Source organism: Paenibacillus dendrobii (assembly GCF_009807035.1).
Taxonomy (GTDB): Bacteria; Bacillota; Bacilli; order Paenibacillales; family Paenibacillaceae; genus Paenibacillus_AQ; species Paenibacillus_AQ dendrobii.
Genome location: NZ_WUBI01000001.1, coordinates 2,939,975 through 3,055,317, shown reverse-complemented (window position 1 = coordinate 3,055,317; position 115,343 = coordinate 2,939,975). Strand labels below are relative to the sequence as shown.

At 50.6% G+C, this 115,343-nt stretch carries 116 protein-coding genes and 1 other annotated feature (2 of these 117 running past the window's edge); of the genes, 88 read left to right on the top strand and 28 right to left on the bottom strand.

What is annotated here, in order from left to right; translation table 11 throughout:
• On the top strand, window positions 1–614 hold the 3' portion of the coding sequence (gene pulA, locus GRF59_RS13465) for a type I pullulanase (protein WP_160498026.1). The gene continues 1,342 nt to the left of window position 1, outside the view; only the last 614 of its 1,956 coding nucleotides appear in the window; the start codon falls outside the window, past its left edge; it ends in the stop codon at window positions 612–614.
• Window positions 615–662: 48 nt separating this feature from the next.
• On the opposite strand, the gene uxuA is transcribed toward pulA, so the two are convergent.
• Entirely contained in the window at window positions 663–1,796 is a 1,134-nt protein-coding gene (gene uxuA / locus GRF59_RS13460; RefSeq protein WP_160498025.1) for a mannonate dehydratase, read from the bottom strand.
• 64 nt (window positions 1,797–1,860) lie between these two features.
• Window positions 1,861–2,523, bottom strand: coding sequence for a GntR family transcriptional regulator (locus GRF59_RS13455; RefSeq protein ID WP_160498024.1), 663 nt, complete (start codon window positions 2,521–2,523; stop codon window positions 1,861–1,863).
• Window positions 2,524–2,808: 285 nt separating this feature from the next.
• On the opposite strand from GRF59_RS13455, the gene ric reads away from it, so the two are divergent.
• The 11 genes from ric (at window position 2,809) to GRF59_RS13400 (ending at window position 16,291) form a co-directional block, all read left to right on the top strand.
• Complete coding sequence (gene ric / locus GRF59_RS13450) at window positions 2,809–3,507, top strand: iron-sulfur cluster repair di-iron protein (RefSeq protein ID WP_160498023.1); 699 nt, start codon at window positions 2,809–2,811, stop codon at window positions 3,505–3,507.
• A 514-nt stretch (window positions 3,508–4,021) separates the two neighbouring features.
• A complete protein-coding gene (locus GRF59_RS13445) occupies window positions 4,022–7,696 on the top strand; it encodes a nitrate reductase subunit alpha (protein ID WP_160498022.1) in 3,675 nt (1,224 codons plus the stop codon).
• Window positions 7,686–9,221 (top strand): nitrate reductase subunit beta, encoded by a 1,536-nt coding sequence (gene narH / locus GRF59_RS13440; protein WP_160498021.1) that lies wholly within the window; start codon window positions 7,686–7,688, stop codon window positions 9,219–9,221. Before GRF59_RS13445 ends, narH begins: the two co-directional genes overlap by 11 nt.
• A complete protein-coding gene (narJ, locus tag GRF59_RS13435; RefSeq protein ID WP_160498020.1) occupies window positions 9,214–9,792 on the top strand; it encodes a nitrate reductase molybdenum cofactor assembly chaperone in 579 nt (192 codons plus the stop codon). Before narH ends, narJ begins: the two co-directional genes overlap by 8 nt.
• Window positions 9,779–10,471, top strand: coding sequence for a respiratory nitrate reductase subunit gamma (narI, locus tag GRF59_RS13430; protein WP_160498019.1), 693 nt, complete (start codon window positions 9,779–9,781; stop codon window positions 10,469–10,471). The genes narJ and narI overlap by 14 nt, the downstream gene beginning before the upstream one ends.
• A gap of 50 nt (window positions 10,472–10,521) precedes the next feature.
• Window positions 10,522–10,986, top strand: a complete 465-nt coding sequence (locus tag GRF59_RS13425) for a GAF domain-containing protein (RefSeq protein WP_160498018.1) — start codon at window positions 10,522–10,524, stop codon at window positions 10,984–10,986.
• 5 nt (window positions 10,987–10,991) lie between these two features.
• On the top strand, window positions 10,992–12,062 hold the full coding sequence (locus tag GRF59_RS13420; protein ID WP_202128682.1) for a sensor histidine kinase: 1,071 nt from the start codon (window positions 10,992–10,994) through the stop codon (window positions 12,060–12,062).
• Window positions 12,059–12,706 carry a response regulator gene (locus tag GRF59_RS13415; RefSeq protein ID WP_160498016.1) on the top strand — a complete coding sequence of 216 codons (648 nt, stop codon included), beginning with the start codon at window positions 12,059–12,061 and terminating at the stop codon, window positions 12,704–12,706. The genes GRF59_RS13420 and GRF59_RS13415 overlap by 4 nt, the downstream gene beginning before the upstream one ends.
• A 184-nt stretch (window positions 12,707–12,890) precedes the next feature.
• The gene (locus GRF59_RS13410) at window positions 12,891–14,444 is read left to right on the top strand and encodes a nitrate/nitrite transporter (protein WP_160498015.1); all 1,554 of its coding nucleotides are present in this window, start codon (window positions 12,891–12,893) and stop codon (window positions 14,442–14,444) included.
• A 43-nt stretch (window positions 14,445–14,487) separates the two neighbouring features.
• Complete coding sequence (gene moaA, locus GRF59_RS13405; protein ID WP_160498014.1) at window positions 14,488–15,504, top strand: GTP 3',8-cyclase MoaA; 1,017 nt, start codon at window positions 14,488–14,490, stop codon at window positions 15,502–15,504.
• 61 nt (window positions 15,505–15,565) lie between these two features.
• A complete protein-coding gene (locus GRF59_RS13400) occupies window positions 15,566–16,291 on the top strand; it encodes a YwiC-like family protein (RefSeq protein ID WP_160498013.1) in 726 nt (241 codons plus the stop codon).
• A 91-nt stretch (window positions 16,292–16,382) separates the two neighbouring features.
• Here GRF59_RS13400 and clpP read toward each other — a convergent pair whose 3' ends face one another.
• Window positions 16,383–16,970, bottom strand: coding sequence for an ATP-dependent Clp endopeptidase proteolytic subunit ClpP (gene clpP / locus GRF59_RS13395; protein WP_160498012.1), 588 nt, complete (start codon window positions 16,968–16,970; stop codon window positions 16,383–16,385).
• Window positions 16,971–17,002: 32 nt separating this feature from the next.
• A complete protein-coding gene (locus GRF59_RS13390) occupies window positions 17,003–17,683 on the bottom strand; it encodes a sigma-70 family RNA polymerase sigma factor (protein ID WP_160498011.1) in 681 nt (226 codons plus the stop codon).
• A 246-nt stretch (window positions 17,684–17,929) separates the two neighbouring features.
• On the opposite strand from GRF59_RS13390, the gene yunB reads away from it, so the two are divergent.
• Entirely contained in the window at window positions 17,930–18,790 is an 861-nt protein-coding gene (yunB, locus tag GRF59_RS13385) for a sporulation protein YunB (RefSeq protein WP_160498010.1), read from the top strand.
• A 147-nt stretch (window positions 18,791–18,937) separates the two neighbouring features.
• Here yunB and GRF59_RS13380 read toward each other — a convergent pair whose 3' ends face one another.
• Window positions 18,938–20,023 carry a M23 family metallopeptidase gene (locus GRF59_RS13380; RefSeq protein WP_160498009.1) on the bottom strand — a complete coding sequence of 362 codons (1,086 nt, stop codon included), beginning with the start codon at window positions 20,021–20,023 and terminating at the stop codon, window positions 18,938–18,940.
• 256 nt (window positions 20,024–20,279) lie between these two features.
• On the opposite strand from GRF59_RS13380, the gene lipA reads away from it, so the two are divergent.
• Window positions 20,280–21,161, top strand: a complete 882-nt coding sequence (lipA, locus tag GRF59_RS13375) for a lipoyl synthase (RefSeq protein ID WP_423802940.1) — start codon at window positions 20,280–20,282, stop codon at window positions 21,159–21,161.
• 39 nt (window positions 21,162–21,200) lie between these two features.
• Complete coding sequence (locus GRF59_RS13370) at window positions 21,201–21,713, top strand: YutD family protein (RefSeq protein WP_160498007.1); 513 nt, start codon at window positions 21,201–21,203, stop codon at window positions 21,711–21,713.
• A gap of 48 nt (window positions 21,714–21,761) precedes the next feature.
• On the opposite strand, the gene GRF59_RS13365 is transcribed toward GRF59_RS13370, so the two are convergent.
• Both GRF59_RS13365 and ylbJ read right to left on the bottom strand, forming a co-directional pair.
• A complete protein-coding gene (locus GRF59_RS13365; protein WP_160498006.1) occupies window positions 21,762–22,565 on the bottom strand; it encodes an NAD kinase in 804 nt (267 codons plus the stop codon).
• A 65-nt stretch (window positions 22,566–22,630) separates the two neighbouring features.
• A complete protein-coding gene (gene ylbJ, locus GRF59_RS13360) occupies window positions 22,631–23,899 on the bottom strand; it encodes a sporulation integral membrane protein YlbJ (RefSeq protein ID WP_160498005.1) in 1,269 nt (422 codons plus the stop codon).
• A 490-nt stretch (window positions 23,900–24,389) separates the two neighbouring features.
• Between ylbJ and GRF59_RS13355 the strand changes: the two genes are divergently transcribed.
• A complete protein-coding gene (locus tag GRF59_RS13355; RefSeq protein WP_160498004.1) occupies window positions 24,390–25,091 on the top strand; it encodes a DUF2225 domain-containing protein in 702 nt (233 codons plus the stop codon).
• Window positions 25,092–25,153: 62 nt separating this feature from the next.
• Here GRF59_RS13355 and GRF59_RS13350 read toward each other — a convergent pair whose 3' ends face one another.
• A complete protein-coding gene (locus GRF59_RS13350) occupies window positions 25,154–25,384 on the bottom strand; it encodes a hypothetical protein (protein ID WP_160498003.1) in 231 nt (76 codons plus the stop codon).
• Window positions 25,381–25,551: a YycC family protein gene (locus GRF59_RS13345; RefSeq protein WP_160498002.1), complete on the bottom strand. Its 171-nt coding sequence runs from the start codon at window positions 25,549–25,551 to the stop codon at window positions 25,381–25,383. Before GRF59_RS13345 ends, GRF59_RS13350 begins: the two co-directional genes overlap by 4 nt.
• A gap of 209 nt (window positions 25,552–25,760) precedes the next feature.
• Between GRF59_RS13345 and GRF59_RS13340 the strand changes: the two genes are divergently transcribed.
• Window positions 25,761–27,560, top strand: coding sequence for a M3 family oligoendopeptidase (locus tag GRF59_RS13340; protein WP_160498001.1), 1,800 nt, complete (start codon window positions 25,761–25,763; stop codon window positions 27,558–27,560).
• Between the two features lie 285 nt (window positions 27,561–27,845).
• Window positions 27,846–28,253 (top strand): O-methyltransferase, encoded by a 408-nt coding sequence (locus tag GRF59_RS13335; RefSeq protein WP_160498000.1) that lies wholly within the window; start codon window positions 27,846–27,848, stop codon window positions 28,251–28,253.
• Between the two features lie 240 nt (window positions 28,254–28,493).
• Here GRF59_RS13335 and GRF59_RS13330 read toward each other — a convergent pair whose 3' ends face one another.
• Complete coding sequence (locus GRF59_RS13330; RefSeq protein ID WP_160497999.1) at window positions 28,494–28,730, bottom strand: alpha/beta-type small acid-soluble spore protein; 237 nt, start codon at window positions 28,728–28,730, stop codon at window positions 28,494–28,496.
• Between the two features lie 155 nt (window positions 28,731–28,885).
• Complete coding sequence (locus GRF59_RS13325) at window positions 28,886–29,863, bottom strand: aldose 1-epimerase (protein ID WP_160497998.1); 978 nt, start codon at window positions 29,861–29,863, stop codon at window positions 28,886–28,888.
• 205 nt (window positions 29,864–30,068) lie between these two features.
• Window positions 30,069–30,333: a binding site (T-box leader), on the top strand.
• A 48-nt stretch (window positions 30,334–30,381) separates the two neighbouring features.
• Here GRF59_RS13325 and trpS point away from each other — a divergent pair.
• Window positions 30,382–31,371 carry a tryptophan--tRNA ligase gene (gene trpS / locus GRF59_RS13320; protein ID WP_160497997.1) on the top strand — a complete coding sequence of 330 codons (990 nt, stop codon included), beginning with the start codon at window positions 30,382–30,384 and terminating at the stop codon, window positions 31,369–31,371.
• A 3-nt stretch (window positions 31,372–31,374) separates the two neighbouring features.
• Here trpS and GRF59_RS13315 read toward each other — a convergent pair whose 3' ends face one another.
• Window positions 31,375–31,560, bottom strand: coding sequence for a hypothetical protein (locus tag GRF59_RS13315; protein ID WP_160497996.1), 186 nt, complete (start codon window positions 31,558–31,560; stop codon window positions 31,375–31,377).
• A gap of 118 nt (window positions 31,561–31,678) precedes the next feature.
• Between GRF59_RS13315 and GRF59_RS13310 the strand changes: the two genes are divergently transcribed.
• A complete protein-coding gene (locus GRF59_RS13310) occupies window positions 31,679–31,891 on the top strand; it encodes an alpha/beta-type small acid-soluble spore protein (protein ID WP_160497995.1) in 213 nt (70 codons plus the stop codon).
• A 180-nt stretch (window positions 31,892–32,071) separates the two neighbouring features.
• Here the strand turns inward: GRF59_RS13310 and GRF59_RS13305 are convergent, their stop codons facing one another.
• Window positions 32,072–33,055 (bottom strand): metal-dependent hydrolase, encoded by a 984-nt coding sequence (locus GRF59_RS13305; RefSeq protein ID WP_160497994.1) that lies wholly within the window; start codon window positions 33,053–33,055, stop codon window positions 32,072–32,074.
• Between the two features lie 306 nt (window positions 33,056–33,361).
• On the opposite strand from GRF59_RS13305, the gene cyoE reads away from it, so the two are divergent.
• Both cyoE and GRF59_RS13295 read left to right on the top strand, forming a co-directional pair.
• Entirely contained in the window at window positions 33,362–34,297 is a 936-nt protein-coding gene (gene cyoE / locus GRF59_RS13300; RefSeq protein ID WP_160497993.1) for a heme o synthase, read from the top strand.
• A gap of 306 nt (window positions 34,298–34,603) precedes the next feature.
• A complete protein-coding gene (locus GRF59_RS13295; RefSeq protein ID WP_160497992.1) occupies window positions 34,604–35,215 on the top strand; it encodes an SCO family protein in 612 nt (203 codons plus the stop codon).
• A 183-nt stretch (window positions 35,216–35,398) separates the two neighbouring features.
• Here GRF59_RS13295 and GRF59_RS13290 read toward each other — a convergent pair whose 3' ends face one another.
• The 3 genes from GRF59_RS13290 to GRF59_RS13285 all read right to left on the bottom strand — a co-directional run bounded on the left by GRF59_RS13290 (window position 35,399) and on the right by GRF59_RS13285 (window position 37,371).
• Complete coding sequence (locus GRF59_RS13290; RefSeq protein ID WP_160497991.1) at window positions 35,399–35,749, bottom strand: toprim domain-containing protein; 351 nt, start codon at window positions 35,747–35,749, stop codon at window positions 35,399–35,401.
• Window positions 35,750–35,930: 181 nt separating this feature from the next.
• Window positions 35,931–36,089 (bottom strand): hypothetical protein, encoded by a 159-nt coding sequence (locus GRF59_RS29400; protein WP_202128563.1) that lies wholly within the window; start codon window positions 36,087–36,089, stop codon window positions 35,931–35,933.
• A 118-nt stretch (window positions 36,090–36,207) separates the two neighbouring features.
• A complete protein-coding gene (locus tag GRF59_RS13285; protein WP_160497990.1) occupies window positions 36,208–37,371 on the bottom strand; it encodes an MFS transporter in 1,164 nt (387 codons plus the stop codon).
• A 272-nt stretch (window positions 37,372–37,643) separates the two neighbouring features.
• Here GRF59_RS13285 and GRF59_RS13280 point away from each other — a divergent pair, with 272 nt between their 5' ends.
• Both GRF59_RS13280 and GRF59_RS13275 read left to right on the top strand, forming a co-directional pair.
• Window positions 37,644–38,099, top strand: a complete 456-nt coding sequence (locus GRF59_RS13280; protein ID WP_160497989.1) for a hypothetical protein — start codon at window positions 37,644–37,646, stop codon at window positions 38,097–38,099.
• A 41-nt stretch (window positions 38,100–38,140) separates the two neighbouring features.
• The gene (locus tag GRF59_RS13275; protein ID WP_160497988.1) at window positions 38,141–39,295 is read left to right on the top strand and encodes a transglutaminase domain-containing protein; all 1,155 of its coding nucleotides are present in this window, start codon (window positions 38,141–38,143) and stop codon (window positions 39,293–39,295) included.
• A 125-nt stretch (window positions 39,296–39,420) separates the two neighbouring features.
• On the opposite strand, the gene GRF59_RS13270 is transcribed toward GRF59_RS13275, so the two are convergent.
• Entirely contained in the window at window positions 39,421–39,834 is a 414-nt protein-coding gene (locus GRF59_RS13270) for an ImmA/IrrE family metallo-endopeptidase (protein ID WP_160497987.1), read from the bottom strand.
• 53 nt (window positions 39,835–39,887) lie between these two features.
• Window positions 39,888–40,337 carry a helix-turn-helix domain-containing protein gene (locus GRF59_RS13265; protein ID WP_341480070.1) on the bottom strand — a complete coding sequence of 150 codons (450 nt, stop codon included), beginning with the start codon at window positions 40,335–40,337 and terminating at the stop codon, window positions 39,888–39,890.
• A 259-nt stretch (window positions 40,338–40,596) separates the two neighbouring features.
• Here GRF59_RS13265 and GRF59_RS13260 point away from each other — a divergent pair, with 259 nt between their 5' ends.
• The 33 genes from GRF59_RS13260 (at window position 40,597) to GRF59_RS13105 (ending at window position 72,005) form a co-directional block, all read left to right on the top strand.
• Entirely contained in the window at window positions 40,597–41,055 is a 459-nt protein-coding gene (locus tag GRF59_RS13260) for an ArpU family phage packaging/lysis transcriptional regulator (RefSeq protein WP_160497985.1), read from the top strand.
• A 470-nt stretch (window positions 41,056–41,525) separates the two neighbouring features.
• Window positions 41,526–42,365: a hypothetical protein gene (locus GRF59_RS13255; RefSeq protein ID WP_160498277.1), complete on the top strand. Its 840-nt coding sequence runs from the start codon at window positions 41,526–41,528 to the stop codon at window positions 42,363–42,365.
• 10 nt (window positions 42,366–42,375) lie between these two features.
• The gene (locus tag GRF59_RS13250; protein WP_160497984.1) at window positions 42,376–42,585 is read left to right on the top strand and encodes a YqzN/YkzM domain-containing protein; all 210 of its coding nucleotides are present in this window, start codon (window positions 42,376–42,378) and stop codon (window positions 42,583–42,585) included.
• A 2-nt stretch (window positions 42,586–42,587) separates the two neighbouring features.
• Window positions 42,588–44,054, top strand: a complete 1,467-nt coding sequence (locus GRF59_RS13245) for a phage tail sheath family protein (protein WP_160497983.1) — start codon at window positions 42,588–42,590, stop codon at window positions 44,052–44,054.
• Window positions 44,055–44,115: 61 nt separating this feature from the next.
• A complete protein-coding gene (locus tag GRF59_RS13240) occupies window positions 44,116–44,523 on the top strand; it encodes a phage tail tube protein (RefSeq protein ID WP_160497982.1) in 408 nt (135 codons plus the stop codon).
• Between the two features lie 35 nt (window positions 44,524–44,558).
• Window positions 44,559–44,993 (top strand): phage tail assembly chaperone, encoded by a 435-nt coding sequence (locus GRF59_RS13235; protein WP_160497981.1) that lies wholly within the window; start codon window positions 44,559–44,561, stop codon window positions 44,991–44,993.
• A gap of 23 nt (window positions 44,994–45,016) precedes the next feature.
• Window positions 45,017–45,145, top strand: a complete 129-nt coding sequence (locus GRF59_RS30000) for a hypothetical protein (protein WP_272914975.1) — start codon at window positions 45,017–45,019, stop codon at window positions 45,143–45,145.
• A gap of 24 nt (window positions 45,146–45,169) precedes the next feature.
• A complete protein-coding gene (locus GRF59_RS13230; RefSeq protein ID WP_160497980.1) occupies window positions 45,170–46,783 on the top strand; it encodes a hypothetical protein in 1,614 nt (537 codons plus the stop codon).
• Between the two features lie 101 nt (window positions 46,784–46,884).
• Entirely contained in the window at window positions 46,885–47,532 is a 648-nt protein-coding gene (locus GRF59_RS13225; protein WP_160498276.1) for a LysM peptidoglycan-binding domain-containing protein, read from the top strand.
• Window positions 47,529–48,506, top strand: a complete 978-nt coding sequence (locus tag GRF59_RS13220; protein WP_160497979.1) for an XkdQ/YqbQ family protein — start codon at window positions 47,529–47,531, stop codon at window positions 48,504–48,506. Before GRF59_RS13225 ends, GRF59_RS13220 begins: the two co-directional genes overlap by 4 nt.
• A complete protein-coding gene (locus GRF59_RS13215; RefSeq protein WP_160497978.1) occupies window positions 48,499–48,900 on the top strand; it encodes a hypothetical protein in 402 nt (133 codons plus the stop codon). Before GRF59_RS13220 ends, GRF59_RS13215 begins: the two co-directional genes overlap by 8 nt.
• Window positions 48,893–49,348, top strand: coding sequence for a DUF2634 domain-containing protein (locus GRF59_RS13210; protein ID WP_160497977.1), 456 nt, complete (start codon window positions 48,893–48,895; stop codon window positions 49,346–49,348). Before GRF59_RS13215 ends, GRF59_RS13210 begins: the two co-directional genes overlap by 8 nt.
• Window positions 49,348–50,502 carry a baseplate J/gp47 family protein gene (locus tag GRF59_RS13205; RefSeq protein ID WP_160497976.1) on the top strand — a complete coding sequence of 385 codons (1,155 nt, stop codon included), beginning with the start codon at window positions 49,348–49,350 and terminating at the stop codon, window positions 50,500–50,502. The genes GRF59_RS13210 and GRF59_RS13205 overlap by 1 nt, the downstream gene beginning before the upstream one ends.
• Window positions 50,503–50,509: 7 nt before the next feature.
• Window positions 50,510–51,073, top strand: a complete 564-nt coding sequence (locus GRF59_RS13200; protein ID WP_160498275.1) for a YmfQ family protein — start codon at window positions 50,510–50,512, stop codon at window positions 51,071–51,073.
• Complete coding sequence (locus GRF59_RS13195; RefSeq protein WP_160497975.1) at window positions 51,063–53,651, top strand: hypothetical protein; 2,589 nt, start codon at window positions 51,063–51,065, stop codon at window positions 53,649–53,651. Before GRF59_RS13200 ends, GRF59_RS13195 begins: the two co-directional genes overlap by 11 nt.
• 12 nt (window positions 53,652–53,663) lie before the next feature.
• Window positions 53,664–54,140 (top strand): hypothetical protein, encoded by a 477-nt coding sequence (locus GRF59_RS13190; RefSeq protein WP_160497974.1) that lies wholly within the window; start codon window positions 53,664–53,666, stop codon window positions 54,138–54,140.
• A gap of 16 nt (window positions 54,141–54,156) precedes the next feature.
• The gene (locus GRF59_RS13185; RefSeq protein WP_160497973.1) at window positions 54,157–54,300 is read left to right on the top strand and encodes an XkdX family protein; all 144 of its coding nucleotides are present in this window, start codon (window positions 54,157–54,159) and stop codon (window positions 54,298–54,300) included.
• Window positions 54,301–54,459: 159 nt separating this feature from the next.
• Window positions 54,460–54,834, top strand: a complete 375-nt coding sequence (locus GRF59_RS13180; RefSeq protein ID WP_160497972.1) for a hypothetical protein — start codon at window positions 54,460–54,462, stop codon at window positions 54,832–54,834.
• A 22-nt stretch (window positions 54,835–54,856) separates the two neighbouring features.
• Window positions 54,857–55,135, top strand: a complete 279-nt coding sequence (locus GRF59_RS13175; protein ID WP_202128561.1) for a phage holin family protein — start codon at window positions 54,857–54,859, stop codon at window positions 55,133–55,135.
• A gap of 53 nt (window positions 55,136–55,188) precedes the next feature.
• The gene (locus tag GRF59_RS13170) at window positions 55,189–55,896 is read left to right on the top strand and encodes a glucosaminidase domain-containing protein (protein WP_160497971.1); all 708 of its coding nucleotides are present in this window, start codon (window positions 55,189–55,191) and stop codon (window positions 55,894–55,896) included.
• A 474-nt stretch (window positions 55,897–56,370) separates the two neighbouring features.
• Window positions 56,371–57,861 (top strand): glycerol kinase GlpK, encoded by a 1,491-nt coding sequence (gene glpK, locus GRF59_RS13165; RefSeq protein ID WP_160497970.1) that lies wholly within the window; start codon window positions 56,371–56,373, stop codon window positions 57,859–57,861.
• A gap of 145 nt (window positions 57,862–58,006) precedes the next feature.
• The gene (locus GRF59_RS13160) at window positions 58,007–59,668 is read left to right on the top strand and encodes a glycerol-3-phosphate dehydrogenase/oxidase (RefSeq protein ID WP_160497969.1); all 1,662 of its coding nucleotides are present in this window, start codon (window positions 58,007–58,009) and stop codon (window positions 59,666–59,668) included.
• A gap of 572 nt (window positions 59,669–60,240) precedes the next feature.
• A complete protein-coding gene (locus GRF59_RS13155; RefSeq protein WP_160497968.1) occupies window positions 60,241–61,230 on the top strand; it encodes an ABC transporter ATP-binding protein in 990 nt (329 codons plus the stop codon).
• Window positions 61,227–62,219 (top strand): ABC transporter ATP-binding protein, encoded by a 993-nt coding sequence (locus GRF59_RS13150; protein WP_160497967.1) that lies wholly within the window; start codon window positions 61,227–61,229, stop codon window positions 62,217–62,219. The genes GRF59_RS13155 and GRF59_RS13150 overlap by 4 nt, the downstream gene beginning before the upstream one ends.
• A 124-nt stretch (window positions 62,220–62,343) precedes the next feature.
• Window positions 62,344–64,014: an ABC transporter substrate-binding protein gene (locus tag GRF59_RS13145; RefSeq protein ID WP_202128560.1), complete on the top strand. Its 1,671-nt coding sequence runs from the start codon at window positions 62,344–62,346 to the stop codon at window positions 64,012–64,014.
• A 19-nt stretch (window positions 64,015–64,033) separates the two neighbouring features.
• A complete protein-coding gene (locus tag GRF59_RS13140; RefSeq protein WP_160497966.1) occupies window positions 64,034–65,038 on the top strand; it encodes an ABC transporter permease in 1,005 nt (334 codons plus the stop codon).
• A gap of 56 nt (window positions 65,039–65,094) precedes the next feature.
• On the top strand, window positions 65,095–65,946 hold the full coding sequence (nikC, locus tag GRF59_RS13135) for a nickel transporter permease (protein WP_423802956.1): 852 nt from the start codon (window positions 65,095–65,097) through the stop codon (window positions 65,944–65,946).
• A 214-nt stretch (window positions 65,947–66,160) separates the two neighbouring features.
• Window positions 66,161–66,673, top strand: a complete 513-nt coding sequence (locus tag GRF59_RS13130) for a sigma-70 family RNA polymerase sigma factor (RefSeq protein ID WP_160497964.1) — start codon at window positions 66,161–66,163, stop codon at window positions 66,671–66,673.
• On the top strand, window positions 66,663–67,847 hold the full coding sequence (locus GRF59_RS13125) for an anti-sigma factor (protein WP_160497963.1): 1,185 nt from the start codon (window positions 66,663–66,665) through the stop codon (window positions 67,845–67,847). The genes GRF59_RS13130 and GRF59_RS13125 overlap by 11 nt, the downstream gene beginning before the upstream one ends.
• Before the next feature lie 290 nt (window positions 67,848–68,137).
• Window positions 68,138–69,547 carry a deoxyguanosinetriphosphate triphosphohydrolase family protein gene (locus tag GRF59_RS13120; protein ID WP_160497962.1) on the top strand — a complete coding sequence of 470 codons (1,410 nt, stop codon included), beginning with the start codon at window positions 68,138–68,140 and terminating at the stop codon, window positions 69,545–69,547.
• 51 nt (window positions 69,548–69,598) lie between these two features.
• Complete coding sequence (locus GRF59_RS13115; protein ID WP_160497961.1) at window positions 69,599–70,531, top strand: LLM class flavin-dependent oxidoreductase; 933 nt, start codon at window positions 69,599–69,601, stop codon at window positions 70,529–70,531.
• Window positions 70,532–70,563: 32 nt separating this feature from the next.
• Window positions 70,564–71,553, top strand: coding sequence for a TRM11 family SAM-dependent methyltransferase (locus tag GRF59_RS13110; protein WP_237391741.1), 990 nt, complete (start codon window positions 70,564–70,566; stop codon window positions 71,551–71,553).
• A 32-nt stretch (window positions 71,554–71,585) separates the two neighbouring features.
• Window positions 71,586–72,005 (top strand): GNAT family N-acetyltransferase, encoded by a 420-nt coding sequence (locus tag GRF59_RS13105; RefSeq protein WP_160497959.1) that lies wholly within the window; start codon window positions 71,586–71,588, stop codon window positions 72,003–72,005.
• Between the two features lie 123 nt (window positions 72,006–72,128).
• Here GRF59_RS13105 and GRF59_RS13100 read toward each other — a convergent pair whose 3' ends face one another.
• Window positions 72,129–73,100, bottom strand: coding sequence for a D-2-hydroxyacid dehydrogenase (locus GRF59_RS13100; RefSeq protein WP_160497958.1), 972 nt, complete (start codon window positions 73,098–73,100; stop codon window positions 72,129–72,131).
• Window positions 73,101–73,419: 319 nt separating this feature from the next.
• Between GRF59_RS13100 and GRF59_RS13095 the strand changes: the two genes are divergently transcribed.
• The 5 genes from GRF59_RS13095 (at window position 73,420) to GRF59_RS13075 (ending at window position 78,347) form a co-directional block, all read left to right on the top strand.
• Window positions 73,420–75,132 (top strand): ABC transporter ATP-binding protein, encoded by a 1,713-nt coding sequence (locus GRF59_RS13095; RefSeq protein WP_160498272.1) that lies wholly within the window; start codon window positions 73,420–73,422, stop codon window positions 75,130–75,132.
• A gap of 135 nt (window positions 75,133–75,267) precedes the next feature.
• Window positions 75,268–75,873 carry an RNA 2',3'-cyclic phosphodiesterase gene (gene thpR / locus GRF59_RS13090; protein ID WP_160497957.1) on the top strand — a complete coding sequence of 202 codons (606 nt, stop codon included), beginning with the start codon at window positions 75,268–75,270 and terminating at the stop codon, window positions 75,871–75,873.
• Window positions 75,874–76,132: 259 nt separating this feature from the next.
• Window positions 76,133–76,993 (top strand): cell wall hydrolase, encoded by an 861-nt coding sequence (locus GRF59_RS13085; protein ID WP_160497956.1) that lies wholly within the window; start codon window positions 76,133–76,135, stop codon window positions 76,991–76,993.
• A gap of 92 nt (window positions 76,994–77,085) precedes the next feature.
• Window positions 77,086–77,769 (top strand): metal-dependent hydrolase, encoded by a 684-nt coding sequence (locus GRF59_RS13080; protein WP_160497955.1) that lies wholly within the window; start codon window positions 77,086–77,088, stop codon window positions 77,767–77,769.
• A gap of 86 nt (window positions 77,770–77,855) precedes the next feature.
• Window positions 77,856–78,347: a hypothetical protein gene (locus tag GRF59_RS13075; protein ID WP_160497954.1), complete on the top strand. Its 492-nt coding sequence runs from the start codon at window positions 77,856–77,858 to the stop codon at window positions 78,345–78,347.
• Between the two features lie 27 nt (window positions 78,348–78,374).
• Here GRF59_RS13075 and GRF59_RS13070 read toward each other — a convergent pair whose 3' ends face one another.
• A complete protein-coding gene (locus GRF59_RS13070) occupies window positions 78,375–79,532 on the bottom strand; it encodes an MGDG synthase family glycosyltransferase (RefSeq protein WP_160497953.1) in 1,158 nt (385 codons plus the stop codon).
• Window positions 79,533–79,784: 252 nt separating this feature from the next.
• Between GRF59_RS13070 and GRF59_RS13065 the strand changes: the two genes are divergently transcribed.
• The 4 genes from GRF59_RS13065 to GRF59_RS13045 all read left to right on the top strand — a co-directional run bounded on the left by GRF59_RS13065 (window position 79,785) and on the right by GRF59_RS13045 (window position 88,784).
• Window positions 79,785–80,378: a TetR/AcrR family transcriptional regulator gene (locus GRF59_RS13065; protein ID WP_160497952.1), complete on the top strand. Its 594-nt coding sequence runs from the start codon at window positions 79,785–79,787 to the stop codon at window positions 80,376–80,378.
• A 171-nt stretch (window positions 80,379–80,549) separates the two neighbouring features.
• Entirely contained in the window at window positions 80,550–82,904 is a 2,355-nt protein-coding gene (locus tag GRF59_RS13060; protein ID WP_160497951.1) for a YhgE/Pip domain-containing protein, read from the top strand.
• Window positions 82,905–83,656: 752 nt separating this feature from the next.
• On the top strand, window positions 83,657–88,255 hold the full coding sequence (gene gltB / locus GRF59_RS13050; RefSeq protein ID WP_160497950.1) for a glutamate synthase large subunit: 4,599 nt from the start codon (window positions 83,657–83,659) through the stop codon (window positions 88,253–88,255).
• 382 nt (window positions 88,256–88,637) lie between these two features.
• Entirely contained in the window at window positions 88,638–88,784 is a 147-nt protein-coding gene (locus tag GRF59_RS13045) for a hypothetical protein (protein ID WP_160497949.1), read from the top strand.
• Window positions 88,785–88,898: 114 nt separating this feature from the next.
• Here GRF59_RS13045 and GRF59_RS13040 read toward each other — a convergent pair whose 3' ends face one another.
• Window positions 88,899–89,267: a helix-turn-helix domain-containing protein gene (locus GRF59_RS13040; protein ID WP_160497948.1), complete on the bottom strand. Its 369-nt coding sequence runs from the start codon at window positions 89,265–89,267 to the stop codon at window positions 88,899–88,901.
• A gap of 218 nt (window positions 89,268–89,485) precedes the next feature.
• On the opposite strand from GRF59_RS13040, the gene GRF59_RS13035 reads away from it, so the two are divergent.
• The 5 genes from GRF59_RS13035 (at window position 89,486) to GRF59_RS13015 (ending at window position 93,998) form a co-directional block, all read left to right on the top strand.
• The gene (locus GRF59_RS13035; protein WP_160497947.1) at window positions 89,486–89,914 is read left to right on the top strand and encodes a hypothetical protein; all 429 of its coding nucleotides are present in this window, start codon (window positions 89,486–89,488) and stop codon (window positions 89,912–89,914) included.
• A 281-nt stretch (window positions 89,915–90,195) separates the two neighbouring features.
• Complete coding sequence (locus GRF59_RS13030; RefSeq protein ID WP_202128559.1) at window positions 90,196–90,855, top strand: sugar transferase; 660 nt, start codon at window positions 90,196–90,198, stop codon at window positions 90,853–90,855.
• Window positions 90,856–90,910: 55 nt separating this feature from the next.
• Entirely contained in the window at window positions 90,911–91,900 is a 990-nt protein-coding gene (locus GRF59_RS13025; protein WP_160497945.1) for an LCP family glycopolymer transferase, read from the top strand.
• Window positions 91,901–92,308: 408 nt separating this feature from the next.
• Complete coding sequence (locus GRF59_RS13020) at window positions 92,309–93,223, top strand: ABC transporter ATP-binding protein (protein WP_160497944.1); 915 nt, start codon at window positions 92,309–92,311, stop codon at window positions 93,221–93,223.
• Window positions 93,216–93,998 carry an ABC transporter permease gene (locus GRF59_RS13015; RefSeq protein ID WP_160497943.1) on the top strand — a complete coding sequence of 261 codons (783 nt, stop codon included), beginning with the start codon at window positions 93,216–93,218 and terminating at the stop codon, window positions 93,996–93,998. The genes GRF59_RS13020 and GRF59_RS13015 overlap by 8 nt, the downstream gene beginning before the upstream one ends.
• 111 nt (window positions 93,999–94,109) lie before the next feature.
• On the opposite strand, the gene GRF59_RS13010 is transcribed toward GRF59_RS13015, so the two are convergent.
• Window positions 94,110–94,532, bottom strand: coding sequence for a bactofilin family protein (locus GRF59_RS13010; protein ID WP_423802939.1), 423 nt, complete (start codon window positions 94,530–94,532; stop codon window positions 94,110–94,112).
• A 9-nt stretch (window positions 94,533–94,541) separates the two neighbouring features.
• The gene (locus GRF59_RS13005; RefSeq protein ID WP_480242600.1) at window positions 94,542–95,573 is read right to left on the bottom strand and encodes a M23 family metallopeptidase; all 1,032 of its coding nucleotides are present in this window, start codon (window positions 95,571–95,573) and stop codon (window positions 94,542–94,544) included.
• A 181-nt stretch (window positions 95,574–95,754) separates the two neighbouring features.
• On the opposite strand from GRF59_RS13005, the gene cls reads away from it, so the two are divergent.
• Complete coding sequence (gene cls / locus GRF59_RS13000; RefSeq protein ID WP_160497941.1) at window positions 95,755–97,185, top strand: cardiolipin synthase; 1,431 nt, start codon at window positions 95,755–95,757, stop codon at window positions 97,183–97,185.
• Window positions 97,186–97,214: 29 nt separating this feature from the next.
• Here the strand turns inward: cls and GRF59_RS12995 are convergent, their stop codons facing one another.
• Complete coding sequence (locus GRF59_RS12995) at window positions 97,215–97,538, bottom strand: YnfA family protein (RefSeq protein WP_160497940.1); 324 nt, start codon at window positions 97,536–97,538, stop codon at window positions 97,215–97,217.
• Window positions 97,539–97,733: 195 nt separating this feature from the next.
• Here GRF59_RS12995 and GRF59_RS12990 point away from each other — a divergent pair, with 195 nt between their 5' ends.
• Window positions 97,734–98,657, top strand: coding sequence for a YitT family protein (locus GRF59_RS12990; RefSeq protein ID WP_160497939.1), 924 nt, complete (start codon window positions 97,734–97,736; stop codon window positions 98,655–98,657).
• A 248-nt stretch (window positions 98,658–98,905) separates the two neighbouring features.
• Here the strand turns inward: GRF59_RS12990 and ligD are convergent, their stop codons facing one another.
• The 3 genes from ligD to ku all read right to left on the bottom strand — a co-directional run bounded on the left by ligD (window position 98,906) and on the right by ku (window position 101,804).
• Entirely contained in the window at window positions 98,906–99,808 is a 903-nt protein-coding gene (gene ligD, locus GRF59_RS12985) for a non-homologous end-joining DNA ligase (protein WP_160497938.1), read from the bottom strand.
• A 119-nt stretch (window positions 99,809–99,927) separates the two neighbouring features.
• Window positions 99,928–100,869 carry an ATP-dependent DNA ligase gene (locus GRF59_RS12980; RefSeq protein ID WP_160497937.1) on the bottom strand — a complete coding sequence of 314 codons (942 nt, stop codon included), beginning with the start codon at window positions 100,867–100,869 and terminating at the stop codon, window positions 99,928–99,930.
• 23 nt (window positions 100,870–100,892) lie between these two features.
• Window positions 100,893–101,804: a non-homologous end joining protein Ku gene (gene ku, locus GRF59_RS12975; RefSeq protein ID WP_160497936.1), complete on the bottom strand. Its 912-nt coding sequence runs from the start codon at window positions 101,802–101,804 to the stop codon at window positions 100,893–100,895.
• Window positions 101,805–101,993: 189 nt separating this feature from the next.
• Between ku and GRF59_RS29395 the strand changes: the two genes are divergently transcribed.
• The 3 genes from GRF59_RS29395 to GRF59_RS12965 all read left to right on the top strand — a co-directional run bounded on the left by GRF59_RS29395 (window position 101,994) and on the right by GRF59_RS12965 (window position 103,484).
• On the top strand, window positions 101,994–102,296 hold the full coding sequence (locus GRF59_RS29395; RefSeq protein ID WP_202128684.1) for a hypothetical protein: 303 nt from the start codon (window positions 101,994–101,996) through the stop codon (window positions 102,294–102,296).
• A 51-nt stretch (window positions 102,297–102,347) separates the two neighbouring features.
• Window positions 102,348–102,530: an H-type small acid-soluble spore protein gene (locus GRF59_RS12970; protein WP_160498270.1), complete on the top strand. Its 183-nt coding sequence runs from the start codon at window positions 102,348–102,350 to the stop codon at window positions 102,528–102,530.
• Window positions 102,531–102,686: 156 nt separating this feature from the next.
• A complete protein-coding gene (locus GRF59_RS12965; RefSeq protein ID WP_160497935.1) occupies window positions 102,687–103,484 on the top strand; it encodes a phosphotransferase family protein in 798 nt (265 codons plus the stop codon).
• A 161-nt stretch (window positions 103,485–103,645) separates the two neighbouring features.
• On the opposite strand, the gene GRF59_RS12960 is transcribed toward GRF59_RS12965, so the two are convergent.
• Entirely contained in the window at window positions 103,646–104,188 is a 543-nt protein-coding gene (locus GRF59_RS12960; RefSeq protein ID WP_160497934.1) for a GNAT family N-acetyltransferase, read from the bottom strand.
• A gap of 410 nt (window positions 104,189–104,598) precedes the next feature.
• On the opposite strand from GRF59_RS12960, the gene GRF59_RS12955 reads away from it, so the two are divergent.
• The 12 genes from GRF59_RS12955 to ssuE all read left to right on the top strand — a co-directional run.
• The gene (locus GRF59_RS12955) at window positions 104,599–105,477 is read left to right on the top strand and encodes a LysR family transcriptional regulator (protein WP_160497933.1); all 879 of its coding nucleotides are present in this window, start codon (window positions 104,599–104,601) and stop codon (window positions 105,475–105,477) included.
• Between the two features lie 125 nt (window positions 105,478–105,602).
• On the top strand, window positions 105,603–106,445 hold the full coding sequence (locus GRF59_RS12950; protein ID WP_160497932.1) for a transporter substrate-binding domain-containing protein: 843 nt from the start codon (window positions 105,603–105,605) through the stop codon (window positions 106,443–106,445).
• A 43-nt stretch (window positions 106,446–106,488) separates the two neighbouring features.
• On the top strand, window positions 106,489–107,274 hold the full coding sequence (locus GRF59_RS12945; protein WP_160497931.1) for an amino acid ABC transporter permease: 786 nt from the start codon (window positions 106,489–106,491) through the stop codon (window positions 107,272–107,274).
• Window positions 107,271–107,981, top strand: a complete 711-nt coding sequence (locus GRF59_RS12940; protein ID WP_160497930.1) for an amino acid ABC transporter permease — start codon at window positions 107,271–107,273, stop codon at window positions 107,979–107,981. Before GRF59_RS12945 ends, GRF59_RS12940 begins: the two co-directional genes overlap by 4 nt.
• On the top strand, window positions 107,978–108,730 hold the full coding sequence (locus GRF59_RS12935) for an amino acid ABC transporter ATP-binding protein (RefSeq protein ID WP_160497929.1): 753 nt from the start codon (window positions 107,978–107,980) through the stop codon (window positions 108,728–108,730). The genes GRF59_RS12940 and GRF59_RS12935 overlap by 4 nt, the downstream gene beginning before the upstream one ends.
• Before the next feature lie 12 nt (window positions 108,731–108,742).
• A complete protein-coding gene (locus tag GRF59_RS12930) occupies window positions 108,743–109,759 on the top strand; it encodes an LLM class flavin-dependent oxidoreductase (protein WP_160497928.1) in 1,017 nt (338 codons plus the stop codon).
• 55 nt (window positions 109,760–109,814) lie between these two features.
• On the top strand, window positions 109,815–111,005 hold the full coding sequence (locus tag GRF59_RS12925) for a M20 peptidase aminoacylase family protein (RefSeq protein ID WP_160497927.1): 1,191 nt from the start codon (window positions 109,815–109,817) through the stop codon (window positions 111,003–111,005).
• Window positions 111,002–112,159, top strand: a complete 1,158-nt coding sequence (solA, locus tag GRF59_RS12920) for an N-methyl-L-tryptophan oxidase (RefSeq protein WP_160497926.1) — start codon at window positions 111,002–111,004, stop codon at window positions 112,157–112,159. The genes GRF59_RS12925 and solA overlap by 4 nt, the downstream gene beginning before the upstream one ends.
• A 12-nt stretch (window positions 112,160–112,171) precedes the next feature.
• A complete protein-coding gene (locus tag GRF59_RS12915) occupies window positions 112,172–112,639 on the top strand; it encodes a DinB family protein (protein ID WP_160497925.1) in 468 nt (155 codons plus the stop codon).
• Between the two features lie 53 nt (window positions 112,640–112,692).
• Entirely contained in the window at window positions 112,693–114,030 is a 1,338-nt protein-coding gene (locus GRF59_RS12910) for an LLM class flavin-dependent oxidoreductase (protein WP_160497924.1), read from the top strand.
• 13 nt (window positions 114,031–114,043) lie between these two features.
• On the top strand, window positions 114,044–115,264 hold the full coding sequence (locus GRF59_RS12905) for a M20 metallopeptidase family protein (RefSeq protein WP_160497923.1): 1,221 nt from the start codon (window positions 114,044–114,046) through the stop codon (window positions 115,262–115,264).
• A gap of 11 nt (window positions 115,265–115,275) precedes the next feature.
• Window positions 115,276–115,343: the beginning of an NADPH-dependent FMN reductase gene (gene ssuE / locus GRF59_RS12900; protein WP_160497922.1), read on the top strand. 505 nt of this gene lie beyond the right edge of the window; only the first 68 of its 573 coding nucleotides appear in the window; its start codon is at window positions 115,276–115,278; its stop codon lies beyond the right edge, outside the window.

The following is a 115,343-nucleotide window of genomic DNA, read 5'->3' as shown; positions in this document are numbered from 1 at the left end:
GGAAATTGCGTCAGTTTGCTTCCGAGCCGGTTCAAAGCGTCAATTATGCGGAATGCCACGATAATCATACCATGTGGGACAAGCTTGTTCTCTCGACTGAAGGATGTACCGAGGAAGAGCGCAGAAGAATGCATCGCTTGGGGTCCGCTATGATTCTCACAAGCCAGGGCATACCGTTTATCCATGCAGGCCAGGAATTTATGAGGACAAAAAGCGGAGTGGAGAACAGCTATAGATCTCCCGACGAGATCAACTGGATGGATTGGGAACGTAGTGCTGCTCATTGGAGCGATGTCAATTATATGAAGCAGCTGATCCGGTTCCGTAAGGAGCATGCGGGATTCCGACTGCGGACGGCGGCGCTAATCAGAGAGCATCTCGTATTTGAAGAGGCGCCGGCCGGCTGTGTAGCTTATACGCTGCGAGAGCATGCCGGAGGGGATTCGGCCAAGCATCTATATGTGCTGTATCATGCGAGATCAGAGGAGACTCAATTGAAGCTTCCCGCTTTGGGAGCATGGATTTTACTGTTCGGAGAAGAACAGGTGCAAATGTTGAATCCAGAGGGAATAACCGTCTCGGGGATCGGCACGGTCGTATTAGCGGTTGAATAAAAAATGAGGGGCTGCCCCGGTCGAATAGACCAAGGGACAGCCCCTTTTTTAGTTGCGCTGAGAGGAGGCTGATGGCTGCTTTGACTGTGCTGACTGTGCTGACTGTGCTGACTGTGCTATTGGCGAGACTCTCTCCAGGGCATCCCATAGTCCCCACAGATACATAATGCCAAGTGCGCGGTCATACAGTCCATAACCCGGTCGGCATTCTTCTCCCCAGAGATGGCGTCCGTGGTCCGGTCTGGCATATCCGTTGAAACCATTGTCGTGATACGCCTTTACGATGCCGGAGATATCAACGGTCCCGTCCTGCGTTCGGTGGGATGTTTCGATAAAATCGCCATTGTCGTATACGCGGACATTGCGGATATGAGCAAACGGAATCCGTTCGTGGAATTCATGAATCATGCCTACGATATCATTGGCCGGGTTAGCCCCGAGTGATCCGCTGCACAGCGTGATCCCGTTGGATGGACTGTCGACCAGAGATAGCAAACGACGCAGGTTATTCTGGCCGGTAATGATGCGAGGCAGCCCAAAGATCGGCCATGGCGGATCATCCGGATGAATGGCCATTTGGATGCCACAGCGTTCGGCAGTCGGAATGACGGCCTCCAAAAAGTAGGAGAGATGATCCCACAGGTCTTCCTCCGTCACGTTCCGATAGGCTTCGAACAGCGAGGTCAGATGAGCTAGGCGCTCAGGCTCCCAGCCGGGCATCGTCAGCATGCTGCTCTGATTGATGGATTGCACAAGCTCGAGTGGATCGATGCCGTGTATTTTCGCTTTTTCAAAAAAGAGGGCAGTTGAACCGTCGTCCATCCGCTTGTGCAGATCGGTCCGAGCCCAATCGAACACGGGCATGAAGTTGTAGCAAATCACCTTAACGCCAACGGCCGCCAGTTTCTCGATCGTCCGGATGTAATTTTGGATATAGCGGTCACGGCTGGGGAGGCCTAGCTTAATATCCTCATGTACGTTCACGCTTTCGACAACATCCAGATGAAAACCATATGAATCTGCTTGTCGCTTGACTGCCTCTATCTTTTCCATAGGCCATTCTTCTCCGGCAGGAACATCATGCAGCGACCACACGAGCCCTTCGACACCCGGAATTTGCTTGATCTGATCCAACGTGACGGTATCATTGTCTTCGCCGAACCAGCGGAAAACCATACGCATGTTTTGCACCGCCTTTATATGTAGTGGAGATAAGAAGAAACTTAGAATCAAAGAATCCAATCAATTATTTAAAATAATCCGGGTATTGTTCTTTCAGCGTTGCCAGGTTGGATATGCTTAAGCTGAGATGCTCCTTCATGAGCTGCTCGGCACGGTCCGCGTCATGGCTGCGGATGGCTTGGACCATGTCTTGATGCTGCTCGCACAGTACGCCCCAGTGGGGATCGGTGGACAGCCAAAGGATGCGGCTGCGGTTCAGGTGCGCGTTCATCTGCTGGATGACATTCCAGGTGCCCCGCTTGCGGACCCCTTCAAACAAAATACGGTGAAAATCTTCGTCCAGCTCAAACATGCGCTTGCCGTCCTGCCGTTCCATGCTTTCCAGCTGCAGTGATACATTGTTGCCGAGAAGAGTCAGCATATCGTCCGGAAAACAATCGCAGGCGAGCCGAATCACGGCCTTCTCCAACTGCTCCCGCATGAAGCGGGCCTCTTCCACGAGCTCGGAGTCGATCAGGCTGACGCGGGTTCCACGCTGCGGAAGCACGATGACCAACCCTTCCTGGGCCAGTCTGACAAAACTTTCACGGACGGGTGTGCGGCTGACTTCAAAAGTCAGGGAGACTTCTTTTTCGGAAAGGGGAGTGCCAGGCTGAAGCTCTAGGCTGACAATCTGCTGTTTCAGCCGGGTGTAGACGACGCTGCCTGCTGAGGCAGTGGAATGCATCGTAGTATCGATGAAAAGTCACCTCCTATTTTCACCATACTACCATACAAGTATGGCAGTGTGGAATGGATTTCAGGAAAATATTTACGGAGTATTATCATGAACAGGCGAACAGCAGGGTTCACAAATCGTTGATTATTCGTATGACCGGAATCACACGAAATGGGGAGACCGAACTTTATACTGGACCTATAGCAAGCAGCGGCGCGGGAAAAGCCCCACCGGGATGCTTTGCTCAGGTAGTCCGAAACGTTCACACTCTACAAATCACTGGAGGTTATTCCTATGAGTCCAATCACGCTGCAAACGCAAGTTTCCGATATTGTCACGGCCATTCCCCAATCCGCGGATCTGTTCCGTGCGCTGCGCATCGATTTTTGCTGCGGCGGTAAAATCCCTTTGGAGGAGGCGGCTGCCAAACGGAAGCTTGATCCAGGTGCGGTGCTAGAGCAAATAAAGACCCTTGAAGTGAAAATGGCGGAATATCACGAGCGCAGACCCGGAGATTTGACCGAGCCCGAGCTGATCGGTTACATCCAGAACAAGCATCACGCCTTCCTGCGCGAGGAGCTTCCCGCGTTGACGCCATATGTGACGAAGCTGGCCCGCGTGCATGGAGAACATCATCCGGAGCTGCTGCGGGTGCAGGAGATTTTTGAGGACTTGAAAAAGGAACTGCTTGAGCATACTGAGGATGAGGATCAAAACGTATTTCCACTGATTATGAAATTTGTTGCGCAGCCCGGTCCCGAGGCTTCGGCAGAGCTGAAGCCGCATGTAACCGAGCTGGAGCAGGAGCATGAGCAGGCGGGGAACCTGCTGAAGGAGCTGCGGGAAATCACGAGCGATTTCGCGCTCCCTGCGGACGCTTGCGGCACGTACCGGCTTGTATATCAACGCCTTGCGCTGCTGGAGAAGGATACATTTGAGCATATTCACTTGGAAAATAACGTGCTGTTCGAGCGGATTCGCGCAGCGGTGTAGCTAATAAGGATAAACGACAGTCATTGTGGCCCTTTCTTCACGAGATGAAGAAAGGGCTTTTTATTGTGAGGAAAGGTTGTGCTGGGGTAAGGGATAGTAGAGGTGCCGGGTATTATGCAGATTTGGACTTCAAGATTTTCGTTGCACTTTCGTAGCTGTACCTCCGAACGGGGAATGGATTCGGGGTGGAAAGTTTACGTACCGCCTTTGAAGCCGTGTTCCAACCTTTCAATTCATTCAGGAAACACGGCTTCAACAGTGCTGAAACCCGGAATCCATCCCCGCACCATGCTCAAGGGTAGAAGGCACCTCCCGATTTTATTAGCTCCAATCTTTTAGGGCGAAAAGCATGAGTTCATCGTCGCTCTTCCCGCCAACCAAGGGATTTCTAGCCGTGATATAGGAGATTCCCTAATAGGAACCGCCAAACGTGACGCTCATAATAAAGTTATACGAATGGACGACACATTGATTCCCCGATCATGGTCATTCACAGAAGGAGTTGAAGCGTCCTATGAAACGGAAACAAGGACTGAAGTTCTTCAAACGATTGGAAAGCTACTCGGACAACTGGTCCGTTCTTGAAGAGAAAAGCCGGGACTGGGAGGATATGTACCGCAAGCGCTGGTCCCACGACAAAGTCGTACGTACGACGCACGGCGTAAACTGCACGGGCTCGTGCAGCTGGAAGGTATTCGTGAAAAACGGAATTATCACCTGGGAAAACCAGCAGATTGACTATCCATCCTGCGGACCCGATATGCCGGAATTCGAACCACGCGGCTGCCCGCGCGGAGCCTCGTTCTCCTGGTACGAATACAGCCCGCTGCGCGTGAAATACCCTTATATGCGCGGCAAACTGTGGCATATGTGGAATGAAGCCCTAAGCCAGCATGGCGATCCGGTGAAAGCCTGGGCGAGCATCGTGGAAGATCCAGAAAAATCGAGAATATACAAAAAAGCACGCGGAAAAGGCGGCCATGTGCGCGTATCCTGGCCGGATGCGACCAAGATGATCTCCGCGCAGTTAATATATACGATTCGCAAATACGGCCCGGACCGCATTGCCGGCTTCACCCCGATTCCGGCGATGTCGATGATCAGCTACGCTTCAGGAGCGAGATTCATTTCCCTGCTTGGCGGCGAAATGCTGAGCTTTTACGACTGGTATGCCGATCTGCCGCCAGCCTCCCCGCAAATTTGGGGCGAGCAGACCGACGTGCCGGAATCCAGCGACTGGTACAATGCCGGCTATCTGATCATGTGGGGCTCAAACGTGCCATTAACGCGGACGCCGGACGCCCACTTCATGACGGAAGTACGATATAAAGGCACTAAAGTGGTATCCGTGGCACCGGACTACGCGGAGAACGTCAAGTTCGCCGACAACTGGCTGGCACCTAACCCGGGTACGGATGCGGCGGTCGCCCAGGCGATGACGCATGTTATTCTAAGCGAATTTTATCACAAGCGTCAGGAGCCGATGTTCCTGAATTACGCCAAGCAATATACGGATATGCCGTTTCTGCTTCTTTTAGATGAGCATGAGGGCGGTTATAAGGCAGGCCGCTTCCTGCGGGCAAGCGATTTGGGCGATGCCTCGCAGCATGCCGAGTGGAAGCCCGTGATATTTGACGAGAACACGGATGAAATTACGGTTCCGAACGGTACGATGGGCCAGCGCTGGGAAGCGGGCAAGAAATGGAACCTGATTCTGGAACGCGAGGACGGTTCGGTCATTGCGCCAGCGCTTTCCGTGGAATCACTGGGGGCGGAGCGCCAGACGATTTGCTTCCCGTTTTTTGATAATAACGCCAACGGTACGTTCGAACGCCAAATTCCGGCGAAGAAGGCTCAGCTGGCGGACGGAACCGAGCGTCTCGTTGCTACAGTGTACGATCTGATGCTGAGCCAATACGGCATTGTCCCCGCAGACAGTGAATCCAAGGCAGACGGATACGATGATGCGGATTCGTTCTACACCCCTGCATGGCAGGAGAAAATCACAGGCGTAAAAGCTTCGGTGGTTGTGCAGATCGCCAGAGAATTCGCGCAAAACGCGCTGGATACCGGCGGCCGTTCGATGATCATCATGGGCGCGGGCATCAACCACTGGTTCAACAGCGACACGATCTACCGCTCAATTCTGAACCTGGTCATTTTGACGGCTTCCCAAGGCGTGAACGGCGGCGGATGGGCGCATTACGTCGGCCAGGAAAAATGCCGCCCGATCGAGGGCTGGTCCACGGTCGCCTTCGCCAAAGACTGGCAGGGACAGCCGCGGCAGCAAAATGCGACGTCGTTCTTTTATTTTGCGACAGACCAGTGGAAATACGAAGAAATGGGGGCCGATTCCCTGAAATCGCCTACGGGCGGGGATATCCGCTACCAGCATCCGGCGGATTATAATGTTCTTGCCGCCAGACTTGGCTGGCTTCCATCCTATCCGCAGTTCAACAAGAACAGCCTGACGTTTGCGGAGGAAGCAGCTAGTCAAGGCAAAACGACCAACGAGGAGATCGTGAAGCATGCGCTTGCGCAAATCGTCTCCGGAGACACCAAGTTTGCGGCTGAGGACCCTGATGCGCCGGAGAATTTCCCAAGATCGTTGTTCGTATGGCGCTCGAACCTAATTTCGAGCTCGGCCAAAGGGCAGGAGTATTTCATGAAGCATTTGCTTGGCGCTTCGGACGGCTTGCTCTCAACGCCGAACGAAGAGGATAAGCCGGAGGAAATGGTGTGGCGCGAAGACGTGGAAGGCAAGCTGGATCTGCTGGTTGCACTCGACTTCCGGATGACCTCGACGCCGATGTATGCCGACGTAGTGCTGCCGGCAGCGACCTGGTACGAGAAAACGGATTTGTCTTCTACCGATATGCATCCATTCGTCCATCCGTTTAATCCGGCGGTCGATCCGCTATGGGAATCACGCTCGGATTGGGATATTTACAGAACGATCGCGCAAGCCTTCTCGGAAATGGCCAAAACGCATCTTCCCGGCGTATACAAGGATCTGGTGACAAGCCCACTGGCCCATGACTCGGTCAGCGAGATTGCCCAGCCTTACGGCAGGGTTCTGGATTGGCGTAAAGGTGAGATCGAAGCAATTCCGGGCAAGACGATGCCGAATTTGACAATGGTCGAACGCGATTATACAAAGCTTTACGATAAATACGTGACGCTCGGCCCGAACTTGGAGACAGGAAAGGTCGGGGCGCACGGCGTCAGCTTCTCGGTAGCCGAGGAGTACGAAGAACTGAAACGCATGAACGGAACCTATTACGACGACACGATCAAAAATGGCCTGCCGAAGCTCCATACCGCCAGAAATGCGGCGGATGCCATCCTCCACATCTCTTCGGCGACGAACGGTAAAGTATCGCAGCGTGCCTGGGAATCGGCGGAGAAGGATACGGGCGTGAGCCTGAAGGACATTTCCGCGGACCGCGCGGCGGAGCGTATTACGTTCCAGAGCATCACGTCCCAGCCGCGGGAAGTCATTCCGACCCCGGTGTTCAGCGGCTCGAACAAAATGGGAAGAAGATACTCACCGTTCACGACGAACATCGAGCGGCTCGTACCGTTCCGAACGCTGACCGGTAGACAGCATTTCTATATCGATCATGAGATTTTCCTGCAGTTCGGCGAAGCGCTGCCGGTGTATAAGCCGACGCTGCCTCCGATGGTGTTCGGACCGCGCGACAAGCAGATCACCGGAGGCAGGGATACGCTCGTGCTCCGCTATCTGACGCCGCACGGCAAATGGAACATTCACAGTACGTACCAGGATAATCTGCACATGCTGACGCTGTTCCGCGGTGGGCCGACGGTATGGATCAACAACGACGACGCGGCGGCAAACGATATCCAGGATAACGACTGGCTGGAAGTGTACAACCGCAACGGCGTCGTGACCGCCCGCGCCGTCGTCAGCCACCGGATGCCGAAAGGCACGATGTACATGTATCACGCGCAGGATAAGCACATCAACGTGCCGGGCTCGGAAATCACGAAGGATCGCGGCGGCAGCCACAACGCTCCGACGAGAATACACGTGAAGCCGACCCAGATGGTCGGAGGCTATGCCCAACTCAGCTATGGATTTAATTACTACGGACCGATCGGCAACCAGCGGGATGTGTACGTGGCTGTCCGCAAAATGAAAGAGGTGGATTGGCTTGAAGATTAAAGCGCAAGTCGCCATGGTCATGAATTTGGATAAATGTATCGGCTGCCATACGTGCAGCGTAACCTGCAAGAGCACCTGGACGAACCGTCCGGGAGCGGAATACATGTGGTTCAACAACGTGGAAACGAAGCCGGGCATCGGCTATCCGGTCCGCTGGGAAGACCAGGAGAAATACAAGGGAGGCTGGACGCTGAAGAAAGGGAAGCTGCAGCTGAAATCAGGCAGCAAGCTGTCCAAAATCGCACTCGGCAAAATTTTTTACAATCCCGATATGCCGGAAATGAAAGACTATTATGAGCCATGGACCTACAACTATGAGCATCTGACCAATGCCGGGGAGAAGAAACATCAACCGGTAGCCCGTCCGAAATCGGCGGTGACCGGCGAAACGATGAATCTGGAATGGGGACCGAACTGGGAAGACGATCTTGCGGGTGCCCATGTAACGGGTCCGAAGGACCCGAATATCGAAAAGATCGAGGAAGAGATCAAGTTCAACTTCGAGCAGGCGTTCATGATGTATTTGCCCCGCCTGTGCGAGCACTGTCTGAATCCAAGCTGCGTGGCATCCTGCCCTTCCGGCGCGATGTACAAGCGGGACGAGGACGGCATCGTGCTGGTGGATCAGGAAGCCTGCCGCGGCTGGCGTTACTGCATGACCGGATGCCCTTACAAGAAGGTGTACTTCAACTGGAAAACGAACAAAGCAGAGAAATGCACCTTCTGTTTCCCGAGAATCGAAGCGGGTCTGCCGACGGTATGCTCCGAAACCTGCACCGGCCGTATCCGGTATCTGGGCGTGATGCTCTACGACGCGGATCGCGTGCAAGAAGCGGCTTCCACGCCGGATGAAAAGGATCTGTACCAGGCGCAGTGCAGTTTGTTCCTCGATCCGCATGATCCGGCGATCATTGAGCAGGCGCGCAAAGACGGATTGACCGAGGAATGGATCGAGGCAGCCCAAAACTCTCCGGTCTATAAGCTCGCAATTGAATACAAGCTGGCCTTCCCGCTCCATCCGGAATATCGGACCCTGCCGATGGTATGGTACGTGCCGCCGCTCAGCCCGATCATGAACTATTTCGAAGGCAGGGATTCGATCGAGAATCCGGACATGATTTTCCCGGCCATCGAAGAGATGCGCACGCCGATCCAGTATCTCGCCAATCTGCTGACGGCAGGGGACACCGTGACGGTGAAGGAAGCTCTGCAAAAAATGGCGATGATGCGTTCTTATATGCGGGCCCAGTCATCCGGCATCGAGTTTGATGAAGCGCGGCTTGCACGGGTCGGTCTGACGGCTCACCAAATGAAGCAGATGTACCGGCTGCTTGCCATTGCCAAGTACGATGACCGCTTCGTGGTGCCGACGTCGCACAAAGAAAGCCATATGGACGTGTACCGTTCCCAAGGTCTCGAAGGCTTCAGCTCCGGCTGCAGCGGCTGCGGACCGGCAAGCCCGCAGGGCAAAACCGGAAAGGAATTGTACGAGGAAAACTTCTATGGGGGGATCTGGCGTGATTAATCTCGGAAAGCTGCATGAATATAAAAACGTGTTCGGATTTTTCGCGCAGATGCTGACCTACCCGGAGAAGCTGGATTTTCATCCGTCCGTGCTTGCGGAGTCGCTGGACTCCAAGCATCCGGCCTATGAGTCGGTCCGGGTTTTCTGGGAACAGATGCATGGATACAGCATGGATCAGATCGAGGAGATGTACGTCCAGACGTTCGACTTTCAGAAAAAAACGACACTGTACATGACCTACAACAAATTTGAGGACAGCAGGGATCGCGGCCAAATGCTGGCTAAGCTCAAGGAAACGTACCAGCTGTTCGGTCTCGACATTGCCAGCTCCGAGCTGTCCGATTATCTGCCGCTCATGTGCGAATTCATCTATGCCGCCCATTGGGAGGGACATGAGAAGGAAGCGGTGGAAAGCCTGGATCTCATGCTCGCGGTCATGGAGGACGGCAGCTATCATCTGCTGAAAGCCCTGGAGAAGTTCGAAAGTCCTTATTTCCACCTTGTCAAAGGGCTGCGCGAGACGTTCAAAGCTTGCATCAATCAGGAGGCAGCGGCTCATGAACATGATTAATCAGTTTCTGTGGGTCATCTTTCCATACATCTGTCTTGCCGTATTCATCGTTGGCCATATATATCGGTATCGCACCGATCAATTCAACTGGACGGCCAAATCCAGCGAATTCATTGAGAAAAAGAAGCTGAAACTGGGCAGCTTGATGTTCCATCTGGGCATCATTCCGGTGATCGGCGGTCATATTGCGGGCCTTGCCATTCCTCAGTCCTGGATGGAGGCAGCTGGAATCAGCAATCATATGTATCACATCGGAGCCGTATACATCGGAAGCGTGTTTGGCCTGCTGACTTTGGGCGGCATGATTCTGCTGACCTCGCGCCGGTTCACGATCCGGAGCGTCCGTCAGTTGAGCAGCGCATCCGATCTGATCGTCAACGTACTCCTGCTGTTGATCGTGTTCATGGGAATGTACAGCACGCTTGTTACGAACGTCGTGCAGCCTGAATTCAATTATCGGGAAAGCATTTCGATCTGGTTCCGCGACCTGTTCATTTTGCGGCCGGATGCAGCGCTCATGGAGAATGTGCCGCTGTCCTTCAAGATTCACATTCTTGCAGGATTCGGAATTTTCGGATTGTGGCCATTTACCCGGCTCGTGCACGTATGGAGCGTTCCGTTGAATTATGTAGGCAGAAGATATATCCTTTATAGAAAGCACCGCAATTATGAAGCGTAGACACAAAGAAGGCGAATAGCCTTCTTTTCTACGTCAGAGGAGTTCATGCCATGAAGAATCAGCCGAACTATCACTACCAAGAGGAAATCGACAAGCTGCGCGAACGGTTCCAATTCGACTTCGTGTCCATGGCCATGGTTCAGCCGGCTGAGGACCGGTTCGTATTAACCTGGCAGTACGCCTCTGGGAACATAAATGAGCGTTATAAACGGATCGTGCTGCATTCCGGTAAAGGCATTGCGGGCATGGTTTTCAAAACCGGCAAGCCGATGCTGATCCAGAACGTGAACGCCGATATTAAATCCCGCGATTTGTTCAATTACCCGATCATCGTTGCGGAGCAGCTGAAAAGCCTGGGGGCCATTCCGCTATGGGAGAACAGCCGAGTCCAGGGCGTCTTGCTGGTGGGCTACCGTACGGAAAAACGACTGGACCAAGCTGCCTTTGAGCAGTTTCAGGAGAAACTTGGGATGAACTTCGGCGCTTTTCATGCGAGGGAGGTGACGCAGTCTTGATTCGGATGACGGATGACCATTTAAGCGATCTGCTCAAGAAGATGTACGCGAACAGCATGGAAGCCATCTTTTTTATCGACGAAAAAGGCAGCGTGGTCGCGATGAACCCGGCAGCGGAGAACATTCTCGATATCGACGTCATCGAGCGGATGCAGTCCGGCGTCGATGATTCCTTTTGCCAGACCTGCAAAGGCTATACGGATGAAAAAGATGAGATTTCCTGTTCCAAATGTTATTTGGATTACCCGAAGGGGGAGTTTTCCTCGTTTCAGGTATATCTCAAAACCAAGGGCGAAGGCGTTGTCCCATATGCGGCCAGCTACCATACGATCGATGAAGAACGCGGGATTCGGGTGCTCATGCTGCTTGATCTGACCAAACAGCAGAAAACGCAGGAAATGCTGCAGCGCTCGAATTTGCTGAAGTACGTCATCAAAGCGCAGGAGGATGAACGGAAGCGGATATCCCGGGAATTGCATGACAGCGTGGCCCAGGAGCTGCTGAGCTCACTTGTGGACCTGCGCGTCGTTAAATATATGAATGTCGGCGAAGATGTGCTGAAGAAGCTGCAGCAGACCGAGGTATCGCTGACGCGGCTGCTCGATGACATCCGTCATTTGTCGGTAGAACTGCGTCCGGCTTCGCTCGATGACCTGGGCCTCGAAGCCGCATTCCGCTCGCATTTCAAATGGATCGGGAAAAACTACGGACTGCTCGTCGATTTCTCAGCGGAACTGTGCGCGGCTCGCTACAGCAGCGAGATCGAAACGGTCGTATATCGCGTATGCCAGGAAGCGGTACTGAATGCGCTGAAATATGCAGGTACCGATGAGGTACATGTCCGTCTATGCGAAGAGAAAGGCAGCTTGCAGCTGACTGTGATAGATAGAGGCACGGGGTTTAACCTGAATGTCAACGAAGCAAAGGGCACGGGTTTAGGCCTGTACGGCATGCGCGAGCGCGCCGAGCTTGTCGGCGGCCAGTTCAAGCTGCACTCCGCTCCCGGCGAAGGGACGAAGGTGGAGCTGCGCATCCCGCTGACACAGGATAACAAGAAGGAGGCCGATACACGGTGAAAATTGTCATAGCAGATGATCATGCAGTGGTCCGAAGCGGCTTTTCCATGATCCTGAACTATCAGGAGGATATGGAGGTCGTCGCGACTGCGGCAGACGGCCTGGAGGCCTATGCGATGGTGGCCAAGCATCGGCCGGATGTGCTCCTGATGGATCTCAGCATGCCTCCCGGCGAGAGCGGACTCATTGCGACGGGCAAGATCAGCGGCGACTTTCCGGACACGAAGATCCTGATCCTCACCATGTACGACGATGACGATTACCTGTTCCATGTATTGAAGAACGGCGCCTCCGGTTACGTCCTCAAGAACGCGCCCGATGAAGAGCTAATCTCGGCCATACGGATGGTGTATAAGGGAGGAACCTATATCCATCCGCAGATGGCTACGTCGCTGGTAAGGGAATTCATCAAAAAGGACAGCGAGAGCGCAGACAACGATCCGTTCAACAGCCTGTCCAAACGTGAGATCGAAATTTTGCCGCTCATCGCCAAAGGATACGGAAACAAGGAGATTGCCGAAAAGTTGTTCGTTTCCGTGAAAACAGTGGAAGCCCATAAGGCCAAAATCATGGAGAAGCTGAATTTGAAGAGCCGCCCGGAGCTGGTAGAGTACGCGCTCAAGAAAAAGCTGCTGGATTTTTGAGCGGACGGGGCGGGCGTTATTCTATCCTTACAGGGATATCAGAGGTTTCGAGCGTATGATCATAGGGAAGTTCCTGATGAGTTTCAGGGAACTTCCCTATTATCTTTGTGAATACTGTCACGTACAATGAGATATGGGGATCAATGAAAGCAGCCATTCATTACGTTCAGAAAAGGTGATTGGTATGATCAAAAAAGTGCAGCTGCCGCTGCAAACGATGAATTTAGTGCTAGGATTTATGGTATGGGTCATCATCTCCGCGCTGCTGCCGTTTATGAAGGAGGATATTTCCATCCCGGCCGACCGTCTGGCGATTCTGACCGCGATTCCGGTGGTGCTCGGCTCGATCCTGCGGCTGCCGCTCGGATATTACGCCAACATTGTCGGCGCACGAATTGTTTTTATCGTCAGCTTCATTTTACTGCTGTTTCCGGTCTATTTTATCAGCACAGCCTCGTCCTTTACGCATCTTGTGATCGGCGGGCTGTTTCTCGGGATTGGCGGAGCCGTATTCTCAGTCGGTGTGACCTCGCTTCCTAAGTATTATTCGAAGGAAAAACTGGGACTCGTGAACGGGATTTACGGTATGGGCAACGTGGGGACGGCCATCACAACCTTCGCCGCACCCGTTATCGCGACGCAAATTGGATGGTCCCGAACCGTTCAGCTGTACCTGATTTTGCTGCTTCTATTCGCCGTATTGAACGTGTTCCTGGGCGACCGCAAAGAAACTAAAGTCAAAACGCCGCTCATGGAACAGATCAAAGGCGTCTATAAAAACGAAAAGCTGTGGTTTTTCTCGTTGTTTTATTTCATTACATTCGGTTCATTTGTCGCCTTTACGGTCTATCTGCCCAACTTCCTGGTATCGAATTTCGAGCTGACGAAGGTGGATGCAGGGATGCGGACGGCAGGTTTTATTGTAATTGCAACTTTCCTGCGTCCGGTTGGCGGCTGGCTCGCGGATAAGTTTAAGCCGCTGTTCCTGCTGATGGGCGTGTTCATCGGACTGACGATTGCCGCCATCATTCTGGCGTTCTCGCCGTCCATCGGCCTTTACACGGTCGGCTGCCTCACGATCGCGGTCGGTGCCGGACTCGGCAACGGAATCATATTCAAACTGGTGCCGCTATATTTCAACAAGCAAGCGGGAATCGTGAACGGGATCGTGTCCATGATGGGTGGTCTGGGGGGCTTCTTCCCGCCGCTGATGCTTTCTTTTATCCATTCGGTTACAGGCCAGTATTCAATCGGTTTTATGGCGTTGTCCCAAGTGGCGCTCGCCAGCCTCGTGATCGTCGTATGGATGTATTTTCAGGATAAACTGGCTGTTTCTTCGGAAGTGTTCAATTCGACCGGCCAGGGAATTCTCGTAACGGATCTGAGCGGAAAGATTAGTGCCGTGAACCCTGCCTTTACGAAGCTGACGGGCTACATGGAGGAAGAAGTCCTCGGTAAAAATCCGAGCGTGCTGAAATCCGGCCGTCAATCCGGCGATTTCTACAGCCAGATGTGGGCGGAAATCAAAGTCAAAGGAAACTGGCAGGGAGAGATTTGGAACCGCCGGAAGAACGGAGAGGAATATTTAGAACTGTTAACGATTAATGCCGTAAAAGATGAAGCGGGCGACATCGTCCACTATGTCGGCACGTTTAGTGATATAACAAACAAGCCCCTGGGCAGCCGCATTGGCGGCGAAGGCCAGAAGTTTAAGCCGAGTACGCAGCTGCAGGGATAAAAGGTGGCAGTCGATTGGGTCGACTGAAGAAGGAGAGGGGGAAATGGCGATGAATCCCGTGATGGATCAGTTGGCAAGACCGATGCGCGACTTGCGGATATCCGTGACGGACCGCTGCAATTTTCGCTGCACGTACTGCATGCCGAAGGAGATTTTCGGGGACGATTATGCGTTCATGCCGAAGGAGCAGCTGCTGTCATGGGAGGAAATCGCCCGCGTCGCCAAGCTGTATGCTTCGCTCGGGGTACGCAAAATCCGTCTGACCGGCGGTGAGCCCTTATTGCGGCGCGGTCTTCCCGACCTCATTCGCATGCTGAAGCAGATTGAGGGCATCGAGGAGATCGGTCTGACGACGAATGGGCTGCTGCTCGGGCTGCAAGCCCAGAGCCTTTACGATGCCGGGCTGCGGCGGGTGAACGTCAGCCTGGACGCGCTGGACCCGGAGCTGTTCGGACGTATCAACGGCCGCGGCATTCGGTCGTCCGCCATTCTGAAAAGCATTGAGCAAGCCCGCCAAGCCGGACTTCAGGTGAAGGTAAACATGGTCGTGCAGAAGGGCCTGAATGATCAAGAAATTCTTCCCATGGCGGCATATTTCAAACGGCTCGGCATCACGCTTTGTTTTATTGAATTCATGGATGTCGGCAACGACAACGGATGGAGCCTGCAGCGGGTCGTGACGAAGCGTGAGATTTTCGAACGGCTGGGTGGCGATGCCGAGCTTGCAGCGGTATCTCCGCGCTATCCGGGGGAAGTGTCCAAACGTTACCGTTACAGGGACGGGAAGGCCGAGGTTGGATTCATCTCTTCGGTATCCGAAGCCTTCTGTTCGACTTGCTCGCGGATCCGTTTATCCTCGGACGGCAGTATTTATACTTGTCTATTCGCCTCCCGGGGCTTTGATCTACGAAGCCTGCTGCGCAGCGGCGCGTCGGATGAGGAGCTGCTCGTGGCCATCCGCGGCGTGTGGGAGAAGAGAGTGGACAGATACTCGGAGGAACGGACGGAGCAAACAGCCGCAAGCCGGAAAAAAATCGGTATGTCCTATATCGGCGGATGAATGATTTTAAGCAAAACGGCAACCGTGAAGCGCCCGGTCAAGGGGGAAGGGAGAAGAAGTTATGAAAAAAACAAGTGTTGTCATTCCAAGGGAGCACGGGGGCTGGGCCATGGTCAGCATGCCCTTTGTTATCGCCATGATGGCGTCACAGCCCGTCTTGCTTCATCTCCCCCTGTTCCTGGCCTGGCTGTTTCTATACCTGGCTTCTTATCCGTTGCTGCAAGCCTTGAAAAAGACGACCAAACGGAGCATGTGGCTTGCTTGGGGAGCCGGTTATGCGGCCATAGCCTTCCTATGTCTGATCCCGGTGCTGCTGAAGGAGCCTTGGCTATTCTGGTTTGCGCCCGTGCTGGCGGTGCTGATCACGGTGAATATATGGCATGTGCGGCGCAAGTCCGAGCGAGCGCTGCTGAACGATATTTGCGCCATTCTGCTGTTTTGCACCGGCGGGGCTGCGGCATTCATGCTGGGCGGCGGGACCTGGGGCAGAGAGCTGGCGGAAGTGCTGCTATTCAATTTCCTCTATTTCATGGGCACCGTATTTTTTGTCAAGTCCGTATTCCGAGAACGGAAAAACAAACACTGGATCGTCTATGCCGTTATCTATCATGTGATTGCGATTGTTGTACCTCTGTTTACGCTTCATCCATGGATGTGCCTGCCTTTCCTCTATCCGCTCGTCAAGACGGTGATCTACGCGGGCAAGCAGATGAAGCCGATGAAAGTCGGAATCATGGAGATTATCGGCTCTGTGCAATTCCTGATTCTTTCCCTGATATTACTGTAAATGAAACGTTTAGTCTCTCTGTTATTGCTGTAATACCTAAAAAAGCTGTCCTTATTCGGACAGCTTTTTTAGCTTTGCGAAGCCAGCGGCTTTACACCAAAGGCTGGGTAATGATTCGGTCTACCATGCCGTATTCCAGCGCTTCCTGGGCGCTCAGGAAGAAATCGCGGTCGGCGTCGCGATAGATTTTCTCCAGCGGCTGACCGGTTTTATCCGCGATGAATTGGTTGACCTTTTCACGCGTCTTCATGATGCGGCGCGCGGAAATGTCGATATCGCTGGCCTGCCCCTGGGCGCCTCCCAGCGGCTGATGCAGCATGAACTCGCTGTTGGGCAAGGCATAACGTTTCCCTTTGGCGCCGCCGAGGAAGAGGAATGCTCCCATGGAGGCTGCCATGCCCATGCAGATCGTGCTGACCTGCGGCTTGATGTAATCCATCGTGTCCAGAATGGCAAAGCCTGAGGTGATGGAGCCTCCCGGACTATTAATATACAGCGAAATTTCTTTTTCCGGATCATCCGCGGCGAGGAAAAGCAGCTGCGCGATGATGCTGTTAGCCACCTGGTCATTCACCTCGGAACCCAGGAAAATAATCCGGTCCTTCAGCAGCCGGGAATAGATATCATAGGAGCGTTCGCCTAGGCGGGACTGCTCCACGACGTAAGGAATTGTATTCATGGTTAAGCCTCCTTTTCATATCAACAAAAGGGTTACGCTGTGCGTAAAAGGAGGGATGAAGGCGAGCCGCAGCGGCGCGAAAGCCGTGCAGGCGCTTTTGGCGTCCCGCTGGCCGCTTGCAGAGATACGGCCAGCCGCGTAAGCAGCTCGGGCTGCTCCATTCGGATGGCGGTGAGCAGCTGGCGCTGGAACCAATCTGCATCGACTTGCAGCCATTCCTGGCTTGCAGCCGGAACTTCCTCAGATTCAATCTCATCCCTTTTCTCATCCAATTTACGGCGTGCCCTGTGCAGCAGCGATTTGGCGGCTGTCTCGTTCATTTCGAGCAGTTTCGCAATGTCGGACAGCCTATATTCGAAAATGTCTCTTAGGACAAACACCAGCAGCTGTTTCGGCGTCAACCGCTCCATCAGTGTATCGAGTCCGCTCATCACTTGTTCAATCGATTTTTCTTGAGACGGCACTTCGATGATTTGGCCGAGTGTTTCCCGGCTCTTTTTGCGAAGCTGATCGATCCAGTGATTGCGGGCGATCGTCGCGAGCAGGGGAAAGCTGGCCTGCCGTTTGCCCGATGAGTCCTTTTGGCAAAATTTCATAGCTTTAAGCATCGAATCATGTGCCAAATCCTCGGCGTCCCAAGGATTTCCGGTCACGTTCAGGCAGAAATACTTCAGTTTCGGATACATTTCTTCAATTTCTTTATGGATTAACATGTTAATCACTCTCCTTGAGAGGCCTCTATATATTAAACGTTTGGCAATGGCCAGAAAGATACGGCCAGTCGAAAATTTCTTTTAGTGAAAACGATCCTTTTGTCATTATATCAAAGGAAGATGAGGTTAATCCCTGTGCAGCCTTCTCGTTTTTATGCGATACAGGCTTTGCTCGTCTTTTTTGGGGGACATGGACATATGCTGGTAAGGTAAGCACCTCTTCTTCCAAGGGAGGGATCGGCAGACATGAAAAGAAGAGCAAGATGGCGCAGCAGAGGCGTGAGCAAACCGAGAAGCAGGCGAAAGGTTTGGCTGATCGGCATGCTCGTGTTCCTGATTCTTCTCCTGCAGTTTTTTGCCTACGTGGAAAATCATATGAAACCTCCGATCATGCATCTGGCTAAAATCCGCATGAAACAGATCGGTACGGATGCGATCAATGAAGCTATCGCATCACAGGTAACGCAGGGGGAAAACGCGGAACAGCTGATCGATTGGAAAATGGATTCTTCCGGCAAGGTGTCCGGATTTATGTTGAATTATGCGGAGCATATGAAGATTACTTCCGATACGTTCAAGGTCGTGCAGACGACGCTCCAGAACAAGCATATGCTCTCCGAAAGCATACCGCTTGGTCAGGCGCTGGGCAGCCCGATCCTTGCCTCCTTCGGTCCGAACGTGCCAATCCGGATTGAGCCGCAGGGAGCTGTAAAGGTCGAACTCAATACGAGGGAAAAAGATGCTGGCATCAATATGGTGCTGGTCGAGGTATTTATCCATGTGACCGTCGAGGTAGCCGTCGTGGTGCCGTTTGATATGGAACCCGAGGTGATCGACACGGAAATTCCGGTTTCCTATCTGATGGTGGTCGGCGATGTGCCGATGTATTATTACAATAGTCAGGGGCAGCCTGTAGGAAACAGCGGGGTAAACGCTCCGAACATTGCGCTGCCGGGTATTACCGACAATGCAGCCTCTACGCAGCCGCAGTCCGGGCAAAATGGACAGAACGGACAAAGTAAAGAAAACAGCATTCCGGGTATATCGAGCCGGCAGACCGAAGATCCCGGCGGGGAAGAGAATCCTAAGGCTTCAGATCCCCACTAAGAATGATAAAACTTGCATGTCTTTCATCATGTAAGGTAAAATCATCGGCTGGGTTGATCAGATATTGGTTATAACCCGCCCTTGTGAAACTCAAAAAAGCGTGCCGAGTATTCGGTCACGCTTTTTTTGCATATTAGCAGCGTATATCTAAGAATTTCCTTTGTTCTTCTTTTTGATTGCCTGGCGTTCTTCCGTTTCCCAGTGGCGCAGGAGCGGATACGGATCGAAAGACCATTCCACCAATCCGCTGTCCCGGTAGATGCCATAATGAAGATGGGGAGGGAATTTGCCCTGAGTTCCGGGCTTTCCGTATCCCGAGCTGCCAACCCAACCGATCGTTTGACCCGGATTCACGATATCGCCCTGATTCAGGTTTTTTTCGAAACCCTGCAGATGGGCGTAATAATGGTAGCGATTCTCCAGATCCCGGATACCGATACGCCAGCCCCCGAAAGGATTCCACCCTTTGAGCTCCACGATGCCGTAACAGGTGCTCCTTACGGGCATCCCGTAAGGAGCGAAGATGTCCGTCCCTTCGTGAATGCGATATCCGCCCCAGCTCCGACCGGTTCCCCATGTACTGCGGTATGCATATGAATCCGAGATGGGTAGAGGAAAAGCGTGGCCCGACAGGTCCAGCGTCTGGAATTTCTCATAGAGCTTGGAAAATTGACGGATTCGCTGAACAGAGCGGCTGTTATGGTAATATTCCCAAAGCGCGATACTGAAGTCTTCCTCGGATTGCCCGTAACGAAGCAGATAGGAAGCCATGCTGTACAGCACATCTATATCATTGTTCATGTCCGCTTGGCCATCGCCTGACCCGTCTCTCCCATAGCCGTTAAAAATGCTGATAGAGCGCGGGTTGCTGTCGTTCGGATCCGGATTGAACATGCCGCTCCATACCGGCTCATTCATGAAAATACCGGTTAAACGCGGCGGATGACTACGGTCTTTCGGATGAACTTTGGTTAGTGTATGCTCATATTGATCGATAGCCGCAAGACGGTACCACGGAATATGGGTGACCGCTGAAATACTCTCATAGAGCTTTTTTCTCGAAATAAGCATTTCTTCGCGGCTCAGCTTGTCCTGGGATTCCGCCGCCTGCGTGGGAGCGGGGCTTGAGGCACTCCATGCCGGAGAGGCCACGGCTCCAAATGCAATCGCTGCGGCAGCAGCGCAAATCAGTGAACGGCGGGCTTTTTTCGGCTTAATATCAGATAATCTCATCGTCAACCTCCTGCTGGCAGCTTTTTTCCGGTCGGTGCGGACATAAGCTTAGATTGGTACAAGAGAAGTCATTTTATCCATATAGAAATGAACGAAAGAAAGTAATGACTCTGAACATGAGCTGCTGTTACCAGAGGGAGCATTACAAAACCATAGTTCAATCTATACCTCTTGGGAAATGGAAGTATTTTGGGGTATTTCATGATATAATATGGGGCATGCAGAAGTTAATCTTGAGCGAAAGAAGGTCAGATCATTGCCTAAACAAACCGTCAAGGAACCAAAGCCGGACTGGATTCGCATCAAACTGACGACCGGTGACAACTATCAGGAGATCAAGAGCATGATGCGCTCGAAGACACTACATACCGTGTGTGAAGAAGCGCGATGCCCTAACATATACGAATGCTGGGCTAACCGTACAGCGACCTTTATGATTTTGGGCGATATTTGTACGCGTGCCTGCCGTTTTTGTGCAGTCAATACGGGAAGACCAACCGAGCTGGACTTGCAGGAGCCTGAACGGGTGGCAGAAGCCGCAGAGAACATGGGATTGAACCACTGTGTTGTGACAAGCGTCGCGCGGGATGATCTGTCTGACGGGGGCGCAATGATTTTCGCTGAAACCGTTAAAGCTATCCGCAAGCGCTTGCCCCTGTGCAGCGTAGAGGTTCTCATTCCTGACTTCATGGGAAATTGGGATGCGCTAAAAGTCGTTATGGATGCGAAGCCGGATATCCTGAACCACAACATTGAAACGGTGGAACGCATGTCGAATCGCGTGCGCGCGAAAGCAAAATACGACCGTTCCTTGGAGCTGCTAAAAAGAGCGAAGGAAATGCAGCCTAATATTCCGACCAAGTCGAGCATCATGCTAGGTGTAGGTGAGGAGTACGATGAGATCCTGCAGTCCATGGACGATCTGCGCGCTGTCGACTGCAATATCATGACCATCGGCCAATATTTGCAACCATCTCCGCAGCATTTGAACGTTGTTAAATACTACCATCCGGACGAGTTTGCCAAGCTGAAGGAAGAAGGCATGCAGAGAGGATTCAGCCACGTGGAATCCGGTCCGCTTGTGCGAAGCTCCTATCATGCCCATGAGCAAGTGAAGTCTGCGGCGGGGCAGCAATAATCAATATTTTTCTGTAAACGAAAGGCAGGGGGAGCACAATTGATTCTCATAGGCGGAAAAAGCTACGAGCTGCTGAAAGACCATAAAAACGGCTGGAACCCTGAAGCCTTTCGCGACCGGTACAGCGAGGTGCTGGATCGGTACGATTATATCGTAGGAGACTGGGGCTATAACCAACTGCGGTTAAAGGGATTTTACCGGGATAAACACCCTAAATCCACCAAAGACACGGCCTTTTCCGGAATGGTGGATTACATCAATGAATATTGTAATTTCGGATGCGCTTACTTCGTTCTGCAAAAGAACCGGGACGGCCAGCCGAAAGAGAAGGAAAAGGAAAAGCCGGAGAAGACCGATAAAGCTGAGCGGGCAGAAAAACCGGAGAAGGACAAGCAACCGGAAAAACAGGAAAAGGTTGAAAAATCGGAGAAACACGATAAGCCCGATAAACCAGATAAATCTGATAAACCGGATAAATCTGATAAACCGGAAAAACATGATAAATCCGAGAAACAGGAAAAGTCGGAAAAAGCGAAAAGCGGTTCCCAATAGGGAGCCGCTTTTTTATGTTGTTTTTAATTATATCAAGAGGTTTGTTTTTTATCCAAGGAAGGCTTCTCTAACGCGATTCCAGAACGGGAATGGACGGTAGCGGGCAAAGCTGACTTTTTCTTTGGCAACCTGGCAGCGTACCGAGATCAGATCGTCAACCTGAATGTTAACATGGTCGATGGTAAGCAGCAGGCGCTGTTCCTTCCGCGAGAAGATATCGGAGTGATGATGTTTTGGCAGCAGCAAGGGAGAACCCATTGTACGGAAGACACGATTATTGATCGAAGCGATTTCCGCAATCTGCAGCGCTTCAATCGTCGGATGAACCATGGCTCCGCCAAGACTTTTATTGTAGGCGGTACTGCCTGATGGCGTTGAAATGCAGATGCCGTCGCCTCGGAACATTTCGAAGGTCTGATCGTTAATATCCACTTGGGCAACGACCGTTCCATCGACGCCTTTGAGAGTGAACTCATTGAGTGCAATATAGGAAGCATTGCCCGATTTTCGATGGATTTCCAGCTCAAGCAGCGGGTATCTTACGATTCGAGGCCGGATGGAGCCGGATTTGCTGGCTGAGCTCATCAGGTCGATCAGTTGAGGCAGCTCGTCTGCCTGCCAGTCGGCGTAAAAACCGAGATGGCCAGTGTGGACCCCAACAAAAGCGATATCGGGAATGTGGTCGATAAACGTATGAAAGGCATGAAGCATGGTACCGTCTCCACCTATCGAAATGACAATTTCGGGAGATTCGGCATCCAAACGAAACCCGCGCTGTGCGGCTAGCTTATGGAACTGCTCGCTTAAATCAACGGACAACTGATCACCGCGATCCAGGACATAATATCTCAAGAGAGTTAAGCTCCTTTATTTGGGTATATAACGATCATAAACAATATCGGAGCATAACACAATGTTCATTTGGCCGGCTTCCGGTTTCCGGGGCGCCATAAAGTGCGTATCCAACCCCACAATGCAGAGACCGCGGTAATGAACACAATCAGGAGGCAAAAATAGGCAATCCGGTCCGCGAATTCGCCTGCTGCTGGAACCAACCCCGTGACTATTTGAGGACTGGATACGGCAGAAGACGTGTATTTGCCCATGAGTGGATTCCATAACAGCAAGACAAGTCCCGCTGCCAAGATCGCATGGATCAGACGGGCAATCATAAAAGGCAAATAGCGCAAATTTGTCGCATGCAGAATGCTCGCAATCTGGGCGTGAACGGAAAGTCCGCCCCAGGAGAGTATAAAGGCCGCAGCCGCCGCTTTGTAGGGCAAGGGCACCGAGAGAGCCGCTTCCCCGGCAGAACGTGCCCCTAGCGTTACTTCAAAAAGACCTCCAATCAGCGACTCGGATAATGAAGCCGGGAATCCGACAGTCGTGAGCATTTTGTCGAGGATGAAGTAGAGGCTTCTCATCACCCCGGCTTGTGTCAGCAGCTCAAGGAATACGGAAAAGAATACAACAAGTCCTCCAACGACAATAATAAGCTTTAATGAGGATTCAACCGCCTGCCGCAGCATCTCCCCCATGCTCCGGCCGTCTTGCATTCTGGCTCTGTGCATCGCGCGGAATGCTCGCTGGACCCGGGTGCCTTCCACAGGCGTCTCCGTATCCGGTTTTGTCTTCATACCAGAATGGATAATGCCGGCAGGTGTAGCACTTTGTTTGCCATGGAAACGCATGAGAAGTCCGATCAGAAGGCCGCCGCCATAATGAGCTGTTGCCAGAATGACTGCAATGGTCGGGTCGTGGAAGAATCCGACGGATACTGCTCCGATGAGAAAAATAGGATCCGAGGACGTTGTAAATGCCACCAGTCTTTCGCCTTCGTCCCTGGAGATCATGTTCTGTTCCCACAGCTTGGCCGTCAGCTTGGCACCTATGGGATATCCGGACACGTAACCCATCGCTGCGACAAAGCCCCCGCTGCCCGGAATACGGAATAGCGGCTTCATCAGAGGGTCCATGAGCGTACCGAATAAATGCACAATGCCAAAACCAAGCATCATTTCCGAAATGATAAAAAACGGGAATAGCGAAGGGAAGAGAACATCCCACCAGATGGCCAGTCCGCGCAGGGCGGATTCGAGATAAGCTCCTGGAAATATGCTCATTAACAGCAGCAAACCCGTGAAGGAAGCCAACATCAGAGGAAGACCCAGTTTTTTTAAGGACATAGTCACACCTTCCTGCAAGTGTATGGGTCGTTAGAATCAAACCAGTTATCCTATATTTATGAATTACATCGGACAAACAGTACAAAAAAACGTAGAAAGCGTTTACAAATAATAATGTTTTTTTGACAGATGTATGTTAAAATATACAAACCAACTACTATTCAATATTCAAATTTCAATATATGGATGGAGTGATGAGATCATGAGTATTGTCGCCGGTGTTCTTGTCTGCGCTTTCGTGTATGTCATTCGCGCCTCACTGGTCCATTCCGGCGAAGAGGATTGGAGCAGCTACTAAATACTCTCAGGTGCTAAACAAACGTTTAGCGCCTTTTTTTGTTTTTTTTGATATAATGGGAATAATTTTCACTTGCTAAAATGAAGCCATCGCGCCTCATTTCTGCTTTCGGGTCCTGCTTGTCAATTTTTGCAAAATACACCTTGGATCGTGGGAGATCTAGAACGAAAGACATGAAAGGAACGTGGGGATGTGACATTAGAACCGCTATACTCCATCAAAGTGACCTGCTATTACTGCGAGCATGAATTTAAAACCTCGCGAGTACGTCCCAGCTTCAAAAAGGCAATCCGGACTGACTCCGATTTTTGTGCCTACTACAAGGATGAGAATCCGGATTATTACGTTGTCAGAGTTTGTCCGAAATGCGGTTTTGCTTCAACGGAAAATTCGACCGAACGCTTGAATGATGCGCAGAAAAAGAGATTTGCCGACAAAATCAGCAGCCGCTGGATTGAACGCGATTTTAGCGGTCACAGGGAATGGGAAGCTGCGCTGGAAACGTACAAGCTGGCTTTGCTTGTCGCTCAGACCATTGGAGAGAAGGAACGAATCATTGCAAGTCTGCTTCATCATATCGCCTGGCTGTATCGTTACAAAGGGGATGAGGAGCAGGAGAAGCGTTTCTTGAAACACTCCCTGGAATCATACATAAAGGTTTATGAGCTAGAGGGTGTGGGGGCTAATAATGCCAGACTGCTCTATCTGATCGGGGAAATGAACCGCCGAATCGGTGAATTCAACCTTGCGGTCAAGTGGTTCTCAAGGGTCATAAACGATAAGAGCATTGTGGATGCGGCGATGATCCGGGCATCACGTGAGCAATGGGGCGTTCTCCGCGAGCAGATGCTGGCACGTAAGCTGGAGCTTCCGGAGGAAATGAGCCCGGCTTGATTCCCAAGCAAGCACAAAACACGCATAAGGATATGCGTGTTTTGTCTAAGGACATTAGCTTTTTAGCGGACGGGCTGGTCAAACCGTAAATAATCATGATCCGTTTCGAGTACATTTAATCGGCTGCTGCAGCAAGGGAAGACGACCAGCTTTTTCCGGCCTTCATTGACACTTTTCAGTTCACTGGGCTTGAGATTCAGCCTTACATTGCCGGCTCCGCAAAATGGGCATTCATGCACATAAATGTCGCCCATTTGCTTGTCGTAAGGCCATGTATTGGCAAAAGGAATCATTGTTCTTCCTTCTTATCCGCTTGATCCTTGTCCGGTTGTTCTCTACCAAGCTCGGCGATTTTTTGCAGCAGAATATGCTGCGGCATGTGCATGAGATGTTCAAGCGGAACTCCCAGTTTTTGCGACAGCTTAACGGCCGTTTCCGGTGATATTTGCAGTGGTCTCATGACGAGCATCCCTCCAATGAATGTATACGAGTCCTTTGATTGGTCATTGCATGAAACAATAAGTGAACGCGGGACTTACTGGCTTCGAAAGTACATCGATGCAAGAAAACAGCAACTACACGCTGTCTCTCTGGATGTTTTCATACACCTTATCATGAAAATCAATCAAATGAAATCCTAAACCTATATAAAAGGAATGGTGATCTGCAATGAATAACAATTTGAAATTGACCTGGGATCTGGAATCCATCTTTCCGGGAGGATCTGCTTCCTCCGAATATCAAGCTTTTATGGATACCCTTGAAAAGGATCTCCTGAAACTGAAAACGGATGTCCAGTCCGCAACTGTGCCAACCAATCTTGAAGAAACGAAAGCGTTTGACGCAATGATTTCTGACATTGGAAGCTGCATTTCCCGTATCTCTGAAGGCAGTGCATTCGTAAGCTGCCTGCAAGCTCAGGATCAAGGCGACACCAAAGCGGTCCAACTATCCGGCAGGGTATCGAACTTGCTTGCTCTTTTGAAAACGATCATCACCCAGTTCGACGATATCAAAGGCCGTACGGATGATCAAACATGGAAAGCGTGGATGGAGCGCGAAGAGATCCAAGCTATTTCTTATGTGATGAATGAAAGCCGGGAGCAGGCCCGCGAAAAGATGAGTCCGGAACTGGAAAGTCTGGCATTGGATCTGGCAGTGGACGGTTATCATGGATGGAGCGATCATTATGATACGATTGTCAGCCATGTAAAAATTCCATTTGAGGTTGACGGGGAAACCGTGCTTCTTTCCGCAGGACAGGCCCATAACAAGCTGTATGATGCGGATAAAGAGGTCCGTGACGCCATGTTCGTGAAATGGAAGGAAGCTTGGGCGGACAAAGCCGATTACTGCGGAGATACACTGAACCATCTTGGCGGCTTCAGATTGAAGTTGTATGAACGCCGTGGCTGGGACGAAGTTTTGAAGGAGCCGCTGGCAATTAACCGGATGTCGAACGCTACCCTGGATTCGATGTGGAGTGTTATTCAAGACAACAAACCATTGCTTTTGAAATATATGGAGCGTAAAGCCAAGCTGTTGGGCGTAGAGAAGCTGAGCTGGGTAGACGTGGATGCTCCAATCGGGAAGGTTTCCTCGAAAGTTTCCTATCAGGAGGCTGCGGAAACCATCGTAGATCAATTCCGCAAATTCAGTCCGAAAATGGCAGACTTCGCCGAAATGGCCTTTGATAAATCGTGGATTGAAGCCGAGGATCGTCCAGGCAAACGTCCGGGAGGTTTCTGTACATCGCTTAAGGTGAGCAAAGCAACCCGCATCTTCATGACATACAGCGGCACGGCTTCCAATGTGTCCACTCTTGCGCATGAGCTGGGACATGGCTATCATCAGCATGTCATGAATGAATTGCCGCCGTTAAACCAACTTTATGCCATGAATGTGGCCGAAACGGCTTCTACGCTGGCTGAAATGATCGTGGCTGACGCTATGGTGAAAAAAGCAAGCGACGAGCAGGAGAAGCTGGTGCTGCTGGAAGACAAGATTCAACGCAGCGTAGCGTTCTACATGAATATACATGCCCGCTTCTTGTTTGAAACCCGCTTCTACGAAAAACGCAAAAACGGTCTTTTGAGCGTTCAGGAGCTGAACGATCTGATGGAGGAGGCTCAGAAGGAAGCTTATTGTGAAGCATTGTCGGAATACGAGCCTACGTTCTGGTGCTCCAAGCTTCATTTCTATATTACTGGAGTGCCGTTCTATAACTTCCCGTACACCTTCGGGTATATGTTCAGCACAGGCATCTATGCGCAGGCTCTGCAGCAGGGCAGCAGCTTCGCGGATAAGTACGATGCATTGCTGAAAGATACCGGCGCCATGACGGTGGAAGAACTCGCGAAAAAACATTTGAATGCTGATTTGACGGGACGTGATTTCTGGCAGGGTGCATCCGATCTGCTGACACGTGATATTGAGGAATTTTTGAATATGACGGAATCACTGGCGTAAGCAGAAATGAGTCGAAAAAGTCATTGATTAGCGAAAACGGGAGGTACCATCCTAAGATGGGACATCCCGTTTTTTATGTGTGCAGGAAATAAAATATAAATGGTTAATTTGTCGTAATAAATAGAAAATTAGCGGAAAATTGGCGAAAATAAAATCGAATTCGTGAAAATTATAGTAATAAATACCCAATTATGTTTGATTATGTTGTGTGATTCAGTACCCTGTCTTATAATGAGTCATAAGCCCTAAATAGTTTTGACGAAAACTGAAGAGAGGAGGAAGAAAATGATAAAAACCGAGCAATTATCCCTAGCAAGACAGATTGATATTGTCTTTAAAGAGCTCGAAGAAGAGCTTTCAGGCCTATCCTCGGGAACAGTGTTTGTGCAAATACGCAATAATGCGATTGGCAAATTCGGAATACGCCATAATCCGCTGGAGGGTCGAAATGGGGAACTGCGCTCTGAGGATTCCGGACTGACTCCCGTACAATATTCATCATTTCGTATCATGGCGCTGGAAAGTTTGAAATATAAAAGGCATTGGACTCATGGTGAGATAAGCTATGAATTTGCCGTACGGCAGGGGATGATTGTAGTCGATGCCATTCTGGAATCGAATTATAATATGGCTAATTTAATGATCCGTTACCCTCGACATACATATCAGGATCCTCTAACCGAAATTTATTAAATTTTAATCGCACTTATGAATCGTTTATAGAAATACATCAAAAATGGTTTTTTAATTACGACAAGCTTGATCTCATAACAGCAACATTATCGAACATAATAAGACTTTATTTTACGCAAAAAAGGCAACCTTTGTACAAAGGTTGCCTTTTCTAACGGATTTGACCGTATGATCACAGGGTACGGCTCACGCCTTGCCGATGATCGACATGATATCACATTTACAAATGCCAAAAGCAGATTATTGACGACCGGAAAGCTGCTGTTCAGCCATTTGCACCAGACGTTTCGTAATATAGCCTCCCAAAGAACCAGTCTCACGGGAAGTCATATTGCCGTAGTATCCGTCTGCCGGAATTTGTACACCCAACTCTTGAGCTGCTTCAAACTTCATTTGTTGAAGAGCGGAGTTAGCTTGAGGTACCACCAGATTGTTGGAGCGATTGCCGCGTCCTTGGTTTTGTCCTGCTTGACCCATGTTTGTCACCTCCTTCGAACTTGTTGAAGTTATTATGGTTATAAAGATTTGAAAACATGCAGCAAAAGATAATGAAAACGCTGGAAATTTATGACTGAAACACAAAAAGGCGGTTTACCGAAAGACTTCGGAAACCGCCTAAGCTCGCCTTGATTTTATGACTCGATAGGGTATACCATACTTAACTTCAAATCCATCTCGATGGACTGCTTGGGTTCGAGGCGGATAAGCCCGGTCACATCGGGCCCAACCGGCAGGTTAGGCGCGTTTGGCAGCCAGGTGTAAGGCTCAATGCAGAGAAACTCATTCGCTTCTCCTTTGGTATACAGGACCCAGTGTTTATAATACTGAGGATCCGCTGAATATTTGAATCCGTAGCCATCGCTGCGCAGTAGGGTAGCCTCTGCAGGCTGGCCTTTTCCGATCCGTAGCAGCGTGTCAAAATTCGTCCCTTGCAAATTCATGCCATCATTAAGTTGCTGCAATGCCCCAAGAGGGAGCACGTCACCCGTAGTCAGCAAGTCCTGGTCCAAGCCATAGATCCCATCTACAGGCAGATGGAGAGTCCAAGCATCGGGTTGTTGGTCCAAAAGGAACCAAGTATGAAAACCAATGCCGAAAGGCACAGGCTGATCGCCCAAATGGGTAACTTTCAGATGCTGGGTCAAACGGTCACCCTGCAGCCGCATGGTCATTTCAAGTTTGAGAGGAGCCGGAAACTGCTCCATCCAGTGGGGATCGTCTGCGGTAAGAAATTCGGTCGTTACAGCGCAGCCATCTTCATCTTCCTCAATATCACTGACTCTCCAAGGCTGGGTACGGTGCAACCCGTGAATGTGATTATCACCTGCGGTATTGCGGTCGAATTGGTATTCCCGGCCCTCATATTCAAAATGGCCTCCGCGAATTCTGCCCGGCGGAATGAGCATCGGCATACCGAAATGATAGGGTTTTTGCATATAAAATGCCAAATCATTTTCATCGGGTCTTCGAATGACTTGTCTGCTCATGATGTTGTCCCAGATGGAAATCACATTGTTCCCCAGCCACGGCAGCAGCGTGACTTCAAGCTCGCGACTATGAAGAATGTACGTGTCGTAACCATTCCATTGCCCTTTGGTCACTTGTTTCATATCGATGCTCCTTTTCCCACTATAATTCAGATCGTTACGTTGAAACTACTTAATTGATATCATACCAGATTTTACGGCTGTGCGTAAAAAAAACGACCTCGAAGCAGCCTGTAGAACACAAACCGCTTTTTACTTAAAAAGGGATTTGACAATTTGGCAACTTCAGCTATATCATAGGCAGTGATTAAAGGCTTTCAATGATTACAGGAACACGATGACAGGGACAAGTAAGCAAAGACGGCATAACCTTCAGAAAGCCGGTGGTTGATGTGAACCGGTGGGGCCGATTTTGCCGAATGGACCCTTGAGTGCCGAGTTGAACGGAAGAGGCTTCTTCCCGCGTAGACCGGTCGGCTCATTCCACGTTAAGGAATTAGAAGGCTGTTTCAGTTTCTTTGTATGTATTGCTCATGCGATGTGCGAAGGAAGAACAGCAAATAAGGGTGGCACCACGGTCTCACGTCCCTTGCGGGCGTGGGGCCTTTTTGTATATTTATTAATCAATGGAGGGATTTCCCATGAAAACTGTACTTTCCGGAATCCAGCCAAGCGGCAAGCTGACGCTGGGAAATTATATTGGAGCCATGAAAAACTTTGTGAAGCTGCAAAATGACTATGCCTGCAACTTTATGGTCGTGGATCTGCATGCCATCACGGTAGCACAGGAACCGAAAGCCCTGAGAGAACAGTCGGAAGCTGTTGCAGCCCTGTTCATCGCAGCAGGCATTGATCCCGATAAAGCCAATGTGTATATGCAGTCCCATGTGCCGCCGCATGCGGAGCTGGGCTGGATTCTGACGACCCTAACCTCGATGGGCGAGCTGGAACGCATGACCCAATTCAAAGACAAAACCGCAGGAAAAGAATCCGTTGGCGCAGGTTTGTTTGTATATCCTTCTTTGATGGCCGCCGATATTTTGGTGTACAATGCTGATCTCGTGCCTGTCGGCGAAGACCAAAAGCAGCATCTTGAGCTCGCGCGCGATTTGGCTGGTCGCTTCAACCACCGTTTTGGCGAATATTTCACGGTTCCCGAGCCTTACATTCCCGAAGTAGGGGCGCGAATTATGTCACTGGATGACGCATCGAAAAAGATGAGCAAGAGTAACCCGAATCCGGGCAGTCATATCACCTTGTTGGATACTCCTGATGAGATCCGCAAAAAAATCAGCCGGGCTACAACCGACTCGGGCAAGGAAGTACGCTATGACCCTGCGGAAAAGCCAGAAATCAGCAATCTCATGAGCATCTACTCGGAGTGTTCCGGTATGTCTCTAACAGAGATTCAAAATAAATATGAGGGCCAAATGTACGGCGGTTTCAAAAAGGATTTGGCTGAAGTCGTTGTCAGCGTGCTGGAACCTCTGCAAAAAAGATATTATGAAATCAGGGAATCCGGACAACTGTACGATATTCTGGCAAAAGGCGCCGACAAGGCCATGGAAACCGCATCGCGCACGTTGTCCGATGTCAAGGAACGGATGGGTTTCCTGCTGCCCAAAAAATAAATGTTACTCGGCTTCCGGTCCGTTTACACGGTTCTTCTTGGCCTTGATGACAAATCCCCAGCCGATATTGCAAATAGCGATTACGCCCAGTAAAAGGGCAAGCCAGCCGTTATAGCTTATGGAAATGCCGGCGGCTCCCAGCAGAAATATGGATGAGGATGCGAACCATAGGGACAAACCTTTACTCATTGTAAAAAACCTCCAGATAAGATATGAATTCTTTTCTGTATAACTCTCAGCGACCGAGCCATACTAAGCTTGCAAGCTTGTTACTAACACACACGCAGAATTGAAGGGAGATCTTAATATGGCTCAATCTCGTTCTAACAATCTGGTAGTACCGCAAGCAAGAACGGCTTTGCAACAAATGAAGATGGAAGCTGCTCAAGAACTGGGGGTTCAAATTCCTCAGGACGGATACTACGGCAATATGACTTCCCGTGAAACAGGTTCCCTTGGAGGGTACATTACCAAGCGTCTAGTCCAAATGGCTGAACAATCCATGTCCGGTCGTCAATAATCAAGCTTAAATCTCAGCCCGAGCGCTGCAAGCGCTTCGGGCTTTTCTGCGTTTGCCAGAATGACTCTCTAGGGTGATTCTCTCCTACCAGGCAAATTTCGTCAAGTTTGAATTGGGAAGAACATAAAAAGAGGCTGCTTCCATGTAGGATGCAGCCTTATATTAACTACGAAGGTCTGTTTAGCCGGAATTAATGGACAGCCTTTTATCCATTTTCTTCGCGCTGAGCCATCCGACATAGGTGTTGATCGGTTGGAATTGTTTATCCATCACAAGTACGGCCACAAACGGGTATTGCTTCCGGTGGCGGTAGCGGACATCAGCCCAGCGGACGATATATCCCCAAGGAAGATTCTCTACTTCTGCAACAGCAAACGAAGTAAAGTAAAGGAAGGCCTGCACATCCGGATGTTGCTTGGAATGCTCCACAGCGGGATGCTCCTCGGTAGATGCATGTTTGCGCCACTCCAATTCGTCGCCGTTCAGAACGCCAATTTCATAACTGCCGTCGGGCAGCGCTTTTACCACATGCCATTTATGGAAGCTCACCGTCGGAATAACAAAATATCGTTCGCCTGCCTTGCGGGTAGGATCAAGTCGTTTCACCGCAGCAGTCTTTAACGAATGGACAACCGTCCGCCAGACATAATAGATGGCCGTCAGGATATAAAGACCCAGAAATAACGGGGCGGGTTTCGCAGCCCCGGTACTCCAGAGAAGTACTGCTGCGGCGTGGGTTCCAAAAATAAACGGATCAAAGATATGAATGATATTCCAGGATATCCACCGTTCCGAGAACGGCCGAACCGCCTGTGTCCCATACGTATTGAACAAATCGCTGAATACATGGACGCACACGGCTACTCCTGTCCAGAGAATGATATGTCCTGCTGGCACCGTTCCAAACAGTAAAGCCAGAATACTGCTTATCAGTGCGGTCCAGATGACAAGAAAGGGAAGAGAATGCGTGACGCCCCGGTGATTCTTCACGTACAGGGCGTTGCTTTTGAAACGTAAGAGCCCGTCAAAATCAGGGGCCTGAGAACCGATGACCGTACCCAGAAGTACAGCAGTGGCAAGCGCGGGGCTTGCGGCAACCGCTGGATCAACGTAGGCGAGACCGGCCAGGCTGAGTCCCATCACAAAATGTGTGGCTGTATCCATTACCATGTCTCCTTCATGTTGTTCTTATTGTTATTGTAACAAATCCGGGAAAGCAATTCCTGCCGCCACAGTGTCATTGTGTGAGGATTTTGCAAAACATGCATCTTATGTTTTCCTTATAATAGTTACTACCCACTTTTGGATGAATATATAAGGGTTTGACCATACTAAAATGTGTCACCAAATTGTCAAAATGGTGAATGATTTTGGAGAGGATTGTCAAACACTTTTACCTTTTGATATGATAAACTTTATAGCGGAGGCACTTTTCCTCCACAATGACAGAATAAGGAGGATTCTTAAGGCGTGGACAATCATTTAAGTTACCAGGCTCCTTCGGATTCCGCAACGCTTTCCATCAAACAAACGCCGCCAGATTCGTCGGCAACTTGGAGAGATTTCATTACACTTACGAAACCCGGGATTATCCGGTCTAATCTAATTGCTGTTTTTGCAGGGTATTGGGTCGCGTCCCAGTGGGACATTCAGTTTGGTAAAATGGTCTTGACTCTACTCGGAACCGTGCTGGTCATGGCTTCTGCCTGTGTATATAACAATTATTTTGATCGTGAACTCGACACAAAGATGGAACGTACCCGTAATCGCGTGCTTCCATCAGGTCGGTTGAAGCCTTCCACTGTGCTCTGGTATGCCTTTATACTCGGTGTTCTTGGACTGGCTGACCTATTTATTTTCTCAGGTGTTCTTGCCGGCATCTTCGGTGCAGTCGGGATGTTTGTGTATGCGATCGTGTATACCATGTGGTTGAAACGCTCTTCGACATGGAGCACTTCGGTTGGTGCCATTTCCGGTGCCATGCCTCCATTGATCGGCTATGTGGCAGTAACGCATAGTGTGGATCTTGGAGCCATTCTTCTGTTTGCTTTGCTGTTTCTGTGGCAGCCGCCGCATTTCTGGGCACTGGGCATTCGCCGCGTGGAAGAATACAGAGCTGCAGGTTACCCGCTTCTGCCTGTTGTGAAAGGAATCAAACGCACCAAAATTCAGATTATTCCGTATCTGGTGCTGTTGGTCCCCATTCCAATATTGATGTATGCGTACGGTTATACCGGCATTTACTTTATGATTATCGGAACACTGTTGTCGCTCTTCTGGCTGTACCTCGGCATTAAGGGATTAACGGCAAAAGATGACGATGCCTGGGCTAAAAAGCTGTTTATCTTCTCGATTAACTTTTTGACCCTAAGCCTCATCGTGATGATTCTGAACACTGTGCATTAAAAAATATATCGAGGACAAATCCCATGGATGCATGGGATTTTTTCTGGAGATCAGGTAGAAGCTCAGTGCTTCTACCTGATCTTACAATATCGTTTAAATGCCCACAGTACCCTTACTATAGGGGAATTGAAAACCTGTCTTCGCGTCAGTTTGTTACATATAGCCCTATGGAGTCATGTCACATGAACATGAAAAAGTTATGCTATACGTATTCATGACGCAAAGGCTGCTGGAATAAATGATCTGTTTTTGTTTCGAAGATGAACAAACGGCTTCACTACGTGAGAGAGGAAGAGGTTAACCGAAATGTTGAAACGTTATAAATGGACATGGATTTTGCTCGCAGTGATTGTCGTGATGGCGGGCTACCTGATCTACACCGGTTCGGGGATTGGCAAATCCAAGCTGCCGGTTTTGGGACAAGTTGAGGATTTCTCATTGGAGAATGTGGATGGCAAGACGGTAACACTTGATAATACGAAAGGGAAGGTAAGGCTCTTTTATTTCTTTTATACCAGCTGTCCGGATGTATGTCCTGTAACGACATTCCTGCTCTCCCAAACACAGAAGCAGCTCATTAAAGACGGTACCTTTGCAAAAGACGCGGAATTTGTCTCCGTTTCTTTCGATCCGAAGGTCGACACCCGCGAAAAGATTAAAGAGTTTGCAGATAAATTTTACGTGGATTACAACGGATGGTATTTCCTGAGAGGCGATGACCAAAAAATCAGGGATCTTGCCGAAAAGTCATTTAAAATCGGTATTATGGGCGACAACAAGGATAATTTTGCCCACTCCAATGTCATCGCGCTGGTTGACCGCGACAATAAGGTGCGCAAGCTGTATAACGCGAATGACACGGACAATGTCACAGCTGAGTCGCTCGCCAAGGACGTTAAAGATTTGGCCAAGCAGTAATAGGGCATGAACATATGGAAGCGCCGCTTGTTTCACCGTGAAGGTGGAGCATCGGCGCTTTTTCTTTAAATGGCAGGAAGATTCTAGATCACGTATTCGCAACCTGATACCACCAAGGGGGAACTCAGGTTAAATGTTTTCTTCGAAAGTACGTCGATAGACGATTTTTGTGGGATTAATGCATCAAGAGTAAAATGGGGGATCGGGGTAAATGATGTATTCATCAAGGCCCGCCTTCTCAAGCTGAGCTACCAAATATTCGTCCGGAGTGCCTTCGACACCGGGGTAGCCGCGCCGGGTATATATATGTCCCGCATCTGGAAATGCATCACGAAGAAGGCCGCGAATCTTCTTGCCGGAGCTGTCATTGTCCATGAACAAATAGACCTCTTCATCACGGATCTCTTTGCGCAACGTCTCTAGTTTCAGGGAATTGAGCGTGCCGAACGTGCACAGAATCCGAATGTCATCTTGAAGCAGACGGCGCAGTTTGCTGCGGTCATTTTTTCCTTCTACGACAATAAATATGGGCATGCTGGTCTCACCTCGGGTACAGGAGTTGACAGTAACTCCTATCAAAATTCCCCGGGAAATGTAGAAAAGACATTTGAGCCGGTTCTTCCTTAGTGTAGCTCTTTTCCGGCCGGTCATGCAAAAAAAACAAGACGATCTGTCCTTGGGATTAGGCAGACCGTCCTTTTTAGGTTGAATTAATCTAGCACCAGAAGGCACGCAGAATAATGACCAGCAGGATAAAGAGAACCAACACAACCCCGACATTGCTGTGACATCCTGTAACGACTGGCGAAACGACTGGAGCTACCTTAGCAACCGGCGCTACAGGACCACATCCGCAGTGATCAAAATGACTCAAACCTATCACCCCGCTCTCGTTTATGTCGCATGACACAATGTATCTTATGTGGGTGGAAGGCATAAGTTTTGTACAGTGGCCCATTCGTGCGGATTTAGGCGTTTACCTGCAATGTGATTCACGAAACGGGTTTTTGATTGATATTCGGGTACAGCAAGGAACCGGATTTGCGGCTGATGGGGAGCATCATCAGTCCGATCATGAGCAGGACAAAGGCAATGAAGTATGGCGAGACGAAGGTGCGGAGCTGTCCGGCAGCGATAGGGCCGAAAAAAGAGCCGATGGACATCGCGATTGATTGCAGGGAGAAGACTCTGCCCAGTCTGCTGCCGCCGCTCAGCTGTATGAATAGCGAAGCCATGGCAGGGAAAATAATCCCTTTCGCCATCCCGAGCACTAGGAGTGTGGCGGTCAGCGGGATGGGGAGTGCGGCGAGACAGTAAAAGCAAACCGCGAGCAGAAATATGCCGCCAAGAACTCTCTTGTATGGGGAATAACGGTTTACAAATAGCATACTTAGCGTAAGCAATGCGCCGATGCTCATGACGGAGAACAGAATGCCGGTCGACATGATGCCATCCACGCCTGTCGAGCGCAAGGGCAGCTCAAAAAATAAAATGCCTTGGGAGCATGAGATGACAAAAGGCAGAATGAAAATGCGCAAGGGTACCTGGAGTTTGGGAACGGCCGCGGTGGGTTCAGCATGAGACGTGCCAGTGGTTTGTACTGCTGTCCGCTGTGCTCCGGGCACGCTGAAAATGGCCATAATGCCGGTGGCGATGAGCAGCCAACCAAGACTCTGAAAGGTGGCTGAGTATCCGGCTTTGGCGACGATAAATGCTCCGGCTGCAGGTGAAACAACGGAGGCTAGCGTATGTACAACGCCATGTCCCGACATGAATTTACCCTGGGTTATTTTGTCGGATGAGAGCGAAGCGAGCAGCGTCAGGCAGGCTGGGGAGAGAAAGGCCAGGACAAAACCGCTGATGGAGCGGAGTGCAAGCAGCTGCCATGGATAATGAACCTGAGATTGCAGCAGCAGCACGATCCCGGCGGATACGAGACTGAAAACAATGTAGCGCCGGCTGCCATGCTTGTCGATCACGGTCCCTGCTATCAAATTCCCCGGCAGATGCGTGAGGGCATAAATGCCCATCATCCAGCCAATAAAGACAGGTGCTGCCCCTAGGGACACTGCAAACGGAGTTAGGATAGGATACTGGGCATGAAGATCGAAGAAAGCGAGAAATAAAAACATATACAGCCAAATTGCGGTTTTCACGTGAGCAGCTCCTTTCTGTGCAAATCCAAAGACATTTTGGCGAAGAGCCCGGACTTGTCTTTTGCTCATTCTCTTTACATGTACGCTTGGACTTGCCGTATTAGACCTAGACCCGTTTGATTAAAGTGCCGGGACGGTTGGAAGGGAGCGCGGGTGCCGGAGGCACGGCGAATGCTGACAGCCCATAAGGGAATCATGTATAATTTATAAAAGCGGACCGCTTGCTTGCTAGGGTCCGATATCAAGCTGTGGCTGATGGGAGTGATAAGGAAATGGATACTCAGGTTTGGTCCGATTTTTTGCAGCAAAACTGGCTGGTGATCGTAATTGCTCTCATTGTGCTGTTCGTGGTCCTGAATCTTGTTAAGACAATGGTGAAGTGGGCACTCGTCATTATCATCGTTGTAGCTGTGCTGGTGTACAGCGGAGTGTCTCTGGAAAAGATCAAAGACGTGGCGAATGACGTCACGACGGAGACGGTGGATAAACTGAAAAGCGAAGCGACAAACATCATGATGAAAGAAGCCAAGGAAGCAAAATATACATCGGATGCGGTCGGGAATTTTTCGATTACAACCCCTAATCTGGAGATGAAGGGCCAGAAGGGCAAAGACAAGGTGGAGGTGTCGCTTCGAGGCGTGGCGCTCGGGCAGTGGAAAATCAGCGACACCGTCGAGTCGTTTATCGCGGAAGCCAAGAACAACTCGAATGTTACCTCAGGTAAGTAAGGCAGGCTTTTTCCATGTGTTTCGTGGGGGGAGGTCATCTTATGTTGCAATCATGGATAAAGAGTCTGCAAGAATTTAATATCATTTCGATCTTTTTACTGCTCATCATGCTTGTCTCGTTGTTCCAGGGCTGGCGCCGGGGAGCATCGCGCTCAGCCGGAAGACTTCTCTCGCTGCTTAGGGAGGGGGTTTTTATTTTGGTGGCTTTGGTGCTGTCTGTACCTTTTACGCTCTGGATGTCGCCTCGAGTGCAGGAATGGCTCACGAATTACACGAGTACGCTTCCGAACCGGGATTTGAGTACTTGGGAGCAGATCTATTATACGTTTATGACTTCGATGGCTGACTTTCCGCTGCTGCGTTTTGCGGTACTGTTCATCCTAAGCTACAGTATCATCCGCCTGTTGATGCGATGGCTTACGGTGCTTGTATTCGGAGGAAAGGGCTCGCTGTTCGCGCCGGGCACGCGTCAGTCCTCATCGATTTTCAGCCGCTTCTCGGGAGCAATCATCGGTTTGTTGATCGGTGCGGGACGCTGCATCGTTGTCGTTGCACTGCTGTTCGTATATGTCTCGCTGTATCCGAATACAGCCTTTACCCGCTATGTGGAAGCCTCGCCGATTTATCAGGAAGGGGCGCAGCGTGTCATTGAACCGTTGTCCGGACATTTGGTGAAGGATAAGCTGCCGGTATTTACGAAGGCTGTGGAAAAAGAGCTCAGCGGCATCATGCAGCGCAAATACGAAGTCATCGATCATGCCATTCCGGATGATATTGATGCGGCTGCCGCCGATATCGTCAAGGGAGCCAAGACGGATGAAGAGAAGGCACGGCGCTTGTATGACTGGGTAGGCTCCAGAGTGCAATATGACTACGGTAAAGTCGACGACTACGAGCAAAAGGGCATCTGGCATGAGCAGAATCCGCAAGACACCTTCGATTCGAAAAAAGGGGTCTGCATTGACTATGCCCGCCTGTACGCCGTCATGGCCCGCTCGCAGGGACTTCAGGTCCGGGTCGTTACCGGGCAAGGGTACAACGGGCAGGGCGGATATGGTCCGCATGCTTGGAACGAAGTCTATCTGGACGAGCAAAAGAAATGGATTCCGCTGGATCCGACGTGGGCGCAGAGCGGAAACTGGTTTAACCCGCCGAATTTTGCGGCGACGCATATCCGCGACGGGGTGCTTTCATAACGACAGGTAAACGAAGTATGGAGTTGTAAAAAAGGAGTTGTACCGCATGCTAGAGTGGCATGTTGGGTACAGCTCCTTTTTGATCTAGCGTAAAGGCGTCATCATCTTGTTAATCATTGATTGCCCTAAGGTTGAAAAAAAGGATGCATTTCCTGCGGAATGCCATTCCGTCTGCAATAATCATGGATCGTCTCTTCTTGTTCAATCATTGTTCCCGAGGTCAACAGGAGAATGGCGAAGCGGTTGGCCTGACGTTCAAGCTTCCCCGGCATAAAGTAGGAGTGCTCCTCCAGAAAAAAACGGTTGATGCCCTTATGCAGCCGGTCGTGGCCAAGCTCATGCGCACATACGAATCTTTGCCATTCCGGGGAGAGCTGATTGTGTATCACAATAAATCGCCTCCGCAGTTTGCGATAATAGAGGCCTTTGGTTGATTTGCCAAGATCGGTGTAGCGGATATGTATGCCAAGCGCGTTTGCAAGCTCGAAAGGACAGCTGGTCTTGTGTTTGCGGGTTAACTTTCGAATGATGTCATCCACATTGTTCACCTGCTTTGTCGGTTGTTGCCGGAATGTTGGCGGCGCTGGGTGATTTAACGGCCATCCGGATTTTCGTTATGTTTTTTCTTCCTCTTATTCATGTGCTTGGCTTCCCAGAACAGGCCGGTCAAGACATCCTTAATCCGCTGTTTATCCTCCTGATCCAAAGGAATCCCGTCAAACATCAGCTCGCCGTCCTCTTCCAGCATCTTTTTAAAATCGCGCTTGTCCTTCGAGGTTGCCCACGCAGGTAGCTGTTCAGCCGCATCCATGCCGTCCGTCCCTTCCAAATAACCCGCTGCACTCATAAACTCTCCATAGGAAGCATCCAGCGCATCGGCGAGTTTACGGATGGTAGGGGCTTTGGGAATGCCGCGCAAGCCGTTCTCCATTCGGGATATTTGCGAGTTGCTGATTCCAGCCGCTTCTGCCAATTGGTTGATTGTTAAGCCCTTTTGCTCCCGTATCTGCTTCAGCAGAACTCCAAATTCGTTTTCCACAATATGCCCACTCCTTTAATAAAGTAGAACCCGGTTCTTCCTCGTTACTATACCCGTTTGTTGCCAAAAGGTAAAGGAAAGATGTGAAAATCATACCAAAAGGTATAAAAGAGAAGGGAATCTTGCGTATATCCTTTCAAAAGGTTCAAATTTGCTGTTTTACGTCATTAACCAGAAAGTGGTATGGTAACATCATTATACGAACAAAAATGCGAACAAGCCATCATTAATTTATTTTTTTTATATGAAGGAGTGCATAACTATGGTAAAAGGACTACCGGAGCTGAACCGCCGCAAAACGCAAACTGCCGTCGAGGCATTGCTTGAAAAATATCGTATTTACAAGACTATTACCTTTGAAGCGAGGGAGGTTAGCATCACCGCTTCGTACACCGAGCGCTTTCATGGACCGACGAACGTAACATCGGACCAGACAGCGCAAGCTGCCGTTCATAATGTGGACGTGCCGGCCGCGCGAAGAGCATACTGCGAGCTCATTGAATTGATCGTGGAGAGGCTTAGCGAAAGGGAACAACTCATGATTCGTGAACGATATATGAAGCAAGACGATGTGTTCGACTATAAAGTATACAATTATATTCTGAATCCGCCGATGAGCAAGGATACATATACGAAGCTTCGAACGAAAGCCTTTTATAAAATGGCGCTGGCATTCGCTGACCTTGGCCTATTGAAGCTGGAGGATCTGCAAAAGGTTTAAACAGACGATTGAGGGAGGAAATCATAGCGAAGCGGGTTATCGGGATATGAAGTTTCGAAGCGGTTTTTATCATAAAGCATGAGCAGAAGAAATCGTAAGGGAGCAGGACGGGGGAAACCCCGTCCTTTTTTATTGGATGAGGTAGCCAACCCAAAAATACGAACGTACATTCGTACTTTTTTCTTACGAAAACGATCTTTATTCCGTCCGATTCACCATCAGCGCATCCGATTTTGGGGTGTAAGATTATATCATCGGAAATGGAAACAAGATGACAACCGAAGACTTACTCAGTCAAATGCGAGCCGGCCATAGAGCCGGTTTTTCTAATGCGGCAGATTGTCTCTTGGCCCCATTTCCGGTTTACATCTAGATGGAAAGGAGGAGCCAAAATTGCGCAAGCAAACGAATGCTATGAACGCCGGAGTCTGGCTCAGCTATAACGGAAAAAGAAATAGGCAGCTCTTATGTTGAGGGCGGCGCTCAAGCAAGCGATCGCGGATATCATTCCGCCATTGAAAGATCGGCTGTATGATGTGCAGCCTCCGCTTGAAGGAGCAGAAGAACCTTATGGTGTCATCGCCTTGGGCGAAGAGATCTGGAAGTCTGCCTGGGCCGGATACCGGCAGGTGATCCGCTTGAAGCTGTTCGCAGGCGATGCGGGGCTGGATCAGGCGGACACCTGGGCGGAAAAGTTATTGAACGGGCTGCATCACAAGCGCGTGAAGAATGCAGATGATTCTTTTTTTACGCTGTCCTACTTGGGCTCGCGGGAAGCCGAAAGGCTGGAGCCTTCAACCGGTAAGGCCTGCCGCACGCTGCGCTTCGGCGTGCATATCCCGGTGCCGGGAGCGGGCGATGCTTCATCTGAGGCAGACGAATGGCTGCAAGCGTTAACCGATTGGACAGGCAGCCTGCTGGGCATGCCGTGGACGGTCTATCATACGGCTTGGCCATCTGGTCCGGAAGACAGCGCCGTAATGTGGCGGATGACCGGCTGCGAAACGAAGATGGCGGGAGCTTCATTGTATGAAGTTCGAAAGGTTTACGTCGGGCATATTTCCGGACCGGATACATCGAGCGAGCAGCTGGCGGCCGTGTCTTTGATCGAGGGTTTGGGATCCGAGGTGCAGCTGCCTATCGATGCCAGTCAGCGCAAGTATATGTCGGTGGCGGAAGTGTCGGCGGATATGCAGGCGGATGCCTTTCTGGATGGACAGCTGCGTCTAACCCTGGTGCAGCGGCGAATGCGTCCGGCGGAAGAGGCTGCGCTAATCCGCAGAGTCGATATTCATCCTATTTTAAAGTGAGGGTTCAAAAATGGCTGTGAAAAAGACGGTTAAAACTGAAGCAAAAGTAGCTAATGCTCCCCGCTACACGCTGGCGGAACTGATGACCCGCGCCAAGGACCTGTTTGATGTCAAACAGGAAGTGATGGCGGGTGCCTTTTACGGCTTGGAGGACAAGCAGTTCACGGTGTCCGAGACCAAGGAAAAAATTGAACAATTCATGAAAGCGAAGGTGGATTAATTATGGCAGGCGGAACATGGGAAAACACGAATAAACCGGTGTTGCCGGGATTGTACATGAATTTTAAAGCAGCGGCAGCGTCCGCGATTCAAGGAGGCTCCCGCGGGACGGTAGTCGTGCCGGTCAAAGCCAACTGGGGTCCTGTGCGCGAGTTTGTGGAAATTGGCAGCGAGACTGCGATTGGGCAGGCGTTTTCGGTTGACACTCTCGATGGGGCGACCGCTTATCCGGCTCTTTATCTTGCCCTTCTTGGCGGGCCGAAGAAGCTGATGGCATACCGATTGGCGGATGACACGGCCGCAGCGGCAAGCATCACGCTCCAAAATGCAGAGGCTTCACCGGTAGCTGTACTGCAGCTGGATGCCAAATATCCGGGCAGCCGCGGCAATGGTTTTACCGTAACGGTACAGCCGGCGCTAGGCGAACCGGAAGCCCGCGAGCTTCGTCTCTATGAAGGCGCCAAATTGCTTGGCACCTACAAGGGGCAAGACGGCACGGCGGAAGCCATCGCGGAGCAGATCAATCAGGACAGCGGCAACGTATGGGTTACGGCCAAGGTGCTGGGTCAAGGCGGCATTCCCGCCGATGTCAGCGGCGCAGCCTTTTCGGGCGGCGTGAGCGGTAACGGCAAGCTGGCGAATGCGGATTACATTGCTATGCAGGAAGCGGCGGAAGGTCAAGAGTTTGACATGCTTGCACTTGACTATGCTGCCGATATGGCGCTGCTGCAGAGCTTTGCGGCTTGGATTAAACGGCTTCGCGGCGAGGGCCGCGGCGTCATGGCGGTCTTCGGAGGATCGGCTTCCGAGGATACATCGAAGGATGCGGTGAAGGCGGCTTCGGCCCGCTCGCTTGCCTTGAATCATGAGGGCATTATTAACGTGGGTACAGGGGTGCGCCTTGCCGGAACTAACTACAGTTCTGCCCAGACGGCTGCATACGTGGCTGGTCTGATCGCAGGTCAGCGTCTGAATCAATCGGCGACGTATGCGGTGACGCCTTTTGAAGACGTGACCCGCCGCTGGACCCGTTCCGAACAGGAAGAAGCGGTGAAGAACGGCGTATTCCTGCTCTTTTTCGATGGCCGTCAAGTCAAAGCCCTGCGCGGTATCAACAGCTTGACCAGCCCTGCGGAAGGACAAAACAACGCGTGGAAGAAAATCCGTTCGATCCGCGTCATGGACGCCATCAACGCCGATCTTCAGCGTGCTGCGGAGCAAGTTTACATCGGGAAGGTGAATAACACCGAGGAAGGCCGCCTGGCGTTGATTGGCGCCGTGAAGGAGTATTTGGGCCAACTGTCGCTAAGCGGCGTGATCGAACAAAACGGCTATGACGTGATTCTCGACCCAGCGTATTATGGCGATAATGCCGTGAGTCAACCGGAACCGGATCAGGTTTTCCTGCAGTGGAACGTGAAGCTGACCGACGTGATGGAGCAGTTGTTCGGAACCTTTTACGTGCAGTAATACTTAGCAGATTATCTTTTCATGAACTTAATTATTTTCAAAATATGAGGAGGAACAAACAATGTTGGATGCTTCAAGAGTGATTCTGGGGACGTATGGCCAGGCCTATATCGACGGGGTGTGGCAGACGCATATCAACAAGCTGGAAGCCAGCGTAGAATTGGAAAAAAGAGAGTTGAACCTGGTCGGAAGCGACTGGAAGGTGCACAAAAATGGCATTAAGAAGGGCACCGGCACCATGAGCGGCTACAAGGTGACCTCCGATATGATTCAGCGCGGCTTTACCAAATTCGATATCATCTCCAAGCTGGACGATCCGGAATCCTTCGGCCATGAGCGTGTGCGCCTGATCAACTGCATGCCGGACAAAATTCAGCTTGCCAACTGGACGGCAGGCGAAGAGGTACAGGAAGAAACCACGTTTACCTTTGAAGGTTACGAACTGGTGGACCCGATTGTCGGAAACTAAGCGATTATTAATTTTGTCTAAAAGGAGCATGAAGCATGAGTTTGAATGAGAATATGACCGAGGAACAAATTCTGGACAGCTTGTTTGAAGCTGCGGAGAAACTGCCGGAAGAGACCGTCCGCATTAAACGCCTGGACATGAAGATCGTGCTGCGCGGGCTGACGTCCAGCAAAGTGGACAGCATTCGGGAACGCTGTATGATTCGCCGTACGGTGAAGGGATCCGTGGAGGAGAAGGTGGATTCCGAGACCTTTAACGCGCTGCTGATTGCAGAGGCGACCGGCAAGCTTGAAGTGAAAGGCTTGTCCCTGAACGGATGGGGCGATCCCCGCATTACGAGCCGGATGAAACTGTCCGGCGGAGAGCAGGCGGTACGCCGTATGCTGCTGGCCGGAGAACTGGATGCCGTGGGAGATAAGGTGCTGGAGCTATCCGGTTTCGGCGTTGAGATTGAAGACTTAAAAAACTAATCAACTCCGGGGGAATGACGACGATGCTGTACCATCTGTGGGTGCGGCATCACCTCCGTCCCGGAGATTTCTGGCGGCTGCCGCGCGGGGAGCGACTGCTTCTGCTTGCTTTTGCAGAGAATGAGATGGACCGCATGGCTGCCCAAAATTAATACATGGAAGGAGGTGTACCACATATGGCACAAACGCTGAATTACCGCATGAACTTGGTCATCGACCCGAAAAACGTTATCAAGGCCAATCGTGAACTCCGCGCGATGGAGCGGTACTTTGAGCGTATCCAGGGCCGCGTAATGCGCATCGGCCGAACCCGCATGGCCCCCGAGATTGTATTGAGAGACCGGGCTTCGAAAGGATTGGACCGGATTCTTGGGAAAATAAACCGGGTGAAGTCGCAGATTATTGATGCGTCGGGGACGGTGAAGTTGAAGGTTGAGCAGGAGAAGGTTGCTGTTAAGGGGAAGGCTTCTGAAAGGAGAAAGGATGTAAAGACTCCGCCGATACCTGTAATTTCAGTGGATTTTTCATCTATAATACAAGCTCTCGAACTTAATACAAACTCTATTTATGTATTGAGCCAGTCCTTGAGTGGTTTGAGTCTTGGTGGAGTTAAAGAGGAAAAACCAAAATCAGCATGGGATACAATAAAAAGTTCATTTTCAAGTCTAAAGTCTTTTGGCAGTGGTCTTAAAAATGCTGGGGATATACCGAAGAAGTTTAAAGCTCTAAAAAAGGTTATAGATTTACCTGTACCTCCTGTAGTCGGGACCACAAAGTGGGAAAGATTTAAGGATGCTACCGTAAAGTATTCTGGGAAGACCCTCCAAGTTGGAAAGGCTAGCGGAGGTTTATTAGAGACTATAGGTTCTGCTGGTGAGGGAATTATGGGGGGAGGCCAAGGACTCCTAAACAATATCCAGGGAGTTATTAAAAAAGGAATGACGTCTGGCTCCCAAATATCTTCCGCTATAAGCTCAATAACCACTGGAGTAGGTGGAAGTGATCTAGGAAGCATAGCTGGTAAGGTGCTCAAAGGTGGATCAAAAAAACTCTTGGGTCCATTAGGATATGCCGCGGATGTAGTTTCGATCATTAAATCTAAACCTGGCAAAGAACAAACCCAAGCGATCGGTTCGGCTGTTGGAGGAGCTATAGGTTCTGTACTAGGGGGAACAGTAGGGACGTTAATACCAATTCCCGTTGTAGGTACGGCAATTGGTTCTGCACTGGGGGGAACAGTAGGAGACTTTGTTGGCGGAAAAGTAGGCGGTATGATTGCAGATTATGGACCTAGAATCAAGGAGTCATTTTCTTCCATGACGGGTTGGTTCTCGAAAACCTTCACTGATAAAAAGGATAAGTCCAAAGACGACATCTCCAAGAAACCCGCGATCATGACTGATCCGGACAAGCCTAGTAAACCGCAAGCATTTATTGGACCGCCAACAGTTACTAGACCATTATCACCTAACGCAGCCATTTACACAGATCCGAGTCCGCGCCTACAAGCAGCAGCATTTCCTGGTCCGGTTGCGCCGGGTGTTAAAGCCGCATCACAGATCGTCCAAATCTCTTCTGAGCAAATGACCGCCCTTTCCGGATTTTTGCGGGATTTCAAAACGGAAACGACTAACCAGTTCAATCTTCCGCCCGGGGCGGTTCAAGTCACGGTTCACGAAGAGTATCCGGTGGATGTGGAAGGGCTGATCCAGCAAATTGGGCAGCGCCTCAGATCCGAATTCCAAAAAGCGACGCAAAATCAAAAGCCGCCAACTAGAGCGTATATTTAATGGCATGACTGCGGTGAATGTCGGCTATGGAAAGAAGAGGCGCTTTTTTTGCCGGAAGGGAGGAAAACATGGCGATACAAGACATGGTTAATTTGAAAGATATGCAATTTAGGCTGAAAAGCGGCCAGGAGGAATTCATTTTTCCGGTGAATCCGGAGGAAGTCACGATCTCCCGGCAAAAAGGTTTTGATACGGTAAATATTTTATCCTACGGGGAATTCGATTTTCCGCAGGGGGACAAGGTGAAGGAAATTTCCTTCGCCTCTTTTTTTCCAAAGGTTCATGATGGGGCGATTTGCTCTGTACCGACGGCAGATTTTCACGATCCTCAGGTTGCGATGAATACGATTAACCGTTTTTTGGCCCAAAAAACGCCACTGCAGTTTACGATCTCGAATACATCCGTGAACGTGCCCGTGATTATTGCATCGCATCAATCCACATTCCGCGGGGGAGAGCCGGGGGATGTCTACTTTGAGATCACGCTTCGCACATGGAGGGAATTGAAAGCGGCCAAAACGGCAAGCAGCAGCGGTAAAACCGCAGCATTGGTGAACAAGAAACCCCGTGTCGATATGAAGCCCAAGAGCAAGAGCTACACGGTCAAAGCCGGAGATTCCTTATCTAAAATCGCCAAGCTGGAGCTCGGAAACAGCTCAGATTGGCAGAAAATCTATCAGCTAAACAAAAAAACGATTGGCAGCAATCCAAACACGATCAAACCCGGACAGAAACTGGTGATGCCATGAGCTATAAAGTGATTTTGCAGGATAAGTATGATTTATCACCTTTGGTCGAAGCAATCAATCTCCGGGATTCCCTGGAGCAGGTCGCTTACCAAGGTACGGTGAACCTGATCGTGACGCCGGATATGCCGGCGATCAGCCCAGGCATGAGCATCCGGATCAGCGGAATTCCGTATGGTAAAAAGGACTATGTGCCGCTTCTGAATCCGGCTGTCGTCTGGGAAGTGGAGAGCTCCAATAACGGTAATAAAAAAATGGCGCTGACAATCTATGACAGGACGATTTATTTGGATAAGTCCGAGGATGAATATTTGTTTCCGGCCAAACAGACGGCGACGCAGCGTTTCAAGAAATACGCAGCCGACTGGAATCTGAAAATCGCTAAGTTGCCGGATACGGGCAAGGAGCTGGGGCGTTCGGTGTACCGGACGCAGTCCATCTATGCCAGTATGTTCGCAGACCTCAGGGAAACGGCCAAGGCAGGCGGGAAGCTGTATCATCCCCGCATGGTCTCATCCGGCCTCGAATTGTACGAGCTCGGAACGAACAAAGACGTGTATATTCTGGAATATGTCACAGATACGACGCAGTCCCGCACGCTGGAAGGAGCCGCAACCAAAGTGAAGGTGCTGGCTACCACAGCAAGCGAGTTCGGGCAGGAGATTCCCTCCAAAGTGATGGCGATCACCGAGAAAGACATCGACAAGTACGGCCAGCTGCAGGCCATTATCCAGGATGACGAAGTGAAATCAAATGCAGCCGCCAAGGAACTGGCGAAAAGCAAGCTGCGCGGGATTTCGCAGACCATTTCTCTGAATGCACCGGACATCAATACGATCCGTGCCGGGGATGCCGTTATGCTGGGCGGGATGAAGCTGCTGGTGATTTCGGTCAGCCGTGAGCTGGGAAGCCCGGGGAATATGTCGCTGGAGCTAGGCACATACGATGATGTGAAAAGGAGGTTTTACCTTGAATAAAGATCCTTACGGCCAGCTGGCGTCTGCGCTTTACTCCTCTGTAGGAAAACATGCGAAACTGGCGCTCGGAGGTGCTGGTGCGGTACTTGGGACGATGACCGGGACCGGACTGAAGCTGGATGATTTCAAGCATGAACTTCAGGATTACATGGTTGCCGAGCTGCCGGGGCTTTTTTCGGTGCCGCGATTTATGATGTCAGGCACGACTGCCCAGGTCGAGCAGCCGGATTGGGATCATAAGCAGATGGATACTTCTTTTTATTTTGACAAGAACGAAGTGAAGGATGTCAGTTTGAAGCTTGTACTACAACCAGGTGACCGGGTGCTTGTCTTACGCGTTAACGGAGGCAATGACGCGGTCGTGATATGCAAGGTGGTGAGTGGGCATGGCTAACCTGTTTCCGGAAACGGAGGACATGGTTTGGACAGACGTGACCGAACCGGGGCTGCTGGAACAAACCGAAGCCGTTTTTGGCCGCAGCTGGAGATTTGATTTTGACGCGGGTGAATTTATCATGTCGCCGACACGCCAAATGACGGTGGCCGATGATAAGGAGGCTTGGGTCATTTGGTGCGAAAAAGCCATTCGTACGCCGCGTTATCGCTACGTGATTTACTCTCGCGATTACGGAAGCGAACTGGAAGATCTGATTGGCAGAGGCAGCCGTTCGCTTCAGGAAAGCGAGATCCAGCGGATGGTGACGGAAACGCTGCTCGCAGATGCCAGGACACAGAGCGTGGATCAGTTCGCTTTTGACTGGAAAGGGGAAGCTTGTCGCTTCAGCTGCCGTATTACGAACATCCATGATGAAATGGAAACAATCGAAAGCGTGGTGATCTAATGGCAGACTTGCCGCAATATTTGCAGGAACAGACGGAAGAAGAAATATTGAACCGCATGCTGGAGAAAGTGCCTTCGGATATCGACAAGTCGGAAGGTTCTTTTATTTGGGATGCGCAGGCTCCGGTGGCTTTCATGCTGTCCGAGGCGGCGCTTTGGGCGCAGGAGCTGCTGAGACGGGGATTTGCCAGCACGGCAGCAAGCGATAATGACCAATTCCGCTCCGCTGAACTGGATTTACGGACAGCAGAGCATGGGATTACGCGACGGGAGGCCGTTGCTTCTTCGGGTAGCGTTCTTTTTACGGGGAAGCCGGGTACGAAAGTGCCCGTTGGCACGTTTGTAGCAACGCCCGCTGATGACGTATCCGGGGAGCTTTCAGTGGAGTACGTCACGACATCAGCCGTTGTCCTAGACGAATTCGGAACCGCTGAAGCGGCGATCCGCGCGGTCACGGCAGGGAAAAATGGTAACGTGCCCGCTCGCGTCATACAGGTCATGAATTCATCGGTTAGCGGCATTTCATCTGTCACGAATCCCGAACCAACGAGAAGCGGGGCGGATACAGAGTCGGACCAGTCGCTGTTAGAGCGATTCTATGCGAAGGTCCGCAGCCAAGGGACGAGCGGCAACAAGGCGCAGTATATCCAGTGGGCGAATGAAATCGCCGGCGTCGGAGGCGTGGAGGTCGTTCCTTTATGGAAGGGCCCTGGGACGGTTGCGCTGTATCTTTTGGATACGGATAAACGGGCAGCAAGCACTGAAATCGTGAAAGCCGTACAGCTGCATATCGATCCGACACAGGACGGGCAGGGAGAAGGGCTGGCACCGGCGGGGCCGGTGGTTACCATTTTGCCTGCGGAGGAAGTGAAAATCGATATTTCCGTTAAGGTACAACGTACGCAGGAGAGGCCTTCGACGCTCGATGAAATCCGGAAGCTCATTGGCGATGGGGTTCAAACGTATTTGCAGCAAATTGCCTTTAACCGGAAAGACCCTTTGGTGCGTTATACGCGGATTGCTGCCGTTCTTCTCGACATCCCGATTATCGTGGACTACTCGAATTTGACCATTAACGGGAATGATGCGCAGCAAAATATCGAAATCGGGTCCGGTCAAGTGGCGGTGCTGGGGACGGTGAGCGTAAGTGAATAAGAATGAAATGAACAGCTTGCGGGGACGCGAGCTGTTTTCGTATCTGCCGTTTTATTACGAGAACTCCCGCGTCATGCAGTCCGATATGGATGCCAAAGGCGGCGAGATGGACCTGCTGTATCAGGCGCTGGATGCGGCAGCCGCGCAGTTTTTCGTCAGGACCGCCACTTGGGGATTAGGCCGTTGGGAGTTTGAACTGGGTATTCCTACCGACCAGGCCAAGCCGCTGGATCAGCGCCGTGCCGTGGTTGAGTCTAAGCTGCGGGGAGCGGGCCAATTTTCCGGGGGCTTGGTGAAGAATGTTGCTGAAGCCTACGACGGTGGAAAGGTGGAAGTTTCTTTTCAACCTTCGGAATGGGGCTTTATGGTTAAATTCATCGACACCATTGGGATTCCACCGAATCTGGAGGATTTGAAGGCAGCGGTGGAGGAGATCAAACCGGCGCATTTGGCGGTGAAGTACGAGTTTAGATATTTAATCATTAGAGAAATTCATGAGGTTATGGCTTTAAATGAATTACAGCAAGTCCCATTATCAAAGTTTACAGGAGGTGCTCCAATTGTCGAGTAATACACCATATCTTGGATTACTAAAAAAGGATCCAACTACGGATGGAAATGAAACATTTAATATTAAAACGATGTTGAATGAAAACTGGGATAAGATTGACTTTGCAACAGATGGTCTACAATCGCGGGTAACCAAGGTAGAGGATAGGCTCAATGTGCCCTCTTCGGCGGATATTACATTGCAGCCCGGTCTGCAAATTTTGAAAGGCGTTGAGCGGGACAGTCTGTTTAAGCTGGGCTCAATAAAAGGACGTACGTTGATTAATTTGACGGGACGGATAGGGAAAGGGGATGATCCGTCTAAACTCATTAATTATTTTTTAACATCAACCGTCGAATCTGGGTCAACTAAAATCACTCTCTCATCTTCATCTGTTGGATCTCTTGCTGTGAGGCCGATTACTTTTTCATCAGGAAAAAAATATATTCTGCTTGGAGATGTAAAGAATGGCAACACGACTGAAGATATTTTTATTCAATGCGCTTCGGCGAATACTATTGAAATCTTTCCGTTAATAAAGTCTTTGGATTCCTCCAAATTTGTAACCATAGCGACAAAGTATGCACCGTCAGCGGATCTTACAACTGGTTCTGTGGAAGCTGTATTTCAAGGGACCGCGGGGCAATATGCTTGGGTCAAAAATTTAAGAGCATACGAAATTTCAGAAGCTGAATACTTCGCGATTGATAGTATGTCATCCGAACAATTGGCTGATAAATACCCATATGTTTACAGTGTAACACCCGTTAGTAATCCGTATGCGATCCGTTATGGTGAGAATTTGTTACCGCCATTTACTGAATGGCTAACTTCTCCTATTGGTGGAACATATGATATTAAAAGTGCATATGAATTGGCCTTTACAGGCGTGGCAGATAAGTCATATTACTTATACGTGGAGATTCCATTAATGCCGAATACTGACTATTGTCTCAGTGCAAATCATAATGGGTACTTATCTGTAACTAACACCGAACTGAATGTCATACTAGTAGCAAATACGCAAGATCAAAGTATTAATTTCAATACGGGAGCGTCCACCGCGGTTCGGATATACTTATCAAATGTATCTTATACCGGAACAGCAGGATCCTTCTACTTCGCCGAACCGATGCTAAACATAGGTTCCACACAGAGAACTTTTAAACCACGAGTAGACAACATGATAGCACTGCAAACAGATTTATTTGCAGACCCTGTGACAGGTGGGGATGCTGATGAAGTTTTCTCTAGAGAGGGGCAGTATTTAAAACTAGAAAAGTGGAAGAAATCTGTATTGGATGGAGCGCTTAGCTACTCACTGAGACATACAACAGCAGGCTTTAAAGTGGTCTCATTTCCGTTGCAAGGAGCAAAAGCAGGACAAGGTCAAGAATATGGGACTATGATAAAGTATGATGGATCTTTACTTGCTAACCCTAAAAATGACACTTTGATACAAAGTGATATGTGGTCTAATCGGACATGGGAATCGACAGTAATTCTCTCAATCGCTAACGCTGACAGCGGATGGGGTGAAAGCTACACTCCTACACTTGATGAGATTAAGGCGTACTTCATGGGCTGGAAGATGTGTGATGGTGTTCTGGCTACAAACACTTACAATGGCTCTGGCATAAAGTATTGGGTCTACAGGTTGGATGGCATCTCAAATGATATAAATAATTGGGATGGCACAACAACAACACTGCCATCAACAAAAGCCCCAAACTGGAATCCTTACAAACTTTTATACAAACTCGCAACACCTGTAGTTGAGGCAGTCGTATCCGATGGCTGTTTCACGCTGATAGAGGGAGATAACCAAATTGAAGTCGGTACAGGAATTGTGTTACGGGAAGGTGTGAAACCTGCACTGTATGTTGATGGGGGAGTTCAATATTATTGGTTAAACAATTTAGCTGTTGATATTGTTACTGGCAGCCATTCTGTTTTCGAATATTCAACAAATAATATACTCAAGGTACTCAAAAATAATGTGGATGAGTCCAGTAAATGGACGGTTTTCGCCAATCATGACAGTGCACCTAAAAAGGGAATGATTGCGATGATAAGAGATGATAAGTACGAGCAATCAGCATTCTATAGTGCTACCTATATAAAGCTCGACAAATCCCCTGTTGTACCAATCACTGGCACAGTGGCAACAAACGAAAAGGCCCAGCTTACCGATCTGACTGCAGGTGTGCAAGAGGCTCTGCAGCGTGTCAGTGTAGTTGAGATGAAGAAGGCTGAGAAGGATGCACCGGGGTGGATTACGCCAACGTTGCTGAATGGCTGGGTAAGCTATAACAATAGTGGGTACACAACAGTTCGTTTTTTCAAAGATTCACTGGGTTTTGTTCATATTGACGGGTTGATTAAAAATGGGAGCATATTAGCCGGTACGACTGTTTTCGTATTACCAGTTGGATATCGCCCTAGTCAGGCACTATCTAGTGCATCAGTATCGGAGGATGCAATAAAAATATCGGTTACAAGAATTAAAGTTGAAACTGACGGTCAAGTTAGATTATCATCAGGAGCCTTGCGAGATCTTGCGGTCCTCAATATTCCACCATTTTTAGCAGAACAATAAAGGAGGTATCACATGAAAGCCGTACCTAAAGTAAATACAGAAGGCCTCTATATTGAGGATATGCTAGTGGACGATGCCTTTTCTGGTGTCGTCCCTTTTTATGACTCTAAATCGTCAGTAACTTTGGAATCTAAAGATGAGCCTGGGCTACCAACAACTCTTGAAGAACAAGATCTAAAAATTGTCGGCTATATAGTCGGTGTACCGGTCCCTTCAGGATTATATAATCCATGTTTTGATCTTGCCGCATGGGAAGCTAGAGAGGACGACAAATCGGTTGATTCTACGGTCTTCTGGAAGGAAGGTCTTTCAACTGAAGAAATAAATGAACTGACCAAACCGCCGGGGCCAAGTGAGCTGGAACAGATCGTCGCTAAACTCGAAGAACGTGAAATGGAGGTAGCCGATCTAAAATCGCAGAACGAAGCGCTTGGTGGGCAGATAGTCAGAATGGAACTGCGTGTTCTTACGCTTGAAAATTTAAAGTAGGAAGGAGATTTCGCACTTGTTCGAGAACGATTTTGAACGCCTGAAATACTACTTTGAAAAAAAATGGGCTAATGACCTCCAACTTAAACAATATGTAGATTTCAAGGTAATTACACAGGAAGAATATAAGTTGATTACGGACCGGGAATACCAAGGTTAAGTAAAATTAGTCAGCATTCAGTTTGATGACTCACATAAAATAAGGTTTAACTTTTCAGTTAAGGGAGAGCGTATCTAGTTTTATTTCAAAATTTGAAGGCTTTTCCGCCCCCTCTCATCCGGGGGCTTTTTCATTACCAAGCCAAAGGAGGAAATCAAGGTGGGCGAAGGAGTGAATGCAAAAAACAAAGAAAATTCAAATCAGCTTGTAGATATACAAATTCAACTCGCGAGGATTGAAAAAACGCTTGAAGTAGTTCCCACGCTTGCCGCAGCAGTCGAGACGCTCAGGGAAATCGCCCGCAATGCGGATCAATCCGCCAAGTCAGCACATCAAAGGCTGGATCAGCTTCAGACAGCCAAAGAGATTGCTGATGAAGCATTAAGAACGGCACAGATGGCGATTGCTGAGCAAAACGCTCAGAAGGAAGACCAGATGTGGTTCAAAAGAACATTCTATGGCTCGATCATTACAGCCGTGGCTAGTGGTATCGTTGCCGCCCTATGGGCGGCTTTTAAATTTTCAGGACATTAATGATAAAGGAGTCGGAGAAAAGATGGATTGGAACACAATTTGGCAGCTCATCGATCCCAAGCTCATCATTGTGGTGGCAGCTTGTTGGATCATTGGTTTTATGTTGAAACAAACTCCGCGGGTACCCGACTGGAGCATTGTTTATGTTGTTACGTTAACTGCAATTCTGCTGACGATCTGGCTTACCGGATTCGGTCCGGAATCCATCATCCAAGGCATTCTTGCCGGAGCGTTCGCGGTTTACGGTAATCAGCTGGTTAAACAGGCCGTGAAGATAGCAAAAAATAATCCGTGGGATTAAAAGTTATACCACCACTCTGAACTCCAAATCTCAAGAGGAGGACACTTAACAACATGAACAAAAATGAATTCATCTCAACCCTCACCCCATGCGCCATCTCCGACATGCAGCGCTGCGGCATTCCGGCCTCCCTTACAATCGCCCAGGCCATCCTGGAATCGAATTGGGGGACAAGCGGTTTGACGCAGCAGGCCAACAATCTTTTCGGCATCAAGGGTAAAGGGCCGGCGGGGAGTGTGGACATGCCCACGACGGAATATGTGCAGGGTAAGCCTGTTAAGGTTACGGCTTCTTTTCGCAAGTACCGTTCTTGGGCGGAGTCGGTTGCAGATCATTCGAATCTTATACTTGGCGGCACCCGCGACAATCCTACCCGTTACCATGGCGTACTGAACGCTAACTACAAAACAGCAGCCGAAGAGATCTGGAAGGGGGGCTACGCCACCGATCCGCAGTATCCCGCCAAGTTGATTGCGATTATGGAAGCATACAATCTGTCTCGATATGATAGTCTGAAAGGAGATGCGGAAGAAATGGAAAAGGCAGAACTGCAGCAGCAGCTTCAAGCATTGACGAAAAGGGTAGAAGACTTACAAGGGCAGCTGTCCCAGCTGGCGGCCAGAGACCGGATGCCCATTCCGGTATGGGCGGAATCTGCGGTGAAGACAGCCGTGGCGAAGGGAATAATCGACACGCCTGATCAGTGCAGCTACGATTTCTACCGGATGCTCGCGCTGTTCGAACGCCTCAAGCTTTTGTAACCAGAGCAACAACAGAACGGGAATGTAGGGAACTCATGTTTACAAGTTGCATTTAGCGAGGCTCCATATCATCGAGGAGCAGGAGATGCTATGGGGTCAGTTTTTTAATTGGCATTCCGTTCAGTTTCTTTTATGGGAGATTACTGAAATTGAAGAATAGTATTCATTTAGTCAACGTCAAACGTAGCAATAGACAGCTCGAAGTAGCGGAGGGGACGGAATCGATCTGAAGAAACGCAAGCGGTCGCCTAAAAGTTTTTCAAAGGAAAGCTGGCATCGGAAGAACGATCCATAACCGCATCGGTCACCTCGGACGATGTCAAGAACTTAGATTTATTCAAATTTGTTCTTCAAATATAAGACAATATCGAATAGCATAAGAAGTAGCTAGGCATCACTATGGCGGATATTACTTAACCTTTATAATTAAGCGTTTACAATGCACCTCTATTCTCAAGTAGCGGAGGGAGAGCAATGGAAAAATACATATTGTCTTTGGACCAGGGAACGACGAGCTCGCGCGCGATTTTGTTCAATAAAGCCGGTGAGATCGTCTATACCGCGCAAAAAGAGATCACGCAATATTTTCCCCAGCCGGGCTGGGTGGAGCATAACGCCAACGAGATTTGGGGTTCGATTCTGTCGGTCATCGCATCGGTTCTGTCCGAATCGGGCGTGAAAGCGGAGCAGATCGAAGGCATCGGCATCACCAACCAGCGGGAAACGACCGTCGTGTGGGACAAGGAAACCGATGAGCCTGTGTACCACGCGGTTGTATGGCAGTCGCGGCAGACGAGCAGCATATGCGAAGAGTTGAAGTCCAAGGGATACAACGATATCATTCGCGAGAAAACAGGCCTTCTCATCGACCCCTATTTTTCTGGAACCAAGGTGAAGTGGATTCTCGATCATGTGGATGGCGCCCGGGAAAAAGCGGAGCAAGGCAAACTTCTTTTCGGCACGATCGACTCCTGGCTGATCTGGAAATTCACCGGGGGCAAGCGGCATGTTACAGACTACTCCAATGCATCCCGCACCTTGATGTACAACATTCACGAATTAAAATGGGACCAGGAGCTGCTGGAGATTCTTGGCGTGCCTGCGTCCATGCTGCCTGAAGTACGCCCCTCTTCCGAGGTATACGGTCACACCGTCAAGCATCACTTCTTCGGGCAAGAAATTCCGATTGCGGGAGCGGCCGGCGACCAGCAGGCGGCGTTGTTCGGCCAGGCTTGTTTTGATGAGGGGATGGCGAAGAATACCTATGGTACCGGCTGCTTTATGCTCAAACATACTGGCGAAACCGCCGTTCACTCCGAGCACGGTCTACTGACCACAATCGCTTGGGGCATTAACGGCCGCGTGGAATATGCGCTGGAAGGCAGTATTTTCGTGGCGGGATCAGCCGTGCAGTGGCTTCGGGACGGCCTTCGCATGCTCAAAGACTCCAAAGAGAGTGAGGATTACGCTGCGCGGGTCAGCAGCACAGAAGGGGTCTATGTGGTACCTGCATTTGTGGGTCTGGGCACGCCATATTGGGATAGCGATGTCCGAGGCGCGGTCTTTGGCCTCACTCGCGGCACGTCGAAGGAGCATTTTATCCGTGCTGTGCTGGAGTCGCTGGCCTATCAGACGCGTGACGTCATATCAGCCATGGAGGGAGATTCCGGCATTGAGCTGAGAACCCTGCGCGTGGACGGCGGTGCCGTGCACAACAATTTCCTGATGCAGTTCCAGAGCGACATTCTCGGGGTACCTGTAGAGCGTCCGGTGGTGAACGAAACCACGGCCCTTGGAGCAGCTTATCTGGCAGGACTTGCGGTCGGATATTGGAAGAGCCAAGAGGAAATATCGGAGCTGTGGGCGAAGCAGCATGAATTTGAGCCGGTCATGAGCGAGGACGTGCGCGAGGCTTTATATGGAGGCTGGAAAAAAGCTGTGCATGCTGCCATGGCATTCAAGTAAGCATCGTGTGGTTCACGCTGCATTTTTTCGATGAAAGACGTCAAAACGAACACGAGTGGATTCAATGGAAATCGATCCTGATTGAAGTGATAGAATAAGTGCGCGCTATTATGATCTTTTGTGCATGCAGAGGAGATGAGCATACATGACATTCACGAACTTGGAACGGCAACAGGTGATGAGAACATTAAGCAGCGAAACATTTGACGTCCTGGTGATTGGCGGCGGGATTACGGGGGCAGGCATTGCCCTGGACGCGGCCACGCGCGGGATGAAGATCGCTTTAGTAGAGATGCAGGATTTCGCGGGAGGTACCTCCAGCAGATCCACCAAGCTGGTTCATGGCGGACTTCGCTATCTGAAGCAGTTTGAGGTCGGAATGGTAGCGGAAGTCGGGAAGGAACGGGCGATCGTGTACGAGAACGGTCCGCATGTGACCACGCCGGAATGGATGCTGCTGCCGATGCATAAAGGTGGTACGTTCGGCAAATTCAGCACGTCGATCGGGCTCCGGGTATATGATTCCTTGGCCGGCGTCAAAAGGGGGGAGCGGCGCTCCATGCTGTCCGTTCAGCAGACCCTGGATAAAGAACCGCTCATCAAAAAAGAGGGTCTTAAAGGCGGCGGATACTACGTCGAGTACCGGACGGATGACGCGCGTCTCACCATTGAAGTCATGAAGGCTGCCGTGGAGCACGGGGCTGCGGCTTTGAACTACACCAAAGTGGAGAGTCTCATCTACGATGACAATAAGCAGGTGAAAGGTGCCGTCGTCCGCGATTTCCTGACAGGGGATGCCTATGAGATCAAAGCCGCCAAGGTTGTTAATTCCACGGGTCCCTGGGTCGACCGGATTCGGGAAATGGATGCTTCCAAGAAGGGGAAGACGCTCCGATTGACCAAAGGTGTCCATCTCGTGATCGACCAGTCCAGATTTCCGCTGCGGCAGGCGGTTTATTTTGATACCCCGGATAAAAGAATGGTGTTCGCCATCCCGCGTGACGGCAAAACCTACGTGGGTACCACGGACACATTTTATGATCAGGATCCGGTCCATCCGCAAATGTCGGCAAGTGATCGGAGTTATATCGTCAACGCCATTAATTTCATGTTTCCGGATGTGAACATAACCGAGCGGGATATCGAGTCCAGCTGGGCCGGCGTGCGTCCGCTCATCTATGAGGAGGGTAAGGACCCGTCGGAGATTTCGCGGAAGGACGAGATTTGGGAGTCGGGCAGTGGACTGCTGACCATTGCCGGCGGCAAATTGACAGGATACCGCAAGATGGCGGAGACGATTGTCGACGTGCTGTCCCAAAAGCTGAGCGAAGCCCAGCACCGTTCCTTTAAAGCTTGCCGGACCAAGCATCTGCCCATCTCGGGCGGTGATATGGGTGGCTCCAAAGGATTCGACGCTTGGGTGCAAAAGGCTGCCCCGGCGGGCGTACAAGCTGGATTAACGCAAGAGGAGGCGGTTCGGCTGGCCCGCATGTATGGCACGAATACGCACAAGGTCTATCAGCGAATCGCTGAAGGTAAGGAAGAAGCGAATGCTTTCAACATGCCGCTGGCGCTCTATGGACAGCTTGCTTATGCGCTGGATGCAGAAATGGTAGCTTCTCCTGTAGATTTCTTGACCCGCCGTACAGGTGCAACGCTGTTTAACATCGATTTGGCGCGGAAAATGAAAGAGCCTGTCATTAAGATGATGTCCTCCTGTCTAGGATGGAGTGCGCAGGCTGAGGCGCGTTTTAGAGCAGAAACGGAAAGGGCGCTCGCGGATGCGGTTACTCCGATGCAGGATTAATTGTTTGCGAAAACAAACGGAATGGATCATAAAATGCAAAATAAGGGCCTTGAACAGGTGCTTTATTTTGCATTTTCGTTTTATTTTGTCCGAATTTGCATGAACATGTAGATTCGTGTCTGAATATAATTCTGACATGCTGTAAAATATTTCTTGAAACTGCCTATCTCTTATAGTAAAGTTTTGTATTAAATAACGATATATTTATACAAAACGATGTTTTTGATGTAAATCAACGATTTTCCCATCATGAATCTTCCTTCTTATTTACTTCGCATGCAGACAGAAGTCACTCCCACTCCTACGACTTCACTACATATTCATGCATGAACATTCACTGTCTATTTCAGGCAAAATACCCACTCGCGTTTTACCCGTTTCCAAAAAGATTTCGACAGACCCGATCCCGTGTTTCCTTCAAAATTTAAGCGCTGTAACTTTGACGGAATTCGAACCTGACTTCATTGCCGCTTAGAACCTAAAGGGCTCTGCGGGGTTGTTTTTTGTACCCATTTGACCTCTGTTCAATTGATGATCAAGCCAATTTATTATTGACCAAAAGGAGTTTTTGCATGGGCAAGCCAATACTCGAGATCAAGGATCTCCGGACGCATTTCTTTACCGACCGTGGGGAAATACCGGCAGTGGATGGTGTCGATCTGTATCTGAATCCGGGTGAAGTGCTTGGTGTCGTCGGTGAATCGGGCTGCGGCAAGAGCGTAACTTCACTATCGGTGCTCAAGCTGGTGCCAATTCCGCCGGGCAAAATCGTGAGCGGTTCCATTTTATTCAAAGGCAAGGATATTGTACCGCTAAGGGAATGGGAAATGCGCAAAATTCGGGGCAACTCCATTTCCATGATTTTTCAGGAGCCGATGACTTCGCTTAATCCGCTCTTTACGGTAGGGCAGCAGATTACAGAAACGGTGCGTCTGCACAGAGGCATCAACCGAAAAGAAGCACGCAGCTTAACGCTGGACATGTTGAAAAAAGTAGGCATTGCCAGAGCCGAGTCCATTATCGATGAATATCCCCATCAGCTGTCCGGAGGCATGAGGCAGAGGGTCATGATCGCCATGTCGATTGCCTGTAATCCTGAATTACTGATTGCCGATGAGCCGACTACGGCGCTGGATGTCACGATTCAGGCTCAAATTCTGGATTTGATCCGTCGTCTTAACGAAGAGCAGGGTATGGCCGTCATGATGATTACGCATGATCTTGGCGTCGTCGCCGAAATGTGCCACCGGGTAGCGGTCATGTATGCAGGAAAGGTGGTGGAGGAAGGCAGCGTGCATAATATCTTTAAAAATCCGCTGCATCCCTACACGCAAGGCCTGATCCAGTCCGTTCCCCGCATGAATGAAACCAGGGAGCGATTGTATTCCATTCCGGGCAATGTCCCGATCCTCAGTAAAAATATGCAGGGATGCCGCTTTGCTGCCAGATGTCCGCATGTCATGCAAAGATGCATGGAAGCGCTACCAAAACTGACGGAACAAGAATCCGGGCATAGCTGCAGATGCTGGCTGCATGAAACCCAACAGGAGGATGCCGTATGAGTGAGCCATTGCTTGAGGTTTCGCATCTGAAAAAATACTTTCCGATCCGCAAAGGACTGTGGAACAAAACGATAGGTCACGTCAAAGCAGTCGACGATATTTCCTTTTCTGTGCGCCGCGGGGAAACCTTCGGCCTGGTGGGCGAATCGGGCTGCGGCAAATCCACTACCGGACGCTCGATCTTGCGTTTGATCGAACCGAGTGAAGGCAAGGTCATGTTTGAAGGGCGAGAGATTACGGGGTTGTCCATGGAAGCCATGCGGAAGCAGCGCAGGGATATGCAAATTGTATTCCAGGATCCTTTTTCCTCGCTCGATCCCAGGCATAGCGTACAGCGAATATTGGAGGAACCGCTGATCGTCCACGGAGTATCCAGCCGCAAGGAGCGGCAGGAGCGGATCGAGAAGCTGATCGATGTCGTGGGTCTGACCCGCACGCATTTGCACCGTTATCCTCATCAATTCTCAGGCGGGCAGAGGCAGCGGATCGGCATCGCCAGGGCACTGGCCCTGCAGCCCAAGCTGATCGTAGCTGATGAACCTGTGTCGGCGCTCGATGTGTCCATTCAGTCTCAGGTGATTAACCTGCTGCAGGATCTGCAATCCGAATTCAATCTGACCTATATATTCATTGCGCATGACCTCAGCGTGGTGAAGCATATATGCGACCGGGTCGCAGTCATGTACTTGGGACGAATCGTGGAAATCGCGGACAAGCATCAGCTCTATGATACTCCGCAGCATCCCTACACCCAGGCCCTTCTCTCTGCTGTACCCGAGCCTGATCCGGATTTGAAGCGGCAGCGGATTATTCTGCAGGGGGAGGTGCCAAGTCCGGCCAATGCGCCGGTGGGCTGCGCTTTCCATACGAGATGCCCGAAGGCGATGAAAGTCTGCAGCGAGGTCCGTCCTCAGCTTATGGATACCGGGGGCAGACATATGACGGCTTGCCATTTGTACACGCCGGTTTCATCCGGTATGCCATCGTAAATCCATTCGGTTTAATGCGGCGTAGCTGCTGCTTGTGGCCTTGTCTATAACAAGGGTTCGGACGAACCTGGCAAGGTCCCGCATATAAACATTTATCCGTGAAGAAAAGAAAGGGGAAAAAACAATGAAGAGATGGACAAGCGTTTTCCTGGCTCTAACGATGGTACTGGTATTTGCGCTTGCGGGATGCGGCAGCAAGAGCGACGGGAAGCAGGCATCCGAGACGCCGAAGACAACCGACAACAGCAGTGAAAAGAAAGAAGATCCGAAGCCGGAGGAGAAGAAGGCGCAGGATACGCTGATATTCGGACGCGGCGGGGATTCGGTCGCACTGGATCCAGCCATCGTTACCGATGGCGAGTCCTTGAAGATCGGACATCAAGTGTTCGATTCGCTGCTGGAGTATAAGGAAGGGGTAACGGAAGTTCAGGCAGCCCTTGCCGAGAGCTGGGAAGTATCCCCGGATGGCCTGAAGTATATATTCAAGCTGCGCCAAGGCGTGAAGTTCCATGATGGCACAGACTTTAATGCAGATGCCGTCGTGTTCAACTTCAAACGCTGGAGCGATCCGAAGAGCGAATTCAAGTTTACAGACGATTCATTCGACTATTATGATTCCATGTTCGGTCCGGAAGGCTCACGCGTCATCAAGGACGTGAAGGCCGTGGACGCGAATACGGTCGAGTTCACACTGAGTCAGCCGCAGGCGCCGTTCCTGCAAAATATCGCCATGACATGCTTCGGCATCGCCAGCCCGGCAGCGATCAAGGAGAAGAAGGAAAACTTCAAGAACGAGCCGGTCGGCACAGGCCCATTCGTATTCAAAGAGTGGAAGCGCAACGACTCCATTACCTTGGAGAAGAATCCAAACTATTGGAAGCAAGGACTTCCGAAACTGAATAAAGTGATCGTGCGTTCCATTCCGGATAACTCCGCACGCTTCAACGCGCTGCAAAACGGAGAAATCGACATCATGGAAGATCTGAACCCGGATGATCTGTCCGTACTCGAAAGCAAAAGCGATCTGCAAAAAATCAACCGTCCATCCTTTAACATCGCTTACCTCGGTTTCAACCTGAAGAAAAAGCCGTTTGACAATGTCAAAGTGAGAGAAGCGCTGAGCCATGCGGTTAACAAGCAAGGCATTATCGATGCGTTCTTTGCGGGTCAAGCCAAACCGGCCGTCAATCCGATGCCTCCTACGCTTTGGGGCCATAATGACAGCATTCAGGACTATGATTATAACCTGGATACGGCCAAGCAGCTTCTTGCCGATGCTGGATATCCGAACGGCTTGCCGGATCCGGTTACGTTCTATGCCATGCCGGTATCCCGTCCTTACATGCCGGATGGCAAGAAAGTGGCTGAAGCGATCCAGGCAGATTTTGAAAAAATCGGTGTCAAAGTCAACATCCAATCTCCGGAGTGGGCTACATATCTGGATGATACGAAAGTGGGTGCCAAGGACGACATTTACATGATGGGCTGGACAGGTGACAACGGTGACCCGGACAACTTCATTTACACGTTGCTTGATAAGGATTCCATTCCAGGCAACAACCGCAGTTTCTACGTGAATGAAGATCTTCATAAAATCCTGATCGAAGCCCAGAAGGAAGTTAGTCAGGACAAACGCGTCGAGCTGTACAAACAATCGCAGGAAATCATCAAGAAAGACATTCCATGGATTCCTCTCGTGCATACGACGCCGATCTTGGCCGCCAAAGCCAACCTGAAAGGTTATGTGCCTTCTCCAACCGGAACGGAAGCTTACAGCAACATGTATTTTGAATAAAATCGGCAGGTGAATTGCATTGAGCTCATACGTATTGAAACGCCTGTTGATCCTGATTCCGGTCCTCATCGGGATGACGATCATCGTGTTCTCCATCATTCATGCCATTCCGGGTGATCCGGCGGAAACGATTCTCGGCCAAAAGGCCACGGAGCAATCCAAGGAGGCGCTGCGCGAGCAGCTGGGGCTGAAAAAGCCTTGGCTGCAGCAGTATTTTACGTATCTGGGGGATCTGGTAAAAGGCGATTTGGGAAAATCGATCCGGACCAAGGAACCGATTGCGAAGGAAATCATGCCGTACCTTGCAGCCACGCTGGAGTTGACATTCACGAGCATGCTGTTCGCTACGTTCGTGGGAATGAATGCCGGTATTATCAGCGCCTGGAAGCAAAATTCCTGGTTTGACTACATTATCATGGTGATTGCTCTGATGGGTGTCTCGATGCCGATCTTCTGGCTAGGACTTATGGAGCAGTGGATATTCTCGATCAAGCTGCACTGGCTTCCGTCCATCGGACGGATGGACCAGCGCGATCCGGTGGAATCGGTCACGAATCTGTATATCATTGACTCTCTAATCGCAGGCAGATGGGATCAGCTGTGGACCGTCATGAAGCATCTGGTGCTGCCAAGCATTGCGCTTGGTACGATTCCAATGGCTATTATTGCGAGGATGACCCGTTCGAGTATGCTGGAGGTTATGAAATCCGACTTTGTCCGCACGGCCAAAGCCAAGGGGATGTCCCAGTTTTTCGTGGTGTACAAGCATGCTCTGAAAAATGCTTCCATTCCGGTATTGACCGTCATCGGATTGCAGACAGGCTCGCTGCTTGGCGGTGCCGTGCTGACCGAAACCATCTTCGCCTGGCCGGGAGTGGGGCGATACATTTTTGAAGCGATCAGCTCCCGGGATTATCCGGTGATTCAAAGCGGCATTCTCATTATTGCGTTCATATTTATCGTCATCAATCTGATTGTGGATCTGCTGTATGCCTTAATTGATCCGCGCATCCAGTATAAATAAGGGGGAAGAACATGCCAGAAGTTACGGTTAACCCAAGCTCCGCCGCCGCTCCGGTCATGGAGGAAGTTTCGGGCCCCTGGCGTGATGCGTGGAGGGCGTTCCGTAAGAATAAAACCGCAATGATCGGTTTGGTTATTATTATTTTCTTCATCCTCATTGCTTTGATCGCTCCGCTGATCGCCCCTTTTGGTTACAAGGATCAGCAACTGATGGACCGCCTGAAACCGCCATCCTCAGCCCACTGGTTCGGGACGGATGATCTTGGACGCGATCTGTTCAGCCGGGTGCTGTATGGGGCGAGAATTTCACTTTGGGTCGGATTTTTCTCCGTGATCGGTTCTATTGTAGCGGGTACGACACTAGGCATCATTGCGGGCTACTTTGGTAAATGGGCAGATATGGTCATTTCAAGGGTGTTCGATATTTTGCTGGCCTTCCCAAGCATCCTGCTCGCCATCGCGATTGTCGCCATCCTCGGTCCTTCGCTTCAAAATGCGCTGTACGCGATAGCGATCGTCAACATTCCCACTTACGGGCGGCTGGTCAGGGCGAAGGTGCTCAGTTTGAAGAACGAGGAGTATATCACCTCAGCCAAGGCCATCGGGATGAGAAACATCCGCATCCTGCTCAGCCACATTTTGCCGAATAGTCTGACGCCGATTATCGTGCAGGGGACGCTGGGCATCGCGACGGCGATTATCGAAGCAGCTGCTCTAGGATTTCTTGGCCTGGGTGCCCAGCCTCCGGATCCGGAGTGGGGCAAGATGCTCTCCGACTCCCGCCAGTTTATCCAAAAAGCGCCGTGGACGGTCGTTTTCCCGGGTGTCTCGATTATGCTGACGGTGCTCGGGTTCAACCTGCTCGGCGACGGATTGCGGGATGTGCTCGATCCGAGAATGAAAAACTAATATCTGTTTAAAACGGCGGTCATTGCCTCATTGGACGAGGCGATGGCCGTTTTTTTTACGTTCTATTTCTCACTTCATTGGGTTGGATTTATACGTGCGAGCAGGAAATGGAGGGGCCGGATGGAAGTAGGCAAAGGACAGCTCCATGATTTTTTTTCCAAAGGGCTGTAACAATTGGCATGTTGAAACGTGGTTGTTATGAGGGGATTAAATGATGAAGCGCAGCACACTCGAAAGCGTGTACCGGAAATATATGCCTGAAGTATACCGATATTTGCGGACCCTTTGCGGAGATGATGCTGCCGCGGAGGATCTGGTGCAGGAAACGTTTTACCGCGCCTACGTGCATCTGGAAAATTACAAAGACGAGAAAGTGAAGCCGTGGCTCTTTCGCGTGGCCTACAATGCCTTTATCGACTTGAAGCGGAAGGAAAGGCGGAGCATCATTTCATCGGATGATTTTTTTCATAGGCTGCCTGATGATGACAGGAAGGGGCCGGAATCGGTCATTTTGCAAAAAGAAGAACAGAACATGCTGATGGCGTGGATATTAAGGCTGCCCGAACTGCAAAAGCAGGCCGTCATTTTATATGATATTCATCAATTTTCTTATCAGGAAAGCGCGGATATTATGGGGATTACGCTCTCGCATTTTAAAATCTTGCTGTTCCGGGCGAGACAACAGCTGCGGAAGAACCGGGAAAGGAACGATCAGGATGAGCGATGATTTTAAACGGAAACTGATAGAGTACAAAAACGGCAAGCTCTCCGAAGAGGAACGGGCGGAGGTGGAGCAGGAGCTGGTGAAAATGGAGGCGTACCAAGCTTATCTGGACGAGATGCTGGAGGGGGACGAGGATCCGAAGGACAAAAGCCAGAGCATAAGAAGCGCCAACGATTCGAAAATGCATAAACGGGAGGCAAGGTTGCTCCGGAGAGGGAAATGGAAGGCCAGATATGGCACCGTACTTACCTTGATTAGTCTGTTCATCTGGTTCACCTTTCTATCAAGCATCGGAACGGCATTATTTTATTCGCTAGGCAACCCGGGTTACGGGAACACAGACCGGCATGTGATCGAAGCGGCCATTGCGGTCGGTTATCCCAATATGGAAGTGCATTTAAGCAGCGACGCCGGACCCTATTTTAATATGAAGGTAAAAAGTCCGGTGACAAAGACCGTGGGTAAAGAACATATGGAAGTGGGCGATTTTTCGGCATCTTTTCTGTTGAATTGGATGCGGCTATATGACTTTTCCTGGACGGACCGGGGAGCAAACGTCAATGCCGTATTTCAATACCCGGGCAGCAGCGGCTTTAACAGCGATCAAGCGTGGGAGAGGCTGGAGAAGCTTCCCGAGGGTACCGTAGCTGAGGCTTTTATATCGTACAAACGTTTTTATACGACAGATGAAATATTGCAGCAGTTTAAGGGGAAAGAGATGGATCCAGTCTGGTTTGCAGTGGATAGCGGAGAGGCATCAGCAAGGTTGAGGGAGTTCAGTGGTGGCGTGGAGACGAATCCGATCGGGTTCCCGACGAATCCCGTATGGCTTCCAGAGGATGGAGTTCAGTCCAACCGTTCGGAGCAAAAAACAGGGTTCCTGACGCTGGAAAAGACCTCGCTCACTTCCTATCCCTCTTTGGATGTTTACGGCTCTGGAGATCTCAGGGACCAGAACTTTGTGAAGACGCTGAAGGTACTGGTGAAGCATAAATTTATCGCTAAGCGGCTCATCCCTTTTGTAGATCTGAAGGAAACACTTGCGTATGTGGAGAAAAACGGGGTAAAGATATACGGAGCCGTTGTCACCGGACCAACGAAAGAGATTCTGAAGCTGAAAAACGATCCCGAAGTGTCGGCCATTGGGGTGGGCAAGGTTGCGCTTTGGAATTGGTGAGTTTGCCTGCCTGCAAGGCTATTTACTGAAACGGCGATTCAAATCATTAGCTGTCCTGTTAAGACTGTAAAAGTCTCGTATAGGCGGCTTTTTTGCTGCTGGGTTTTATTGCAACATTATTCTTGGAACGAGCCGCACTTCAGCAATCCCGCATTAGCGGAAGTTTCGTCCGTGGACTGGCAAGAATGGTACAAGAGGCACCACGTGTTTGCAGAATACCAAGTACTGTCCAAGGCTGAAATGTCTTATAATGAAAAAAATAAAAAAACTGGAGTTAGGGAGTGCTGTATATGAATATCAAAGATAAAAGAGAACACCGTCAGTACCCTGAACAGACCAGATCGGACGCGTCCAGAGCGACGTATGAACGGGATTACTCACGGCTGATCCATTCCCCGACCTTCCGCCGCCTGCAAGGCAAATCCCAGGTTTTTGGCGCAGGTACCGGAGATTACTACCGTACACGGCTGACGCATTCGCTGGAGGTGGCGCAGATTGCCCGCGAAGCGGCCAAAAGTTTAGTGCGTGCTTACCCCGAGGTGACGGAGGAAATGGCGGGAAATCCGGGACTCGTGATCGATCCGGAGGTAGTGGAATGCGCGGCGATCGCCCATGACTTCGGACATCCTCCATTTGGGCATAAGGGGGAAGAGGTGCTTGACGGGATTTTGGATCGGCTGATCAAGGATAAGACGAAAGAAGCGGTCGAGGGGCTATATATGAATTCCGAGCAGATTCATGACGTGCGCCTCCGCATGCGGCACAAGTATGAACATTTTGAAGGTAATGCGCATAATTTTCGTCTGATCATGTTCCTGGAAAAGCGGGAGAACGTGGACGGGCTGAATTTATCCGATGCAGTTCTGCTTGGGATCAACAAATATCCGTTTCCGGGGACGATGCTCAAGAAGGGTCTTTATCAGCATGAATGGAGCTACATTTCGGAAGTCCGCAAGGACTGGGGGATTCCCGAGGGCAAAAGAACGCTGGAATCCCAGTTGATGGACTTATGCGATGACATTGCATACTCCGCGCATGACTTGGAGGATGGGATCAAGGCCGGCAAGATCGAGGTGCATGAGCATTTTCTGCATGACCCGTATATCATCCGCCTGATCATCGAAAAGATCAAAACGCTGGAGGATTCCTTCTGGAAGGGCTGGGATGCGGACCGCATCCGGTTGAAAGTGGAGGATGTCATGACTTCCTTCCTGCAAGTATGGAATGATAAACTTCCTTCTTGCGAGCATGATTATTCAAGAACACGGCGTGAAGTCAAAGCCTTCTGGGTAAGTCTGTTCGTCAGTAATCTCGGGGTCATCGAAGACGGGGATTGGAAGAAGGTTACGTTTATCCTGGATAATGAGGAAAATCTCGACATGCTGCGTACCGTCAGCGTTCTGAAGAGTTTTGCCTGGGTCACTATGATCCGTGATCTGCGGGTGCAGCGCCTGCAAAAACGGAGCGAATGGATGATCAAGCATCTCTGGGACGCCTTTCTCGATCCGGTCACCTCGAAGTCCATTATCCCGTCCGACTGGCTGCAGCGTTTTGAGAAGGATCAGGCCAGCCGTCAACCGATTTGGACATGGGAACATATGGTCATTGATTATATCGCAGGCATGACGGATGCCTTTGCCGAAAAGATTTATAATGAACTGTACGGACTGAAGGTCGGATCGATTTACGATTTGGATTAATGGACAGCGGATAGATAAGCCATGCGTCAAGCGAGTAGGGAGGATGAAGTCATGAGAGAATTAAGCTTAAGCGTGCTGGATCTGGTACCGAAAATCGGGGATGTTTCCTATGAAACCGCGCTTCAGGAGGCGGCAGAACTGGCGGTATCTGCGGAGCAATGGGGCTATAAGCGTTACTGGGCCGCCGAGCATCATGACCTGGAAAGTTTGTCCTGCGCCTCGCCGGAGGTGCTGCTCGCCCATATCGGAGCGAAAACAAGCCGAATCCGGCTTGGAACGGGAGCTCTGCTCCTGCCTCACTACAGCCCGCTGAAGGTGGCGGAAAGTTTCAGGCTCCTGGCTGCTTTGTATCCGGGACGCATCGATCTAGGAATCGGCCGGGCACCCGGTGGATCAGCGCATGCTTCGATGGCGCTTAGCGGCAACTTTCTGCAGAACGTGGCAGATATGCCCAAGAAGATGAGGGCTCTGATTAAGCTGCTGGAAGACCGATATGTTTATGAGGAACAGAGAGTTCTAGCCAGACCTTTTCCGCAAACTCAGCCGGATCTATGGATGCTGGGCACGAACAACAAGAGTGCAGGCTTTGCCGCCGAATATGGTACAGGTTATGTCTTCGGACAATTTATGAGTGAGCGCGACGGGGCTGAAGTGCTGAAGACATATCAGGAAAGCTTCCGGCCCTCGGCCCTGCTGGACAAGCCGCGCATGATGGTGGCGATTGGCATCATTTGTGCCGAGACCGAGCAGGAGGCGGAACGGCTGCTTCAAACTGCCAAGCTGCCAGGGCCCGAACGTACGGAGCCGGATCAGCGCGCGGAAACGCAAAACCGACTCATTCATGGTACAGCGGAGCAGGTCAGGGATCAGCTTAACAAACTAGCAGACGCTTGCGGGTGTGAGGAATTTCTCGTATTTACGCCTGTCCAGGATTATCGGAAGCGCCTCGAATCTTACCGCATGTTGGCTTCCAGCTGCATGTAGGGTTAAGCGGTATCCATTTTGGAAAGGAACAGATGATTCTAATGAAAGAACTGATTAAACAGACTTTGGAACAAGGCCATGCCCTGTATCTTTATCCGTATGCAAGCCATGACACGGAAGCGGAGCTTTGCGGCATGGAGTTGCGTGCATTATTTGGAGATGTGCGGAAGATTCATACGGGATCCGTGCTGCTCAGCCCCCGAAAAATCAATCCTGATCGCAGCCCGTTTCTGTCCCTGCGTATGGATGTGCTTGCCGCTGGAAATTCGGCGGAACAGATTGCGAATTTTGCAGATTCGCTCCAGTTGGTTAAGGACGGAAGTACATTCAAGGTGACGTACATCAAGTCGGGCGATCCTTATACCTACGCTGAGCAGAGAAGCTTTGAACGGTTGGTAGGCAGCAGGATTCAAGGCAAGGCGGACATGAAGAATCCCGGCATTACGCTTGGGCTGATCGCAATACAAGGAATCTGGCTGATTGGCGTCTGCCATTATCCTGAGCGGAGCTGGCACGCGCATATTCATAAACCGCAGAACTATTCTACAGGTCTGAGTGCTGCAACGGCGAGAACGCTAGTCAACATCATGGCACCGGAGACAGAAGGTATTCGGGCGGTGGATCCCTGCTGCGGTATGGGCAATGTGCTGATTGAAGCGTTGTCCATGGGGCTGGATATTCGTGGAAGGGACATTAATCCGCTAGCGATTCGCGGCGCCAGAACGAACTTACAGCATTACGGGTATCCGGAGGACCTGGTGACGCTGGGTGACATGAACGAGCTGGAAGGGTACTTTGATGCCGCAATCATAGACATGCCCTACAATCTCTGCTCCGTTCTTCCGGAAGCAGACCAAAAACGGATGTTGGTCAGCTTGCGGCGTCTGGCGCCGCGCGCGGTCATTGTGACAACCGAGGAAGACGTGCGAATGCGCGTCGTAGAGGCAGGATACCGGATCGTGGACACGTGTAGGGTCTGGAAGGGAAGCTTCGTAAGGCTAGTGTGGCTCTGTGAAGCATAGATGGCATTTTACAAGAAAGAGAGCGTGGAAGTTTGAAGATTAGAGCAGCCAATGCATCGGATTATCCCGAATTAAGGCAGATATATTTGGAATCCCGCCGCAAGAGCTTCGTATGGGAGAGCGAAAAAGAAATGGCCTTGGCAGATTTTGATAGGCATACGAACGAAGAGCATATTATTTTGGCAGAGGAAGAGGATTGTATTTTGGGTTTTGCTTCATTGTACTTGCCGGATGACTTTATTCATAATTTATTTGTCCATCCCGCTTATGCAGGCAAAGGTGCCGGCAGCAAGCTGCTGGATGCAGCCATAGAGATCATGAATAAGCCGCTGACCTTGAAATGCGTATCCGCAAACCATCAGGCGATGAAATTCTACGAGAAGAATGGCTGGAAAAAGGTAGTTGAAGAAGGCGGCCCGGGAGAAAAATATTGGGTTATGGTCTATGAATAATTCGCTGAAATATATTGGTCCATCATAAAGCACTCCTTAAAGTAACGTCGGTGTCCTGTATGGACTTTCCAATGGTTGCTTTAAGGAGTGTCTTTTTACGTTGAGATTCTATGACGGAATATTCTAGTACATGCGCCCGTAATCAACCAGATTACGCGGCGGCTTATTCCCTTGGGCATAGGCTTCGACATTCTCCGTGAATATATCAACCACGCGTTCGGTGTAACGGTCGTTGCTTCCGGAGACATGCGGTGTCATGATGACTTGCTCCATCTCCCAAAGCGGATTATCGGCCGGCAGAGGCTCTTGCTCAAAGACATCCAGCCCTGCACCGCTAATTTGTCCGCTGTTTAGAGCGTCAATGAGCGAGGAGGTATCGACGGTTGGTCCGCGGCCGGCATTGAGGAAGCAGGCGCCTTTTTTGGCGGCTTTCCAGGCTGCGGCATCAAAGATATGATGAGTCTCATCCGTTAACGGCAGTAAGTCTACGATATAATCTGCTTGTCCGATTGCCTCATGAAAGCCATCCATTGTATACATTTGATCTACATGGGGTTCCGGTTTTGCCGACCGTCTTACGCCGATTACCTTCATGCCGAAGGCTTTAGCCAGACGGGCCGTTTCCCTGCCGATCTCGCCTACGCCAACGATGACCAAAGTTTTGCCGTTGATTTCACCCAACGTGCTGAGCCCTGGTGCTTTGAGATCCGAATTCCATTTTTTTTGCAGCTGTTGGCGGACCGCAATATGCATTTGGCGGGAGAATGACAGCATCATCGCAAAAATGCTTTCGGATATTGGAATGGCATGCACGCCGCTTGAATTTGTCAGCAAGATCCCCTTGTCTCTTAGACGATCCAAAGGAAGGGTGTCCACGCCGGCAGACCAGGTCTGAACCCACTTTACCTTGCTGTCTTCATGCAGAGCAAACTCGGCAATCGTTTTCGACCATCCGATGATAATTTCGGCATTCTTAACCTGTTCAGGATCGAGATCTTTCTTATTCTTTACAATTAGTTCAAAGCCGGGGGCAACCTGCTCGATCTGATGAATTTGTTCAGATGTCAGGGAATGAAGACATATGATTTGTTTCATGTTGGCCTCCTCATTCTGTGATATGTATTTTATTAATTACCTTCTAGGATACCAGATTCAAACAGGGAGTGAAAAGAAACCCATACAGAATTTCCGAATGGCATGCCGCATGACCCTTTATCTGGGAGTACATCAGACCGTGTACAAAATCTGGGAGAGTCCATGGATAAGACGAACAAGTCCAGGGATTTTTCTGGAGGATTATGTCTATATTGCTGCTCTTTACGATATAATCAGGTTACTTACATACAAGATTTGGAGGCTTGAAACAGTTATGATGCAAAATGCAGCAGGAAAGGCTTCGGGTCAAAATCAGGGCCTGATTCGAAGGTTTATGGCGTATTACCGGCCGCATAAAAAACTATTTATGATCGATTTTGGCTGTGCGGTTATAGCGGGTCTGCTGGAGCTGGGATTTCCGGTCGCAGTTCAGTGGGTCGTGGACAAGCTTTTGCCGGATGGAGCATGGGGAACGATCATTGCTGCAGGATGCGGACTTTTGGCGCTCTATTTGGTCAGCATGGGACTGCAGTTTATAGTCAGCTACTGGGGACATAAGCTCGGGATTAATATCGAGTCGGATATGCGCCAACAGGCGTTTAATCATGTGCAGAAGCTGTCATTCAAGTATTTTGACAATACCAAGACCGGACATCTGATGTCGCGCATGACCAACGACCTGTTCGATATTGGGGAAATGGCCCACCATGGACCGGAGGATATGTTCATCGCGGTCATGACCTTTATCGGGGCGTTCTGTATCATGTGGACCGTCAACTGGCAGCTTGCCCTGATTACCTTCGTCATTATGCCGTTCATCGTATGGCTGATCGTATTTTTCAATCAAAAGCTGAACCGCGCATCCTCGGAAATGTTCCGCAACATTGCGGAGCTGAATGCCGGCGTCGAAGACAGCGTGTCGGGAATCCGCGTTGTGAAATCCTTCGGCAACGAAGAATTCGAAATGGAACGCTTCCGTGTCAGCAATGCAGGCTTCCGGCTTGCGAAGCTGCGCTCCTATCTGGCCATGTCTTTCAGTGTATCGGGCATGTACATGCTGACGCGCCTGATCTCGCTGATCGTTCTGATTTGCGGCGCCTGGTTTGCTTATCAGAATAAGCTGACATACGGCGAACTGGTGGCATTTCTGCTGTACGTCAACATTTTCCTGAAGCCGATCGATAAGATCAATGCTTTGATGGAGAGTTATCCGAAAGGCATGGCAGGCTTTAAGCGTTTCTGCGACCTGATGGACACGGAACCTGAAATTCAAGATCAACGGGATGCCGTAGAGGTGAAGCATCTTCGCGGCGATATCGAGTTTCGTGACGTAGCCTTTGGCTATGAGAATCACAGACGGATTCTGGAAGACATTCATCTGAAGATCAGGGCCGGTGAAACCGTCGCCCTCGTTGGTCCCTCAGGAGCGGGGAAATCGACGCTTTGCAGCCTCATTCCCCGTTTTTACGATGTGGAAGAGGGGGCTATCACGATTGACGGCATCGATATCCGCGAGATGTCCCAACATTCGCTTCGTTCGCAAATCGGCATGGTACAGCAGGATGTATTCTTGTTCAGCGGAACGATCCGTGAAAATATCGCCTATGGCGATTTGAACGCTGGCGAAACCGAGCTGTTGAATGCCGTGCAAAAGGCTCACTTGGAGTCGCTCGTGGCCTCGCTGCCGGAAGGTCTTGATACGGTCATCGGCGAGCGCGGTCTGAAATTGTCTGGCGGACAGCGCCAGCGTCTGGCGATAGCGCGCATGTTCCTTAAGAACCCGCCGATATTGATTTTGGATGAAGCGACATCTGCGCTGGATACCGAAACGGAAGCTATTATCCAGGAAGCGTTGGAGACTCTGGCGGTGAACCGGACGACGCTCGTGATCGCTCACAGGCTGGCAACTATTCGTAATGCTGACCGAATTATTGTTGTTACCGAAGATGGCATTGCCGAGCATGGACGCCATGAGGAGCTGCTGGAGAGCGGAGGCGTATACGCAAGGTTGCATCAGGCACAGTTCGGTTAAATAAAATTTCGCACTGTAACCCGCAGGGAAGTTTCCCTGCGGGTACCTTTTTTTGTGGAAAAAGGGATTTTCGGGATATGATAAAATGAAGGTACTATTATAGAAGCAAAATTTTGATAAAGGGGCAGATATTACATGAGTGAGCAAATAAAGGCGCAGCCGCTGCGGTTGTTTATCGCTATCAGATTGTCCGAAATACTGGGATCGGCCTTGGAGCAATGGAGACAAGAGCAACAGACAGCATTGACCTTCAAAAAATGGACGCACAGGGAAGATTATCATATTACGGTCCAGTTTTTAGGAGACGTGGATCCTGAGCAAGTACCGGCGATCGCAAATGAGCTTCGGAAAATAGCCGACCAATTCCAACCATTTGTTCTTGGGATTGGAAAGGCGGGAATCTTTGGTCTGGAGGCCTCTCCCAGAGTGCTTTGGGCTGGAGTAATTGACCACAATCACCTGCTCACCCGGCTGCAAGAATTTGTGACTAATGGCATGGAAAAATTCGGATTTGCAAGAGAGTCCCGACCCTATCATCCGCATATCACTATTGCCCGCAAATACGCTGGAAATGAACCTTTTCAGATGAATTTGCTGCCGTCCTTGCTTCCGCAAACAGCGACCTTGGAAGAAGGAAAGAGGGAGGGCTTTTGGACTGTAGATGAATTTGTACTTTTTTCCACGCATTTGCACGATCGTCCAATGTATGAGATACTAGAGACCTTCCGCATGGAAGATTAGGAGATTGATATATTCAAGCTTTATTTTAGTCATATAATACATTCCTGCACATAAAACAATAAGCTTATTCCCTTAGCCGTATCCTGTGAACCGTAAAATTGTGCCGTCACGAAGCTGTTGGTGTTGTAAAAGAAGTACTTATGCTTTTCTGTTTTCTCGTATTCGCGGATGCTGCCTGTTACTGAAAATTTTTAGGTTTTCAAAACCTCTGTTTTCGGTTACATAAGAAGGGAATGTGCCGGAATATAGGAGGAGAAATATGTACACTCTAAGACAAAACCGCTGGATGGCTTTGCTGATCGGAGTTCTTCTGGTGTGTTTCTCTGCGATTTGTTTGCTTCTTCAAAATGAACAGGCCAATAAATTGCAGAATAAAAGCAATATGCATCTGAATCGGTTCGATTCGATTTCTTTGAGTAAGGAGAAGGCTGCGCCTGCTCAAGCGGAACATATACAGATTACGTCACAATCATCAAAACAAGGATTACCTCTGCGCCTTCAAAATGTAAATAATTTGAATTCATGGAAAAATAAATCTAAAGCTGTATTTATCGAAAGTCTTCCTGCGAAATCGCCACAGGCGAAGACGAAGCTGGAAATTGCGCAGCTGAACGCGAAACCGAAGGCAACAAAAGTGGAGACTTCTCACCAGAAAAAGCTGAATCCTCAGCTAACTCCCCCTAAACAATTATTCTTCAGCCGGACCCAACTGCTAAGTCCATCAGAACAGGCGAAATCGACCTGGCAGTATAGTGTAACCGCTGAGGATGTGCTCCTGCTGCAAAGAATTGTCATGGCAGAAGCAGAAGGCGAACCGTACCAAGGCAAAATCGCTGTAGCGAATGTCGTCTTGAACCGCCTGCGGTCAGCCAATTTTCCCAATACGATTAAAAAAGTCATCTATCAAAAATATCAGTTCAGTCCTGTGGCCAACGGTAGGTTTGATCGCGTGAAGCCAAACCAGGATAGTATTCATGCTGCCAATGAAGCGTTGAACGGTAAGAAGGCTGTGACGGATGATACGTATTATTTCCTTTCGCTTAAGCTGGCAGATGATCTTACGGTTCATCATACACGTACCTTTGAGAAGCGGATCGGCAACCACTCTTTTTACAAATAAATACCAATTGGTTATGATAAGGATAGATTGTTCAGCATGATGATCAATCCGAGTTGAGCTTGGGTAATTTATTGTAGGAGGTGTCACAATCAATGAAAATTACGTATTACGGTCATTCTTGTGTGCTCGCGGAGGCAGGCGGCAGAAGCGTGATTATTGACCCTTTTCTGACAGGAAATCCGGCTTCGGGAATTTCTCCGAAGGATATCCGTGTGGACGCGGTTCTGTTAACGCATGGACATTCGGATCATTTTGGAGATTGCATTGAGATTGCAAAGGCGAACGATTGCCCGATTATTGCGGTGTTTGAACTGGCAGAATATTGCCGCAGCCAAGGCGTACAAGCTTTTGGAATGAACATCGGCGGCAGACAGTCCTTTGACGGCTTCAAGGTTAAATATACGCTGGCTTTTCACAGTTCTTCCGTTTCGGTAGGAGACTCCTGGATTTATGCCGGGGAACCCGGGGGCATTTTGTTGACGATGGGTGATAAGACCTTCTTCCATGCGGGCGATACCGCGCTCTTTGGCGATATGCGTCTGATCGGTGAAATGAACAAGATTGATGCAGCAGCCCTGCCCATCGGTGATGTGCTGACCATGGGACCCGAGGATGCGCTGTTGGCGGCCAAATGGCTGCGTGCGGAAAAAGTGCTTCCGGTTCATTACAATACATTCTCGGCCATTCATCAGGACGGTTCTCTGTTCTCTGAACGGCTTAGCCAGGAAGGCATCAAGGGATTTCCGCTGAAACCGGGCGAGAGCTTCGAGCTCTAAGACCTTCTTCAGAGCAGACATACACCACCCCGCTTCATGGGCATATACTGTGAAGGATTAGGCCTATAGGAAAGGCGGGAGCCCCGATGGATTACCGGAGTCACAGAAGCGGTCCAATCGCCGTTCACGACCTGCAGTATGTCATTCAGGCAGAGTACCGTTCCATGATTTACGCGCAGCGCCTTTCGCATCTTGCACCTCCGGAGCACCGGATACATTTCGGCAGGCATGTTGAAATCAAACAAAAGGAACGTCTCGCGGCGTGGACACGGCTCTACTATCAATTGACAGGCTGTTACCCGGTGTTCAGCAAGGTGGAACCGCCCAAGGACTATGTATCCGGACTTCGGTCAGCTATTGACGATGCTCTAAACGCCGCCGATCTCTATGCATGGCTGCTCGACAGCTGGCATGAACCCCAGCTTCAACGCATGCTCCAGCGCGCCATGAACGGGGAGACCCGCTGGGCGGTAAGGCAGCAATTTCTATACAGCAGCTATTTGTCTGAGAGCGGGAATATGGTGAACAGTAAAGAAGGGCTCATCGGAGTGATAAAAAAACAGCTTCCTCGAATATAGGGGGAGCTGTTTTTGCGTTTTTATAAGTTAGAGCCGGCTGTTCCGGGATAAAAGATGAGGGTCTTCGTGCTTTAATAATTCAAGCACCTGCTGCGCGCAATAAAACGGTTCGCTGCCAGGTTCAGCGCTGACCAGAGATTTCAGCCTGCTGCGTTCCACTTGCTCGTATTCATGAATCAAACGATGTTTCCAGCGATGCAAGACGTATGGGTCATGAATCATTTCCGCACTCCCAAGTTCCACGAAATATTGTCCGTTCTCTTCCTCCTGTCCGGGAATGACCTCGTAAAATAGCATAGGGATCCCTTTGGCCAGTCCTTCGGTGCATGTCATGCCCCCGGGCTTGGTGATGAGGAGATCGGATACATCCATCCATTGGTCGATGTTCTTCGTATATCCGAGCAGGTGGATATGGGGATGTGAGAGAACGGGGCTATTTTTCATCTTTTGAAGGAGCTTTTCGTTGCTGCCCGTACAGAATACCAGCTGGATCTGATCCGCCCAGGAAATCAGCAGGTTTATCATTTCTTTATTAAAGGAAACGCCCCAGCCCCCGCTCATGATCAGGATCGTTGGCATGCGCTTCAATCCAAGTTCTACAGCCAACTGATTTTTATCTGCTCTTTCCCAAAAGTTCGGATGCACGGGGATGCCGGTTACTTGAATGGAAGCGGACGGAACATTGCGGCGAAGCAGCAGATCCTTGACTCTGGGCGTGGACACCAGGTATTGATTCACTTCCTTGTTCACCCAAGTACCGTGGACGTCATAATCCGTTATCAGCGTAATAAGCGGCACATGTAATCCTTGCCTCTTGAGGCGTGAGATCACAGCGTTGGGAAAAGGATGCGTGCATACGATCAAATCCGGTTTGAGCTGTTTAATGACTTGAGCAGCCTGTGTGTAGAAAATACGGTGCAAGGCAAGCCTCGTCAGTCGGTTGAGCGATTTATCATATTGCTTGCGGTAGAGCATTCCAACCAATTTGGGGCTGCTGCTGACCGTTTTGCGGTATGCCGACAGGATCAAGGGTCCCATCGTCGGATTTAAAAATTTACCGAGTTCGATGACGCGACACTGCAGATGGGGGTCGAGCCTCTTCATCCCGGCCGCCAGCGCGTATGCTGCTTGTGTATGGCCTGTGCCGAAACCCTCAGACAGCAGCAGCACTCTCTTTTTCCGCATGTTTTCACCCACTTTTCCTTCCTCTATCTTACAGGAGGAAATGGTAAAAATCCATAAACGGCTGTCATTTCAACCGGATGGCTGTCAGCATCATGAAAATTGAAAAGAAAAGATTATGAAAAAAATGTCTGGGAAGGGTTGCCAGCAAACGGAGATCATGTTAAAGTATGAATTGACCATATGACCGAATTAGGAATTAAGTCATTAATGTTTACAAAGAAATCAATATCATAGTAGGAAGGGGGGGAGGATATGCCTGCGGTGGATCGTAGAAAGGAAATCCTTCACGCGGCAGCGCAGTCTTTTGCCTTGTTTGGATATAAGGCGACGACAATGGAGCAGGTGGCTAAAATCGCCAATGTAGGCAAAGGGACCATCTATACTTTTTTCACCAACAAAGAAGAGTTGTTTGATGAAATTCTGTACCGTGTCATGGTGGAAATGAAGGAACTGGCCGAGAGCAAGATTAGACGGGAGCATACGTTTTTTGAGAACCTGTATAGGGTCTTGGACGCTCTGCTGGAATTCAGGGATGACCACGAGCTGTACATCAAGCTATCCCAAGAGGTTCGGGATGTCGGTACGTTGAAGGCAAGGGAAGGAATCGCCAAGCTGGAGCGTGTCATCCTGGATTACTTGGAGAGGGAAATCACTAAGGCGCTGAGCAGTGGGGAAATCAGGCCTTGTGATCCGCAAGTGGTTGCCGTTGTCATGTTCAAGCTCTACATTGCCTTAACTTCCGACTTCAATCAGATCCGGGAGCCCCTTGGCAAAGAGGAAATTCATCATTATATCCGATTGTTTTTAGCGGATGGTCTCGCGAATCCTCCTGGAGGTGCCGCATAACATCAGAATAGCGGGGCAAGCCTTGCTTCCAAGTACGCGCAGTCTGATTTCTTAGGCGGCGGAAAAAGGAAGTTTTTATTAGCTCTAAAATGACTGATTGATCAAAATGGTCAATTGGTATTTAAGGGTTACCGATTCGTAAATAATAGAGAATATAAGGAGAGAAACATCATGAGGTCATTTTCAGTATTTTTCAAGGATATGGCTGCGACCGTCCGTAACCGGAAGCTGCTCATTTCCATGGTGGCCGTGCTCTGCATTCCGGTTATGTATGCCGGATTGTTCCTGACAGCCTTTTGGGATCCCTACGGTAAAATGGATCAACTGCCGGTAGCGGTTGTCAATAAGGATACGGGTGCAGAATACGGAGACCAAACGCTGCAGGTCGGCGAAGAGCTCGTTGAAGAGCTGAAGAAGGGCAACGATTTTGCATGGACGTTCGTATCGCGGGATGAAGCGGAGAAAGGTATGGAGGATAACAAGTATTATATGACCATCGTGATCCCGGAAGATTTCTCTGCTAAGGCCGCAACGGTACTGGATGAACATCCTCAGCCTTCTGAAATCATTTTCGAGCCGAATGAAGGGTATAACTTTCTGGCTTCCCAAATCGGCGGAACGGCCGTAAAAGAAATCAGGTCGAAAGTATCGGAGAAGGTGACCGAAGCCTATTCCAAAACACTGTTTGAGCAGATTAAAACGGTATCCAGCGGCCTCGGTGAAGCGGGAAGCGGCGCGTCCGACCTTTCGGAGGGGGCCGGTAAGCTGGACGAAGGTGCTGCCAAGCTGAAAGAGAATCTTGGCAAAATGGTAGCCGGAACGGTGAAGCTCCAAGAAGGTATCCAGCCGCTATCAAGCGGAGCAGGGGATCTGCAAAAAGGTGCCCTCAGCCTGAAAGAGGGTTCGGCAACCTTGGCCGGCGGCCTAGGTCAGCTTGAGTCAGCTCATAAGCAGCTTGAAGAGGGAGCTGTCTCCGCACATCAAGGTTCCATACAATTAAAAGACGGATTGACCGCTTCCGAAGCGGGAAGCGCCAAATTGAAAGCAGGGCTTCAAACCGCCGTAGACGGCAGCGGCAAATTGCAATCGGGTCTGTCATCCACGCTGGATGGCAGCGGTAAGCTGCAGGATGGCTTGAAGCAATCCGAAGCCGGCAGCGCCAAGCTGGCGGAAAGCATGAAAGCTGCCGAAGCAGGCGGTGCGGAGGTTGCTTCCGGCGCCCAAAGCGTGGCGCAGGGGTTGCAGCAGTTAGCCAAGGCAAGTCCTGAACTCGCCCAAAACCCGGCAGTTCAAAAGCTGATTGCAGCGAGTCAGGCCGTAGCCAGAGGCAGCGAACAGCTGCATCAAGGACAGCAGCAGCTCAGCGAAGGAGCAGCGCAGCTCCATAAGTCTCAGCAGCAGCTCTCTGGTGGAGCATCCAATCTGCATGACGGGTTGCAGCAGCTTAGCCAAGGAGCAACGCAGCTCAGCCAAGGTGCAGGGCAGCTGACAGATGGTGTGGATCAGCTGCATCAAGGACAGCAGCAGCTAGTTCGTGGAGCGACCCAGCTCGAAGCAGGCCAATCCAAGCTTGAACAAGGTATGAAGCTCTTCGGTACGAAGCTTGCTGAAGCGGTTAATGGCAGCAAACAGCTGTCTAGCGGCGCGGCACAAATTGCAGATGGATCAGGCAAGCTGCAAGGTGGTATGAGTCAGCTGGGCAGCGGCGTAACTGTTCTTGCCGACGGTTCCAAACAGCTGGATAACGGTGCCGGGCAGTTGACAGAAGGACTCGGCAAGCTGAAGGAGGGTTCTACCGAACTCGCTTCCAAGCTGAACGAAGCCGCCGAGAAGACAGGCGCAGTCAAAGCCGGGGATGAGAACTTCAAAATGTTCGCGGAACCTGTGCATATCGAGGAGACGAAGTTCTCCAAGGTTCCTAACTATGGAACAGGTTTTGCGCCATACTTCCTGTCCCTTGGCCTATTCGTCGGCGCGCTGATTTCTACGATCGTTATTCCGATGAGAGATACTTCCGTTCTCGGAGCTTCAGGCTTCAACCGGTTTATCAGCCGGACATTCTCGTTCGTGCTGATGAGCATATTGCAGTCATTACTGTCTGCTCTGGTCCTCTTGTATGGATTGAAGCTTGATGTACAGAGCGTACCGCTGTTTTATCTCTTTACATTCATCACGAGCTTGTCCTTTATGTTTATGATTCAGGCCATTGTTACCTGGCTGGATCAGCCTGGACGTTTTGTCGTCATCGTACTCCTGATCTTCCAACTGACCACGAGCGCAGGTACGTTCCCGCTGGAGCTGATTCCGGACTGGATGAAGAGTCTGAATCCGCTGCTGCCAATGACCTACAGTGTCACAGGCTTCAAAGCGGTCGTATCTACGGGCGATTTCACGCTGATGTGGCAGCAAGCCGCTGTATTGGGCGCCGTAGGTATCATATTCCTGGCATTGACGCTCGTGTACTTCTCCATGAAGTCGCATAAAGGTGTTCTCGAACAGCAGCAAGCAACAAACGTATCGGCATAATATAACGATATAAAAAAGGGTTGTCCCAAGCCATCGCGGTTTGGGGCAACCCTTTTGAATTGGATAAGGAAGAATCGGCGTGCACTGGGAAGTTACACAGATTCAGTTATAAAAAATCATCCCCACCACAAACACGATCATAAACAGAATCATCGCCGCATAAAAGAAGTAGCCAAACCAACGCAGCGGTTTGGGCATGCTCTTCATGTCGACTCTTTGCTTGGAACGCCCATGATGTTGTGATAATGCTCGGTGACGTCATTGAAAACGGGAACTTCCGCTTCGGCAGATGGATGTTTAAGAATGTGTTTCTTCTATATAATAGTTGTAACGTTTATGCTCCAATAAATGTTACGACAGAAAATCATTCCTTCTTATTGTTGGAAAAGCAGCGAGGAAATATCAGGTATTATTATGTATATTTATTCATCATATAGACTTTTAATGAAATTTTACTTTAATGCGGCAGTGCAAAACATTATTTATCACGATCATAAAAACTTTAAATTGCGCTGGCAATAGGGCAGTGTTAAAATAAAAAAACCAATTCTTGTTGAATAATTATCAATGTTTGAAATGAATAACCTTTCCCCTAAACAACGAGGTTGTCCGCAGTTGTGCAATATCATTCCCCAGTTAATAGTCACTGTTTTGTTCTGTAACCAATTTCGTCTCTGTCGTGGTTTTATTTGTTGTATCCGGATTTAATTCATTATTTTCATTTATTCTGAAGATAGAAAGGTTGCTTTCCCATGAGACATACGGTACTTCCCCCCAAACAGGGACTTTATGATCCGCAGTTTGAAAAAGATGCTTGCGGTATGGGGTTTGTTGCTCATATTAAAGGCCGGGCTTCCCATGAAATTGTCAGTCAGGCGCTCACGATGCTGGAAAATATGGAGCATCGCGGCGGCCAAGGCAGCGAGCCTAATTCCGGAGACGGAGCCGGTATTATGCTGCAAATTCCCCACCGTTTTTTTGCCGAAGAGGCAGCGAAGCTTGGTTTTGAACTTCCAGAAGCAGGCCAGTACGGAGCAGGCATGTTATTTGTATCCCACGATGAGGCCGTTCGTGAGGCTCATGAGAGTCGGCTGATTCAGATTATTAAAGAGGAAGGGCAGACCTTCCTGGGTTTCCGCGACGTACCCACCTATGATGAAATGCTGGGTAAATCGGCGAAGGAAGCCAAACCATATGTTCGTCAGGTATTTATCGGCCGCAGCAGCGATTTGAAAGAAGATCTCGATTTCGAACGTAAGCTGTATATTATCCGCAGACGCGCTGAACTGGCTATACGCTATAGCGGAACGCCTGAAGGCGAGACCTTCTATATTTCCAGCTTATCCTGCCGGAAAATCGTATACAAAGGCATGTTGACCACGGTTCAGGTGGGGCAGTTCTATCTTGACCTGCAAAATGAGAGGGTCGAAACCGCGATCGCGCTGGTTCACTCCCGTTTCAGTACGAACACCTTCCCGAGCTGGGAGCGCGCGCATCCATACCGTTTCATGATCCATAACGGCGAAATTAATACGCTGCGCGGTAACGTAAACTGGATGCATGCCCGTCAGTCCTTGTTCAAAAGCGAGGTATTCGGCAGCGATCTGGACAAAGTGAAACCGGTCATTAATCCGGATGGCTCGGATACGGCAATGTTTGATAATACGTTTGAATTCCTGTACCTCAGCGGTCGTTCCCTGCCTCATGTGGCCATGATGATGGTACCTGAGCCTTGGAATAACGACGAAGGCATGAGCGGAACGAAAAAGGCATTTTATGAATATCACAGTACATTGATGGAGCCTTGGGACGGACCGGCAGCTATGGCATTTACGGATGGCGTGCAGATTGGGGCGATCCTGGACCGCAACGGTCTCAGACCATCCCGTTATTACGTGACCAAAGATGACCTGATCATATTGTCGTCCGAAGCGGGCGTTCTCGACATTGCTCCGGAAAACGTGCTGTACAAGGACCGTCTGCGTCCTGGCAGAATGCTGCTTGTCGATACCCAGGAAGGGCGCATTATTTCCGATGAGGAAGTAAAGGCGCAGATCGCTTCCGAGGAGCCGTACCGTGAATGGCTCGACGAGCATTTGATCAACCTGGATGAGCTTCCGGATGCGCCTGAGCTTCCCGATCCGAAGCATGATAATATTACGCAGCTCCAACTGGCTTATGGCTATACATTTGAAGAGCTGCGCAAGGTGCTGGAGCCGATGGCTTCGACCGGCATGGAAGCCCTGGCTTCGATGGGCTATGATGCTCCGCTAGCCGTTTTATCCGACAAGCCGCAGCGGTTGTACAACTACTTTAAGCAAATGTTCGCGCAGGTAACGAACCCGCCGATCGATGCGATCCGCGAGGAGATCATTACATCGACGGGCACTACGATCGGACCGGAACGCAACCTGCTGCATCCGGAGCCGGAAAGCTGCCGGCAGATTCGTTTGGATACGCCAATTTTATCCAATGAGGATTTTGCGAAAATCCGCCATGTACACCGTCCGGGCTTCAAGTCGATGACAATCCCGACCTTCTTCATGGCAGCTGACGGAGCGGAAGGTCTGCGCCAAGCGTTGGAGGGACTTTGCGAAGCGGCTGACCGCGTCATCCGCAAAGGCCATAACATCCTGATTTTGTCCGACCGCGGCGTTGACCGTGAGAATGCGGCGATTCCGGCACTTCTGGCGGTATCCTGCCTGCATCATCACCTAATCCGTCAGGGAACGCGAACGAAAGTGAGCATACTGCTCGAATCCGGCGAACCTCGCGAGGTGCATCACTACGCACTGCTGCTCGGCTACGGCGTCAGCGCGGTCAATCCGTATCTGGCTTTCGAGACGTTGGATGACATGCTGCGCCAAGGACTGCTGCGCGGCGTAACGCATGAGAAGGCTGTCAAAAATTATATTAAAGCCTCAACGAAAAGTGTGGTTAAGATTCTATCCAAAATGGGTATTTCCACGATTCAATCCTACCGCGGAGCACAGATTTTCGAAGCGGTTGGCCTGAAAGAGGATTTCGTAGAGAAATACTTCACGAATACGCCGTCCCGCATCGGAGGGATTGGACTGGAAGAGGTCGCAGCCGAGGCGCTGGCCCACCACAACCGTGCCTTTACGGATAAGGACGGAAATGACAAGGTGCTGGATTCGGGTGGCGAATATCAGTGGCGCAAAGACGGGGAAGAGCATCTGTTCAACCCGCAAACGATCCACCTGCTGCAGCAGGCTGTGCGTACCGGCGATTACCAGGTGTATAAGAAATACGCCAAGCTGGTACAAGGTGAAAACGAACAGAAGATGACCATTCGTTCGCTGCTGAAAATCAAGCCGGCTGGACCTGCGGTTTCGATCGAAGAGGTTGAGCCGATCGAATCCATTATGCGCCGTTTCAAGACGGGAGCGATGTCCTTCGGCTCGATCAGTAAAGAAGCGCATGAGAGCCTGGCGATTGCAATGAACCGCATCGGAGGCAAGAGCAATACCGGTGAAGGCGGCGAGGACCCTGCACGCTATATTCCGGACGCGAATGGAGACTCTCGGCGCAGTGCCATTAAACAGGTGGCATCCGGCCGGTTCGGTGTCACATCCAATTACCTGGTCAATGCCGATGAAATTCAGATCAAGATGGCTCAAGGCGCCAAGCCTGGCGAAGGCGGGCAGCTGCCTGGCCGTAAGGTGTATCCTTGGGTTGCCGAGGTGCGCGGCTCTACGCCGGGTGTTGGCCTGATTTCACCGCCGCCGCATCACGACATTTATTCCATTGAGGATCTGGCGGAGCTGATCTACGATTTGAAGAACGCCAACCCTCGCGCCAACATTAACGTAAAGCTGGTTTCCGAGGTTGGCGTAGGCACGATTGCTGCAGGCGTTGCCAAGGGCAGAGCCGATATCATTCTGGTCAGCGGGTATGACGGCGGTACTGGTGCGTCACCGCAAAGCTCTATTCGCCATGCAGGCATGCCGTGGGAACTGGGTCTTGCCGAAACGCATCAGACGCTGATCCTGAACAATTTGCGCGATCGTGTGGTACTTGAAACAGACGGTAAAATGCTGAACGGCCGCGACCTGGCTGTGGCAGCATTGCTGGGCGCTGAAGAATACGGATTTTCCACTGCACCGCTGATTGCTCTTGGCTGCATCATGATGCGTGTATGCCAAATGGATACCTGTCCGGTTGGCGTGGCTACGCAGAATCCTGAGCTGCGCAAGCATTTCATGGGCGATCCGGCACATGTCGTGAACTTCATGAGATTTGTTGCCGAGGATCTGCGCGAGCTGATGGCTGAACTCGGATTCCGTACGATTCAGGAAATGATCGGCCGTACCGACTGCCTGGATGCCGAAGTGGTCAATGAACATTGGAAGAAGCAAGGAATTGATCTGTCGGCGCTGCTGCATACGCCGAAAATGCCGGAAGGCAGCACTCCCTTCAATAGCAAAACGCAAAACCACGGTCTGGAAGAAACGCTGGATATGCGTTATCTGCTGGAACTGGGCCAACCTGCTCTTGAGAGCGGCGAAGCTGTGCAAGCCACACTGCCTATTACCAACGTGGATCGCGCCGTCGGCACGATTCTGGGTAGTGAAGTAACGCGGAAGTACGGCGCTGCCGGACTCCCGGCGGATACGATTTCCTTCACGTTTACAGGCACCGCTGGCCAGAGCTTCGGGGCGTTCGTTCCGAAGGGGATGACGCTGACGGTTGTGGGCGATGCCAATGACTATACAGGCAAGGGGCTGTCCGGCGGCAAGCTGATCGTGAAGCCATCGGATAAATCGACCTTTAAGGCTGAGGAAAATATTATCATTGGTAACACCGCATTCTACGGTGCCACCAGCGGCGAGGCATATATCAATGGTATTGCTGGTGAACGCTTTGCCGTCCGTAACTCCGGCGCATCCGTCGTTGTCGAAGGAGTAGGCGATCACGGTTGCGAGTATATGACAGGCGGACGCGTGGTTGTGCTGGGTGATACAGGGCGCAACTTTGCAGCCGGAATGTCCGGTGGTATAGCGTATGTCTTGGATCCGGAGAACACGTTCATTCAGCGCTGCAACCTGGAAATGGTGCTGCTGGAGCGCGTGGAGGAGGCCGATGAAGCGGAGGAACTGAAAGAGCTGATTCAGAAGCATGTGTCCTATACCGGAAGCGCCTTGGGGCAACAGGTACTGGAGAACTTTGGAGTGAATCTCGAGCATTTCGTCAAGGTTATTCCGAAGGATTACAAGCGAATGACGCAGCATATCCGCAAGGTTCATGATAAGGGATTGACTGGAGAAGCGGCATTGCTGGCGGCTTTTGAAGCCAACATGCGTGAGCTGGCCAGAGCCGGCAGTCATTAAGTCATAAGTTTTACATGAACGTGCAGACTTGACCGAAATGGGTTTGTGATTTTGGCTCCTAAGGGAGACTGGAATCGCAGGCCCATTTTTTTCGACAAAAATAGAACCGGATTGTTGGGACTGACTCTCCATCAGACGACAGTATCATGGGAATACTTGGGATATAATGAAAAGGACCTATATCTTCGGGCTTTAGGGGAGCCAATTTAGGAGTGTTGGGCAATTATTTGATCCTAATTTAAGATGTCAGAAAGGATTAACATCAAGAAACGCATCCGGATATCGCAAGAATAACTACAGCTAAAGGCGGTCCGTCTTCTGTGAGAGTACATCGATAGACTTTATTCTTATTAAATCGATGAGTAGAGCGAGGGTATCTTCGATGAGTGATGAGAAGGAATTTGGTGCCGAGGCCCGGACCAATAATGACAATCCAGCACAAACGCAGCTAGATATCCTGAAGGTGCTGGAGCAATGCGGGATACACCCCGAAAGCTGGCATAACTACATCAAACAAAGGGATCAATAATTTACACAAAAAGTGTAATCGTTATTCTTTCAAAGCAGTAGAATTCGCTTCGGCGGAAGTTTTCTATATTCTAAAAAACCTCAGCAGCTTGATGGCCGCTGAGGTTTTTTCTGTTTATTTCATGGAACGTTCCATGCGTACAAAAGCGATAAAACGTTTTGCTTCTTCCTCCGTAAGACTGCGCCCGTCAACCGTTAAATTGAACTTTTCCAGCAGATCAGCATCCGATAGCTCCAATTGATCCACAAAATCACGAACTCCCGGATCCATGACCAGCTTGGGCTCAGATGTACGGCCAATCAGATAGTCTATGGATACTTCAAATTTATCGGCAAGCTTGGTCAGAATTTCAAAATCAGGTTTGCGGCGGTTCTTTTCATAGTGGGAGAGTGCGGCTCTCGTGATGCCGATCGACTGGGCTAATTCCTCTTGAGTCCATCCTCGTTGATCCCGCAGTTCTGCGATGCGATTATCATGATTCATGAATTAACCTCCTCCAATTGCCTGCTAGGTTGCCCAGCAAAAGAAACGAATTGTATCAAAATGAAACTATAACATTAAAAAAGGATTGACTAGTTACAATTTGTATCGTAAAGTAAAAAATGTAAATGATACTATTTGTATCTTTTAGAAACGATATGTATCAATAAACAGTGTAGTTCATGATTCTTACTTTTATACCATAAGGCAGGGTTGAGGCAATGAATATGTTGACGGCTTACGGCGTACAGCTGCAAATGCACATATCCATTCATCAAATTGGTGAAACTTCCGTCGTTTTGAACCGTTCCCGTCCGGTAGTCCTATGGGATCTGGAAAATCGCATGCTCACCTTCATTAGTGATTTGAATTTCCCGCTTCTGCCTGAAATACGTCTTTGCTTTGATATTACATGCCAAGGAGAGTCCATATGCCGGACTTACGGCAAGCTGCTCTGGAAAGAGGACAGCCTGACGGAAGCTATACAATATGGAGTTATTCTCGAGCCTGATGGCCACGGGGAGGTGTACATAACAAAAAAAATCACCCGCACCGTCTTGGGCGGCAGAGTCAAATTTCAGAAATATGATTTCCACATGGATATCATGAATGACAAAGGCAACGGTCAAATGTTTGACGTCTTTACTTAAGGGATTTTAGCGAAAATCCGGAAAAGCCAATGTGTGAAAGGGATAAGGTCATTTTACTATATTTATCAAAGTGCTGCATAGTGCTTTTGCCGGAGGTTTTGCAAAATAGCCGTAAAATCGGAAAACCCAATCTGTTAAGCGAGGGATGGATCTTGAGCAGTATGAACTTTTATATCAAACAAGCCATTGTAGACAAACGAAAACTCCCCCGAACACATCTTCTTTTTTATGTTGCTGCCTACTAGGTCCTCATGAATAGTATAAATCCTTTGAAAAATACAATGGAAGCCGGCCGTCCGTTTGAAGCAATTCCGCTGGTTGAAATGAAAAACCGAAATTTGTTTTGGGTTATTAAACGAATACAGGATGTATGTCTTTCGCTCCTCGGGCTTATTTTGCTATCGCCGCTGCTGATTCTAATCACAATTCTGATTAAACTCGAAGACACGAAAGGTGCGGTTATATTCGCTCAGACCCGGGTGGGAAAAAACGGGAAGACCTTTAAAATGTACAAATTCCGCTCTATGGTCCGGGATGCAGAGACAATGCTTGGCAAGCTGATGGAGCAGAACGAGGTCAGCGGAGCCATGTTCAAAATGAAAAATGACCCGAGAATTACCCGCGTGGGGCGATTTATCCGCAAAACGAGTCTGGATGAACTGCCTCAGCTTTTCAATGTGCTTAAAGGGGATATGAGTCTGGTTGGACCCAGACCGCCGCTTCCGAGAGAAGTGGATGACTATACGTCTTATGACATGATGAGACTTTGGGTTTTGCCCGGCTGCACGGGTCTGTGGCAGATCAGCGGCAGGAACCATGTGGGATTTCAGGAAATGGTGGAGCTGGATCTCGAATACATACGCAATCAATCGTTAATGAAGGATATCGTTATTTTATGCAAAACCGTTAAAGTGTTCTTCGGAGCGGATAATGCCTACTGATCGCACCGCTATGGTTGTCGGCGAGGGTCACACAGAAAGGTGGAAGGTCTGATCGATGCGAAAATGGGTGATCATCCTCACGTCTGTCTTTATCGTTGTCGTGCTCGGCGCGGCGGGATATGCGGCATATATCTATCAGTCTGTTAAAACGACAGCCCACCAGATCTATGAGAGCAGAGATACGGTTCAACCGAAACCGGTCAGCAAGGAGGGGATTACCACTCCGACTACCGCAGCGACAGGCACCGTCAATACCGCGCAGTCCAGTTCTACTCTAACAACAGATCAAACACAGCCCTTCAATCTGGACGAAAAGAAACCTTTTACCGTACTTGTCCTGGGCGTGGATCAACGGGAGAATGACAGGGGACGCTCGGATGCAATGATCTTTCTGACAGTCAATCCGGCCAAACAAAGCATTCTCATGTTCAATATTCCGAGAGATACCCGAACGGAGATCGTCGGACATGGCACGGTGGATAAAATCAACCACGCATACGCCTTCGGCGGCGTGAACATGTCGGTCAAGACCGTGGAACGTTTTTTGGATTATCCGGTGAACTATTACATTAAAGTCAATATGGAGGGCTTCGCACATTTGATTGATTCGATGGGCGGCGTCGAGGTCGATAATCCCTTTTCCTTCTATTATGAGGGACATCAGTTTGATCAGGGCGATTTGAATTTGAACGGAGAGGAAGCGCTGCTGTATTCACGTATGCGCTACGATGATCCGCGCGGTGATATGGGCCGAAATACAAGACAGAGGCAAATTTTGAAGCAAGTCATTAAAAATTCGCTGAAAATCAACAACGTGGTCAAGATCGAATCCCTGTTAGCGGATGTGGGAAACAGCGTCAAGACGGATATCACCTTTGATGATATGAAGACCTTCCTGACGGATTACCGCTCGGATCTGAAACAGATCGACCAGGTCGAGATCAGCGGAGAAGGACAGAGAATCAAGGGCATCTGGTATTACCTGGTCAGCGATAAGGAACGAAGCCGTATTCATCAGATGATTAAGGATCATTTACAATTGTAAACCTTCGAACCCAAAAAACCGTTATGGACCCCGATCCATAGCGGTTTATTGATTTTATGCAGAATTGCTTGACATCAAACCGTGATTGATGTAGATTTCTGTTAATGATACAAAACGTAACTTTTTAATTTTGAAATGATACATGTATGCGTTTTATGCCAAAGGAGAGGAAGTCGGTTCCGATGAACGATCAGCAGTACGTCTATTGCTTGTGCTGTGAGAAAATGGTGCCCATGTCGGATACAGCGTATATCTTCCGCACGGGATATTATCGTACCATTGTTCCTTTGGGTTGTTGTGAAGAATGTCATAACCAGGGGGAAATAGAGACTAAATTCCAGTTTATGGAGCATTTGCAAAAAGGATATGCTACAATGAGGCGATAACCTACGATAAGGAGTGAAGTGGATGCAGCATGAACCGGTGGTTCGGCTGGAGGGAGTGACGAAGAAGGTTTCTTCCAAGACGCTCGTAGAAAACGTTACACTCGACATTCCGCCTGGGCAGGTCTTTGGCTTTCTGGGACCCAATGGTGCAGGAAAGACAACGACGATCCGGATGATGGTGGGCTTAACCTCCATTAGCCAAGGTGATATCAAGATTTGCGGGTACAGCATCAAAGAACATTTTGAGAAGGCCGTTTCCAACGTCGGGGCGATTGTCGAAAATCCGGAGATGTACAAGTTTTTGACAGGATACCAGAATTTACGTCATTTTGCCCGGATGATGACAGGCATTAACGACGCCAGAATTCAAGAAGTGGTTAAGCTTGTAGGTCTGAATAACCGGATTCACGACAAGGTGAAGACCTATTCGCTTGGGATGAGACAGCGTTTGGGCGTGGCCCAGGCGATTTTGCATCGTCCGAAGCTCCTGATACTGGACGAGCCTACGAATGGACTTGATCCGCAGGGGATCCGCGAGCTTCGCGATTATCTGCGCCATCTATGCCATGAAGAGGGAACAACCGTCTTTGTCTCCAGCCATCTGTTGTCTGAAATGGAATTAATGTGCGATAGTGTGGCGATCATTCAAAATGGACGATTGATCGATGTTCGTTCCCTCAAAGATGGCAGCATCGAAGGGCAAGACGCAGCATTGGAAACCGAATTTATGGTGGACGAGCCGGTCAAGGCGCTTTCGATTCTCCAAGGGGGCACGCAGCAGGGCAGCCTGATCACCTTGAAGCTAAACCGTGATGAGGTTGCCGAAATGAATGCAAGGCTGGTGCAGGCAGGAATCAAGGTGTATGGCATACATACCGTCACCCGTTCGTTGGAAGAACAGTTCCTGGAAATGACGGGGGGTGACCCGATTGGGTAATTTTTTCAGTCTCGTGCAAAATGAAAACATGAAGATTTACCGGCGTGTCCGGACCTGGGTAATGCTCGGGATTCTCGTCATCGTCAACCTGTTGATTCCGATCCTGTTTTCTATGGTGGAATCCGGAGGTCAGACCACGATTTGGGACAGCGTTATCCTGAGTTCATCCTTCACATTCTTTCTATGCACCATATTCTCCGTGATCATCGCAGCGGATTCCGTGGCAGGCGAGTTCTCCTGGGGGACGATCAAGCTGCTTCTGATCAGGCCATGGAGCCGATCTAAAATTCTGCTGTCCAAATATGTATCTGTAGTTCTGTTCAGCTTGCTCTGTACGCTGCTGCTTGCAGGGATATCGATTCTGGTTTCCAGTCTATTGTTCTCCGGCGCAGCCGAGAGCGGCATGCTCCCGTTTGGCAAAAGCGGTATGGCTTTTACGCTTCAATATCTGCTCTGTGACTATGTTAATTTATTTATCACGGTCGCCATTGCGTTTATGCTGTCTACTGTTTTCCGTGCAGGAGGTCTTGCGATTGGACTTGCCCTGTTTATGATGTTTACCAAAGGGATTTTTACCACGCTGTTCAGTCCCGAACGGTATGTATGGGCTAAATATCTGATCTTTACGCATATGGACCTTACGAATTACCTGCAAAGCAGTGAAGGGCCGGGCGGCATTACGCTTGGCTTCTCGCTTGCCGTGCTTGCCGTGTATTATATCGTTTTCCTGGCCATTTCCTGGTATGTCTTCAGCAAAAGGGACGTTGCCGCTTAAGGCCTTGAACTGCTTAAAAGCCCGTTGCAGCCTGGTGTGTGGATTCATACACACCCCGCTGCGGCGGGCTTTTTGGGTAATGTATTTCCCGGCAGCCACGAAAAGGGAAGATCAGCCGGCTTCCGTTTCCACAAGATGCACATCGATCGGCGGTACCGTATCCTGCTGTTCATTAGACTTTGGCTCCATTTTGCTGGACCCATTAAGAATTCCGCCCTCGGTAATCACGAGGGAAGAGGCGGCGAGCACGTCTCCGAACATCTGGCCGGTTGAGGTGATCGTCAGCTTGCCTTCCGCCTGCACATCCCCATACACTTTTCCTGCTATAATGACTTCCCTGGCGCTGATATCCGAGTGGGCGACGGCATGCTCGCCGATCGTTACACAAGCCCGGCTTTCGATCACCCCGCTAAATTTTCCTTCAACGCGTACGTTGGCTTCGCAAGCCAGAGCTCCTTCAACCTCGGTTCCCCGGCCAATCAGGGAATCGGTGGGCATAAACGAATTTTTGGATGCTTTGGATCTGCTCAACATAGAACCTCCTTAATTGTATTCCGAATTTGCCGAACGAATATATGGCAGCGGATTCACGGGTTTATCTTTTTTGACGACCTGGAAATGAAGATGCGGGCCCGTGCTGCGGCCGGTGGAGCCGAGAAGGGCAATCTGCTCGCCTTTATCCACCGAATCACCCACATCCACCTGGATCTTGCTGAGATGCATATACCAGGTTTGGAGCCCGTTCGGGTGTTCGATAATGACATAACGGCCGCGGGCGCCGCTCTCCTCTGCGGTGACCACTTTTCCTGCACCTGCCGCGTATACAGGACCTCCATTTTCACCGGCAATATCGATGCCTGCATGAAAAGCAGCTTTACCGGTAAATGGATCGGTACGGTAGCCGAAGCTGGAGGTCATCACCGTGGACGTAGTGGGCCATAAGGTCGGATTGCCGGAGATTTGCGTTTGAGTTTCCTGGGCTTTTTTCAGCGTATGAGGGACCTGGCTTTCCATGGTTTTCAGCAGCTCCTGCATTTCCTGAAAGTCGTCTTTCGTCTCCTGGGCCAGATCCAGCATTTCATTTTCATGCACGGCAATGAACTCGCCCCCGACATGCTCCGAAGCGTCCCAGGACAGGGAAGAGACTTTATCCGTGGAATCGTCCGTAGACATGCTGGTGCTGTGTTTATCAATAAATTGTTGCAGCTGTTGCTCCAGCTCATCCACATGCTCCATTTTTTGCTGCATATCCTTAGCCTGAGACGATAGCTTGATGATTTCATTTTGCAGGCGCTCGATGGACTGTTCGCGGCTGTTCACCGAGCTCTGAAGCTGAAGATTCTTCATGTTTTCAAGGGTGACCTTCTGCTCGAGCTGGGAAACGACCTGGGAGGAATGGGCCTGCAGAGCAAGCACAAGACCGGACAGCGAGAGGACGGCGGCTGCGGGAACGGCGATCATCAGGGGCTTGGACAGATGAATCTGCTTCACTGAATGCTGGGCGTCCCGCATCACCAGGAGTGTCATACGTCGATTGGCGGTTGCACTTTTCATGGCAGCTCCTTTCTGTAGCATGGTTATACTTGTCTTATAATCTATGTATTCGATAAATGCCCGGAACATGTCTAAAATGTTACCATTTTATGCCTGCGTCTATTGAGCCTGATTGCGTGTAAGTATTGAATAAAGAAGGCTTGGTTTGGTCAATGATGGATAAATAACGAATCGTCATTTATTTCTGGCAAGGAGGCTGCCTATGGTGTGGCTGCTGTTCGCACTCATGATTTTCATTTTTCAAATGGCAACGATTCTGCTGCTGGAATTCCGCAATCCCTCCAAAACCGTGGCCTGGATGTTCATTCTCTTCTGCTGCCCGATCATCGGGTTCGTAGTCTACTATTTTGTAGCTCAGGACTATAAAGCACGCAGAAAGGTCCGTACCCGGGGGTCGCGGCTGTTCCGGCAGATGCGTTCCATTCTATGGAGCCAGGCGTTAACGGTAAAAGAAATAGGAGAAATGCATAATCCCGAATTCGAGCATCAGGAGCGGCTGTTCAACCTGTTATCGAGGTTGTCCGAAAGCCCTATTACAGGCTGTAATACCAGCAAGGTGCTGACAGACGGTGAAGAGGCCTTTGGAGCCATGCTGAAAAAGATGGAAGCGGCGAAGGAACATATACATATCGAATTTTATATTTTTCGGCATGATGTGATTGGGACCCAGTTTCAGGAGGTCATGATTCGCAAGGCGAAGGAAGGCGTCAAGGTACGCTTCATGTGCGACGGGCTTGGAAGCTACAAGCTGAAGCGGGAATTTATAGAGAAGCTGAAGGAGGCTGGCGTGGAGTTTCACTTTTTCCTGCCGCCGCTGCTTGCCTTTATCGACCGGCGGATCAACTACCGCAATCATCGGAAAATCATCGTAGTGGACGGATCGGTTGGATTTGTTGGCGGGATGAACGTCGGGGATGATTACCTGGGACAATACCCTAAAATGGGTTATTGGAGGGACACTCATTTGCAAATTGAAGGAGACGCCGTCTATTTTTTGCAGAATGTGTTTTTGAATGACTGGCAGTTGGCATCGGGAGAAAAGGTCGTGGATCCCGCGCTTTTTCCCGAACATGAATGTGAGGCTGATGAACAGATTCAGATTGTGAGCAGCGGACCGGATCAGGACTGGAATGCCATCCAGGAACTGTGTTTCTCGGCCATTTCGGTTGCGAAAAAAAGAATCTGGATTACTTCGCCTTACTTCATTCCCGATCCGGGGATATATGAAGGGTTGAAAACGGCCGCCGTCAGCGGTATGGACGTAAGAATTATTATTCCATGGAGAGCTGATTCCAGGCTGGTCCACCTAGCCTCGCTCTCGTATGTGGAGGAACTGCTGCTGGCGGGCGTCAAGTTCTACCAGTACCAGAAGGGCTTCATTCACGCGAAAGTGATGATCGTGGATCAGCTGCTGGCCTCGGTCGGCACCGCCAACATGGATATGCGCAGCTTCTTCTGCAATTTCGAGCTGACAGCCGCATTGTTCGAACAATCCGCAATCGAGCGGCTTGCAGCCGATTTTGAGGAAGACATGAGGGTGAGCCGCGAGATGACGAAAAAGGAGTTTCAGGAGCGGGCTTTTTTGCATAAAAAAGCGGAAATGCTCTGCCGCATGCTGTCGCCGCTGTTGTAGCTACGTTTATCCGGGATCCCATTTGTTCTTCAGGAGCGTGGAGCCCATAAAATAACGGCAACGCCTGCCAGGCAAAGCGCGCCTCCGATCCAGTCATACAGGTCCGGAGCGTTTTTGTCGACTCCCCAGCCCCAAAAGAGGGCCAGTATGATGAAAACACCCCCATACGCCGCATAAACGCGTCCAAAAGAGGGATAATGCTGCAGCGTGGGAATAATGCCGTACAGAATCAACACGACAGCACCGATCAATCCATACCACAAGGGCTTGGATTCCTTGATCCAGAGCCATACCAGATAGCCTCCGCCGATCTCTGCCAAACCGGCAGCCAAAAATAAAAATAAGGATCTCATGATAGAATATCTCCCATCTCATTAATACTTAGACAGAAACTATGATATAATATTAAAGAAGAATAATCACGGGAAAGACTCGCCGGGATTGCGTTTTAAGATATCTGCTTCCAAAATTGGGACAGACGCTCTCTTTCTCGGCTGGGACGATCGTGTTTCTATTCATACCAAATTGATAAGAATCGGGGGAATTCGATGGCTGGATCTTCTAATACCCAGATTGCGGACAGTGCCAAACTGTCGCATGGGGAACAGCAACCGCTCAACGCACCGACTTCTAAGCTCAGAGTTTTAACTCGGATCATCGTCATGCTGATCGGAGCAGGCATGGTCGCCGTCGCACTGGAAATTTTTCTGGTGAACAATAGTATTATCGATGGCGGAATCACGGGTATCTCCATTATGCTAGCCCACCTCTTTCATTTGCCGCTTGGTATATTTCTGACGTTACTCAATCTTCCTTTTCTATTTCTCGGTTATAAGCAAATTGGCAAAACCTTCGCTTTCTCAACGCTTGCAGCCGTTCTTGTGATGTCCGTAGGTACGGCACTCCTGGAGCCTGTCAGACCCATTACCCTGGATCCGCTGCTCGCTGCCATTTTCGGCGGGGTCATCCTTGGAGCAGGTGTTGGCATGGTCATCCGTGCAGGGGGCTCTACAGACGGAAGCGAAATTGTGGCCATCTTGATCAATAAGAAAACCCCTTTTTCCGTTGGCGAAATCATCATGTTTATCAATGTGTTCATTCTGACGAGCGCTGGCTTTGTATTCGGCTGGAATAACGCCATGTACTCGCTCATCGCCTATTTCATCGCTTTTAAAGTGATTGATATCACCAACGAAGGGATCGACCAATCCAAATCCGTATGGATTATCAGCGACAAATATAAAGAGATTGGCGATGCATTAACCTCCCGTCTTGGACGTGGCGTGACTTATCTGGAGGGGGAAGGTGCATACTCCGGTGACAGCAAAAAAGTGATTTTCGTTGTCATTACCCGTCTTGAGGAAGCGAAATTAAAGTCGATCGTCGGAGACTGGGACCCGGATGCTTTTCTCGCGGTTGGTAATATCCATGACGTTAAGGGTGGACGGTTTAAGAAAAAGGACATCCATTAGGTGGGATGCTCGTCAAAGTTTAGCTGCTGACCGATGGCGTGCGAGACCGCTGCGGTGCGGATCATTCTTCCGATCGCTGTTGTCCCCGGATTTCTTGAATGAAGTAGTGGCAACTGTAGAAATCCGTTGACAAAGGCGACCGCTGCGCTTCTTCAGAACGATTCCGCTCCTCCGCTCCCAAGGCGCTAATCAAAAGCTAACTTCATGTTGAGCAGGGGAGTGTAGTAATAAAATCCCGGAAGAGATTTTCATCTTCCGGGATTTTTTGCGTTCAAATGGCGTATGACTTGCTCCACCGGCTGCGGCGGCAGGGCGGCGATCAGGTCGCCGGTCTTTTGCAGCCGCTCCTCGATATTAAGCAGGTGGAAGTCCAGCGGCGATACGTTGCTCTCCACCTCTTCCCAGTGAAGCGGCGTAGATACGGTCGCGCCCGGTCTGGCCCTTGGGGTGTAAGGAGCTGCAAGGGTTTTGCCCTGATAATGCTGCAAGTAATCAAAATAGATCTTGTCGCCGCGGTTTTTCTTCAGCCGCTCCAGCGTGAATAAGTCAGGATGTTTTTCCGTTACGAATCGTCCGACAAAATGACCGATCACCCTCAGTTCGTCGAACGTGATGCCCTCTTTGATCGGAACAATAATCTGTACGCCCGTGGCTCCCGAGGTTTTGGGCACGGAGGCGAGGCCTAGCGATTGAAGCACCTTGCCGACGATGGAGGCGGCCTCCATGATCCGCGGTTCTTCTTCAAGCGAAGGGTCCAGATCAATCATCCATTCACATGGGAGGCTGCTGCCGGCATAGTGAAGCGAAGGGTGGAATTCCAGCGCCGCGAGATTGCCGAGCCATAGCAGCTCAGGAAGGCCGTTCAGCAGAATATAATGAATGCCGTCCAGCTCGGATGTTTTGACGTAAGGCGGCAGAGGTTCAGGCGCATTTTTTTGATAAAAGAACTCACCCGGCACGCCGTGCGGATAACGGATCGTGGTAAGCAGCCGGTTTTGACAATAGCGAAGCAGAAAGGGCGCCAGAGCAGCCAGCTTTTGCAAATACATTGCCTTGGTCACGCCCATCTCCGGCCACAGCGGCTTGTCGGGATTCGTGATGGGAATATCATGACCTTCGATGGTAATGGTGCCTTTGACGGTTCTCGGCATGGAATGCACCTCCGAAAATAGGTTATAGGCGGGTGTCTCTTGTGCAGGTGAAATGGACTTTTCGTTTGCACATGATGGGAAGGAGAAGGAGTGCACAACCGTTTAGATCTCATGGATGCTCATTGATCCAGCTTGCAGTCCTCCGGAGGAGCGTCCACAAAAGCCTGGATACTCGGCTGACGCAGGGTGCCACCCGGTGTCCATTCCAGAAAGTTCACTTTCACCACCCAAACGGGACGAATCCATACCGCTCCTTTTTGGCGTTCCGTTTGGTTGGCGAAAGGTCTGTCTTTTTGGATCATGCCCGAGGCTTCCTCCGTAATTCTCCGCCAGTCGGCAACCCTCAGCTTCCCGGTTCCCGCATGTCCGATATATATAAGCCGGCCGTCCTTATCATAAAGTCCCAGCAGCAGGGCGTTGACGATTCCGTCCCGGTAAGTGACGCCGCCAACCACGGCATTGACGTCCTGAATGTTCTTCCGCTTTTGCCAGCGTTTGTCCTTGCCGTTCACGGCATACACACTGTTTAGGTCTTTGACCACGATACCTTCAAGCTGATGCTGCTTCGACACCTCGTAAAGAAGGGGAATATCCGGATAACTGGGCACCTGCTGTACATGGGGATTCGGAACAAGCACTTGATTTAAAAGGGCCTGCCGTTCGTGGAGAGGTCTGGAGGTTACCCATTCGCCATTGCAGTACAAAATATCAAAAACCATGTAAACGATCGGCACCTGCTGTACTCGGGCCCGGATTTGCTGTTCTTGGCGCAGGCTGTCCCTTTTCATGACCTGATGAAAGGAAGGCACGCCTTCCACAAGCGCAATGATCTCTCCATCCAGAATGACCGAATTTGCCCTGCAATAAGCGGGTGTGTCCCATAGCTCCGGATATTGGCGCGTGCGGTTGTTGCCCTTTCGGTTGATCAGCTCGGTATCTGCACCATCGAAGTAGACGAGCATGCGCACGCCGTCCCATTTGATCTGGGCGATCCACTTGTCCCCTGAGGGAAGAAGCTCTGTCATTATAGGCTCAAATGGCTTGACTGGGCTGAGCTTCACAGGCATTCTCCCCTCCGATCCGGTTAGGATACGGTCTCATTTTTTTTCGCCGTTTTGCGCCGTTTCGGCTTGGGCCCTTCCGCACCTGCGGCTTGTTTGCCTTCGGCAGTTGTTTTGGCTTTGGGTTTGGTTGTTTTCTTGGGTTTTCCCGGATCGGTCGCGATGGCAGGTTTGGATGCTTCGATGCTGGCCTGCAGAGCGGCCATCAGATCAATGACGTTGGTTTCCTGCTTCGCAGGGGCGATCTTGATCTCTTCACCCGTCACCTTATGCTCGATCAGTTCAAGCAGACGCTCGCGGTAATCATCCGTGTACTTCTGCGGGTCAAAAGGTGTAGACAGTTGGTCGATGAGCATTTGGGCCATGCCCAGTTCTTTTTCATTCACCGTTACGTTCTCAGGTAAATTCGGAACCTGCGCGACCGGACGGATTTCATCTGGATAGAACATGGTTTCGATCGCAAGGCAGTTCTCCAGCACGCGGATCGCCGCCAGACTGCTTTTGGAACGGATGGATATTTTGGCGATGCCGATTTTGCCGCTTTGGTGCATGGCTTCCTTGAGCAGCTGATAGGCGTTGCCCCCGGCTTGATCCGGAGCGAGATAGTAGGTTTTTTGAAAATAAATCGGATCGATTTCGGACAAATCTACAAAGTCCAGGATCGCGATGCTTTTGTTGGACTGCTCGGCAATTTGGTCAAGCTCCTCTTTTTCAAACAAGACGAACTTGCCTTTTTCGTATTCATAACCTTTAGAAATTTCCTCCCATTCGACCTCTTTTTCGCACACCGGACACTTGCGCACATAAGAGAGGGGACTGCCGCATTCTTTATGTACGTATCTCATGGAGATATCCTTGTCTTCCGTAGCCGAGAACATTTTGACAGGCACATGAACCAGCCCGAAGCTGATCGCGCCCTTCCATACCGTATGCATTATTCAGCCGCTCCTTTTCCTGATTTCGTATTTTGCTTGTTCCTTATAGTATGGGTATTTTTGACCGAATCTATGACATTCGAATGGAAGAATCGAGAAGAAATTTGCAATTTATTTACATGCTTTTTTTAGCAGAGGGCATATTAAGGACAGCACTTTCAATTTTTAGCGTGTCAGGAGGCAGTAATCATGCGGAACAATCAACCGGAAGACCAGCATGAGGATTTTAATGCAGCGGCATTAAAGCGGTACGAAAAAGTGTCCCGCAGCATGGAAACCGCAAGCTTTACCAACGGGAATGACGTGGACTGGGAGAGCATGACATCGCCTGAGCAGACGGTAACCCATGAAAGCCATATGTTTGACATCGACCGGATGATCAACGAGGGGCTTGGCGGCGGTGAAATCACGGCAGATAACGGATTTATCGGCGACAGCACAACGGACTCCATCGTGTGGGAATCGAAGGAGAACAAATCCGGAAAAGAATAAGTGGAATGCCGTGAGTCTATGAAAACTTACAACAAGAGAGGATGGATTGTAGTGGACGTGCGCCGCGCACTTGAAATTTATGAGGACAAAAGTCATACCATTGAAGTGAAGCTGGAAGGCCAACCGGTCTGGATTGAAAATGTGGATGAGGTAAACGGCATGGCTACAGTGCAGGTAGGGTCACGCCCGACCAACACAGAAACCGTGAATGTGGAGCGATTGCAGGAAGGATAGGAAAGTGAATATGATGAAAGCCTGTTAGCCCGTAAAAAGGGTGCAGGCTTTTTTTGTTTTTCCGGGATTATCTATATTGTCTATTCAAGATTTTTCCGGTATCGATTACAATTACTGTAAATCGTGATTGCGGTTACCGCGGAAAAGGGGAAACGGATGAACAAAAATGAAGAGGTAATTGCAGCTGGAAGGACGGCAGAGTTATTCGCGTGCGAACATCAGCGGGTGTTGAAGCTATTCCGGGACGGCATTCCCAGGGAACTCGCAGAGAAGGAGTTCAAGATCAGCGAGGCGATGTACCAATCCGGAATCAGCGTTCCGCAGCCTTTCGAAATGAGAGAGAAGGAGGGCCGCTTGGGGATTGTGTATGAAAAGGCAGAGGGCATGACCATGCTCGCAGCCATTTCACAGAATCCGGGCATCGTGGAAGCGGAGGCTCGGCGTATGGCCAAGCTGCATGCTGAGATACATAAGGGCAACGTCGAAGGGTTGACCCGGCAAAAGGCCCTGCTAGCAAGTCAAATTGCGGAGGCGCCTTTTTTAACCGAAGATGAGAAGAACAAGATTGTTGCGGGGCTTGATCTGCTGGAGGAGGGCTTCGTCATTTGCCACGGGGATTACCATCCGGACAATATCATTGTGGGGAGCAAAGTCTGGGTCATAGACTGGATGACCGCAACGAGCGGTAATCCGGCCGCTGATGTGGCAAGAACGCTGCTTATGCTGCGAACCGGAACGCTGCCGGAAGAGCTGCCACCTCAAGTCCAAGAGCTTTTTGCCCGTATCCGAGAACAATTGACGTCCGTTTATTTGCAGGAGTATATGAACATAACTGGCATCTCCTATGACAACATTAAATGCTGGATGGTTCCCGTTGCGGCCGCACGCCTGGTGGAATGGATTCCGGAGAAGGAAAAAGAGAAGCTGCTGGACTTGATCCGCAAGCCGCTTTAAGTACGGATATCCACTTCGGAAGCATGGCACAAAAATATCCCTTTCGCCGAACGCCATACGGGAGTGCTCAAGACATTCACAATCGTCGCCTGAAAACACGGGGTGATCGCAAGATGGCAAAGGCGGTGCCGGCTGCAAGAGCTGACACCGCCTTTATGTTCTTATACGACCTGTTCAAGCAGGGAGGTAGAGCTTAAATCCAGCCAATATCCTTTAACCAGGGTGTCGCCATTGCGGGTATCCGTCTCATAAGCGCGCTGGAAGCCCAGGCGTTCATACAGCTGCACGGCTGACGCCATCATGTCTGACGTATGCAGATTAAGGGTGGTTGCACCCAGCTGAACGGATCGGCTCGCGGCTTCCTTAATCAGAAGCGTGGCAATGCCGCGGCCGCGGGCTGCGGGCGATACGGCAAGCAGCCGGATGATCGGCGAGTTGATGCCCATTGCCGGATTACCATAGGCAGCCTCGGAGGAGAGGAACAACTGGACGCTGCCGACAATTTCTCCTTCAAGCTCGGCGACGATCCGGGCGTGAGGACCGGTGCCATATACGGAGTTCCGGATGGAATCGCGGTATTCCTCCCAACGCGGCTCCGGAAGATCAAAGGCATACTGCTGGTACGCTTCGAGCATAACATGCGCTATGGCTTCCTGTTCAAATTCCTCCGCATCACGAATCCTAATTTCTTGTGCTGTGGTCATCACGATCACTCCTTTTCATCGGGTTCATCAAATTTGTAATTCAGTATAACGCTAAATGTTGAGTAAACATATAAGAATTAACAAATATCGATAACGTTATTGAAAAATTCAATTATAAAGGATGGTGCATAGGTTTGTTAACAGGAAGTGTTGCCCATTCATTGATCAAGAGGATGAAGCGTCAATCGGAACACGTTCCATTCATAAATAATCATTGACAATAAAATTCCATCTGTATAAATTGAACTAAAGTAAAAGGCGCATCATCGCTGAAAAAATGCTTTGGAAAACGCTAAAACAGGCTGCCGTTTCATGAATGGAGCCACTACTCAGACAAAATTTCTATCACTGAGTGCTGCTTTAAAACCATCTATTTTCATAAGAATAGTATGTAATTGGAGGTGCGCTGTATGAATATTGAAAATATCGAAGCCTTTGTGTACATCAATCATTACGGAAGCTTCAACAAGGCGGCGGATGTTCTTTTCCTGTCCCAGCCCACGGTTACGGCGCGTATTCAATCGCTTGAGCGAGAGCTGGATTGCAAGCTCTTCGACCGCTTCGGCAAACAAATTCACCTCACGGACAAAGGCAAACAGTTTCTGCCCTACGCGCAGCAAATCCTCCAGACCTACCAAAAAAGCAAGCATCATCTCCATTCCAAACGGACCACGCTGGGAGAGCTGCGGATCGGCTGCACCGTATCCGTATCGAATTATTTAATGCCCCATCTGCTTATGCGTCTGAATGAACGGTTCACGGACATGAAGTTCAAGATCACGACTGCGCCTACGGATGAGCTTGCCGCGAAGTTGTCCTCCCGGGAACTCGATCTGGCGTTTGTGCGGAAAATGATGAACCCCGCTTTTCAGTCTTATTCTTTTTTCGAAGATCCGATACGCTTATACGTCTATAAGGAACATCCGCTGGCTGCGACGGGCAGGGCGTCGATCCGCGATATCCGCCACGAGAAGCTGATCTTCTTCGAATGCGGCTCCCTGGACTGGATGCGGATTCATCGGGTATTCGAAAGCCTGGAACAGCCCCCGAATATCGTTTTCCAGGTCGACAATTCCGAAACCGCCAAGAAGCTTGTTGTACGCCGTGCGGGCATCTGCTTCCTTCCCGGACTCTGCGTGCAGCAGGAGGTGGAGGCGGGTCTGCTAGTTCCCGTTGATATCACTGAAACCATGGGCATCGCGCTTCAGACCAACTTGATTACATTGAGCGGCGAGCATACGGAGATCGCGGAAGCGCTGCTGGATTACAGCGGCCGGGTGCCGAATTAAGGATTTGGATATATGAATAGAAAAACTCTATTAGACGCGTGCGGCAAATCGCGGTAAAGTTAGTTTCAACTAATTCATACTAAACAGATAGGAATTATTAATTTGATCGAAAAGGGGATGAGATCATGCGTAAATCATGGACATTGGCTGCTCTACTGCTGCTCACGGGGGTGATTGCCGGGTGCGGATCGGATAGCGGAAAGACGGCCGGAGAAGCCAAGGAAGGAACGGCCAACGCTTCTGCGGGAGCCGTGAAAAAAATAGTAATAGGCACGGGGACGGCCTTTCCGAAGGTATGCTTCATCGATGAAAACGGCAAGCTGACCGGCTTCGACGTCGAACTGGTACGGGAAATTGACAAGCGGCTCCCGCAATACGAGTTCGAGCTGCAAACCCAGGAATTCGCGAATCTCCTGCTCAGTCTGGAGACGAAAAAAATAGATGTGGTGGCTCATGAAATGGAGAAAAATCCGGAGCGCGAGCAAAAGTACCTGTTTAATAAAGAGCCTTACGCCCACTGGAGAAACAAGATCATCGTAGGCAAAGACAATGATACCATCCATTCGCTGGATGATCTGAAAGGGAAAAAGGTGCTGACCGGCGCGACGAGCGCCGAGGCCCAGATTTTAGAGAACTACAATAAGAAAAACAACAATGCCATCAACATTGTCTATCAAAGCGGGGCGGCCAGGGATTCGGTCAGCCAGATCACGAGCGGACGCGTTGACGCCACGGTCGGTGCCGACTTTTCGCTACCGCTGATCGACCCGCAGGGCAAGCTGAAAACGACCGGGGATGATTTGTCCGAAGCCGATATTCTCTTCGTGTTCCGCAAGGATGATCCGGAGGAACAGAAGCTGGCGGATGACATTGACGGCGCCATCAAGGAATTGAAGGCGGACGGCACGCTTGGCAAAATTAGCAAGCAGTGGCTGGGAGATGACTTTACCGCCGATTCGAAGAAATAAGCCGATGAACCAAACATGATCTGAGGCAGGGAGGAGGAAGCTCATGGGAGCACCGTTTGATTATACGTATATATTCAGCTATTTTCCAAAGCTGCTGTCGACGCTTGGCATCACCCTGCTGATCGTGGCAGGCTCGCTTCTGGTGGGGATCATCATCGGATTTCTCATCGCCCTTCCCCGCCTGTACCGGATTCCGGTGCTCAATACCTTGGCCAGGGTATACGTCTCCTTTTTCCGGGGGACGCCGATTCTGATTCAGCTGTTTTTGTTCTATTACGGGTTGCCGGAAATTCTGAAGCTGGTGCATATCGATATTTCCAAAGCCCCGGTGCTCGTGTTCGTCATCCTGACCTATGGTCTTCACACCGGCGCATTTATGTCCGAGACGATCCGGGCTTCGGTTACGGCGGTGGACCGGGGGCAGGTGGAGGCCGCTTATGCCATGGGCATGAAGGGGCATCAAGCATTTACCCGGATCGTACTGCCGCAGGCGCTGGCGATTGCGGTGCCGGTATTCTCGAACCTGGTCATCGCCCTGCTGAAGGACACGTCGCTAGCCTTCACGCTCGGCGTCATGGAAATGACCGGCAAGGCGGAAACGCTGGGTGCGCTCACGCAGCATTTCGTTGAGGCATACATTTCGCTCGCGCTGATCTACCTGGTCGTAAGCTTTACGCTTGAAAAGCTGCTATTGATGGCGGAACGCCGTTTGCTAAGACATGAACAGCCGGATTCGACAGGAAACAGACGATTCAGACTGCAAAGAAAACGCGGTTACCGGCGGCTCGTCGCCGGCATTGAATCCGGTAAAGGAGGGGCAGAAGCATGAAAATCGATCCATCCTTTATTTGGACGGCTTTGGTCCAGCTGCTGTCGGCTATCCCGACGACGCTCGTGATTACGGCCGTATCCGTCACCGCCGGTTTTGTCATTGGGCTGATTACCGCGCTGCTGCGGATCTACAAAGTCCCGGTGCTCGGCCAGATTGCGACGGGTTACGTGACCTTTATCCGCGGAACGCCGATGCTTACCCATTTGCTGCTGATTTACTTCGGGCTGCCGATGCTGCTGGACGCCTTGTCCGCGCAATTCGGATGGGGGTTCAAGTCTTCCTCGATCCCGATGATCGGCTTTGCTTTCATCTCCTTTTCGATCACGGCAGGGGCCTATATGGCGGAAGTGATCCGCTCCGGTCTGCTGGCGGTGAACCGTGGACAACTCGAAGCGGCCTATTCGGTGGGCATGACGACGCCGCAGGCGCTGCGCCGGATCGTATTTCCCCAGGCGCTGGCCGTCAGCTTGCCCAATCTGTCCAATTCGGTCATTGGCATGCTGCATGGCTCGACGCTCGCTTTTACCGTATCCGTCGTAGAAATCAACGCGAAGGCGCAGATCGTGGCTTCAACCAACTGGAAGTTTTTTGAGGCGTATCTGGCGGCAGCCGTTATTTTCTGGGGCTTGACGCTCCTGATCGAACGCATTACCGCAGTCATCGAGAAACGAATCAATTTGTACAATCGAGGTGGTGTAGCATGATCAAACTGACCCATATTAGCAAATCGTTCGGACGCCACCAGGTGCTGAAGCAAATTGACCTGACCGTGGAAAAAGGCGAAGTGGTCGTCATTCTAGGTCCCAGCGGCTCCGGCAAAACGACGCTTCTGCGCTGCGTGAATTATCTCGAGAAGCCAAGCGACGGCGAAATCGCCATCGGCGATTATCGCCTGAGCTGCAAACATGCAAGTAAAAAAGACATCCACCAGCTCCGCCAGAAATCGGCGATGGTGTTTCAGCAGTACAATCTGTTCAAACATAAGACCGCATTGGAAAACGTGATGGAAGGCCTCGTGGTCGTGAAGAAACTGCCGAAGGAAGAGGCGAAGACGCGGAGTATCGCACTGCTTGAAAAGGTGGGACTTGGAAGCAAGCTGGATGCTTATCCGAGCCAGCTCTCCGGCGGGCAGCAGCAGCGCGTGGGAATCGCCAGGGCACTGGCGCTTGAGCCGGAAGTGATTTTATTCGATGAACCTACATCGGCACTGGATCCGGAATTGGTCGGCGAGGTGCTGGCCGTGATCCGGAAGATTGCGAAGGAAGGCATCACGATGATCGTGGTCACGCATGAAATGGGCTTTGCGAGGGATGTGGCGAATCACGTGGTGTTCATGGACGGCGGCGTTATCGTCGAGGAGGGACCACCCGCGGAGCTGTTTAATCATCCCAAGGAAGAGCGGACCAAACAGTTTCTGAAGCGGATTACCCCTGAACTTAACTATAGTATTTAGGAGGCAAAAGGTATGGCGATTACAATAAGCGTTCTCGATCAAAGTCCGATCTACCCGGGAGAGACGGGAGCAGAAGCACTGGCGCGCACGGTATTGCTGGCGCAGAAGTCGGAGGAGCTTGGCTTCCGGCGATTCTGGGTTTCGGAGCACCACGACTCCGAGCAGCTGGCAGGCTCTTCCCCGGAGGTACTGATCTCCTACCTGTTGGCCCGAACGGAAAAGATCCGCATCGGATCTGGAGGCGTAATGCTTCAGCATTACAGTCCGTATAAGGTGGCCGAGAATTTTAACGTGCTGGCCTCGCTCGCACCCGGACGCGTCGATCTTGGAATCGGACGCGCGCCGGGCGGCCTGCCCCGCAGCACGCAAGCGCTGCAGCGCGGAAATGCCGACGCGGCCTCATTAACGGACAAAATCGTGGAGCTGGACGGATATGTTCATAACCGTCTTGCGGATGATCACCTCTTGGCGGGACTAAAAGCAGCCCCTTTGCCCGAAAATCCGCCTGAGCTGTACGTGCTTGGAGCCAGCGTCGGAAGCGCGGAAATCGCAGCCGGTTTAGGTCTTCCCTATGTATTCTCTTTGTTTATCAATGGCGAAGAAGCGGTAGCGCTGGAAGCGATTCGCAGCTACCGGAATGCCTTTAACGCTGAGCGCGGCACGCAGCCGCAGATTATTATCGCTCTCGCCGTTGCCGTCGCGGATACCGAAGAAGAGGCGGCTGCCCTCGTAGGGGCACAGAAGCTTGTGAAGATTCACTTGGCCAGCGGAAAGACGTTGACGCTCGGAACCCGCGAGCAGGCGGAGGAATTCGGACGCCAGGCGAACGAAGAATATACGATCGAAGAGCAGGAGCCTTTCATAACGAAAGGAACCCAAGCAACCGTTCGGGCAAAGCTTGAGGCGTTGCATCAGGCCTCCGGCGTGGAAGAGTTTATCGTTACGAGCAATATCGCTCCGTTCGATAAACGGCTGCGCTCGTTTGAACTGTTAAGCGAGGCGCTGAGCGAGACGGTCGCTGAGGCATAGAGAAGAAATTGACTACGATTATAAGCATGGACAATAAGAACAGGAGGATGATGTGATGACTGGCCATCAACTGGAGTCCGTATCCGGAACCGACTATGAAAAATTCATTCAAATCCGTCGCCATCTGCACCAATATCCGGAGCTTTCGAACGAGGAATTCGAGACGACGAAGTTCATCCGCAAGCGGCTGGAGGAAGCCGATATCCGGATTCTGGATTGCGCCCTGGCAACCGGTGTGATCGCCGAAGTCGGCGGTCTTCTTCAAGGCCCCGTGATAGCGCTGAGAGCAGATATTGATGCGCTGCCGGTTCAGGAAGAGACGGGGCTTGATTTTGCTTCGAAGATTCCAGGCAAAATGCATGCCTGCGGGCATGATTTTCATACCGCGTCCCTGTTGGGAACGGCTTATGCCCTGAAAGAGAGGGAAAGCGAACTGCAGGGAACGGTCAGGCTGATCTTTCAGCCGGCCGAAGAGAAGGCCCAAGGGGCGAAGCAGATCGTAGACAGTGGAGCTCTCGATGGCGTGCAGGCGATATTCGGCATGCATAATAAGCCGGACTTGCCGGTGGGCACAATGGGTATTAAAAGCGGTCCATTGATGGCTGCTGCCGACGGCTTTGTCGTGGAGATCAGCGGCAAAGGCTCCCATGCGGCCGTTCCGGAAGCCGGACTCGACCCGGTCGTGACTGCGGCCCATGTCATTACGGCGCTTCAGTCGATCGTAAGCCGGAACGTGAGCGCCCTGCAAAGCGCGGTCATTAGCGTAACTCAGCTCCACAGCGGCACGGCCTGGAACGTGATCCCGGATAAAGCCGTGCTGGAAGGCACGATCCGGACCTTTGACGATCAGGTGCGGCTTACGGTATTGGATCGTTTCAGCCAGGTGGTCGATGGCGTAACGACGGCGCTTGGCACGAGCGGCGGCGTGCGCTGGATTGAGGGACCGCCTCCGGTAAACAACGACGAGGCGCTTGCACAGCTCGGACTTGAGGCAGCTGCTGCCGCGGGGTTCGAAACGGTCGTGCCTGTGCCTTCGCCTGCAGGAGAGGATTTCGCTGTATATCAGCGGGAGATTCCAGGGCTATTCGTCTTCATGGGAACAGCGGGGACGCAGGAATGGCATCATCCGGCGTTTACGCTCGATGAAGCCGCGATCCCTGTAAGCATTCGCTTTTTCACGGAGCTTGCGGAACATGCCCTGAAGCAGTTGCATTCCGGCAGAGGCGAAGGACCGTCCTATCCATGAAAAGCTACGACGTCATTATCGTCGGAGCGGGCTCGATGGGCATGAGCGCCGGGTATTATCTTGCCAGGCGTGGCGTGCGTACGCTGCTGATCGATGCATTTGATCCGCCGCACCGCGAAGGCAGCCATCATGGAGAACCGAGGTTGATCCGCCACGCTTATAGCGGGCATGCCGTCTATACAGGCATGGCGATTCGTGCCCACGAGCTGTGGAATGAACTGGAGGAGCGGATGGAGAGGAAATTGCTGATCCAGTCCGGTGTCCTGAATATCACGGACACGCAGATCAATTCTTTTGATGAACGGATTGCCGAAGCCGCCAAACAGGGAGTTCATACGGAAAAGCTGAACGCGGACGACATCCGTAAACGCTGGAAGGGGCTGGAGCTTCCCAATCATTTCGAAGCGATGTATGAGCCGGCTGCCGGATATTTGTGCAGCGAAGCCTGCGTCGATTCGTATAAGGCGCTGGCACTCGCCCATGGCGCCGAGCTGCTGCCTCATACGGCAGTCTGCGGCATTACCGCCCGAAGAGGCAGCGTCGTGGTCCATACCCGCACTGCCAAATTTCATGGAGCGAAACTGATTCTGACCGCGGGAGCTTGGTTCAGTACGCTGGCCCCGTTCATTTCGCTCCCCGTTAGAGCCGTCCGCAAAACGGTCGGTTGGTTTGAAACCGGCAGTTCCGATTTTCATGCCGGGAAATTCCCGGGGTTTACGCTGCATACCCAAGAGGGCGGTTATTATGGTTTTCCGGACATTGGCGGAGCGGGGCTTAAAATCGGCCGTCATGATACCGGGCTGGAATGGAAGCCTGGAGAGCCACTGTTACCATTTGGCAGCTTGAATGAGGATGAGGGAGATCTGCGCGGCGTTCTCGGTAAGTATATGCCCGCAGCCGCAGGCCGGTTGTCCAAAGGCACGGTGTGCAAATACGAGATGTCGCCTGATGAAGATTTTATCATCGACCGGCATCCTCATTATCCGCATATCGTTGTGGCCGGAGGTTTTTCGGGTCATGGATTCAAATTCTCGAGCGTTGTCGGCGAAATCTGTTCTCAACTCGTTTTGGACGAAGCGTCGCAGCATGACATACGTCCGTTTGCGCTCTCACGTTTTGCTCAGCAGGCATCGCCTGCGCCAAGCTTTGCATAAGGAGGAGATTGAATGAGCGAGATCGATTTGGAAGATTTCCTGAATACCCACGGCCAACTGCTGGCCGCGGTGGAAGAATTGAGCGAGGAGCAGCTGACATGGAAGCCGTCCCCGCAGGTCTGGAGCGTGCAGGAGGTGGTTTCCCACCTCGTCGATCATAGCTTCGTAATCTCGTTTCGGATTCGGGATATTCTCGCCGGAACCTCGGCGCAGCTTCCGGCATTCAATCAGGATGCCTGGGTGAGCGGCCAATATTCGAACCGTGGACGGATTTCGGATATTCTGGATGCCTTCCATGGCATCTTGGAATACAACAGCCTGCTCGTCGGACGGTTAAGCGATGAAGAGCTGGAGAAGACCGGCATTAACTTTAAGGGCGAGACGGTGAGCGTCAAGGCGATCATCCAGGGATTTACACGTCACGTTCATGGTCACCTCGGACAAATCGAACGGATTAAGCAGGCGCAAGCCTTGGTGTAAGACACGAGCACTTCTGTAAGAGGGATTGTATATCCGAAAAGGAGGATGAACATATGGCAAAGCAAAAACAGTTAAAGTTGGGAGCTCTCCTGCACGGCGTCGGTGGAGGCACGTCCCTATGGAGGCATCCGGACACGGATGCGGGCGCAAGCGTTAATTTCGAGATCTACAAGAGCTGGGTCCAAAAGGCCGAAGAAGGCAAGCTGGACCTGATCTTCATCGCGGATGGATTGTATATCAACGAAAAATCGATTCCCCACTTTCTGAACCGCTTCGAGCCGATCACCATCCTGAGCGCCCTTGCCGCCGTCAGCAAGAACATCGGCCTTGTCGGCACGCTGTCCACTTCGTACAGTGAACCGTTTACGGTTTCGCGCCAATTCGGTTCCCTGGATGTCATCAGCGGCGGCCGTGCCGGTTGGAACGTGGTTACTTCCCCGCTCGAAGGCTCGGCGCTGAATTACGGCAAAAAGGAGCATCCCGAGCATGACAAACGCTACCGAATCGCAACGGAATATCTGGAGGTCGCGCGCGGGTTGTGGGATTCCTGGGAGGACGACGCTTTTGTCCGCGACAAGGAAACGGGAGTGTTCTTTGACCGTGAGAAAATGCATGAGCTGAATCATGAAGGCGAGTTTTTCTCGGTCAAAGGACCGCTGAATATTGCCCGCTCGAAACAGGGAGGGCCGGTTATTTTCCAGGCCGGCGCTTCGGAAGTCGGTAAAAATTATGCTTCGAAGGAAGCGGACGCCATTTTCGCGGGTGCCGAGAACCTCGAAGAGGCGGTTCGGTTCGCGCAGGACGTGAAGGCCCGCGCTGCAGCCTTTGGTCGCAATCCGGACGATGTGCTGATATTCCCGGGCATCGGGCCGATCATTGGCCGCACCGAGGAAGAGGCGGAGCGCAAATATCAGGAAGTGGCGAGTCTCGTGACGATCGAGAATGCGCTTAATTACCTGGGACGCTTCTTCGAGCATCATGACTTTTCGCAATATCCGCTGGATGAGCCGTTTCCGGAGCTTGGAGATTTGGGCAAGAACAGCTTTCAAAGCGGTACGGACAAGATCAAGAAGGACGCGAAGGAGAAGGGCCTGACGCTAAGACAGGTGGCGCTTCAATCGGCGACTCCTCGCGGCAGCTTTATTGGAACAGCGGAGCAGGTGGCGGACCGGGTACAGGAATGGTTCGAAGCGGGAGCAGCGGACGGATTCATGATTACGGCGTCGGTCCCTCGCGGACTTGAGGATTTCGTGGATCAGGTGGTGCCGATTCTGCAGGAGCGGGGAATTTTCAGAACCGAATATGAGAGCGATACGCTCCGGGGCAATCTCGGTTTATCAGTCCCGGAGAACCGTTATGCCAAGGCCAAAGCGGAAGCTGTCCGTTCCTGAATAGACTCCGGATATGAATCTTATGGAACGAACGGAAGAGATGATGGCGTATGCCGGAACCCTTCATGATGAGCTGGTTATCATTCGCCGTGATTTGCACAGCCATCCGGAGCTGTTATATGACGTGACCCGGACGGCGGACATCGTGGCTGACCTGCTCGAATCTTGGGACATTGAAGTGCAAAGAAGTGTCGGTCCCCATTTTGGAAAAGGCGTGACCGGCACGCTGCGCGGAGAAGCAGGCGAAGGTCCGTTGATTCTGCTTCGCGCGGATATGGACGCCCTGCCGATTCATGAAGAGAACGACGTTCCGTACAAGTCGCTGCATGAGGGAATCATGCATGCCTGCGGGCATGATGCGCATACCGCCATGCTGCTTGGGGCTGCCAAGACCTTATCGAGATTTCGCCGACGCATCCGCGGATCGGTCCGCTTCGTGTTCCAGCCCGCGGAGGAAGGCGCGGCCAAGAGCCCGCTGGACGGCCGGCTGCTGTCGGGCGGCCGCGACATGATCGAAGCGGGCATTCTGGAAGGCGTGGACCGCTGCTACGCGCTGCATGTCATGCCCGAACTCCCAGTGGGAACCTTGGGCATCCATGAGCATTATGCGATGGCGGCATCCAGCCATTTCAAAATCCGCTTCACCGGAACGCCGGGCCATCACAGCGCCCCGCACCATGCGGTGGACGCCCTTCAGATGGCGACCCGGTTCGTTACGGAGGTTAACGGCCTGATGGCCAATAAGGTGGACCCGACCGAGGCAGCCGTGCTCGCCTTTGGTACGCTGCAGGCGGGCACCGCCATTAATGTCATTGCCGCTCACAGCGAACTGACAGGAACCTTCAGAGCTTTCGCCAAAGAGACGGTCGCGGCGATTACGGATGGTCTACGGCGAATCGGTACCTCTATCGCGGATGTTGCCGGAGGCAGCATCGAGATGGAGCTGCGCGAAGGCATTGCCGTGGTGAACGATGCGGCAGAGGTGGTTCGCATCATGTCTGCGGCCGTGGATGTTCTGGGAGAGCGACAGGTCTGCACACTCTCACCCCCAAGCCTGGCCGGCGAGGATTTCGGCTGGTATCTGGACCGTGTTCCCGGGGCGTTCGCTTTTATTGGCTGCGGCAATGCTGCCCGAGGGATCGTCCACGCGATCCATCAGCCCCGGTTTGATCTGGATGAGAGCATTCTCGTGCAAGGCGCACGTATTCTGGCGAAATTAGCCGTTCAACCCTAAGGAGGATGAAGATGACAAAAATCGCTTTGATTGCAGGAAGTCCTGCAAACGGATCACGGTTATTCGGCTTGGTTCAATA

Excerpts from the sequence above, each read along its gene's own strand:
- uxuA (WP_160498025.1), bottom strand. The coding sequence starts at position 1,796 with ATGCGTATGGTTTTCCGCTGGTTCGGCGAAGACAATGATACCGTCACG.
- GRF59_RS13455 (WP_160498024.1), bottom strand. The coding sequence starts at position 2,523 with ATGCATTCCACTGCCTCAGCAGGCAGCGTCGTCTACACCCGGCTGAAA.
- ric (WP_160498023.1), top strand. The coding sequence starts at position 2,809 with ATGAGTCCAATCACGCTGCAAACGCAAGTTTCCGATATTGTCACGGCC.
- GRF59_RS13445 (WP_160498022.1), top strand. The coding sequence starts at position 4,022 with ATGAAACGGAAACAAGGACTGAAGTTCTTCAAACGATTGGAAAGCTAC.
- narI (WP_160498019.1), top strand. The coding sequence starts at position 9,779 with ATGAACATGATTAATCAGTTTCTGTGGGTCATCTTTCCATACATCTGT.
- GRF59_RS13425 (WP_160498018.1), top strand. The coding sequence starts at position 10,522 with ATGAAGAATCAGCCGAACTATCACTACCAAGAGGAAATCGACAAGCTG.
- GRF59_RS13420 (WP_202128682.1), top strand. The coding sequence starts at position 10,992 with ATGACGGATGACCATTTAAGCGATCTGCTCAAGAAGATGTACGCGAAC.
- GRF59_RS13410 (WP_160498015.1), top strand. The coding sequence starts at position 12,891 with ATGATCAAAAAAGTGCAGCTGCCGCTGCAAACGATGAATTTAGTGCTA.
- moaA (WP_160498014.1), top strand. The coding sequence starts at position 14,488 with ATGGCGATGAATCCCGTGATGGATCAGTTGGCAAGACCGATGCGCGAC.
- GRF59_RS13400 (WP_160498013.1), top strand. The coding sequence starts at position 15,566 with ATGAAAAAAACAAGTGTTGTCATTCCAAGGGAGCACGGGGGCTGGGCC.
- clpP (WP_160498012.1), bottom strand. The coding sequence starts at position 16,970 with ATGAATACAATTCCTTACGTCGTGGAGCAGTCCCGCCTAGGCGAACGC.
- GRF59_RS13390 (WP_160498011.1), bottom strand. The coding sequence starts at position 17,683 with ATGTTAATCCATAAAGAAATTGAAGAAATGTATCCGAAACTGAAGTAT.
- yunB (WP_160498010.1), top strand. The coding sequence starts at position 17,930 with ATGAAAAGAAGAGCAAGATGGCGCAGCAGAGGCGTGAGCAAACCGAGA.
- GRF59_RS13380 (WP_160498009.1), bottom strand. The coding sequence starts at position 20,023 with ATGAGATTATCTGATATTAAGCCGAAAAAAGCCCGCCGTTCACTGATT.
- ylbJ (WP_160498005.1), bottom strand. The coding sequence starts at position 23,899 with ATGTCCTTAAAAAAACTGGGTCTTCCTCTGATGTTGGCTTCCTTCACG.
- GRF59_RS13350 (WP_160498003.1), bottom strand. The coding sequence starts at position 25,384 with ATGATTCCTTTTGCCAATACATGGCCTTACGACAAGCAAATGGGCGAC.
- GRF59_RS13345 (WP_160498002.1), bottom strand. The coding sequence starts at position 25,551 with ATGAGACCACTGCAAATATCACCGGAAACGGCCGTTAAGCTGTCGCAA.
- GRF59_RS13340 (WP_160498001.1), top strand. The coding sequence starts at position 25,761 with ATGAATAACAATTTGAAATTGACCTGGGATCTGGAATCCATCTTTCCG.
- GRF59_RS13335 (WP_160498000.1), top strand. The coding sequence starts at position 27,846 with ATGATAAAAACCGAGCAATTATCCCTAGCAAGACAGATTGATATTGTC.
- GRF59_RS13330 (WP_160497999.1), bottom strand. The coding sequence starts at position 28,730 with ATGGGTCAAGCAGGACAAAACCAAGGACGCGGCAATCGCTCCAACAAT.
- GRF59_RS13325 (WP_160497998.1), bottom strand. The coding sequence starts at position 29,863 with ATGAAACAAGTGACCAAAGGGCAATGGAATGGTTACGACACGTACATT.
- trpS (WP_160497997.1), top strand. The coding sequence starts at position 30,382 with ATGAAAACTGTACTTTCCGGAATCCAGCCAAGCGGCAAGCTGACGCTG.
- GRF59_RS13315 (WP_160497996.1), bottom strand. The coding sequence starts at position 31,560 with ATGAGTAAAGGTTTGTCCCTATGGTTCGCATCCTCATCCATATTTCTG.
- GRF59_RS13310 (WP_160497995.1), top strand. The coding sequence starts at position 31,679 with ATGGCTCAATCTCGTTCTAACAATCTGGTAGTACCGCAAGCAAGAACG.
- GRF59_RS13305 (WP_160497994.1), bottom strand. The coding sequence starts at position 33,055 with ATGGATACAGCCACACATTTTGTGATGGGACTCAGCCTGGCCGGTCTC.
- GRF59_RS13295 (WP_160497992.1), top strand. The coding sequence starts at position 34,604 with ATGTTGAAACGTTATAAATGGACATGGATTTTGCTCGCAGTGATTGTC.
- GRF59_RS13290 (WP_160497991.1), bottom strand. The coding sequence starts at position 35,749 with ATGCCCATATTTATTGTCGTAGAAGGAAAAAATGACCGCAGCAAACTG.
- GRF59_RS13280 (WP_160497989.1), top strand. The coding sequence starts at position 37,644 with ATGGATACTCAGGTTTGGTCCGATTTTTTGCAGCAAAACTGGCTGGTG.
- GRF59_RS13275 (WP_160497988.1), top strand. The coding sequence starts at position 38,141 with ATGTTGCAATCATGGATAAAGAGTCTGCAAGAATTTAATATCATTTCG.
- GRF59_RS13260 (WP_160497985.1), top strand. The coding sequence starts at position 40,597 with ATGGTAAAAGGACTACCGGAGCTGAACCGCCGCAAAACGCAAACTGCC.
- GRF59_RS13250 (WP_160497984.1), top strand. The coding sequence starts at position 42,376 with ATGGCTGTGAAAAAGACGGTTAAAACTGAAGCAAAAGTAGCTAATGCT.
- GRF59_RS13245 (WP_160497983.1), top strand. The coding sequence starts at position 42,588 with ATGGCAGGCGGAACATGGGAAAACACGAATAAACCGGTGTTGCCGGGA.
- GRF59_RS13240 (WP_160497982.1), top strand. The coding sequence starts at position 44,116 with ATGTTGGATGCTTCAAGAGTGATTCTGGGGACGTATGGCCAGGCCTAT.
- GRF59_RS13235 (WP_160497981.1), top strand. The coding sequence starts at position 44,559 with ATGAGTTTGAATGAGAATATGACCGAGGAACAAATTCTGGACAGCTTG.
- GRF59_RS30000 (WP_272914975.1), top strand. The coding sequence starts at position 45,017 with ATGCTGTACCATCTGTGGGTGCGGCATCACCTCCGTCCCGGAGATTTC.
- GRF59_RS13230 (WP_160497980.1), top strand. The coding sequence starts at position 45,170 with ATGGCACAAACGCTGAATTACCGCATGAACTTGGTCATCGACCCGAAA.
- GRF59_RS13225 (WP_160498276.1), top strand. The coding sequence starts at position 46,885 with ATGCAATTTAGGCTGAAAAGCGGCCAGGAGGAATTCATTTTTCCGGTG.
- GRF59_RS13220 (WP_160497979.1), top strand. The coding sequence starts at position 47,529 with ATGAGCTATAAAGTGATTTTGCAGGATAAGTATGATTTATCACCTTTG.
- GRF59_RS13210 (WP_160497977.1), top strand. The coding sequence starts at position 48,893 with ATGGCTAACCTGTTTCCGGAAACGGAGGACATGGTTTGGACAGACGTG.
- GRF59_RS13205 (WP_160497976.1), top strand. The coding sequence starts at position 49,348 with ATGGCAGACTTGCCGCAATATTTGCAGGAACAGACGGAAGAAGAAATA.
- GRF59_RS13200 (WP_160498275.1), top strand. The coding sequence starts at position 50,510 with ATGAACAGCTTGCGGGGACGCGAGCTGTTTTCGTATCTGCCGTTTTAT.
- GRF59_RS13190 (WP_160497974.1), top strand. The coding sequence starts at position 53,664 with ATGAAAGCCGTACCTAAAGTAAATACAGAAGGCCTCTATATTGAGGAT.
- GRF59_RS13175 (WP_202128561.1), top strand. The coding sequence starts at position 54,857 with ATGGATTGGAACACAATTTGGCAGCTCATCGATCCCAAGCTCATCATT.
- GRF59_RS13170 (WP_160497971.1), top strand. The coding sequence starts at position 55,189 with ATGAACAAAAATGAATTCATCTCAACCCTCACCCCATGCGCCATCTCC.
- glpK (WP_160497970.1), top strand. The coding sequence starts at position 56,371 with ATGGAAAAATACATATTGTCTTTGGACCAGGGAACGACGAGCTCGCGC.
- GRF59_RS13160 (WP_160497969.1), top strand. The coding sequence starts at position 58,007 with ATGACATTCACGAACTTGGAACGGCAACAGGTGATGAGAACATTAAGC.
- GRF59_RS13155 (WP_160497968.1), top strand. The coding sequence starts at position 60,241 with ATGGGCAAGCCAATACTCGAGATCAAGGATCTCCGGACGCATTTCTTT.
- GRF59_RS13150 (WP_160497967.1), top strand. The coding sequence starts at position 61,227 with ATGAGTGAGCCATTGCTTGAGGTTTCGCATCTGAAAAAATACTTTCCG.
- GRF59_RS13145 (WP_202128560.1), top strand. The coding sequence starts at position 62,344 with ATGAAGAGATGGACAAGCGTTTTCCTGGCTCTAACGATGGTACTGGTA.
- nikC (WP_423802956.1), top strand. The coding sequence starts at position 65,095 with ATGGAGGAAGTTTCGGGCCCCTGGCGTGATGCGTGGAGGGCGTTCCGT.
- GRF59_RS13130 (WP_160497964.1), top strand. The coding sequence starts at position 66,161 with ATGAAGCGCAGCACACTCGAAAGCGTGTACCGGAAATATATGCCTGAA.
- GRF59_RS13125 (WP_160497963.1), top strand. The coding sequence starts at position 66,663 with ATGAGCGATGATTTTAAACGGAAACTGATAGAGTACAAAAACGGCAAG.
- GRF59_RS13120 (WP_160497962.1), top strand. The coding sequence starts at position 68,138 with ATGAATATCAAAGATAAAAGAGAACACCGTCAGTACCCTGAACAGACC.
- GRF59_RS13115 (WP_160497961.1), top strand. The coding sequence starts at position 69,599 with ATGAGAGAATTAAGCTTAAGCGTGCTGGATCTGGTACCGAAAATCGGG.
- GRF59_RS13110 (WP_237391741.1), top strand. The coding sequence starts at position 70,564 with ATGATTCTAATGAAAGAACTGATTAAACAGACTTTGGAACAAGGCCAT.
- GRF59_RS13100 (WP_160497958.1), bottom strand. The coding sequence starts at position 73,100 with ATGAAACAAATCATATGTCTTCATTCCCTGACATCTGAACAAATTCAT.
- thpR (WP_160497957.1), top strand. The coding sequence starts at position 75,268 with ATGAGTGAGCAAATAAAGGCGCAGCCGCTGCGGTTGTTTATCGCTATC.
- GRF59_RS13085 (WP_160497956.1), top strand. The coding sequence starts at position 76,133 with ATGTACACTCTAAGACAAAACCGCTGGATGGCTTTGCTGATCGGAGTT.
- GRF59_RS13080 (WP_160497955.1), top strand. The coding sequence starts at position 77,086 with ATGAAAATTACGTATTACGGTCATTCTTGTGTGCTCGCGGAGGCAGGC.
- GRF59_RS13075 (WP_160497954.1), top strand. The coding sequence starts at position 77,856 with ATGGATTACCGGAGTCACAGAAGCGGTCCAATCGCCGTTCACGACCTG.
- GRF59_RS13070 (WP_160497953.1), bottom strand. The coding sequence starts at position 79,532 with ATGCGGAAAAAGAGAGTGCTGCTGCTGTCTGAGGGTTTCGGCACAGGC.
- GRF59_RS13065 (WP_160497952.1), top strand. The coding sequence starts at position 79,785 with ATGCCTGCGGTGGATCGTAGAAAGGAAATCCTTCACGCGGCAGCGCAG.
- GRF59_RS13060 (WP_160497951.1), top strand. The coding sequence starts at position 80,550 with ATGAGGTCATTTTCAGTATTTTTCAAGGATATGGCTGCGACCGTCCGT.
- gltB (WP_160497950.1), top strand. The coding sequence starts at position 83,657 with ATGAGACATACGGTACTTCCCCCCAAACAGGGACTTTATGATCCGCAG.
- GRF59_RS13045 (WP_160497949.1), top strand. The coding sequence starts at position 88,638 with ATGAGTGATGAGAAGGAATTTGGTGCCGAGGCCCGGACCAATAATGAC.
- GRF59_RS13040 (WP_160497948.1), bottom strand. The coding sequence starts at position 89,267 with ATGAATCATGATAATCGCATCGCAGAACTGCGGGATCAACGAGGATGG.
- GRF59_RS13035 (WP_160497947.1), top strand. The coding sequence starts at position 89,486 with ATGAATATGTTGACGGCTTACGGCGTACAGCTGCAAATGCACATATCC.
- GRF59_RS13030 (WP_202128559.1), top strand. The coding sequence starts at position 90,196 with ATGGAAGCCGGCCGTCCGTTTGAAGCAATTCCGCTGGTTGAAATGAAA.
- GRF59_RS13025 (WP_160497945.1), top strand. The coding sequence starts at position 90,911 with ATGCGAAAATGGGTGATCATCCTCACGTCTGTCTTTATCGTTGTCGTG.
- GRF59_RS13020 (WP_160497944.1), top strand. The coding sequence starts at position 92,309 with ATGCAGCATGAACCGGTGGTTCGGCTGGAGGGAGTGACGAAGAAGGTT.
- GRF59_RS13010 (WP_423802939.1), bottom strand. The coding sequence starts at position 94,532 with ATGTTGAGCAGATCCAAAGCATCCAAAAATTCGTTTATGCCCACCGAT.
- GRF59_RS13005 (WP_480242600.1), bottom strand. The coding sequence starts at position 95,573 with ATGCTACAGAAAGGAGCTGCCATGAAAAGTGCAACCGCCAATCGACGT.
- cls (WP_160497941.1), top strand. The coding sequence starts at position 95,755 with ATGGTGTGGCTGCTGTTCGCACTCATGATTTTCATTTTTCAAATGGCA.
- GRF59_RS12995 (WP_160497940.1), bottom strand. The coding sequence starts at position 97,538 with ATGAGATCCTTATTTTTATTTTTGGCTGCCGGTTTGGCAGAGATCGGC.
- GRF59_RS12990 (WP_160497939.1), top strand. The coding sequence starts at position 97,734 with ATGGCTGGATCTTCTAATACCCAGATTGCGGACAGTGCCAAACTGTCG.
- ligD (WP_160497938.1), bottom strand. The coding sequence starts at position 99,808 with ATGCCGAGAACCGTCAAAGGCACCATTACCATCGAAGGTCATGATATT.
- ku (WP_160497936.1), bottom strand. The coding sequence starts at position 101,804 with ATGCATACGGTATGGAAGGGCGCGATCAGCTTCGGGCTGGTTCATGTG.
- GRF59_RS29395 (WP_202128684.1), top strand. The coding sequence starts at position 101,994 with ATGCGGAACAATCAACCGGAAGACCAGCATGAGGATTTTAATGCAGCG.
- GRF59_RS12965 (WP_160497935.1), top strand. The coding sequence starts at position 102,687 with ATGAACAAAAATGAAGAGGTAATTGCAGCTGGAAGGACGGCAGAGTTA.
- GRF59_RS12960 (WP_160497934.1), bottom strand. The coding sequence starts at position 104,188 with ATGACCACAGCACAAGAAATTAGGATTCGTGATGCGGAGGAATTTGAA.
- GRF59_RS12955 (WP_160497933.1), top strand. The coding sequence starts at position 104,599 with ATGAATATTGAAAATATCGAAGCCTTTGTGTACATCAATCATTACGGA.
- GRF59_RS12950 (WP_160497932.1), top strand. The coding sequence starts at position 105,603 with ATGCGTAAATCATGGACATTGGCTGCTCTACTGCTGCTCACGGGGGTG.
- GRF59_RS12945 (WP_160497931.1), top strand. The coding sequence starts at position 106,489 with ATGGGAGCACCGTTTGATTATACGTATATATTCAGCTATTTTCCAAAG.
- GRF59_RS12940 (WP_160497930.1), top strand. The coding sequence starts at position 107,271 with ATGAAAATCGATCCATCCTTTATTTGGACGGCTTTGGTCCAGCTGCTG.
- GRF59_RS12935 (WP_160497929.1), top strand. The coding sequence starts at position 107,978 with ATGATCAAACTGACCCATATTAGCAAATCGTTCGGACGCCACCAGGTG.
- GRF59_RS12930 (WP_160497928.1), top strand. The coding sequence starts at position 108,743 with ATGGCGATTACAATAAGCGTTCTCGATCAAAGTCCGATCTACCCGGGA.
- GRF59_RS12925 (WP_160497927.1), top strand. The coding sequence starts at position 109,815 with ATGACTGGCCATCAACTGGAGTCCGTATCCGGAACCGACTATGAAAAA.
- solA (WP_160497926.1), top strand. The coding sequence starts at position 111,002 with ATGAAAAGCTACGACGTCATTATCGTCGGAGCGGGCTCGATGGGCATG.
- GRF59_RS12915 (WP_160497925.1), top strand. The coding sequence starts at position 112,172 with ATGAGCGAGATCGATTTGGAAGATTTCCTGAATACCCACGGCCAACTG.
- GRF59_RS12910 (WP_160497924.1), top strand. The coding sequence starts at position 112,693 with ATGGCAAAGCAAAAACAGTTAAAGTTGGGAGCTCTCCTGCACGGCGTC.
- GRF59_RS12905 (WP_160497923.1), top strand. The coding sequence starts at position 114,044 with ATGAATCTTATGGAACGAACGGAAGAGATGATGGCGTATGCCGGAACC.